This window comes from Vulcanisaeta sp. JCM 14467 (genome assembly GCF_001316245.1).
In the GTDB taxonomy this organism is placed as follows: domain Archaea; phylum Thermoproteota; class Thermoprotei; order Thermoproteales; family Thermocladiaceae; genus Vulcanisaeta.
Window position 1 is genome coordinate 160,736 of sequence record NZ_BBDM01000002.1, and the last position, 109,635, is coordinate 270,370.

At 46.0% G+C, this 109,635-nt stretch carries 138 protein-coding genes, 17 pseudogenes and 1 CRISPR repeat array (1 of these 156 running past the window's edge); of the genes and pseudogenes, 60 read left to right on the forward strand and 95 right to left on the reverse strand.

Annotated features, from left to right (window positions below; all coding sequences use genetic code 11):
* Positions 1-5, forward strand: partial view of a hypothetical protein gene (locus tag JCM14467_RS15225; protein ID WP_252900519.1) — the final stretch only. The gene continues 160 nt to the left of window position 1, outside the view; 5 of the gene's 165 nt are visible here — the last part of the coding sequence; the start codon falls outside the window, past its left edge; the stop codon is at positions 3-5.
* Position 6: 1 nt separating this feature from the next.
* Here JCM14467_RS15225 and JCM14467_RS15230 read toward each other — a convergent pair whose 3' ends face one another.
* Both JCM14467_RS15230 and JCM14467_RS15235 read right to left on the reverse strand, forming a co-directional pair.
* Entirely contained in the window at positions 7-234 is a 228-nt protein-coding gene (locus JCM14467_RS15230; RefSeq protein ID WP_252900520.1) for a hypothetical protein, read from the reverse strand.
* Entirely contained in the window at positions 192-404 is a 213-nt protein-coding gene (locus JCM14467_RS15235; RefSeq protein ID WP_252900521.1) for a hypothetical protein, read from the reverse strand. Before JCM14467_RS15235 ends, JCM14467_RS15230 begins: the two co-directional genes overlap by 43 nt.
* On the opposite strand from JCM14467_RS15235, the gene JCM14467_RS15240 reads away from it, so the two are divergent.
* Positions 405-659 carry a hypothetical protein gene (locus JCM14467_RS15240; RefSeq protein ID WP_252900522.1) on the forward strand — a complete coding sequence of 85 codons (255 nt, stop codon included), beginning with the start codon at positions 405-407 and terminating at the stop codon, positions 657-659. It begins immediately after the preceding gene.
* Here JCM14467_RS15240 and JCM14467_RS15245 read toward each other — a convergent pair.
* The 4 genes from JCM14467_RS15245 to JCM14467_RS15260 all read right to left on the reverse strand — a co-directional run bounded on the left by JCM14467_RS15245 (position 649) and on the right by JCM14467_RS15260 (position 2,202).
* Complete coding sequence (locus JCM14467_RS15245; RefSeq protein ID WP_252900523.1) at positions 649-993, reverse strand: hypothetical protein; 345 nt, start codon at positions 991-993, stop codon at positions 649-651. The two genes, JCM14467_RS15240 and JCM14467_RS15245, sit on opposite strands and share 11 nt — an antisense overlap.
* Positions 994-1,088: 95 nt before the next feature.
* Positions 1,089-1,571, reverse strand: coding sequence for a hypothetical protein (locus JCM14467_RS15250; RefSeq protein ID WP_252900524.1), 483 nt, complete (start codon positions 1,569-1,571; stop codon positions 1,089-1,091).
* Positions 1,572-1,642: 71 nt separating this feature from the next.
* Complete coding sequence (locus JCM14467_RS15255; protein ID WP_252900525.1) at positions 1,643-1,999, reverse strand: hypothetical protein; 357 nt, start codon at positions 1,997-1,999, stop codon at positions 1,643-1,645.
* Positions 1,930-2,202 (reverse strand): hypothetical protein, encoded by a 273-nt coding sequence (locus JCM14467_RS15260; protein ID WP_252900526.1) that lies wholly within the window; start codon positions 2,200-2,202, stop codon positions 1,930-1,932. Before JCM14467_RS15260 ends, JCM14467_RS15255 begins: the two co-directional genes overlap by 70 nt.
* A gap of 66 nt (positions 2,203-2,268) precedes the next feature.
* Between JCM14467_RS15260 and JCM14467_RS19765 the strand changes: the two are divergent.
* The 4 genes and pseudogenes from JCM14467_RS19765 to JCM14467_RS02960 all read left to right on the forward strand — a co-directional run bounded on the left by JCM14467_RS19765 (position 2,269) and on the right by JCM14467_RS02960 (position 6,433).
* Positions 2,269-3,583 (forward strand): annotated as a pseudogene (locus JCM14467_RS19765) (FAD-dependent oxidoreductase).
* 158 nt (positions 3,584-3,741) lie between these two features.
* Positions 3,742-4,071 carry a cytochrome ubiquinol oxidase subunit I gene (locus JCM14467_RS15280; RefSeq protein WP_252900530.1) on the forward strand — a complete coding sequence of 110 codons (330 nt, stop codon included), beginning with the start codon at positions 3,742-3,744 and terminating at the stop codon, positions 4,069-4,071.
* Between the two features lie 40 nt (positions 4,072-4,111).
* Complete coding sequence (locus JCM14467_RS02955; RefSeq protein ID WP_252900614.1) at positions 4,112-5,056, forward strand: cytochrome ubiquinol oxidase subunit I; 945 nt, start codon at positions 4,112-4,114, stop codon at positions 5,054-5,056.
* Between the two features lie 102 nt (positions 5,057-5,158).
* Positions 5,159-6,433 carry a cytochrome ubiquinol oxidase subunit I gene (locus JCM14467_RS02960; protein WP_054849196.1) on the forward strand — a complete coding sequence of 425 codons (1,275 nt, stop codon included), beginning with the start codon at positions 5,159-5,161 and terminating at the stop codon, positions 6,431-6,433.
* Here the strand turns inward: JCM14467_RS02960 and JCM14467_RS02965 are convergent.
* The 3 genes from JCM14467_RS02965 to JCM14467_RS02975 all read right to left on the reverse strand — a co-directional run bounded on the left by JCM14467_RS02965 (position 6,414) and on the right by JCM14467_RS02975 (position 7,928).
* Positions 6,414-7,028: a hypothetical protein gene (locus JCM14467_RS02965; protein WP_054849092.1), complete on the reverse strand. Its 615-nt coding sequence runs from the start codon at positions 7,026-7,028 to the stop codon at positions 6,414-6,416. The two genes, JCM14467_RS02960 and JCM14467_RS02965, sit on opposite strands and share 20 nt — an antisense overlap.
* A complete protein-coding gene (locus JCM14467_RS02970) occupies positions 7,025-7,465 on the reverse strand; it encodes a hypothetical protein (protein WP_252900531.1) in 441 nt (146 codons plus the stop codon). Before JCM14467_RS02970 ends, JCM14467_RS02965 begins: the two co-directional genes overlap by 4 nt.
* A gap of 130 nt (positions 7,466-7,595) precedes the next feature.
* Positions 7,596-7,928, reverse strand: coding sequence for a hypothetical protein (locus tag JCM14467_RS02975; RefSeq protein ID WP_054849094.1), 333 nt, complete (start codon positions 7,926-7,928; stop codon positions 7,596-7,598).
* 110 nt (positions 7,929-8,038) lie between these two features.
* Between JCM14467_RS02975 and JCM14467_RS02980 the strand changes: the two genes are divergently transcribed.
* Positions 8,039-8,971, forward strand: coding sequence for a hypothetical protein (locus JCM14467_RS02980; RefSeq protein ID WP_054849095.1), 933 nt, complete (start codon positions 8,039-8,041; stop codon positions 8,969-8,971).
* Between the two features lie 94 nt (positions 8,972-9,065).
* A complete protein-coding gene (locus JCM14467_RS02985; RefSeq protein WP_054849096.1) occupies positions 9,066-10,451 on the forward strand; it encodes an acetyl ornithine aminotransferase family protein in 1,386 nt (461 codons plus the stop codon).
* Positions 10,452-10,455: 4 nt separating this feature from the next.
* Here the strand turns inward: JCM14467_RS02985 and JCM14467_RS02990 are convergent, their stop codons facing one another.
* The 3 genes from JCM14467_RS02990 to JCM14467_RS15285 all read right to left on the reverse strand — a co-directional run bounded on the left by JCM14467_RS02990 (position 10,456) and on the right by JCM14467_RS15285 (position 12,440).
* Positions 10,456-10,689 (reverse strand): hypothetical protein, encoded by a 234-nt coding sequence (locus JCM14467_RS02990; RefSeq protein ID WP_054849097.1) that lies wholly within the window; start codon positions 10,687-10,689, stop codon positions 10,456-10,458.
* Between the two features lie 186 nt (positions 10,690-10,875).
* Positions 10,876-11,802, reverse strand: a complete 927-nt coding sequence (locus JCM14467_RS02995; protein WP_342765448.1) for a PLP-dependent cysteine synthase family protein — start codon at positions 11,800-11,802, stop codon at positions 10,876-10,878.
* A 497-nt stretch (positions 11,803-12,299) separates the two neighbouring features.
* Positions 12,300-12,440 carry a hypothetical protein gene (locus JCM14467_RS15285; protein ID WP_252900533.1) on the reverse strand — a complete coding sequence of 47 codons (141 nt, stop codon included), beginning with the start codon at positions 12,438-12,440 and terminating at the stop codon, positions 12,300-12,302.
* Between the two features lie 226 nt (positions 12,441-12,666).
* On the opposite strand from JCM14467_RS15285, the gene JCM14467_RS15290 reads away from it, so the two are divergent.
* A complete protein-coding gene (locus JCM14467_RS15290; protein ID WP_252900534.1) occupies positions 12,667-13,134 on the forward strand; it encodes a hypothetical protein in 468 nt (155 codons plus the stop codon).
* On the opposite strand, the gene JCM14467_RS03000 is transcribed toward JCM14467_RS15290, so the two are convergent.
* A complete protein-coding gene (locus JCM14467_RS03000; protein WP_054849098.1) occupies positions 13,109-13,816 on the reverse strand; it encodes a hypothetical protein in 708 nt (235 codons plus the stop codon). The two genes, JCM14467_RS15290 and JCM14467_RS03000, sit on opposite strands and share 26 nt — an antisense overlap.
* 366 nt (positions 13,817-14,182) lie before the next feature.
* On the opposite strand from JCM14467_RS03000, the gene JCM14467_RS03005 reads away from it, so the two are divergent.
* From JCM14467_RS03005 to JCM14467_RS03025, 5 genes are all read left to right on the forward strand, one after another.
* On the forward strand, positions 14,183-14,371 hold the full coding sequence (locus tag JCM14467_RS03005) for a hypothetical protein (protein WP_054849099.1): 189 nt from the start codon (positions 14,183-14,185) through the stop codon (positions 14,369-14,371).
* A gap of 109 nt (positions 14,372-14,480) precedes the next feature.
* Complete coding sequence (locus tag JCM14467_RS03010) at positions 14,481-14,933, forward strand: 30S ribosomal protein S17 (protein ID WP_252900535.1); 453 nt, start codon at positions 14,481-14,483, stop codon at positions 14,931-14,933.
* A gap of 32 nt (positions 14,934-14,965) precedes the next feature.
* Positions 14,966-15,679: a TatD family hydrolase gene (locus tag JCM14467_RS03015; RefSeq protein ID WP_054849100.1), complete on the forward strand. Its 714-nt coding sequence runs from the start codon at positions 14,966-14,968 to the stop codon at positions 15,677-15,679.
* A gap of 101 nt (positions 15,680-15,780) precedes the next feature.
* A complete protein-coding gene (locus JCM14467_RS03020; protein WP_054849101.1) occupies positions 15,781-16,107 on the forward strand; it encodes a 4Fe-4S dicluster domain-containing protein in 327 nt (108 codons plus the stop codon).
* A 92-nt stretch (positions 16,108-16,199) separates the two neighbouring features.
* On the forward strand, positions 16,200-16,715 hold the full coding sequence (locus tag JCM14467_RS03025; protein ID WP_054849102.1) for an Lrp/AsnC family transcriptional regulator: 516 nt from the start codon (positions 16,200-16,202) through the stop codon (positions 16,713-16,715).
* Here the strand turns inward: JCM14467_RS03025 and JCM14467_RS03030 are convergent.
* Complete coding sequence (locus JCM14467_RS03030; protein ID WP_054849103.1) at positions 16,712-16,939, reverse strand: hypothetical protein; 228 nt, start codon at positions 16,937-16,939, stop codon at positions 16,712-16,714. The two genes, JCM14467_RS03025 and JCM14467_RS03030, sit on opposite strands and share 4 nt — an antisense overlap.
* Entirely contained in the window at positions 16,912-17,376 is a 465-nt protein-coding gene (locus JCM14467_RS03035) for an orotidine 5'-phosphate decarboxylase / HUMPS family protein (RefSeq protein ID WP_054849104.1), read from the reverse strand. Before JCM14467_RS03035 ends, JCM14467_RS03030 begins: the two co-directional genes overlap by 28 nt.
* 109 nt (positions 17,377-17,485) lie before the next feature.
* Between JCM14467_RS03035 and JCM14467_RS03040 the strand changes: the two genes are divergently transcribed.
* Positions 17,486-18,958, forward strand: a complete 1,473-nt coding sequence (locus JCM14467_RS03040; RefSeq protein ID WP_054849105.1) for an ATP-binding protein — start codon at positions 17,486-17,488, stop codon at positions 18,956-18,958.
* Here JCM14467_RS03040 and JCM14467_RS15295 read toward each other — a convergent pair.
* The 12 genes from JCM14467_RS15295 to JCM14467_RS03090 all read right to left on the reverse strand — a co-directional run bounded on the left by JCM14467_RS15295 (position 18,955) and on the right by JCM14467_RS03090 (position 27,550).
* Entirely contained in the window at positions 18,955-19,155 is a 201-nt protein-coding gene (locus JCM14467_RS15295) for a HepT-like ribonuclease domain-containing protein (RefSeq protein WP_252900536.1), read from the reverse strand. The two genes, JCM14467_RS03040 and JCM14467_RS15295, sit on opposite strands and share 4 nt — an antisense overlap.
* Positions 19,155-19,367 (reverse strand): hypothetical protein, encoded by a 213-nt coding sequence (locus JCM14467_RS15300; RefSeq protein WP_252900537.1) that lies wholly within the window; start codon positions 19,365-19,367, stop codon positions 19,155-19,157. The genes JCM14467_RS15295 and JCM14467_RS15300 overlap by 1 nt, the downstream gene beginning before the upstream one ends.
* A complete protein-coding gene (locus tag JCM14467_RS03050; protein WP_252900538.1) occupies positions 19,355-19,771 on the reverse strand; it encodes a nucleotidyltransferase domain-containing protein in 417 nt (138 codons plus the stop codon). The genes JCM14467_RS15300 and JCM14467_RS03050 overlap by 13 nt, the downstream gene beginning before the upstream one ends.
* A gap of 10 nt (positions 19,772-19,781) precedes the next feature.
* Positions 19,782-20,315 carry a hypothetical protein gene (locus JCM14467_RS03055; protein ID WP_252900539.1) on the reverse strand — a complete coding sequence of 178 codons (534 nt, stop codon included), beginning with the start codon at positions 20,313-20,315 and terminating at the stop codon, positions 19,782-19,784.
* A gap of 52 nt (positions 20,316-20,367) precedes the next feature.
* On the reverse strand, positions 20,368-20,544 hold the full coding sequence (locus JCM14467_RS03060; protein ID WP_252900540.1) for a hypothetical protein: 177 nt from the start codon (positions 20,542-20,544) through the stop codon (positions 20,368-20,370).
* Between the two features lie 138 nt (positions 20,545-20,682).
* A complete protein-coding gene (locus JCM14467_RS15305) occupies positions 20,683-21,231 on the reverse strand; it encodes a hypothetical protein (protein WP_252900541.1) in 549 nt (182 codons plus the stop codon).
* 4 nt (positions 21,232-21,235) lie between these two features.
* Positions 21,236-21,979: an archaellin/type IV pilin N-terminal domain-containing protein gene (locus JCM14467_RS03070; protein ID WP_054849108.1), complete on the reverse strand. Its 744-nt coding sequence runs from the start codon at positions 21,977-21,979 to the stop codon at positions 21,236-21,238.
* A 31-nt stretch (positions 21,980-22,010) separates the two neighbouring features.
* A complete protein-coding gene (locus JCM14467_RS03075) occupies positions 22,011-23,783 on the reverse strand; it encodes a hypothetical protein (RefSeq protein WP_054849109.1) in 1,773 nt (590 codons plus the stop codon).
* Complete coding sequence (locus JCM14467_RS15310; RefSeq protein WP_252900542.1) at positions 23,771-24,229, reverse strand: hypothetical protein; 459 nt, start codon at positions 24,227-24,229, stop codon at positions 23,771-23,773. The genes JCM14467_RS03075 and JCM14467_RS15310 overlap by 13 nt, the downstream gene beginning before the upstream one ends.
* Positions 24,230-24,236: 7 nt before the next feature.
* On the reverse strand, positions 24,237-26,048 hold the full coding sequence (locus JCM14467_RS03080) for a hypothetical protein (protein WP_054849110.1): 1,812 nt from the start codon (positions 26,046-26,048) through the stop codon (positions 24,237-24,239).
* An 11-nt stretch (positions 26,049-26,059) separates the two neighbouring features.
* Positions 26,060-26,305: a hypothetical protein gene (locus JCM14467_RS03085; RefSeq protein WP_054849111.1), complete on the reverse strand. Its 246-nt coding sequence runs from the start codon at positions 26,303-26,305 to the stop codon at positions 26,060-26,062.
* A gap of 39 nt (positions 26,306-26,344) precedes the next feature.
* Positions 26,345-27,550, reverse strand: a complete 1,206-nt coding sequence (locus tag JCM14467_RS03090) for a hypothetical protein (RefSeq protein WP_054849112.1) — start codon at positions 27,548-27,550, stop codon at positions 26,345-26,347.
* 136 nt (positions 27,551-27,686) lie between these two features.
* On the opposite strand from JCM14467_RS03090, the gene JCM14467_RS03095 reads away from it, so the two are divergent.
* Positions 27,687-28,259, forward strand: coding sequence for a 50S ribosomal protein L6 (locus JCM14467_RS03095; protein ID WP_054849113.1), 573 nt, complete (start codon positions 27,687-27,689; stop codon positions 28,257-28,259).
* Here the strand turns inward: JCM14467_RS03095 and JCM14467_RS03100 are convergent.
* Positions 28,260-28,861: pseudogene (locus tag JCM14467_RS03100) on the reverse strand (nucleotidyltransferase). It abuts the gene before it with no gap.
* Positions 28,862-28,931: 70 nt separating this feature from the next.
* Between JCM14467_RS03100 and JCM14467_RS03105 the strand changes: the two are divergent.
* Positions 28,932-29,333, forward strand: a complete 402-nt coding sequence (locus JCM14467_RS03105; RefSeq protein WP_252900544.1) for a hypothetical protein — start codon at positions 28,932-28,934, stop codon at positions 29,331-29,333.
* Here JCM14467_RS03105 and JCM14467_RS03110 read toward each other — a convergent pair.
* The 5 genes from JCM14467_RS03110 to JCM14467_RS03130 form a co-directional block, all read right to left on the reverse strand.
* The gene (locus JCM14467_RS03110; RefSeq protein ID WP_252900545.1) at positions 29,330-29,773 is read right to left on the reverse strand and encodes a hypothetical protein; all 444 of its coding nucleotides are present in this window, start codon (positions 29,771-29,773) and stop codon (positions 29,330-29,332) included. The genes JCM14467_RS03105 and JCM14467_RS03110 overlap by 4 nt on opposite strands.
* Positions 29,774-29,894: 121 nt before the next feature.
* Positions 29,895-30,203 (reverse strand): hypothetical protein, encoded by a 309-nt coding sequence (locus tag JCM14467_RS03115; RefSeq protein ID WP_054849116.1) that lies wholly within the window; start codon positions 30,201-30,203, stop codon positions 29,895-29,897.
* Between the two features lie 25 nt (positions 30,204-30,228).
* A complete protein-coding gene (locus tag JCM14467_RS03120) occupies positions 30,229-30,429 on the reverse strand; it encodes a hypothetical protein (protein ID WP_252900546.1) in 201 nt (66 codons plus the stop codon).
* A 79-nt stretch (positions 30,430-30,508) separates the two neighbouring features.
* Entirely contained in the window at positions 30,509-32,035 is a 1,527-nt protein-coding gene (locus JCM14467_RS03125) for a vWA domain-containing protein (protein WP_252900547.1), read from the reverse strand.
* Positions 32,036-32,115: 80 nt separating this feature from the next.
* Entirely contained in the window at positions 32,116-33,033 is a 918-nt protein-coding gene (locus tag JCM14467_RS03130) for an AAA family ATPase (RefSeq protein WP_252900548.1), read from the reverse strand.
* 401 nt (positions 33,034-33,434) lie between these two features.
* On the opposite strand from JCM14467_RS03130, the gene JCM14467_RS19315 reads away from it, so the two are divergent.
* From JCM14467_RS19315 to JCM14467_RS03150, 4 genes are all read left to right on the forward strand, one after another.
* On the forward strand, positions 33,435-33,560 hold the full coding sequence (locus tag JCM14467_RS19315; protein ID WP_256359193.1) for a hypothetical protein: 126 nt from the start codon (positions 33,435-33,437) through the stop codon (positions 33,558-33,560).
* Between the two features lie 50 nt (positions 33,561-33,610).
* Positions 33,611-34,558 carry a Clp1/GlmU family protein gene (locus tag JCM14467_RS03140; protein ID WP_054849119.1) on the forward strand — a complete coding sequence of 316 codons (948 nt, stop codon included), beginning with the start codon at positions 33,611-33,613 and terminating at the stop codon, positions 34,556-34,558.
* Between the two features lie 40 nt (positions 34,559-34,598).
* A complete protein-coding gene (locus JCM14467_RS03145) occupies positions 34,599-34,928 on the forward strand; it encodes a hypothetical protein (RefSeq protein WP_054849120.1) in 330 nt (109 codons plus the stop codon).
* 65 nt (positions 34,929-34,993) lie between these two features.
* Complete coding sequence (locus JCM14467_RS03150) at positions 34,994-35,272, forward strand: ATP cone domain-containing protein (RefSeq protein WP_054849121.1); 279 nt, start codon at positions 34,994-34,996, stop codon at positions 35,270-35,272.
* Between the two features lie 34 nt (positions 35,273-35,306).
* On the opposite strand, the gene JCM14467_RS03155 is transcribed toward JCM14467_RS03150, so the two are convergent.
* Positions 35,307-35,636, reverse strand: a complete 330-nt coding sequence (locus JCM14467_RS03155; RefSeq protein WP_054849122.1) for a hypothetical protein — start codon at positions 35,634-35,636, stop codon at positions 35,307-35,309.
* 57 nt (positions 35,637-35,693) lie between these two features.
* On the opposite strand from JCM14467_RS03155, the gene JCM14467_RS03160 reads away from it, so the two are divergent.
* Both JCM14467_RS03160 and JCM14467_RS15320 read left to right on the forward strand, forming a co-directional pair.
* Positions 35,694-36,101 (forward strand): ASCH domain-containing protein, encoded by a 408-nt coding sequence (locus JCM14467_RS03160; RefSeq protein WP_252900549.1) that lies wholly within the window; start codon positions 35,694-35,696, stop codon positions 36,099-36,101.
* Entirely contained in the window at positions 36,092-36,265 is a 174-nt protein-coding gene (locus JCM14467_RS15320; protein WP_252900550.1) for a hypothetical protein, read from the forward strand. The genes JCM14467_RS03160 and JCM14467_RS15320 overlap by 10 nt, the downstream gene beginning before the upstream one ends.
* Here JCM14467_RS15320 and JCM14467_RS20340 read toward each other — a convergent pair.
* From JCM14467_RS20340 to surE, 5 genes and pseudogenes are all read right to left on the reverse strand, one after another.
* Complete coding sequence (locus JCM14467_RS20340; protein WP_444823178.1) at positions 36,259-37,329, reverse strand: class I tRNA ligase family protein; 1,071 nt, start codon at positions 37,327-37,329, stop codon at positions 36,259-36,261. The two genes, JCM14467_RS15320 and JCM14467_RS20340, sit on opposite strands and share 7 nt — an antisense overlap.
* Before the next feature lie 63 nt (positions 37,330-37,392).
* Positions 37,393-39,082 (reverse strand): annotated as a pseudogene (gene ileS / locus JCM14467_RS20345) (isoleucine--tRNA ligase); the annotation flags it as partial.
* A gap of 65 nt (positions 39,083-39,147) precedes the next feature.
* Complete coding sequence (locus JCM14467_RS19785) at positions 39,148-39,270, reverse strand: hypothetical protein (protein ID WP_342765450.1); 123 nt, start codon at positions 39,268-39,270, stop codon at positions 39,148-39,150.
* Between the two features lie 44 nt (positions 39,271-39,314).
* On the reverse strand, positions 39,315-39,914 hold the full coding sequence (locus tag JCM14467_RS03170) for a hypothetical protein (RefSeq protein WP_054849123.1): 600 nt from the start codon (positions 39,912-39,914) through the stop codon (positions 39,315-39,317).
* 73 nt (positions 39,915-39,987) lie between these two features.
* Positions 39,988-40,775: pseudogene (surE, locus tag JCM14467_RS03175) on the reverse strand (5'/3'-nucleotidase SurE).
* Positions 40,776-40,858: 83 nt separating this feature from the next.
* Between surE and JCM14467_RS15325 the strand changes: the two are divergent.
* The 5 genes from JCM14467_RS15325 (at position 40,859) to JCM14467_RS03190 (ending at position 42,984) form a co-directional block, all read left to right on the forward strand.
* The gene (locus JCM14467_RS15325; RefSeq protein WP_252900551.1) at positions 40,859-41,026 is read left to right on the forward strand and encodes a hypothetical protein; all 168 of its coding nucleotides are present in this window, start codon (positions 40,859-40,861) and stop codon (positions 41,024-41,026) included.
* A 10-nt stretch (positions 41,027-41,036) separates the two neighbouring features.
* A complete protein-coding gene (locus JCM14467_RS03180) occupies positions 41,037-41,426 on the forward strand; it encodes an exosome complex RNA-binding protein Csl4 (RefSeq protein ID WP_252900552.1) in 390 nt (129 codons plus the stop codon).
* A 195-nt stretch (positions 41,427-41,621) separates the two neighbouring features.
* The gene (locus JCM14467_RS20350) at positions 41,622-41,945 is read left to right on the forward strand and encodes a hypothetical protein (protein ID WP_444823176.1); all 324 of its coding nucleotides are present in this window, start codon (positions 41,622-41,624) and stop codon (positions 41,943-41,945) included.
* A complete protein-coding gene (locus JCM14467_RS03185) occupies positions 41,867-42,322 on the forward strand; it encodes a B3/B4 domain-containing protein (protein WP_444823177.1) in 456 nt (151 codons plus the stop codon). Before JCM14467_RS20350 ends, JCM14467_RS03185 begins: the two co-directional genes overlap by 79 nt.
* 32 nt (positions 42,323-42,354) lie before the next feature.
* Positions 42,355-42,984 carry a pyridoxamine 5'-phosphate oxidase family protein gene (locus JCM14467_RS03190; RefSeq protein ID WP_054849124.1) on the forward strand — a complete coding sequence of 210 codons (630 nt, stop codon included), beginning with the start codon at positions 42,355-42,357 and terminating at the stop codon, positions 42,982-42,984.
* On the opposite strand, the pseudogene JCM14467_RS03195 reads toward JCM14467_RS03190, so the two are convergent.
* The 9 genes and pseudogenes from JCM14467_RS03195 to JCM14467_RS03225 all read right to left on the reverse strand — a co-directional run bounded on the left by JCM14467_RS03195 (position 42,977) and on the right by JCM14467_RS03225 (position 49,700).
* A pseudogene (locus tag JCM14467_RS03195) lies at positions 42,977-44,301 on the reverse strand (cyclic 2,3-diphosphoglycerate synthase). The gene JCM14467_RS03190 and the pseudogene JCM14467_RS03195 overlap by 8 nt on opposite strands.
* Before the next feature lie 50 nt (positions 44,302-44,351).
* Positions 44,352-44,759 (reverse strand): hypothetical protein, encoded by a 408-nt coding sequence (locus tag JCM14467_RS03200; protein ID WP_054849125.1) that lies wholly within the window; start codon positions 44,757-44,759, stop codon positions 44,352-44,354.
* Between the two features lie 144 nt (positions 44,760-44,903).
* Complete coding sequence (locus tag JCM14467_RS03205; RefSeq protein WP_252900553.1) at positions 44,904-46,007, reverse strand: DNA double-strand break repair nuclease NurA; 1,104 nt, start codon at positions 46,005-46,007, stop codon at positions 44,904-44,906.
* 280 nt (positions 46,008-46,287) lie between these two features.
* Positions 46,288-47,565, reverse strand: a complete 1,278-nt coding sequence (locus JCM14467_RS03210) for an NADH-quinone oxidoreductase subunit D (protein ID WP_054849126.1) — start codon at positions 47,563-47,565, stop codon at positions 46,288-46,290.
* On the reverse strand, positions 47,565-47,891 hold the full coding sequence (locus JCM14467_RS15330) for an NADH-quinone oxidoreductase subunit C (RefSeq protein ID WP_252900555.1): 327 nt from the start codon (positions 47,889-47,891) through the stop codon (positions 47,565-47,567). The genes JCM14467_RS03210 and JCM14467_RS15330 overlap by 1 nt, the downstream gene beginning before the upstream one ends.
* A 26-nt stretch (positions 47,892-47,917) precedes the next feature.
* Positions 47,918-48,193: a hypothetical protein gene (locus tag JCM14467_RS15335; protein ID WP_252900556.1), complete on the reverse strand. Its 276-nt coding sequence runs from the start codon at positions 48,191-48,193 to the stop codon at positions 47,918-47,920.
* A gap of 161 nt (positions 48,194-48,354) precedes the next feature.
* A complete protein-coding gene (locus JCM14467_RS15340; protein ID WP_252900557.1) occupies positions 48,355-48,801 on the reverse strand; it encodes an NADH-quinone oxidoreductase subunit B in 447 nt (148 codons plus the stop codon).
* Positions 48,802-48,807: 6 nt separating this feature from the next.
* Positions 48,808-49,203, reverse strand: a complete 396-nt coding sequence (gene ndhC / locus JCM14467_RS03220) for an NADH-quinone oxidoreductase subunit A (RefSeq protein ID WP_252900558.1) — start codon at positions 49,201-49,203, stop codon at positions 48,808-48,810.
* Between the two features lie 44 nt (positions 49,204-49,247).
* Positions 49,248-49,700: a RecB-family nuclease gene (locus JCM14467_RS03225; protein ID WP_054849128.1), complete on the reverse strand. Its 453-nt coding sequence runs from the start codon at positions 49,698-49,700 to the stop codon at positions 49,248-49,250.
* Between the two features lie 76 nt (positions 49,701-49,776).
* Between JCM14467_RS03225 and JCM14467_RS03230 the strand changes: the two genes are divergently transcribed.
* The 3 genes from JCM14467_RS03230 (at position 49,777) to JCM14467_RS03240 (ending at position 52,024) form a co-directional block, all read left to right on the forward strand.
* Positions 49,777-50,934 (forward strand): CBS domain-containing protein, encoded by a 1,158-nt coding sequence (locus tag JCM14467_RS03230; RefSeq protein WP_054849129.1) that lies wholly within the window; start codon positions 49,777-49,779, stop codon positions 50,932-50,934.
* A 194-nt stretch (positions 50,935-51,128) separates the two neighbouring features.
* Positions 51,129-51,404 carry an RpoL/Rpb11 RNA polymerase subunit family protein gene (locus JCM14467_RS03235; RefSeq protein ID WP_054849130.1) on the forward strand — a complete coding sequence of 92 codons (276 nt, stop codon included), beginning with the start codon at positions 51,129-51,131 and terminating at the stop codon, positions 51,402-51,404.
* A 38-nt stretch (positions 51,405-51,442) separates the two neighbouring features.
* Positions 51,443-52,024 (forward strand): hypothetical protein, encoded by a 582-nt coding sequence (locus JCM14467_RS03240; RefSeq protein ID WP_054849131.1) that lies wholly within the window; start codon positions 51,443-51,445, stop codon positions 52,022-52,024.
* Positions 52,025-52,082: 58 nt separating this feature from the next.
* Here JCM14467_RS03240 and JCM14467_RS03245 read toward each other — a convergent pair whose 3' ends face one another.
* Positions 52,083-52,226, reverse strand: coding sequence for a hypothetical protein (locus JCM14467_RS03245; protein ID WP_252900559.1), 144 nt, complete (start codon positions 52,224-52,226; stop codon positions 52,083-52,085).
* A gap of 125 nt (positions 52,227-52,351) precedes the next feature.
* Here JCM14467_RS03245 and JCM14467_RS03250 point away from each other — a divergent pair, with 125 nt between their 5' ends.
* Complete coding sequence (locus JCM14467_RS03250; protein ID WP_252900560.1) at positions 52,352-53,317, forward strand: winged helix-turn-helix transcriptional regulator; 966 nt, start codon at positions 52,352-52,354, stop codon at positions 53,315-53,317.
* Here the strand turns inward: JCM14467_RS03250 and JCM14467_RS03255 are convergent.
* Positions 53,304-53,489: a hypothetical protein gene (locus JCM14467_RS03255; protein ID WP_054849134.1), complete on the reverse strand. Its 186-nt coding sequence runs from the start codon at positions 53,487-53,489 to the stop codon at positions 53,304-53,306. The genes JCM14467_RS03250 and JCM14467_RS03255 overlap by 14 nt on opposite strands.
* A gap of 127 nt (positions 53,490-53,616) precedes the next feature.
* Here JCM14467_RS03255 and JCM14467_RS15345 point away from each other — a divergent pair, with 127 nt between their 5' ends.
* From JCM14467_RS15345 to JCM14467_RS03275, 8 genes and pseudogenes are all read left to right on the forward strand, one after another.
* Entirely contained in the window at positions 53,617-53,871 is a 255-nt protein-coding gene (locus JCM14467_RS15345) for a hypothetical protein (RefSeq protein WP_252900561.1), read from the forward strand.
* 50 nt (positions 53,872-53,921) lie between these two features.
* Entirely contained in the window at positions 53,922-54,269 is a 348-nt protein-coding gene (locus JCM14467_RS15350; RefSeq protein WP_252900562.1) for a hypothetical protein, read from the forward strand.
* A 44-nt stretch (positions 54,270-54,313) separates the two neighbouring features.
* Entirely contained in the window at positions 54,314-55,045 is a 732-nt protein-coding gene (locus JCM14467_RS15355; RefSeq protein ID WP_252900563.1) for a hypothetical protein, read from the forward strand.
* A 47-nt stretch (positions 55,046-55,092) separates the two neighbouring features.
* Positions 55,093-55,755 carry a hypothetical protein gene (locus JCM14467_RS15360; protein WP_252900564.1) on the forward strand — a complete coding sequence of 221 codons (663 nt, stop codon included), beginning with the start codon at positions 55,093-55,095 and terminating at the stop codon, positions 55,753-55,755.
* A 102-nt stretch (positions 55,756-55,857) separates the two neighbouring features.
* Positions 55,858-58,541, forward strand: a pseudogene (gene acnA, locus JCM14467_RS03270) (aconitate hydratase AcnA).
* Between the two features lie 379 nt (positions 58,542-58,920).
* A complete protein-coding gene (locus JCM14467_RS19320) occupies positions 58,921-59,055 on the forward strand; it encodes a hypothetical protein (RefSeq protein WP_256359194.1) in 135 nt (44 codons plus the stop codon).
* 115 nt (positions 59,056-59,170) lie between these two features.
* Positions 59,171-59,386 (forward strand): hypothetical protein, encoded by a 216-nt coding sequence (locus JCM14467_RS15365; RefSeq protein WP_252900565.1) that lies wholly within the window; start codon positions 59,171-59,173, stop codon positions 59,384-59,386.
* Positions 59,387-59,700: 314 nt separating this feature from the next.
* Positions 59,701-60,018: a hypothetical protein gene (locus JCM14467_RS03275; RefSeq protein ID WP_054849135.1), complete on the forward strand. Its 318-nt coding sequence runs from the start codon at positions 59,701-59,703 to the stop codon at positions 60,016-60,018.
* Between the two features lie 48 nt (positions 60,019-60,066).
* Here JCM14467_RS03275 and tpiA read toward each other — a convergent pair.
* The 4 genes and pseudogenes from tpiA to JCM14467_RS19325 all read right to left on the reverse strand — a co-directional run bounded on the left by tpiA (position 60,067) and on the right by JCM14467_RS19325 (position 62,761).
* Positions 60,067-60,755: pseudogene (gene tpiA, locus JCM14467_RS03280) on the reverse strand (triose-phosphate isomerase).
* A 66-nt stretch (positions 60,756-60,821) separates the two neighbouring features.
* The gene (locus tag JCM14467_RS03285; protein ID WP_054849136.1) at positions 60,822-61,676 is read right to left on the reverse strand and encodes a metallophosphoesterase family protein; all 855 of its coding nucleotides are present in this window, start codon (positions 61,674-61,676) and stop codon (positions 60,822-60,824) included.
* Positions 61,677-61,722: 46 nt separating this feature from the next.
* Positions 61,723-62,433: a ParA family protein gene (locus JCM14467_RS03290; protein ID WP_252900566.1), complete on the reverse strand. Its 711-nt coding sequence runs from the start codon at positions 62,431-62,433 to the stop codon at positions 61,723-61,725.
* Positions 62,434-62,629: 196 nt separating this feature from the next.
* Positions 62,630-62,761 carry a hypothetical protein gene (locus JCM14467_RS19325; RefSeq protein ID WP_256359195.1) on the reverse strand — a complete coding sequence of 44 codons (132 nt, stop codon included), beginning with the start codon at positions 62,759-62,761 and terminating at the stop codon, positions 62,630-62,632.
* Position 62,762: 1 nt separating this feature from the next.
* Here JCM14467_RS19325 and JCM14467_RS03295 point away from each other — a divergent pair, with 1 nt between their 5' ends.
* The 3 genes from JCM14467_RS03295 (at position 62,763) to JCM14467_RS03305 (ending at position 66,034) form a co-directional block, all read left to right on the forward strand.
* Entirely contained in the window at positions 62,763-62,969 is a 207-nt protein-coding gene (locus tag JCM14467_RS03295; protein WP_054849137.1) for a hypothetical protein, read from the forward strand.
* A 158-nt stretch (positions 62,970-63,127) separates the two neighbouring features.
* Positions 63,128-63,541: direct repeats of the CRISPR family, unit length 25 nt; unit sequence CTTTCAATATTCTATTGAAATCTTC.
* A gap of 522 nt (positions 63,542-64,063) precedes the next feature.
* Positions 64,064-64,465, forward strand: coding sequence for a hypothetical protein (locus JCM14467_RS03300; RefSeq protein ID WP_054849138.1), 402 nt, complete (start codon positions 64,064-64,066; stop codon positions 64,463-64,465).
* A gap of 105 nt (positions 64,466-64,570) precedes the next feature.
* Entirely contained in the window at positions 64,571-66,034 is a 1,464-nt protein-coding gene (locus tag JCM14467_RS03305) for a DUF402 domain-containing protein (RefSeq protein WP_252900567.1), read from the forward strand.
* A 1-nt stretch (position 66,035) separates the two neighbouring features.
* Here JCM14467_RS03305 and JCM14467_RS03310 read toward each other — a convergent pair whose 3' ends face one another.
* The 16 genes and pseudogenes from JCM14467_RS03310 to JCM14467_RS03375 form a co-directional block, all read right to left on the reverse strand.
* A complete protein-coding gene (locus JCM14467_RS03310; RefSeq protein WP_054849139.1) occupies positions 66,036-66,716 on the reverse strand; it encodes a translation initiation factor IF-6 in 681 nt (226 codons plus the stop codon).
* Between the two features lie 44 nt (positions 66,717-66,760).
* Positions 66,761-67,804, reverse strand: coding sequence for an energy-coupling factor transporter transmembrane component T family protein (locus tag JCM14467_RS03315; protein ID WP_054849140.1), 1,044 nt, complete (start codon positions 67,802-67,804; stop codon positions 66,761-66,763).
* Positions 67,794-68,450, reverse strand: a complete 657-nt coding sequence (locus tag JCM14467_RS15370; protein WP_252900568.1) for an energy-coupling factor ABC transporter ATP-binding protein — start codon at positions 68,448-68,450, stop codon at positions 67,794-67,796. The genes JCM14467_RS03315 and JCM14467_RS15370 overlap by 11 nt, the downstream gene beginning before the upstream one ends.
* The gene (locus JCM14467_RS15375; RefSeq protein ID WP_252900569.1) at positions 68,450-69,451 is read right to left on the reverse strand and encodes an energy-coupling factor ABC transporter ATP-binding protein; all 1,002 of its coding nucleotides are present in this window, start codon (positions 69,449-69,451) and stop codon (positions 68,450-68,452) included. Before JCM14467_RS15375 ends, JCM14467_RS15370 begins: the two co-directional genes overlap by 1 nt.
* 8 nt (positions 69,452-69,459) lie before the next feature.
* On the reverse strand, positions 69,460-70,233 hold the full coding sequence (locus tag JCM14467_RS03325; RefSeq protein WP_054849202.1) for a hypothetical protein: 774 nt from the start codon (positions 70,231-70,233) through the stop codon (positions 69,460-69,462).
* Between the two features lie 129 nt (positions 70,234-70,362).
* The gene (locus JCM14467_RS03330) at positions 70,363-70,731 is read right to left on the reverse strand and encodes a hypothetical protein (protein ID WP_054849141.1); all 369 of its coding nucleotides are present in this window, start codon (positions 70,729-70,731) and stop codon (positions 70,363-70,365) included.
* Positions 70,713-71,024: a radical SAM protein gene (locus JCM14467_RS03335; RefSeq protein ID WP_054849142.1), complete on the reverse strand. Its 312-nt coding sequence runs from the start codon at positions 71,022-71,024 to the stop codon at positions 70,713-70,715. Before JCM14467_RS03335 ends, JCM14467_RS03330 begins: the two co-directional genes overlap by 19 nt.
* Positions 70,987-71,919, reverse strand: a complete 933-nt coding sequence (locus JCM14467_RS03340) for a hypothetical protein (protein WP_054849143.1) — start codon at positions 71,917-71,919, stop codon at positions 70,987-70,989. The genes JCM14467_RS03335 and JCM14467_RS03340 overlap by 38 nt, the downstream gene beginning before the upstream one ends.
* A gap of 5 nt (positions 71,920-71,924) precedes the next feature.
* Positions 71,925-72,512: a hypothetical protein gene (locus tag JCM14467_RS03345; protein ID WP_252900570.1), complete on the reverse strand. Its 588-nt coding sequence runs from the start codon at positions 72,510-72,512 to the stop codon at positions 71,925-71,927.
* A 149-nt stretch (positions 72,513-72,661) separates the two neighbouring features.
* Positions 72,662-73,480 carry a pseudouridine synthase gene (locus JCM14467_RS03350; protein WP_054849145.1) on the reverse strand — a complete coding sequence of 273 codons (819 nt, stop codon included), beginning with the start codon at positions 73,478-73,480 and terminating at the stop codon, positions 72,662-72,664.
* Between the two features lie 52 nt (positions 73,481-73,532).
* Positions 73,533-73,775 carry a sulfurtransferase TusA family protein gene (locus JCM14467_RS03355; RefSeq protein WP_054849146.1) on the reverse strand — a complete coding sequence of 81 codons (243 nt, stop codon included), beginning with the start codon at positions 73,773-73,775 and terminating at the stop codon, positions 73,533-73,535.
* 219 nt (positions 73,776-73,994) lie between these two features.
* Positions 73,995-74,261 carry an acylphosphatase gene (locus tag JCM14467_RS15380; RefSeq protein WP_252900571.1) on the reverse strand — a complete coding sequence of 89 codons (267 nt, stop codon included), beginning with the start codon at positions 74,259-74,261 and terminating at the stop codon, positions 73,995-73,997.
* Positions 74,246-75,630 (reverse strand): annotated as a pseudogene (locus tag JCM14467_RS20355) (SelD-related putative sulfur metabolism protein). Before JCM14467_RS20355 ends, JCM14467_RS15380 begins: the two are co-directional and overlap by 16 nt.
* Positions 75,627-75,914, reverse strand: coding sequence for a sulfurtransferase TusA family protein (locus JCM14467_RS03365; protein ID WP_252900574.1), 288 nt, complete (start codon positions 75,912-75,914; stop codon positions 75,627-75,629). The pseudogene JCM14467_RS20355 and the gene JCM14467_RS03365 overlap by 4 nt, the downstream one beginning before the upstream one ends.
* A 75-nt stretch (positions 75,915-75,989) precedes the next feature.
* A complete protein-coding gene (locus JCM14467_RS03370) occupies positions 75,990-76,424 on the reverse strand; it encodes a hypothetical protein (protein WP_054849147.1) in 435 nt (144 codons plus the stop codon).
* A 376-nt stretch (positions 76,425-76,800) separates the two neighbouring features.
* A pseudogene (locus JCM14467_RS03375) lies at positions 76,801-77,640 on the reverse strand (aldo/keto reductase).
* 197 nt (positions 77,641-77,837) lie between these two features.
* Here JCM14467_RS03375 and JCM14467_RS03380 point away from each other — a divergent pair.
* On the forward strand, positions 77,838-78,239 hold the full coding sequence (locus JCM14467_RS03380) for an Sjogren's syndrome/scleroderma autoantigen 1 family protein (protein WP_054849148.1): 402 nt from the start codon (positions 77,838-77,840) through the stop codon (positions 78,237-78,239).
* Here JCM14467_RS03380 and JCM14467_RS03385 read toward each other — a convergent pair.
* Positions 78,226-79,272: a pelota family protein gene (locus JCM14467_RS03385; protein ID WP_054849149.1), complete on the reverse strand. Its 1,047-nt coding sequence runs from the start codon at positions 79,270-79,272 to the stop codon at positions 78,226-78,228. The genes JCM14467_RS03380 and JCM14467_RS03385 overlap by 14 nt on opposite strands.
* Before the next feature lie 35 nt (positions 79,273-79,307).
* Positions 79,308-79,847 carry a hypothetical protein gene (locus JCM14467_RS03390; protein ID WP_054849204.1) on the reverse strand — a complete coding sequence of 180 codons (540 nt, stop codon included), beginning with the start codon at positions 79,845-79,847 and terminating at the stop codon, positions 79,308-79,310.
* 89 nt (positions 79,848-79,936) lie between these two features.
* Here JCM14467_RS03390 and JCM14467_RS15395 point away from each other — a divergent pair, with 89 nt between their 5' ends.
* The 5 genes and pseudogenes from JCM14467_RS15395 to JCM14467_RS03410 all read left to right on the forward strand — a co-directional run bounded on the left by JCM14467_RS15395 (position 79,937) and on the right by JCM14467_RS03410 (position 82,403).
* Positions 79,937-80,344 (forward strand): MFS transporter, encoded by a 408-nt coding sequence (locus JCM14467_RS15395; protein WP_252900575.1) that lies wholly within the window; start codon positions 79,937-79,939, stop codon positions 80,342-80,344.
* Entirely contained in the window at positions 80,344-80,805 is a 462-nt protein-coding gene (locus tag JCM14467_RS15400) for a hypothetical protein (protein WP_252900576.1), read from the forward strand. The genes JCM14467_RS15395 and JCM14467_RS15400 overlap by 1 nt, the downstream gene beginning before the upstream one ends.
* A gap of 14 nt (positions 80,806-80,819) precedes the next feature.
* Positions 80,820-81,161: a hypothetical protein gene (locus JCM14467_RS15405; protein ID WP_252900577.1), complete on the forward strand. Its 342-nt coding sequence runs from the start codon at positions 80,820-80,822 to the stop codon at positions 81,159-81,161.
* Positions 81,154-82,058 (forward strand): annotated as a pseudogene (locus JCM14467_RS03400) (carbohydrate kinase family protein). The gene JCM14467_RS15405 and the pseudogene JCM14467_RS03400 overlap by 8 nt, the downstream one beginning before the upstream one ends.
* A 183-nt stretch (positions 82,059-82,241) precedes the next feature.
* Entirely contained in the window at positions 82,242-82,403 is a 162-nt protein-coding gene (locus JCM14467_RS03410) for an iron-binding protein (RefSeq protein ID WP_252900578.1), read from the forward strand.
* 28 nt (positions 82,404-82,431) lie between these two features.
* On the opposite strand, the gene JCM14467_RS03415 is transcribed toward JCM14467_RS03410, so the two are convergent.
* Entirely contained in the window at positions 82,432-82,764 is a 333-nt protein-coding gene (locus JCM14467_RS03415; RefSeq protein ID WP_054849152.1) for a DsrE family protein, read from the reverse strand.
* A 112-nt stretch (positions 82,765-82,876) separates the two neighbouring features.
* On the opposite strand from JCM14467_RS03415, the gene JCM14467_RS15410 reads away from it, so the two are divergent.
* Positions 82,877-83,062 carry a hypothetical protein gene (locus JCM14467_RS15410; RefSeq protein WP_252900579.1) on the forward strand — a complete coding sequence of 62 codons (186 nt, stop codon included), beginning with the start codon at positions 82,877-82,879 and terminating at the stop codon, positions 83,060-83,062.
* Between the two features lie 196 nt (positions 83,063-83,258).
* Complete coding sequence (locus tag JCM14467_RS03420) at positions 83,259-84,146, forward strand: MFS transporter (protein WP_252900580.1); 888 nt, start codon at positions 83,259-83,261, stop codon at positions 84,144-84,146.
* Between the two features lie 42 nt (positions 84,147-84,188).
* On the opposite strand, the gene JCM14467_RS03425 is transcribed toward JCM14467_RS03420, so the two are convergent.
* Positions 84,189-84,380, reverse strand: coding sequence for a hypothetical protein (locus JCM14467_RS03425; protein ID WP_054849153.1), 192 nt, complete (start codon positions 84,378-84,380; stop codon positions 84,189-84,191).
* Between the two features lie 158 nt (positions 84,381-84,538).
* On the opposite strand from JCM14467_RS03425, the pseudogene JCM14467_RS03430 reads away from it, so the two are divergent.
* A pseudogene (locus JCM14467_RS03430) lies at positions 84,539-85,100 on the forward strand (ADP-ribose-binding protein).
* A 209-nt stretch (positions 85,101-85,309) separates the two neighbouring features.
* Positions 85,310-85,534: a hypothetical protein gene (locus tag JCM14467_RS15415; protein ID WP_252900581.1), complete on the forward strand. Its 225-nt coding sequence runs from the start codon at positions 85,310-85,312 to the stop codon at positions 85,532-85,534.
* A gap of 313 nt (positions 85,535-85,847) precedes the next feature.
* Here the strand turns inward: JCM14467_RS15415 and JCM14467_RS03435 are convergent, their stop codons facing one another.
* The 5 genes from JCM14467_RS03435 to JCM14467_RS03455 form a co-directional block, all read right to left on the reverse strand.
* Positions 85,848-86,708 carry a hypothetical protein gene (locus JCM14467_RS03435; RefSeq protein ID WP_054849154.1) on the reverse strand — a complete coding sequence of 287 codons (861 nt, stop codon included), beginning with the start codon at positions 86,706-86,708 and terminating at the stop codon, positions 85,848-85,850.
* 277 nt (positions 86,709-86,985) lie between these two features.
* Positions 86,986-87,900, reverse strand: coding sequence for an energy-coupling factor transporter transmembrane component T family protein (locus tag JCM14467_RS03440; RefSeq protein ID WP_252900582.1), 915 nt, complete (start codon positions 87,898-87,900; stop codon positions 86,986-86,988).
* Positions 87,885-89,300 (reverse strand): ABC transporter ATP-binding protein, encoded by a 1,416-nt coding sequence (locus JCM14467_RS03445; protein ID WP_054849156.1) that lies wholly within the window; start codon positions 89,298-89,300, stop codon positions 87,885-87,887. Before JCM14467_RS03445 ends, JCM14467_RS03440 begins: the two co-directional genes overlap by 16 nt.
* A gap of 201 nt (positions 89,301-89,501) precedes the next feature.
* Positions 89,502-89,987 (reverse strand): hypothetical protein, encoded by a 486-nt coding sequence (locus JCM14467_RS03450; RefSeq protein ID WP_252900583.1) that lies wholly within the window; start codon positions 89,985-89,987, stop codon positions 89,502-89,504.
* A complete protein-coding gene (locus tag JCM14467_RS03455; protein ID WP_252900584.1) occupies positions 89,965-90,477 on the reverse strand; it encodes a Rossmann-like domain-containing protein in 513 nt (170 codons plus the stop codon). Before JCM14467_RS03455 ends, JCM14467_RS03450 begins: the two co-directional genes overlap by 23 nt.
* 147 nt (positions 90,478-90,624) lie before the next feature.
* On the opposite strand from JCM14467_RS03455, the gene JCM14467_RS19330 reads away from it, so the two are divergent.
* Positions 90,625-90,753 carry a hypothetical protein gene (locus JCM14467_RS19330; RefSeq protein WP_256359196.1) on the forward strand — a complete coding sequence of 43 codons (129 nt, stop codon included), beginning with the start codon at positions 90,625-90,627 and terminating at the stop codon, positions 90,751-90,753.
* Between the two features lie 103 nt (positions 90,754-90,856).
* On the forward strand, positions 90,857-91,384 hold the full coding sequence (locus tag JCM14467_RS03460) for a hypothetical protein (protein ID WP_054849158.1): 528 nt from the start codon (positions 90,857-90,859) through the stop codon (positions 91,382-91,384).
* 50 nt (positions 91,385-91,434) lie between these two features.
* On the opposite strand, the gene JCM14467_RS03465 is transcribed toward JCM14467_RS03460, so the two are convergent.
* From JCM14467_RS03465 to JCM14467_RS03495, 7 genes and pseudogenes are all read right to left on the reverse strand, one after another.
* Complete coding sequence (locus JCM14467_RS03465) at positions 91,435-91,878, reverse strand: 30S ribosomal protein S12 (RefSeq protein WP_054849205.1); 444 nt, start codon at positions 91,876-91,878, stop codon at positions 91,435-91,437.
* Positions 91,879-91,922: 44 nt separating this feature from the next.
* On the reverse strand, positions 91,923-92,375 hold the full coding sequence (locus tag JCM14467_RS03470) for a NusA-like transcription termination signal-binding factor (protein WP_054849206.1): 453 nt from the start codon (positions 92,373-92,375) through the stop codon (positions 91,923-91,925).
* 5 nt (positions 92,376-92,380) lie between these two features.
* Positions 92,381-92,691: pseudogene (locus tag JCM14467_RS03475) on the reverse strand (50S ribosomal protein L30e).
* Positions 92,692-92,753: 62 nt separating this feature from the next.
* A complete protein-coding gene (rpoA2, locus tag JCM14467_RS03480; protein WP_054849207.1) occupies positions 92,754-93,905 on the reverse strand; it encodes a DNA-directed RNA polymerase subunit A'' in 1,152 nt (383 codons plus the stop codon).
* Between the two features lie 23 nt (positions 93,906-93,928).
* A pseudogene (rpoA1, locus tag JCM14467_RS03485) lies at positions 93,929-96,601 on the reverse strand (DNA-directed RNA polymerase subunit A').
* A gap of 39 nt (positions 96,602-96,640) precedes the next feature.
* Positions 96,641-100,064, reverse strand: a pseudogene (locus JCM14467_RS03490) (DNA-directed RNA polymerase subunit B).
* A 119-nt stretch (positions 100,065-100,183) separates the two neighbouring features.
* Positions 100,184-100,453 carry a DNA-directed RNA polymerase subunit H gene (locus JCM14467_RS03495; RefSeq protein ID WP_256359197.1) on the reverse strand — a complete coding sequence of 90 codons (270 nt, stop codon included), beginning with the start codon at positions 100,451-100,453 and terminating at the stop codon, positions 100,184-100,186.
* Positions 100,454-100,549: 96 nt separating this feature from the next.
* Between JCM14467_RS03495 and argS (JCM14467_RS15420) the strand changes: the two genes are divergently transcribed.
* Complete coding sequence (argS, locus tag JCM14467_RS15420) at positions 100,550-101,647, forward strand: arginine--tRNA ligase domain-containing protein (protein WP_252900585.1); 1,098 nt, start codon at positions 100,550-100,552, stop codon at positions 101,645-101,647.
* A gap of 2 nt (positions 101,648-101,649) precedes the next feature.
* Positions 101,650-102,480 carry an arginine--tRNA ligase domain-containing protein gene (argS, locus tag JCM14467_RS15425; RefSeq protein ID WP_252900618.1) on the forward strand — a complete coding sequence of 277 codons (831 nt, stop codon included), beginning with the start codon at positions 101,650-101,652 and terminating at the stop codon, positions 102,478-102,480.
* Positions 102,481-102,484: 4 nt separating this feature from the next.
* On the opposite strand, the pseudogene JCM14467_RS03505 reads toward argS (JCM14467_RS15425), so the two are convergent.
* From JCM14467_RS03505 to JCM14467_RS15450, 6 genes and pseudogenes are all read right to left on the reverse strand, one after another.
* A pseudogene (locus JCM14467_RS03505) lies at positions 102,485-103,701 on the reverse strand (redox-regulated ATPase YchF).
* Between the two features lie 57 nt (positions 103,702-103,758).
* Positions 103,759-104,397 carry a mechanosensitive ion channel domain-containing protein gene (locus JCM14467_RS03510; protein ID WP_054849209.1) on the reverse strand — a complete coding sequence of 213 codons (639 nt, stop codon included), beginning with the start codon at positions 104,395-104,397 and terminating at the stop codon, positions 103,759-103,761.
* Between the two features lie 120 nt (positions 104,398-104,517).
* Positions 104,518-104,802, reverse strand: coding sequence for a thiamine phosphate synthase (locus JCM14467_RS15430; RefSeq protein WP_252900587.1), 285 nt, complete (start codon positions 104,800-104,802; stop codon positions 104,518-104,520).
* A complete protein-coding gene (locus JCM14467_RS15435; RefSeq protein WP_252900588.1) occupies positions 104,726-105,073 on the reverse strand; it encodes a thiamine phosphate synthase in 348 nt (115 codons plus the stop codon). The genes JCM14467_RS15430 and JCM14467_RS15435 overlap by 77 nt, the downstream gene beginning before the upstream one ends.
* Before the next feature lie 126 nt (positions 105,074-105,199).
* A pseudogene (locus JCM14467_RS20360) lies at positions 105,200-105,837 on the reverse strand (aldo/keto reductase); the annotation flags it as partial.
* Positions 105,838-105,849: 12 nt separating this feature from the next.
* Positions 105,850-105,993 (reverse strand): hypothetical protein, encoded by a 144-nt coding sequence (locus tag JCM14467_RS15450; RefSeq protein ID WP_252900590.1) that lies wholly within the window; start codon positions 105,991-105,993, stop codon positions 105,850-105,852.
* A gap of 65 nt (positions 105,994-106,058) precedes the next feature.
* Here JCM14467_RS15450 and JCM14467_RS03525 point away from each other — a divergent pair, with 65 nt between their 5' ends.
* Both JCM14467_RS03525 and JCM14467_RS03530 read left to right on the forward strand, forming a co-directional pair.
* Positions 106,059-106,307, forward strand: a complete 249-nt coding sequence (locus JCM14467_RS03525; protein ID WP_054849159.1) for a hypothetical protein — start codon at positions 106,059-106,061, stop codon at positions 106,305-106,307.
* A 2-nt stretch (positions 106,308-106,309) separates the two neighbouring features.
* The gene (locus tag JCM14467_RS03530) at positions 106,310-107,281 is read left to right on the forward strand and encodes an RNA-guided endonuclease TnpB family protein (protein WP_252900620.1); all 972 of its coding nucleotides are present in this window, start codon (positions 106,310-106,312) and stop codon (positions 107,279-107,281) included.
* On the opposite strand, the pseudogene JCM14467_RS03535 reads toward JCM14467_RS03530, so the two are convergent.
* Positions 107,259-107,576 (reverse strand): annotated as a pseudogene (locus tag JCM14467_RS03535) (aldo/keto reductase); the annotation flags it as partial. The gene JCM14467_RS03530 and the pseudogene JCM14467_RS03535 sit on opposite strands and share 23 nt — an antisense overlap.
* 114 nt (positions 107,577-107,690) lie before the next feature.
* On the opposite strand from JCM14467_RS03535, the gene cutA reads away from it, so the two are divergent.
* A complete protein-coding gene (cutA, locus tag JCM14467_RS03540; RefSeq protein ID WP_252900621.1) occupies positions 107,691-107,828 on the forward strand; it encodes a divalent cation tolerance protein CutA in 138 nt (45 codons plus the stop codon).
* On the opposite strand, the gene JCM14467_RS03545 is transcribed toward cutA, so the two are convergent.
* A complete protein-coding gene (locus JCM14467_RS03545) occupies positions 107,825-108,232 on the reverse strand; it encodes a hypothetical protein (RefSeq protein WP_252900591.1) in 408 nt (135 codons plus the stop codon). The genes cutA and JCM14467_RS03545 overlap by 4 nt on opposite strands.
* 85 nt (positions 108,233-108,317) lie before the next feature.
* Entirely contained in the window at positions 108,318-109,457 is a 1,140-nt protein-coding gene (locus JCM14467_RS03550; RefSeq protein ID WP_252900592.1) for a hypothetical protein, read from the reverse strand.
* Positions 109,458-109,635 lie beyond the last annotated feature (178 nt).

Genomic DNA, 109,635 nt, shown 5'->3' on the forward strand with positions numbered 1-109,635 from the left:
ACTAGCTCATTCAGGCGGTATCTCCCTAAATAGTATATTAATGTCAATATTCTCCCTCCTCAACCTATACAGCCTAACCAAGTAGTAAATAGCAACGCCCACCGCGAATAATGCCGCGAAGAACCCAATTATGTAGGTGTTGATTGAGGGCACGAATAGGTAGGCCATTGGGTCTGTAACCTCCTCATAGGCTATCCACGCGAATAATCCCGTGGTGTAAATACCCAGTGCCACGGTCTTAATTGACCTAGTCTTATGCCAAGTGCTATGGCGGTTATCGTTATTATCATGAAGTACATGAGTATTGTGACTAGGGTGCTCACGTCCATGGTAGCTGATAATAGCGGCACTACGCTAAAGTTGTAGAGGTACATTATTACTAGGGTTATGACTAGGTCAGTCACGTGGGCCATGATTGGCGTGTGGGTCCTCGAGCTTACGTAGCTAGGGCCGATGGTAATACCCTATCGAAGGATAATGCCAGTAAGTACCTGGCTATTTGGATGACTAGTACTGAGACGACGTTTACGTACCAGGTAAATGAGCCAATAGCCACAAGCCACTGGAGCACTGGGTTTCTGAGCGCCATGATGAGGAGGGCTTGTGGGTATGGTGGCGGTAAGGTACTCGGCCAGGTAACGCCACTTACTAACCCGTAGTATATGGCGAATAGCCATTCAGCCTATTAATGCCGAGCGACGACGTAGTAACCCAAATACCCAGTGCCAGGAATATGGCGCTTATGGCGTATGTTCCATATATGGCTATGGGCATTGCGCTACCCCGCCTAACCTCACCGCCGACGGACAGGATGAAGTTCACGAATGGGAATACGTAGGCTAAATACGGTATTAGGTATATAGTGTCTAGCACAGTGCCGTTGCTCGGTAAGCTTCCTGTCACAGTGCTTGCCTGGTTCAGTAGGTTGGGCGCTGTGGTGTTTATGACCTTGATTATTTGTGGCGTGTATAGGTATAGCAGTATTATTGTCACTATGAACGTTATTATGCCGAGGAGGGATATTGCCGAGGCCAGGTATGTACCTGCCCTCGAGGATGCAATATTGATTAGTATGAATACTGCGAATATTACTGAGCTGCCAGGAATATCGCCAGTGGATTGCTCATTAACGAGTTGGCTAGGGATATGAGGCCCTGCGCGTGGTTTGATAGGCCGATTGCCAATAGTGCTGGTGCTAACCCAGTAATTAGGCCTAGGCTTATTAGTACGGCGTTGAAGAACATTTGATCTACCACGAACATGAACATAGTTGCGAAGCCTATGGATGGGCCTAGGTTCCTTGTTATGAATATGTAGTCACTGGCTGTCCTGTAGTACGTGACGCCAACCCTATTGAGTAGTATGGTCAGTGGTAGGAATAGTAGGGCAGCCAATGCAATGGCTGTTAGTGGGTTTCCTCTTGGGAAGTTGAACATACTCGATACCAACAGTATGAAGCTTGATTGAAAGGCTATGAAGGCGGTGTTCATGAGTAGGGCTGTCCAGGGACCAATCTCCCTAACAAGGCCCGTGGACTCCCTGAGGAAGAGTCCCTGCCCTTTCACGTTCATCGTCCTGCACCAGGCGTTCTTAAATTCCTTTCCATAGTGACGAAATCATACACAATAAATTGCATTACTGGTTACTTCGTTGAATATTCCTTAATAATCTGTAGTAATTCGCCATGATGTTTCTCATCATCGGATATCCCCTTAAGAAGCTTAACAATTAGTTTTGAGATGGATCGATGTTTGGCATCAGTCTTTGTGCTAGTTATTGGTAGGTAGCTCCTGAGTAGGAAGCTGTAAATCCTAACGGCATTATCCTCATAATTCTCCAACTCGCCCAACTTCTCAATCACCACATTTGCGGCATTAAAATGAACCTTCTCCATGGAACTGAAATAATCTATTAACGACCTGGCATGGGTTATAGCCTCCTCAATACTACCCTCCAGCGAAATAAGAGTCTCGGCATCAAAGACCTTCCTGGGTGGCATTCACGAATTAGTTCCTTCAGTGTAATTAGGATGTAATTGTGCATTGCCGATTCAATGCTTATTTTCCTCATTATAGTGCTAATGAATGCCTCATTCGTACCTGAGGCAGCAATGCCGTAAAGGATCGCTAAGTATCTCTCAAGCTCGCTCATCATATCAATTAACCTCAATAAATGATCATTAGTATTGCTGCTACTACGCATTATTATTCACCACGGCTATTCCAGTAAGGGTATAATTTATTTTTTTCTTCCTTGATGCACGATATCATGAAAGTTATTATAATCGGTGGAGGAGCCGCAGGGATGAGCGCTGCATCCAGAATTAAGAGATTGAAACGTGATGCTGAGGTTATAGTCTTTGAGAGAACTGGCATTGTAAGTCACGCACCTGCGGCATACCATATTACCTAGAGGCTTATTTGATAATTATGAATTATTCATGCATTACACGCCGGACTACTTCAGGAAGGAGAGAGGTATTGACGTCAGGACCAATGAGACGGTTGTTGAGGTTGATTGGAATTACGTGGTCACGGACAGGGGAAGTAAGGTGGAGTGGGATTATCTAGTACTCGCCACGGGCGCTAGCCCGGTAATACCAAACATACCGATTGAGGGTAATAACGTGTTTGTCATTCACCACCCGGCGGATGCGGTAAGGCTTAGGGAGATCCTTGAGTCAATGAGCACAGTGAGTATCATCGGCACTGGGTATATTGGGCTTGAGGTTGCTGAGGCGCTTAGGTTTAGGGGTAAGGATGTCATCATGATAGGTAGATCCAGTTATCCACTGCGTAAGTCGCTTGATGAGGACGTGGGTAGGATAATTACGAACGAGCTGATTAAGTACGGAGTGAAACTACGACTTAATGAGAGAGTGCTCGAAATTAATAATCGGGGCAATAAGCAGGTAATTATTACGGATGGTGGTAAATACGTGGTTGACGCCGTAATAATAGCAACTGGCATAAAGCCAAACATTGAACTGGCGAGGCAGCTCGGGCTTCGAATTGGTGAGACGGGCGCCGTGTGGTTGATGAGCACATGAGGACGAGTGCCGAGAACATGTATGCCGCCGGCGACGTGGCGGAGACGAGGAACTTAATAACGGGCAAGCCCTACTGGCACCCCTTCGGCACTACAGCTAATAAGATGGGGTTCGTAGCAGGCAGCAATATCGCCGGCAAACCAATGATATTCCCGGGTGTTGTGGGTACATCAATGACCAGGTTCATGAACCTATACATTGCGAGTACAGGCTTAACAACACAGGATGCTTTAAGACATGGTTTCAGGGCTAGGAGTGCCATGATAACGGCTAGGACAAGGGCTAGGTACTACCCAGGCGGTGGTTACGTGACGATAAAGTTAATAGTGGATGAGAATAGCATGAGGATCATTGGCGCCCAGGTACTCGGTGATGACGGATCCTACGTACTTGGCAAAATCGACACACTAGCCGCATTAATGGCAAGGGGCGCCACCGTGGAGGATCTATTCATGAGCGACCTAGCCTACCTACGCCGTAACCCAGGTCTGGGATCCACTTATCATCGCTGCGAGGCAATTCCTTAGGGGGTAATTTTTAATTATTCATTTTTATTCATTTATATTTAAAGAAATTTATATGTTTATGATTAAATGCTGATATTTTTAATGAACATACATATGTCTATTTACGCGAAATGATATGCCGCGTCGCTATATAAATTTCCGAATAATTCAATATTTCCTTTGATGGTGAACCAACCCATACTTGGGGCACCAACTGATGTTAGGGTTGTGACTGCGGTCGGTGTCTTGGCCCACCTAGCAATGGCGTCAAGCTTCCTAGGCACAATACTACTGGCCGTGGTTGCTGAATACCTATACATAAGGAGTCGCAGCCCGTTTTGGTATAATACGGCTAGGACCTTCTCGGTAATATCGACAATATTCTTCGGTGTGGGTGCTGCCTTTGGCACGCTGGTTGAGTTTGGCCTGGTCACTCTGTGGAGTAACTTCATCTCCCTTATTGGTGAGGCAATTGTACTGCCCTTCTACCTAGAGCTATTCGCGTTTTTTAACTGAGGTAATAATACTACCGCTCTATGTATTCACATGGAATAAAATTAAGAACCAGGTTCTCCATTGGATAATAGGTATTGCTGCAGCATTTGGGGGCTATTACAGCGCCTATAACATATTGGCAGTCATGGCATCACTTAGCATGAGACCGCCAGGTCTCGAGGTGGTAAACCTATACCAAGCCACTGGGCAGAATGTGGTTGGCTTGACGGATTACGTCGTTAAGTGGGCTTCGCCAACTGATGCGTGGAATATGTTTTGGTGGGGTGCCAATGTCTTCATATTCCACGGCATATTGGCTGTGGTCATACTGACCTGGTCGATAATAGCCGCCATATACCTATACTTCTACATACGTGATAGGAAGCCTGAGAGACTCATGATGCTTAAGATCCTGGTACCAACCGTGGCTATATTAACAGCAATACAGGGCTTCGTACTTGGGCATCTCCAGGGCGAGCTTGTACTGCAGGATGACCCACTTAAGTTGGCGGCTCTCGAGGGCATGTTCTGGAGCGGCCTCAGGGTTGATCCGTTAACTAGCTTCCTGGCCTATGGCACGTTCAACCATGCCTTCTGGGGTTATTTCAGCTGGCCGGCGTATGAGAGGCCACCAGCCTTTGTGTTTGTCTTCTACTGGGTCTTCATGGTCATATTCGGCATATTGCTCGGCGTCTGGAGTGGTGCATTATCGCTTTGGTACCTATTCCCGGGCTTCTTCGGTCGCTTTGGCTGGGCTAAGACCTTGGCTAACTTCTTTGAGAGGAGTGGTGTTTACTTAATGCCCTTCTTTGCAGCCTTCGCGTCAATTGGGGGTGCCGTTGCTGCCGAGTCTGGTAGGTATCCATTTATATTGGTTCAGGCAGATCCAAACCCAAGCGGTGGCCCGCCAATAATCACTGGCGTGCCTGTTGGACCGGTGGCTTGCTTAATCCAACGCTTTACTTCCCAGTTTGGCTTGCGGTGCTTGTGCTCATTGTTGAGATAGCCATGCCGTCGCTAGCTGTTTACATGGTTTACCTATACCTAAAGAGGGCACCTAGGCATGAGGAGACAGAAGTAAGGACGGTTGAGTACTGAGGTGGTGGGCATGGTCTCAGCAATAGACATAACGGTGGGCTTGATTGCCTGGGCCTTCTCTGTACACCTACCCTTGGTCTACACAGTGCTTGGTCTTGGCTGGATATTACCAACGCTTGAGTTCATTGGTTATAAGCGTAATAAACAGGTATATATCGACCTAGCCCATAACATGGCCAACTACCTAATCACGGTATACGCCATTGGCGGGTTATTCGGCACGATAATAACGGTCTTCCTAGCCGGGTTACTGCCGATATTCACGAACATAGCCGGAGCCCTACTATGGCCCGTTTGGGGAATCGCCATAGTGTTCGGCGTCGCCATAGCCCTACCATTCATAGGCTTCTACTACAGGGGCTTCGGTAGGATTAGCCCAATGAAGCACGTAGCCATTGGCTATGGGATGGCCATTGCCCTAACGGTCATACCAGCCATGTTTAGGCTCGTCTTCGCCTTCATAAACTACCCAGCCGGCGTCGAGGTATTTAAGAGCAGCACATCCATAGTCGGCTTCACACTAGGCATTAACTGGGGTGAGGTATTCCTAAACCCAACATATGCACCGCTGTTCCTAGCCACGCTCTTTGGGGCCATTGCCATGTCCGGCATACTCATAAACTCAATATTTGGCTGGAGGTACGCTGTTGACAAGAGTGAGTACAGGATCACGGGCTATAGGATCAGCAACTGGATAAGCCTAATATTCGGCGTGCTCTACGCCATATTCGCCGCGCTCTACCTATACGAGGTCTACCTATACTCACCAACCGTTGCCTGGTCAATATTCGGAAAACCACCTACATACTTACCACCGGCGCTCCACGCCGTTTACCAACCAACAATGATACTGACCAGCATCTTTTACATGGACATAGCCCTAGGCCTATTATTATTCATACTCATAACCCTATCCTTCAAGTTCATCAACAGGCCAATCTCCGCGTTAAAGTTCGTGTTGGTGTTACTCCTAATGGTTAGTGCTGAGGTAATGAATGGCTTGGCGCACCTACCCTACGCAATAGTACCGCCGTTGCCTGCAGTGCCGGTTCTCGTTAAGGCCTACGGCCTTCAGTTCACGCTCAATGTGGCTAATACCCTAAAAGTCTCCACACTACTAACGCCTGAGCTAAACGCCCTTCTGCAACTTGTGGCTGCCCAGCCTGGGTTAATCTATGGAAGTCTCGTGGTATTTGCCTTCTTCAACGCATTGCTGCTCTACGTGATTTACGCTGCCCTCTCCTGGAAGTGGGTCCCACCTGGACTCAGGGTTGAGAAGCAGTAATAGTACCCACTATCCTCCTTATTAAAATAATAATTAGATTCCTCACATTCCTCGACACAGCCACTGTAATACCGAAATAAATGACTAGGGTTATTAACGAGACAATAATTACCTGGATCAGCGAAATGATAATACTCGGGTAAAGCGTGAACCTCACTGTACGTACAATGAGCGATAAAACGATTATTGATAATAATGATGGTAATGCATAATCCAGTATTAACGCCCTGCCATTAAATAATGATTTAAGATTACCAAGCTTAACGAACCTAAAACTCAACGCGACTATGTTAGCGAGTAATGAGGACACCAATGCGCCAATTACGGCATAATATACAAATCCCAAGCCTTTGAATAGTAGGATTAGTGGTATCATTGTTGATAAGTAAACAATGGTGAATGCAAGTTCGGCTAGGTGAGTATGTAGGATAAGACTCCTTAGATAAACACCAGGTCTTATTTCACGGGCATTCTCAATATCCCTCTTATCAATACCCTGCATTACATTACTAATGAATTGATTAACATTACCCAGAACACTATTTATGGCAAGGATAACTACAGGTAACACCAATAAACCGATCTCATCCTTCATGCTCGGCCTAATGAGTTTACGTAAACCCCGGGAAAGAACGCCAGCGCCAATGCCACGTACGTGGTTATTAAGAGTACGATTAAGAAATCCCTATAGATTATCCCCAACCTCCCACGTTCAAGGAGTTCCCCGTAGGTTACATTGACGAGGGTACCACTATAACCGAAGGGCTTGCTGAGTATGAAGATCACGTACCAAATACCAAGCTGGGCATAGCCGAAGAGCCCTATGAACATGGCATCGAGGGACCTGAAGGAATTAATGGCATAACCCATTAATGGTACCCAGGACGCGCTAAGGACCTCCCTCAGGTATCTACGTGTATCATAAACATGAACATTATACCTCAGTGAATATATGAAGGCATATAGTGATGGAATAAACACTATGAAGAATGTTGACCACAGAATAACCTCTATGGTCCATCCAAGGACCATTATCACTGGTATGGCAACGAACTTAGTAATTGATTGAATAATGGACGTTATAACGAACCTACCCTATCCTTAACCATTAATACTGAGTTCGTTATGGACTGGAGGTATGACGTTATCTCCGAGAGCACGGCTATGATGAGGACCAGCCAGGCGTAAGGCCCATCTTAGACCAAACACCCGCTAGGTAGGCTACGGTTAGGACCAGCGTCACAAGGTAGAAGATTGATGACACGTTTATTGCAGCCATCATATTTAATCCATTATCCCTAGCCGTCAACCTTGGGTAGGCAAAGCTTATCAGTGCCGTTGGTAGAACTGAGAACCCTATTGTTGCATTTAATAGTGATAGTAAGCCAAGGCCTGCCGTTGGTATTTTCCTCGTGATGGCGATGTTATACGTAAAACTACTCAGTAGGGTCAGTAATGATGCTAAGATCGCCATCGACCTTATGCCCCTCCTCATTAACGTCGAATCTCCGTATTGATTACTAATTTAAAAATTCCTCACCGTCGATCCACCACGTTATTTTAATCAATAATCTTTTCTATCACGAAATCGAAACAAGCAACGCAATGCTAATATTGATTCATGGATCGTTGGGGCTTGATTACTTAATCCATAATGTACTGCCGAGCAATGATTGGGTAATAACCATGCTCTGCCCAGGTAATGGCAATGACGTTGGTATAGACGTGGATTTAAGCCCAGGGATTGTAGCTAGGCTCGCAATAATGTGGGGCAGGATACTCGACCTTAGGGATGATGACCTAAGGCTATTGATTGATTCATTTACTAATTCGTCAAGGCTTCATGAGGCCGTGAACTATATAATCGAGACTTACCAGGACTATAATGCATCAAGGCTTTACTACTTCATGAAGCTAATGAACATGCTCAACGTATGGAGGCCACCAGGCAGGGGCTGCATAAATACTCCACTCATCGAACCAATCAAATCCCTGGTAACCACCGTCGTACTGGCTTACTACGCGTCCAACGGTATTAAGGGCTCTGCAATACTAGCGACCGACTTTACTGATGAGATTAAGGACTCATTGCAGGAGGTGAGGGGTCTCGGTAATATCTATGTTGTGACTAATCACTTACCACGTGATCTCGGCATATTCGACGAATTAGTCATAACCTCGACCTCAATACCCCAGGAAATATTCGGTAAATTAATTAAGGTGAGCGGTGGCGTGGGTTCCGAAGTATTGATGACGAGGCTTGGATTAAGCGTTGTGAGGAATAATTTCGAGCTAGGCAGGGAGGTACTGAATGATGTTGACCTGGAGATTCTTAGGACTGTTAATGAGCTAGGCTTCACGACAATGGCATCGTTAATAGACATGATAACTCAATCGACCGCGGTGACTAGGAATGACGTTATTAAGGAGTTAATTAAGCTATCAAACATGAACCTGGTTAAAATTAGGTACCTAAGTGATGGTAGAGCCATAGTCACGCCAACCGTGGCCGGTCTTAAATTATTAGTGACTAAATAAATTCTGTTACTATTAAATATAACTTATTTACTTCATTATTGATGACGGGAGCCTATAGAGAAGAATTTATTAACTAGGTAAATCCCACTATGCGATGCCACCCAAGTGGTACTGGCCAATAGACCCAAGCAGCGTTCCTAAAATAGTTGTTGAACCACCTGGTCCAAAGGCCCAGGAGATAATAAAGATGGACGAATCACTAATAATGCAGTCCTTCGGACGGTGGTACCCACTGGTTATTCGGCGAGGCTATGGGCCGGTTGTTGAGGATGTTGATGGCAACCTATACATTGACTTCAACGCTGGTATTGCCGTGATGAATGTCGGGCATAGCCATCCACGGGTTGTGGAGGCTATTAAGCGGCAGGCCGAGTTATTCACGCACTACAGCATGACCGACTTCTACTATGAATTAATCGTTAAGCACGCATCAATGCTCAAGGACATAGTCCCAATAAGCGGTGATAAGAGGGTATTCTACACAAACTCGGGCACGGAGTCCATAGAGGGGGCCATGAAGATCACCCGCGGACACTTCAGGAATCAGAGACCATACATAATAGCCTTCCTAGGCGCATTCCATGGCAGGACTTACGGCTCTATGGCGCTGACAGCCAGCAAGCCAATACAGAGGTTCGGCTTCAACCCAATGCTACCCAACGTAATACACATACCCTACCCATACCCATACAGGTGCCCATTCGGGAAGAACCTAACGGAGGAGGAGTGTGGTGAGGCTGTCCTTGGTTACCTGGAGGATTGGATATTCGGTAAGATGGTTGACCCGAGTGAAGTTTCGGCAATATTCTTTGAACCAATACAGGGCGAGGGCGGTTACGTGGTACCACCGAGGAACTTCTTCCCAGGCCTTAGGAAGATCGCTGATAAGTACGGAATACTACTCGTTGATGATGAGGTACAGGCAGGCTTTGGCAGGACTGGTAAGTGGTTCGCAATTGAGCATTGGGGTGTTGAGCCGGACATAATAACCATGGCCAAGGCGATAGCTGCTGGGCTGCCATTGGGTGCTATTGTTGGTAGGGCTGGCGTAATGGACTTGCCGAGAGGATCCCACGCAAATACCTTCGGCGGTAACCCAGTGGCTTTAGCGGCTGGTATTGAGGTGATCAACATAATAAATGATGAGGACCTAATGGTCAACGCCCAGAGGGTTGGTGAGTACATCAAGAAGAGGTTCATGGAGGAGATGGATAGGGTCGAGTTGATAGGTGATGTGCGTGGGCTCGGGCTAATGATAGGGGTTGAGCTTGTTAAGAGCAAGAAAACTAAGGAGTACGCAACCAAGGAGATTGAGCAGGTGCTCTACGAGTCCTTTAAGAGAGGTGTTGCCGTGATAAGTGCCGGTAAGTCAACGATTAGGATTGCACCGCCGCTAAACATACCCATGGAACTTGCCGAGAAGGCCGTGGACATATTAATTGATGTTATTAAGAAGGTTGATAGGGAACGCGTTAAGTAAGGGCCTAATTAATCAGTGCATCCTTCAAAACCTCCTTTTCCTCCTCAAGGTACCACTCCAGCACGTAATCATGCTTATCGGCGTAATTCCTGGCATACTCAAAGGCATTCCTCCAGTCATTATCCTCATAAACCACCCTCCAACCCTCCTCAATTAGGGCAAGGTCCTCAGGCTTACCACTAACTAGGATTCTACCCATCTTCCTGTTCACGAGGACTTTATACCTGCCAGTCATCATATCACGTATACGTGTACAGGTTAAAAAGTCCTATCAGGTTTTTATTTAAAGAGTACACTGAAACTTTCACTGAACTTACGTAGAATCCACGTTATGGATCCTCATTACCATTAATATCACCACTCGAATAAGGCAAACTCCTAAATAACCATTGACTATGACGACTGATTACTATGAATACATGACTTACTTACATAATTCATAACAGAAATTACTGATGATATCTATGTACTTAAAGATGTCATCTGGGAAGATTAGCAGGTAAGTAACGTCACCAAGTCTCTCCCTAACCCTGAGAAAGGCTTGAAACACAGCACCACTACTAAGCCCCACGAGTAAGCCTGTACTCCTCGCCACGGCAATAACGCCCCTAACAGCCTCCTCAAGAGTCACGTCTACCACCTCATCAACAACCTCATGAACCCACCTGGTACCAGCCTCAAGCCTCTTTATGCCAGGTATTGCGCTACCCGCCGCGGGCTCAACACCAACCACGTAAACATCACCAAACTCATCCCTAAGCCTCCTGGCAATACCAGTTATGTGACCACCAGTACCCACACCGGCCACTAGGACCCTCGGCACCTTACCAACACTCCTGAACTGCCTAACGATTTCCTCACCAGTCACGTCGTAATGACCCATGGGATTGTTAAGGTTCTCAAATTGATTAAGGTTAATAGCACCACTCCTCTCAGCCTCCCTGCCAACCCAACGCCAAAACTCCTCATCAATCCTATCCCTATCAACCTTAACAACCTCAGCACCCAAAACCCTAAGGATTACCTCGGTAGTCTCCGGTAGGTACTTAGTGACGTATGCCCTGTACCTAAAGCCGTAAATATTCGCCAGAGCAGCCAGAGAGATCGCTACATTGCCTGAGGAGGCTTCAAATACGTAACGGCCATGTAAGTCACCGTTTAAATACTTACGTAGTAAGAATTGCACAGTCCTATCCTTAATACTCCTACTGAGCGGATTGAAGAACTCCAGCTTCACCCAAACATCGCCGAAGCAGTCAAGCCTTACCAGTGGTGTTGGGTAGAAGTTGCTTATGAAGTCTGACACACTATGGAAAACATTGTCTTTATTATTCCCTGCAAATACCAACACCCATCATACCAAGGCATTGAGCATGCAGGGACTTAATAAGGATTATTCCAGAATTCATTGTTGAGGAATGGGTTATTGATTATGAGGAGGGATGTTCGTAATCCCCGCGGTTCGTCCGTCCACATTCATCGGGGGCCGCACAGGCCCTCTCTGGGACTATTTAATGTAGGAATTAGATTATTATAAAGATTATTGCGTCCACCCAGCCCTATAACCTAGAACTTAACCTCAGCAAATTCCACTTCAAACACTTACGTTTGCGTGTGTTATGAATTCTCGAGACCGTGCATCGCGTGGCTTACGGGATTTACGTTCGTGAATTACGAACGATGTGCCACTCCGTGAATTCTCAATTTCGCTTTCAGGAAGCCCATACCTTTGTTATTAGCAATCGAAGTAGTGGCTGTAATGTGGTGTTATTTTGATTCAGTGCTTACGTACTTTCCACGTTATTTAGTCTTATGACCCACGCCATGGTTAGCTTCCTCAGCCTGGTTTTAACCCTTAGACATGCCGATTATTGGCTTAGCGCCACTGAACCAGCGCACAACCACACCATCACCAGCTACCTCAACACCACCAGGCCACGACAAACCAAAACCCGAGCCGAAGGGCCCGGAGGAGGAGGAACCGACCACCAAAGGTAATACCTAATGATTAACGTATGCAACACCCACTGTGTAAGCATTCACCTAAAGTACTCCCCAGGCATGCAGGCGTATCAAGCGGTAGTGCTCAATCACCAAGTAATTACACGCCATTTTCCCCATCGGATCAACAAGGTAATCCAGGTTATAAGTACTTTGGTGTGTTTTATGCTTATTATTGGTTTGCCCCATGATCAACAAAATTCGAATGATTTAGGTGTCTATTTCCCTTGTTAATGGGAATATTTATAATCATGCATTGCCTAAGGAACAATATAAATGGGGTTGTGGGTGGTTTGGTTTGGGTTGTACAAGTGCGAATGCAATAATACCAGAACCTCCAACAACATACATAGCAGAAAGTTATAAAAATGCATACCAAACTGCATTTGTTGCTGAAGAACATGAAGCATTGAATAAATATCCATCCTTCTCGCCAGAAAGTTTAGGTCCAGGATTTATTAATGGAACATTTGGATATCAAGAATTCTATAGAAACATAGGAATTGACTATTTATCAGCGGATACACAATATTATCAAGGACAACCATATCTATTTATATCTGCAGGATCTGGGGGAGGAGACGGATTTATGTATTTAGATTGGATTATTGTAACATTTGGAGTTCCATATGAAAAAAACAGTACCCTGAAAAAAATTAGCCACCATTATAGAAAGTATTAACATTTGTAAGTGAAAGGTTATTGCCATAAGACAATACATTAGTACTACCTAAAAATCCATATGGTATTAATGTACCGTTATTTGTTTCTATTATATATCTTCCAATAAAGTCTGCATATTGTGGTGAATAATGTTGTAAATCCATAGTTTCCAATACTAATTTCAATACTTGTGGGTTATGATATTGTAAATAATTTGCTCCATAAGCGCTTACAACCATTGCTTTATAATTTCCTGTACCTACTGCTGTCATAAATTTATCTAAATAATTTTGTGGTACAACAAAATCAGTATAACTTTCTGGATCTAATTTATTTAATAATATTGTATTATTATTAGCTACTGGTAATACAACTCCATTTGGGTTATATATTACTATGACCTGGTCCAGTGGTTCATAGCTCGAATGTTGTGGTACAACATTTTGATTGAATTGTAGAGGAACATTTAATGCCTGTGTGAAGTCCTGCCTCATTTCTAAATTAAATGTTCCTAAATCATGTAAATTACCGTGTGGTCCCACGTAGTATAGTGTTCCTTGGTTGTTGCCGTTGTAAAGAATGAATGCGTAGTTTGAGTTGAGTCTCATGTATTGGGTGGTGGGTTGTGGGTGTAGCCAGAGGTAAAGCCCAACCGCAAGCGCAACAACCACAACGGCAGCAACAACAAAACCACGACCCATCAACCTAATACAGCGGTTCCCACTTTAAAGGATTACCACCACATGAGTTTGATGCTGGGTCTCGGGCGTTGAATGCAACACCCGTTGGCAAATCAACCACGTACCTCATTACCCTGCTCAGCATTACTTCCCTCTCACCAGTCTCATCACCGCATGCGTACCTAACCTTGACTGTTTTCGGCCCTCACTCATTATGATGTAGGTCATGCGGTACCTCGCTTGAGTAGGTCGCCGCTCAGTGCCCTTACCTGCCTAGTGACCTTAACGTCCATGTGAGTGCAGGCCTCGGTACTCCTCCTTAAAACCTCATCTCATCTTGAGGCATGAGCAGTGCCTTATTAATCAAGTTGGGGATTCAGTATTGATATGTCCAAAGCTCTTGATGGGCTTGGCGGGTTCGGCATAGGACTATTGAGGAGGAATAGGTTCTGCATGGGCGTGAAGAGGAGCAAGTACTTACTCGTCAGAATACCAATGTACATTATCAAAAATACGAAGATGCTAAGAGGAATGTCATTGAGGTGTTGTGTAGGAAGTATAAAAAGCGAGGGATGATAAGAAAAAAGAGGAAATGGCTAAAGCCATAAGGCGTTTGGCACCTACAGGGGGCGGCCGCGGTACTGGGACAGAATTGTTTTTAAAGGGGTTGCCAACCCATGGCTTGATGGTTGAGGTTGTCGTTAAGGAGCTTCCGGAGAGGCCTAGGCCTGGTGAGAAGGTTCAGCTGCCTAATGGTGAGTTTGTTAGGGTTAGGCATGTGGGAGTTCCATGGCTATTACCGCCCAAGAAGGTCTGTAATGACCCTGAGTGCCCATGGCATGGGCACTTGAGTGTCAGGGGTCAGGTGTTCACGGTAACTGTTGAGAGTGTTCATGGTAGGACTGCCACCGTTATTCATGAGTGGCTTCACTACGACCCTAAGTATAAGAGGTATGATAGGAGGAGGAAGAAGATGCATGTTAGGGTTCCACCGTGCATTGATGTTAAGCCTGGCGATATAGTGTATATTAGTGAGACGAGACCCTTGGCTAAGACCATTAGGCATGTGGTTATTGGTAGGAGGGAGGATGTTACTGAGGTTAAGTCCCAGGTTCTTAGGGCTGAACAAACACAATAATCTTTATAATAATCCAATTCCTAATACCCTCAATGCTATTCGATGCGCATACTCATTTGCACGAGTTCTTAGATAGTAGGATTGCTGAGTTCACTAAGGAAATAATCATGGCAGCAGTCTCCGATGACTATCCATCATCTAAGAGGACTATCGACCTTGCGGATAATTATGAGAGTATCATACCCTGCGTAGGCATTCATCCCTGGAATGTGGATAAGGTCAACCTTGATGAACTTAGGCAGGTGGAGAAGTTGTTGTCTGAGGCCAGGTGCATTGGTGAGGTTGGTCTTGATAGGAGGTTTGTACCGCAGACCTTCAATAGGCAGGTTGAGTTCTTTCAAACATTCGTAAACTGGGCGAGGGACTATGACTTACCACTCAATATTCACGCACCGGATGCCTGGAGAGATGTCCTTGAGATTGTTAGGAGAGCTGATGTCGATAGGGTACTATTTCATTGGTACACGGGCCCACTTAACCTGATCCAGGAGTTTAGGGATTATGGCTACTACATATCGATTAATGCCGCGATTAAGATTCAGGAGAAGTCGAGGGCTGTGGCTAGGGAGGCGCCGCTGGGCATGATACTTCTGGAGAGTGATGGTCCGTATGAGTATAGGGGAGTAACGCTTGAGCCTCCGATGGTTAGGGAGGCTGCGAATATTGTGGCTGAGATAAAGGGTGTTAGTGTTGAGGACTTGTGGGATACTGTTGGCAATAACTTCTCTAGGCTTTTCAACCTGTAGTACTTAACCTATTTATATATTGATACCCTATGTTCATAGCTACGTACGTGCAGTATCAATAGTAATAGTTATTAAGACCCCAATTAGTGACTTAACTCCGTATGGCAGAGAAAACAGGCCCATTCCAGAAGGTGGTTGTTGACCAGGACATCTGCATCGGTTGTGGTGCTTGCGTGAGCGTGTGCCCATATCAGGCGTTGGAGCTTGATGAGAATGGTAAGGCTAGGTTAATATGGGACCAGTGCAAGGACGACTTCAGCTGCGTACCAGTATGCCCAGTGAACTGCATATGGAAGACGAGCGAGGCACCAGACTCAGCCAAGGGCAAGGCCAACTGGTACAGATTCAGCAAACCACTAAGCGATGCTGAAAAGAAGGAATTCGAAGACTGGAAGGCTAAGTATAAGATCGCCTGGGCACCTGCGTAAGGCATTGCCTTTTGTTTAATTAAATATTTAAACTGATTGTTTTTTTCCTTGCGATAGAAAGATTAAAACAGACTATTTCTAAGCCTGACTTAATGATAATGGATAAACTGGATAAAGAGATATTGAGGGAGATCCAGAAAGACGGTAGGTTGCAATTGAGTAAGTTGGCTGAGATCCTCAATCGACCAAGGACGACGGTGGCAACCAGGTTGGCTAGGCTTGAGGGTGATAAGGTAATAACATCGTATAGGGCTGTCATAGACCCGCTTAAGGTTGGCTTCTCACTTCTGGCGTTCGTACTTATTAGCGTCAGGAGGAGCGCGCCAAGCGGTGGTAAGTCAGCCCAGGTAATCCTCGTCGAGAAAATACTAAAGGATAGCGATACTGACCCTAGGCTTCCCTGGATTGAGGAGGCATACGTAATAACCGGTCATTACGATCTTCTACTTAAGGTTTGGGCCAAGGACCTTAGGCAATTGAGTTACTTCCTAATTAATTACCTGCCAACACACCCAGACATTGCCCAGACGGAGACCATGCTAGTGCTCGAATTAGTATCCGATTGGAGGGATAGGTTACTACCAATTGACAAGGTCCTACCAGACTAACAATCACTGGGATTCTTAATCGCTCTCACAATATTAATGGCGGTCTCCCTCGGTGATTCACTATTAATTATTGACCTACCAACAATCTCAAAATCAGCCCCACTGGCAATCGCACACCCAGGCTTACCACCCTGAGCACCAACACCCGGCGACAATAATTGGTACTTACCACCAACTACTGACCTAACCTGCCTTATTATACTTGGTTTCGTCGCGGGAACCACGAACCCACTAACGCCAAGATCCATGCCAAGCAATATGTTATAATCAAGCTTTTATCGTACAACTCACCACCCGAGCTCATGGAAATTAGCAAATACACATCAACGCCAAGCTCTCGTGCAATGTTTACGGGAGTAACCAGGTTTTCCCCGCCAGTCACGGCATGCATTATTACTCCGTTAATACCCAACTCATGGGCCTTCTTAATCACATACTCATTGATATGCGAAACATCGCCAAGCTTGAAGTCGGCCAGGAAATACTTATTCACACTCCTTATCAATTCCTTAATACCCTGGGGGCCAATATTCAATAATTGATACCAACCAATCTTAACAGCATCAACTAAATCACTAATACTACTCAGGAAAGTTACCGACCTCTTAACGTCCCACTCAACGTCAAATGCCAGGATAAGCCCGGTGCTTTTTCGTATCATTATTGATGCAGTTATAGTGGTGATTTATTTTAAAATTATCGCTAAAATAACGCATAACCCTATCACTCATCATTAGTTATTTATAAGCCCTCCTGAGAGTAACTAGTGAATGCTTGATAGGTGCTGCATTGAAGTTGGGATTACAACGAGCGGCGCATCTGTCGGCTTAGTACCGATTCAATTCTATAAGAAGGCTGAAAACCTTGCCCTTGAGGAGCAATTAGTCATAATTCATGACCCCTCGCTTGAGGATGAGTTGCTGCTTGGCGTTGTTAGGAATGTCACGAAGCTCGAGCCCCTCATTAGGGATAGGGTTAGGTCACCCTTTGTGGATAGGCCCGAGGTCCTTGACCAGACGATACTCATGCCCTTCACCTCAGCCGTGGTCAGGCTCTACGCAGCCCTAAAGCCCAGCACTAAATCAGTGCTCGAGGTTAGGCACGTGCCAACACCAGGCTCCAAGGTCTTTGTGATCAGGGATGGCAAGTTCCTCAATGATTACGTTAAGTCAAACCTGCCAATACACGTTGGTAGTCATAAGTACAGTGGTTGGCCCATTAGCCTAGATGCGAGCTTCGTTAACCAGCACGTTGGTGTCTTTGGGGCTACTGGCGTTGGTAAGTCGAGGCTTGTTAAGGCCTTAATTGAGGAGTTGATTAGGGTTGGGAAGCACGTAGTCGTCTTTGACCACAGCGGCGTGGATTATGCGCCGCACTTCAGGGATAGGGTCATAACATCTAAGGAGATCTCAATATCACCACCCACAATAGCCTCTGTAATCGCCGAGAAGGCAAGGCTTAATTGGCAGACCTTCGGTGAGTACCTGGAGGTTGCGGTAATAACGTACGTCACGGGCGATAAGAAGGTAAGGAGACAACAATCATCCCAACTAATCGATACGCAGCCAGGTTCCCAAGGTAGCCAAGCCATTAAGTGGGATAAGGCATTGTTTACTAAACACCTTGTGGATAGCATGAGGGGGTTAGGTGCCAGGGACTCGACGGTTGAGAAGGCTAGGCTTTTCATTGACTACTTCATAGAGGGTGAATTCTTCGAGGAACTCAATAAGAGAACCTTATCGCCAATGGATATCGTGAATAGGGCGTTGAAGTCGAACTTAATAGTCATTGACTTAAGCCTAGACCCAGAGCTCGTGGTTAAGCAAGCAATAGTTGCCGACACTATAGACGCGGCTTGGAAGCTCGTTAAGGCCAGTAAGTCACCGCTGGACCTGGTCTTCGTGATTGATGAGGCTCAGAACTACGTGCCGGAGAATGAGTGGACGATATGCGGAGACGTCATTGAGACCACGGCTAGGGAGGGTCGTAAGTGGGGCTTGTCCTTAATCGTGGCTAGTCAGAGGATTGCCAGGGATGTTAGGGCTAACGTCAGGGCTAACCTGGGTACGGTATTCTTCAGCAGGTTGAGCGCCCAGGGTGACCTCAGGGAGATAGCGGCATACATGGACCTCGCCGACGTTAGTGAGGCCACGCTGGCCCAGTTGGGTACTAGGGAGTTCTTCGTGGCTGGTCTTATGAATCCGCTTAGGAAGCCAATACTCATCAGGGTTAGGGACGCCTAACAATCAATCCCACGCCTACGTAACTCCTCAACAACCTTAATACCGAGCCTGGCAACATCCCTATACTCCCTATTGCTGATTATCCTACGGATTACGTTAATATCCACAACACCGTATTGATGAACCACGACATTCCTAAACCTAACAATAGACCTATACCTACCAAACTCCTCACTACTCAATATGCCCATACTCATTACTTATTACCAGCATCCACGTAACCCTCAACCTCGAGACCCAGGGCCGAGGCCGCCCTAGCCATAATGTCGATCAATGACTGGGCCTGAACCTGGAGTAAATATACGGCAGATAGATATTTATACACATCATCCAGATCATTGACGTTTAAGTTATCCAGCAGTGCCGTATAGTGGAGGAGGAGCTTGAGCAATCGCTCTATCGCTCCCATCTCCCAATCACCGCATTTATCTGCGTCCTTAGTAGGTCAAGCTTCTCAGCATCAATCATGAAGTCGAAGCAGGGCTTTAGGATCCTCAACTTAATGTCTAGGTACTCGTCTAGGTCCCTGTAATAGATGACCTTACCCTTGCCAAGTGCGTCGATTATTAATGAGCAGGGTAGGTACTCATAATTATTAAGTAGTACGAGGTCTATGTACTCCTCACGAACGTGGAGAAACCTGGACAGGGCGTATTGGAGGTCAACATACTTATCAGCGTCAGTTAACCAAACGGCTATATCCCAATCACCCTTAACAACCCTACCCCAGGCCCTTGAGCCGAAGAGTATTGCGAAGATGATGCCGTAGTCCTTCCAGGGAAACGCCCTTAATTCATTAATGTCTATATCCATGATTGTAAATTTATCCCTGATAACCCTTATTTATACTTATTACTGCATAGCCTAATTGAATATTAGTGTTATTCCAAATACACGTCGGCGGTGGGTTTGGTACTCTCGACCCGACCCACATTGAATTAACTAAGTTAACCGTTGTCATTTGATGCGTCGTCGAATTGTAGCAGTAGTATGCCGTAATATTATATGGCTGGGCTGATGAGTAGAGTAATATGGTCGTGCTTGTGGTCCTCGTTATTGGGCCTATGCTCGCCATGACTGTGATGTTCGCCATTAACTCTATAACGTTGGACCCCCTCTCCTGGTATGGATACAACGTTATATTGTAGTTGATAGCTAATCCCTGGGTTGAAAATGATGATGTGGGTAGCATCAGCGTGAAGCTGAATGTCCCAACTACGTTATTGAAGGAGGCTATGGATATGGCAGTCTCAAACTCATGCTTAAGCGCTGAAGATACTAGGGAGCGCACGTAGTTTGCCGTGTTGAGTAGGTTCATTGATGTGTAGTAATCCATATACCAAGTGAAGGCTATCACCAGGCTAATAGGGCCACGGTCATTATTATGAAGGCTAGGATGTCCATGCCCATCACCCAAAGCCAACACCGATTTGGATAATGACTATGTAGACAGTATTACCAACGACAGTGACAGGGTAAGTGGGCTTTCTTAATACGATGCCATTACCGAGGTAGCAAGTCTCATTAACCTCTAATTCACCATTTGATTTACCGTTGAAAACAATGGATTGGGTACTAATGTTCATTATATTAATCACTAACTTGCTCCTTCCCTGGGAACTAATTGAGGTGAGCAATGGGATGTAGACATAACCAACACCATCAGCCCAGTGCCGTTCACTACCATGACCCTAGGTACCATTACCAAGTAGGTGCCGTAATAATTACCGTCGAGCTCGCCATAACCGAGTTGTAGAATGGCCATTGAGGTACCCATTAAGACATTTTTTTCCGTAACTGACAATTAAGGAGAGGTCATTAGGCGAGGATGTGGGTGTCCCATTGAGCGCCGAGCCTCTCCACACGATTTGAGGCCCTAGCGGTAGTGAGAAGTAGTTCGGCGGTACACCATATATTAATTCACCCGATGTCTCGGTAATCTTTAATTCGCCCGGTATCATGATTGTTATGTTACATTGGGCATTCGTTGAGTCGACGAAGTTGTATATGCCGTAGTTCGTGTTGGGTAGTTTGTACGTGAGTACGGCGCCTGGCGTGAACATGAATGCATCTATGTCATCAGCAACATTGGTGAGGAAAGAAGCCACGTACTGAATAGATGATTGAGCTGCCTCATTACTGAACTGAATCATTGAGAATGTGAGAAAAACGGCGCTAAGTATTAGGATGGTTACAATTAGAATAACAGTACTTAATATATCGCTCTGTCCGAACATCCAACGTGACTTAGTAGGTCCTGTTATGCACCTCATTCAATCACCCATAATACACATATATGTATATCGGGAGTATTTCAATTTTTCCATTAATGACAACCCCACTACTAAGTAACTCATTACCGACACCACAGGTGTAGTTTATGACGTAGGTCCCAGGACTATAGTAATTGTAATTAATTGAGTATGGGTATGTCACGTTAAACACAAGCAAGTTACTTAAGCTAGACTTAAACTTCGTAATAAATAAGGGAACCAACAACTCATACTGACCATTGTCTAACGTAAACACGGCAACCCTTGGGTAAAGCGCCAGAAACTCACCATAGTAAGTCCCCGATGCATTAACTGCACCATATAGTACCACGTTAAATAAGCTGCTTGACTCATTCACTACGACCAGGTTGCTATTGCCTAGGAGTACGTTAATGTACCCACTGGGCATTGATCCGTAACTCGGCGGTATGCCAAATACGACACTACCACTGCTGTAGATTACCGCCCCATTAATGGACAGGCTACAGAATGAGGGTATCACACCGTATGTGCCGTAATTCGTCATGAACACTGGGTAACTAAGCACGCTAGCCGGCGCTGGATTGACCAATGCCGTGTTGAGGTCTGTGGCTATATTCTCGAATAGGGTCTCGACTTGGGAAATGGATACGCTTGCTGATGCCTTACTAAAGTTTATTCCGGCAACTACGTAGAAGATAAATGCTAGCGCAATAACCACACCCATTATTATGACCACACCAACAACCTCACTTAAGCCCCTGGACATACCCATCACCCACTAGTCACACTCATTAAGCCTAAATAAACGAGATAGTAAGTACCGTTTGGTAATTGTATAACGCATATGCCGATGCCGTTGGCGCTAAACCACTTATGGGAAATCTCTCCCTGTATTGCGGTGGTACTACGTTGTACTTATCGATTAGTTCGAAGTTGTATGATGTGACTATGGGCATGTAGTATGTCGTGGTTGGTGTTGGCGTTACCCATAGGTCGTAGATTATGGTCGTTGCATTATATACGTAGATATAGCCATTAATCGGGTTGGGATTAGAGGATGTGCTCTGCTCTAGTAGTAAGTTACCCGGGGATAGAACTAGGTCAATACCTGTTATGTTGGGGGTTGACATTAATTCACTGCAGTTGAGCCCGTTATACTTAGTTAGGTTGTAGAAGGTTGAGTTGGAGCTGCTGCTCATTGCCACTAGATCGTAGATAGTCGCGTTAATGTTTATTCCACACTTTGCTGGGTTAAACGATAATGACAGTGTGAGTAGGTACACATAGTAGTAACTGGGCAGTGTCGTGCTATTTACGGCATTACCATCAATACTTAATATTAGGCGCTCATGATTACTTCCGAAGGCTTCAGTTACGTAGATATTACCGACATCTATTGGGAATGTAGCACCCGCAATGGATCCAGTGTAATTGTTTATGCATGTACCATTAACGAAACATACACTCAATTCCACATTCACGTCACTAAAGCCCAGCGTAAATGTTGTACCAGGTATTGACGTTAATACCTGACCAATTAAGTAGGCATTAACTCCACCCATATTATCACCGATACTCACCGGTAGGGTACAACTAGACGTAGTTGGGGCATTCAGGCCCTGTCCAGACGCGGTTCCACCGCTCGTCTTTATCTCAACTAGGTAATCACTGCCGCTATACATGCCATTACTGGCGGAGTAGCATTGGTACTGGCCCAGTAATTGTTGTGTATAGTAATTCATGAATTGGGGCTCATTATTATATGGCGCGTCTAGTGTGGAGTACATGAAGTTATTAATGCCACCAATCGGGTAACAGTATGGGTACTGGCAATATGTGTTTTTCATCACGTTGAATGGCGTACTGCCATTGGACACTAGCATATAGATTTTGCCAGTAGCATTAATCCAAACAACCGCAACACCAGTACGTGGGTCGAAGTACTCAAGCCACCAACTGAGCATCCTGACACTGCCGCTCTCGATGCACTGGGTTATGTTGGTCTCGAGTGGGTTTGTGCATTGTATGAAGGCTACATTCGAGAGTGGGAGGGTGGTATTTATTTGATAATCATTGCCGAGTATTAGGTTTAGTGTGTAGACGTTTATTGATAGCATTGACGTGTTAGTACTCGTAAGCGGTACTGGCATGCCAATGGGTGGTGCGTAGTAAATGCTCGGTATCACACGCATCGGTATTAGGGCATAATTACCGCCACGCAATACTGAGGTCACAATAACCACCTTATCATAGGGAACCACTGCAATGTACCAATCATACTGCGGGCCTATTATAGTGTCAAGCAGTGACTGCAGGTCACTCCAATCATTATGCTGCACATAGTATGTGAACTGCGGATTATTAATGGCCGTAAGTAATGTGTCATATGTATACCACTCCATGCTTGTCTGAACTTGGCTCCTCAGTGTGGTTGTTGGTGAATGGAAGATTACCGGCAATAGGGCTGCCAGGACGAGCACAATTATTGTCGCCGCAATGGCCTCAAGAATCCTAGCCTGTCCGTGAATGGATCTAACGTGTAGGTTGGGCATGATTATCACCCTTGACATGATGGTAGGTCTTGAGGTGGATATTGAGAGGGATAATAATAGTAGTAAGGATAACAATGGTAGTAATAGTATTGTAATTGAGTATAGTTGTAGTACTGTAGTTGCCCATTTTTGTATATATAGTATAGGTTGTAATTCCTGTAAGAGTTATAGTTACAATTAAGTATTGTGTTGTAGACATACGTGTAGGGTAGTGTCTGATTGGGGAAGTGCTCATACTCCGTGACCCAATTATAAAATACATATGGGTATGGACATATAGCAGTATTGCCAAAACCTGTTATGGATGCTTGTGACTGTGGAATGACTTGACTAATCACAGTGTAGCCTGTGGCTAGGTTGTACAGTGTTTCGTTGAAGGTGAATATTGAGAATGTATGAGATGGGAATGTGTTGCTTACCTTGAGAATATTCAATAATTGTATCGGCTTTACTAAGCCCAACACTACATAATCATAGCCGTTGATTATATTCGTTACGTATAAGCGTGTTTGAGCCGTATATGGAGAGTAGGGTTGGTATACCGAGGTTTATGAAGTACGTATTAACCAGTAGCTCACCATTTGACTCATTATATATGTAGGTCATGTACGGTATTAATGACGTGGCGGAGTACCCGTGCTGTATTAGGGAGTTCTGCGGCTGAGCCCATGGGTTTAGTACGAGTACTACGTTGCTGTAGTTCACGAGGATTAGGTACTGCGTTGTTGGGTATCCCGTGGGTGGCCAGGGCATTTGTACGTTGAATACCACTGCGTTGCTTGTTATGTTGCACACGGTGTAGTTTAGGCTAAAGCTTGTTGCGCCTAGTGTGGGTGTTACGGCTAGCCCACTTAGTGTTGTTCCGAGGGCTGGTTGGTTGTTTATGGATACCTCGATTGGTATGTTCGTAGGTAGTTGGTAGCTGTTGAAGTACTTTATTGACGCGTTTATTACTGCGGCATTACTGAGCAGTAGTGCTACCCAGGAGCCAATATATACCTTATTACTTTGGTTATAGCCACTCAGCATGTATGCGTTATTGCCAAATATTGTATTTAGTATTTTATGGAAGTTAGGTAAATAAACGGTAGAGCTATAAGGTAATTTGTTTACATTTATAGATTTACCGTTGTAATAAACATTGATGTTAGATGAGCTAGTTATGGGTTTACCATTAACATAGATATACATTGTGGCAGTTCCAATAATCCCGGTATTGCTATCGCTGTTATCAAATAGATTGAATGAGGTAGGTGGTGTTACTACAATTGTTATGTTTATAGTCGTAGGACCAGTATTGGAACTGTATTTTGAGCTTGATGGCACGACATAAACCGTGTATCCATTATTGCCTGTGCCGCTGGTTGGTGGTGTTGGTGTTAGGAAGTTTATGCCCACGAGGTAGTTGTTTGGTGATTGGGTTACGTTGAAGGTTGCGGATATTGCGAAGCCGCTTTGCCCCATTAACTCATCGACTGGGTACGTAAATACAAGTGAGTACGGCCCTGAGGAGGCCACCCAACCGGTGCCATTCAGCCACTTCTCGTAATTATTCTTATATGCCCTATAGTAAGGTGCCCATAGGTTGTTGGCTTTTCCCGTGGAGTATATGCCTGGGCCTGTGCATGTGTAGGTGTTGTTTGTGAAGTTGAATACGCACTGCAGCGTTGTTGTGTATGTCATGTAGTTTGGGCTTATGTTGCAGGTGCCGCTTGGTGCTATTGCTGCTGTTAGGTTTATGGAGGAGTCTAGTGTTAGGTGTTGTATTCCTAGGCTTGGTAGGTCGTAGGTTTGGTTGGCGCCTACGTATATTAATGATATGTTACCGCCTGAGTAGATATACCTTATACCTGGCACGCTGAGGGCTCCGTAGAACCCGGTCACGATCGTCACGTGAGGGTTGAGACTACTCTCGGGCACCACAAGCCCTGTTGGTGTGTATAGGCTTTCAATCATTAGCTTTAGTTGAGTGTCGATTACGTTGGATAGTGAGTAGGGTACTGGCATTGAGGTTAATGCATGCAGGTATAGGGTGACCCCCTCGTTCATTAGGAATTGGCTGTAGTTAATGGCGTAGTTGGCCACTACGGTGTTCATAACCTGTATCAATTGTTCAACGATTACCTGTGGGTCGTACTTAAGGGCGTAGTAGATGCTCCTCTGGTAGATGTAGGCTGGTGTCATTGTGAATTCCCTGTATATAAAGGCTATCACGAGTACGAGGAGGACGAGGAGTACCGCAATGATTAGTAGTCCCTGACCCCTTTTACCGAGACCTGCCATGCCTCATCACCTCATTGGGCCGAATTGGTTACCGCCATAGTACAGGTATAGCGTTGCGTAGTAGCTGAGTCGCCTATATAGACGAGTGCCGTTGCCGTACCCACCGGGACATCCTTAATAGATTCACCAAACACTATTGGCCTATTATTCATTAGGTAGTCTGGGTATAGGCCGTAGGGCACAATCAAGGTCTGGGCGAGGGGCACACTCCCAGCCTGCCCCTGTGAGTTCCTAACAACATTTATGATAATGAGCATTGGCGTACTTGGTAGGTTCCAGTAGCAGCGGCGTAGTTACTAGCCCCGAGCCTGTAGGTAGGTGCATGGTACGGGGTATGAGTGGGCGCCCCTGCCTGGGTTGAGGGTGAAGTTAATACTCTCGAATGTGTAGCCGTAGATACTCTTGTACACGGCAATAATCCTGAGGCCAAGGGCCGTGGAGCCTGGGTTGGGCGCAATACTAGTGCCAAGTAGGCAGTTGGTGAATAGGTGTGGGTCCGTGAAGACTATTGAGTTGTAACCTCTCTCGTTTATGAATGGTATTACGCCAACAAGTAGTAGTGGTGTTGTGACGTTTGGGTATTGGTAGTAGGCGTAGTCCGCAAGCCCGCCAATACTAGCCCTGATTATTATAAAGTAGGAATTATCCTGGTCGAAAGCGATTGGTAGGGTTAGGACGGCGACACCGCTTGAGTTCGTGTAGCCAACTTCACTACCCTCTATCAGGAGTGGGCTTGTGGATATGACGCTAAATGAGTTGGCTGGCGGTAGTTGGGTGCCGGGTTGTGCAGGGGTACATGGGGTTAGTATGCCGTACTGGCAGGCCAGGTCGTTACTGCCCTGGTCAACCATGTAGTACTGCACCGAGACCTCTGCACCACCCACTGGGGTGCCATCCCTATAATTCGTGACCCTCACAACCAGGTTAAAGCCCTGTAGGCTTGCCGTTATGTTTAATACTGGGGTTATCACGAGTGTGAACTCGTAGTCCCTACCGAGGCCGAGTAATTGCTTGACTAGGGTGTAGTTAAGCATCCAAGGTGTGTAGGAACTGGGTATGAATAGCCAGGAGCCGGTTAGAGAGACCTGGCTAATCCCGTACTGGGTTAGGAATTGTTGGAAGCCAACGCCGTTGATTTGACTCGTGGTGCACACGCCAACTGGTGTTGGGCCGAGCCCGCTTGCGTAGTCCCAGTAGGTGAGGGCCATGACCTTGAATGGGTCTAGGTGGTATGGTTGGTTTGGTAATGCTAGGCCGAAGGCTGATAACTGGCTCACGTTTAGGCCCCAGTCTGGCGGGTTTCCTGGGTTTGAGACTATGTATTGAAGCAATGACTGGGCCATGGCGTTTAGTTGGAAGATATTGACTTCGGAGCCAGCCGAGTATGAGTAATTTGGTGCAAGGGCTACGAATATGATTATTGCTATTATGATAACCGGCATTATCAGGGCCACCTCAACCGCGCTGGTCTGTCCCCTGGCCCTTGATTTAGAATTGAGCATTAATAGTAAAATTGAATGTTAAGTTTTTTAAATTTAGCTGAGCGTAGGCATATGCAATTTATTCATGCCTATCGCCATTCTGGTGGTTTAAACGATACTAAACGCTTTAATAGGGGTTTAGTTATCGTCAGTTGATATGGCTAGGCAGCCTTACGTGTTTGAGGAGGTTGAGGTTCCGGAGGGTGTTAAGGTTGATGTTAGTGGTAGTAGGGTCGTTGTTAAGGGCCCATTGGGTACTCTCGAGAGGGATTTCGGCAATATACCAGTCATTATAAGGCAGTCCAATGGTTCAATAATCGTCGAGACGTACTTCGCGGGTAGGAGTGAGAGGGCTGTTGTTGGGACTGTGGCTGGCCACATTAGGAATATGATTCTTGGTGTCACAAAGGGTTGGAGGTATAAGTTGAAGATTGTGTTTTCCCACTTCCCAATGAATGCCAAGGTTCAGGGTAATCAATTGGTTATTGAGAATTTCATGGGTAGGAGGTCTAAGATAACGCTTAACATACCCAAGGGCGTTAAGGTCTCGACAACAAAGGATGACATTGTTGTTGAGGGCATTGATAAGGAGGTTGTTAGTCAATTTGCGGCCAATATTGAGTTAGCCACTACGTTGAGGGGTGATGAGAGGATTAGCCCGCATGGTCGTGAGGGTGGTCCTGGCGTCCTTGATGGTATTTACGTGTATGCCGTTGAACACATGAAGTAATTACTCAAGATATATGCCTGACTTCTCGAGTCTCCTCTCTATTGAATCCCTATCATCCGTGTAATAATTGATTGCTCTCCTCAGGTACTCCTTATTAATGCTTAACCTACTCTCTGGATCCGCGAGTATTTCGGCAATTCTCGATAGGAATTCATCACCCTCCTCACTGGCCTCCCTGGCTTCAAGACCAATAAATCCTCAAGTCTTATGCTCCTTATTTCAATTCCATTAACCCTAACCTTTACTGCATTCTTTATCATTTCCTCGGGTATGTATATGTCAAGTATATTTTCCATAAGGTCAACCCTAATTACCTGGGCGTTGATGAGTATTTCGTAGTACATCATGCCGTTCATGTCCATGCCCACGTCCCAATCATTCTCCCTGGCAATCTCCTCGAATAGGTCCGGCTCTGTTATTGTTGATTTATTTGTTATGAATATGTCTATGTCGTGCACGTTCCAATCAATGCCATAAAGCAGGGGTAGCACCGCACTACCGATTAAAATGAATTCAACACCCCTCTTACTTAATTCGGAGCCGACCTTCACCAATGCCTTCCTTATTAAATCCAGGGTCTCTCTGGATTGGTTATTACCCATGCGTAGGATTTAAATTACCATTTAAATTTAAGTGTTTTGTCAAGGTATGTCTGGGCTTTCGTTTAAGGCCGTGGGCATAAGGTTCGATTACCTACACGCCGAGAGACTACAATTGATACCGCCGCAGACCCAGGTGGCATTCAATGTGAACTTGGTCATTGGGCCTAACGCGGTTGTTAGGGGTGATATTGTTGAAATACCCTTCTCCCTAGCCGCAATTTCGAACCCATCCATCGTCAACATATCAATTAGGGGCGCATTGATTATTCAGGGTGATCCAAGGCAGGTTGAGGATATTGCCAAGTCCGTGAATTCAGGTAAGTCCCCGCAGTTCGTCCAGATGATGATCGGACAGTACGTATTCTTCGAGGTGAATCTACTACTTAAGGAACTGGGTATTCCGCCTGCCATGCCCATAGCGCCACCGCCACAGCAGCAGAGACAGGGTGAGGGAACCACGATGTATGCCTAGCCCTGGGCCTTCTGCATTGAGTGGTACTTCCTAATTGCCTTAGCCGTATACTGTAGTGGATTCTTGACACCACAGCCTAGGTTTGTTGGGCATAGCCCTAGGCTATTCATTTCCTGGCACGAGGGTGGCATGTAGAACTTATGCCCACCCCTAAGGCCGGCGATGTGCTCTACTTGGTATCTCGTCTTTTTCTCATCGAAGTCCGCCACTGTCCTAAATAGGTTGACAACCTCCTCAACACAGTCCTCTATGGGCTTGCCCTCAAGGTCATGGCATTTCCTAAGCGTGTATGCTGCTACCGCAAACCTGGCCTGGTGGCTTGGGTTTCCTCCCGACTTGATCTCATTAATTATTGCGTCCATGCATGGAGGTGTTGAGCCGGTTATCTGAACCTTAACCCTGACCGTGGACCCAGCCCTGTACTCCATGAGTTCTTTCATACCGCCAAGTGCGTCAATTAGGCTCTCGTTTCGTCCAGGTTCTCAGATGCCTTACTTATCAATTCAAGAACCCTCTTCTCGACCGCCTCCTCCACTAGCCTAACGAGGTCCTTATACGTCATTAACACCCAACCTTCACCAGGTACCTATTAACCAACTTCCAGTATGGGTCATTCCTAGGCATGAATCTTAGGTAGTCCCAGACCTTAACGCCGACGTCGAATGCCAGTGCAAGGTTCTCATCATAGATATCAAGGTCCCTAAGTCTCACGGCATTAATACCGAACTCCTTAGCAATATATATAATACAGTCGGGATCCTCAAGCACTAACTTACTTGAGAACCTCTTACTCTCAACATCCGCAAACCTCCTCCAAAGCGACTTATCGAGATGAGCCGCAAGTACTACGGCTATGTAATGAGCTAGCAATTCATCCTCACCAAGGTCTGGATCATCAGTTATTGAATTTTTTTATCATGGCTTCACTAAGTATTTCGTAGGCCCGTTGAAGCAATTGCTTACCCTCCATTGAATTGGAAAGATCATTTATGTATATACCCCTCTCACTCGTTATTTCCCTGAATCTCGTAAGTCCCTCCTTACTAAACGGGTACTTCACTATGAAGCCTACAAAATCGCTAAAGCACCTAAGCACCAACTTGCCACCAGCCTAATAATCACATGTAGGTATATAAAGAAATCAAGCCAGCACCCAGTGTATTATAGGTGGAGGGTCACATGCTATGCAGCTTATCCATTATTAACGCCTTGCCCAGGTCATGAATGCTACTAATCTTTATGAATAAGCCACCACCGATCTTGGAAAGCCTCATTAGTAACTCATCATCACTATTCTCGCCAATGGCTATGGTAGATATTGTGGTGCCACCCCTCCTAAGTCTCACGGCCTCCTTAATGCACATGCTTGAGTTCACTGTCCTGCCGTCGGTCACGCAGATCACATGCTTGGAATTACTCCTTGACCTTGTCAGGACCTCCCTAGACCTCTCCAGGGCATTCGCTAGGTTTGTACCGCCGCCCGCATAGACATACTTGAGCATATAATTCATCTGCTGCCAATACCTCCTAACCTGGTGCAATCCCCAAAGTACGTCTGCCCTAAAGTTGAATAATACCATGGCGAGCCTATCATTGGTCTTGGATAGGAACTGTATGTACTGGGCCACGGCATCCTTGGCGATTTCTATCTTGGGCATGCCATTGCTCAACTCCCTCATGCTTCCCGACACGTCTAGGCATAGGACTATGTCTATGGTCTTAACATTGGCGTACTCCTTAACCACGATATCCTTACTGGTGAATACCTTATGCATCATGGACTTCCTGCTCAGGTTCATGGCGGTCTTCTGCAGATCAACATCGAAGTAGCTATCCCCGATCTTATACTCCCTAACGCTGACGACGTATGTTGGGTACTTGTCAATGTCCGTGAACCTAACAACCTTTACCTGCCCCATACCACTCATGGCATTCCTAACTACATTCCTCAACGCCTCAAACATCCTCTCCCCATCCCTATTTCTCCTGAGGTCCGTGGATAATAGGCCGTAGTTCCTTAGGTATGGCTCCATCTTCCTAAGAACCTTAACCTTCTCCACGATGTTTGCGTATGGATCAATGAACATATTTATTAATTGGGCAAGATTTAGGAAATTGACCGTACCAACGCCACCATATAGGATTTCGTATATTGTCGATATTATTGAGTCGAGTTTCGCATCCTTGCTATGCTCATCAACATTGGCGATTAATGACCTACTCATTGATAGTTCCTGGCCCTCCTCAGCACTATATTCAGCACCAAAACCACCACTAATATTGCCCGTACCCTTTTCATAATCACTCCTCTCTATATTCCCGTCACTACTAATCTCACCACCACTATTAACATTAAACCCAGCAACCTGCTGTGTCGATGTCTCCTCAGTCTTTTCCTGCATCCTTTCAACATCCTCAAAGGCCCTTTCAAATGCCTCCTCAAGAACCCTCTTCTTATCATCTGGGTTTGAAGTCTCCACTGATAGGTACAAGTTCTCGATACCAACCCTAATGACTGTCTCCTTAAACTTATCGTAATCAACACCACCCTCAATCAGTATCCTCATCATTATGTCATTAGCCGCGGCCTCAAAACTCCTAACCGAGCCTGGCCTTATTACCCTTGAATCCTCCTGCAAGTACTCATAAACCTTACTAAGCACCCTCGTAATTATTTGTGCCGGGTCAATGTTCGCGCTCAAGTCCTAACCCCGTTGTGGATATTGTGCGCCATATTAAATAACTTACCCATTTAATTACTTACGCCTGTTCATACTAACGCCTACTTCCTTGAATATCTCCTATACATCATCACGGCCTCATCAAACTTACGCATTAAGTAATCCCTCTTCTCAGTCTCATTGGCAAAGTTACCACGCACAACATTAACCATATTACTAATGATCTCCCTCTTTAAATCATTCAGCGAGACCTCCCTACCCTCAAGCCACGCCCTGGACATAGCGGTGGTTATCGCGTATATGGCCGACCTAATGCTTGGACCAACCTCAATATTGCTGTCCTGGGCCACCAAGGTCATGAAGGTTGCTGTCACGTCGGTTAGTGCGTCAGGGGCCTTTAGACCTAGGTGTTCCATGTATAGGCTACTCTTCCAGGCCAGGATTGACTTAAGCAGGTCCTTGTCCGGGTATGGTATCTCCACAACCTTCATCCTATCAGCCAACGCCTCACTAAGCTCATAAACACCTGAGTACTCCGCCGGATTCGACGTGGCTATCACGAGGAAGTCGCTCCTTATCCTAAAGCCCCTTATGAAAACATAGTGCTCCTGCAGGACTTGGAGCAGGGCTGCCTGGCTATATGGGTTCAGCCTATTTATCTCATCAAGGATTAGTATGCCGCCGTGAGCCATCACGAGTGGCCCGGGTATGTAGGCTAATGGGTGGTCCAGCCCTGCCTGTAGGGCTACGGCTATGTCTATGTCCCCCGTTAATTCCGTAGCAGTCATGTGGCTATGGCATGCAACCTCGATGTATGGCGGCTCAGAGACATGGAGTATCTCAGCCAGGGTCTCCGCCAATGTGGTTTTCCCAATTCCAACGGGTCCCATTATCAATACGTGCCTACCCACAGCTAGGCTGCTCAATACGTCCATCGCAACGTCATTCAATCCCTTAAGCTCCCTCTCCAAATCAGTGAGGATCTTCTTAACGCCCTTAGTCCTAATCGCATCGGCCACCAACTTATTGACCTGGATCTCCTCCCTCTTAACCAGGTCTGATAATCGTGCAGTAATGCCATCAATTCCTTGCCCGATGCCATTCAGTACAGACGCCTCTATTGAGCTTTAAATTTTTAGTGCTACACCGATTTAATTAATTTGCCTGTGCATGAGGAGAAAGGTATTAATATCCTTAATTAATAACGCCTTAGTCGTTTCGAAAAGGTGGTTTTAGTGAGGTATGGTTACTCAGACGAGGAAGACTTAAATGAGTATGAATTGAAGCGGGAAATAAAGGACCCAAAGCAACGATGGATTGTTAGGATAGTGAGGTCGATGAAGGATTACTATAAGAAGTGCCCATACTATGACACGAAGTCCGGGGACTGCTTCATATTATTTAATACCGAGGACCATAAGTGCCGAGAGAGGGTAAGTACGAGGGATGCCCAATACTTGAGGCGTTTCTGGCGAGTAGGTATGATGAGCTTAAGAGGAGAGGTAAGCCGATACCGTATGACTTCAGAGACCTGGCACTGTACTAAAGGGCTTATTGAGTAATCAAGCTTAAATAATTACGTAATTAATGTATACCGTGGAAATACAATCAATAAGACCCAACGAATTTCTGAGCGTTGATGGCCCAGCAAGTATTAGAGTAATTGATGGTAAACTCTACGTATTAGGCGCCGAGTATGGACCTGGAAGTTCATTCACTGTAATGAGGGGTAGGAGGATAATCATGAAGTCACTCGGTGATAGTAAGATTGACGCTGTTCTTGGCCCTGATGGAAAGATCGAGAGAATCGATGGAACTAACGAGGTAATCGATATATGGGACCATGAACTATCCAAGATACACCTAAGGAACTCGGTCATAGTAGTTCTGGGTGCCATGGATGTTGGGAAGACCACGGTGACCACGATGCTCGTTAATAAGGGCGTGAGGGAGGGGCTCAAGGTTGGCGTAATTGATGGTGATCCAGGGCAAAATGATATAGGACCACCAACTACTATATCCGCATCGGTGGCTACTGGCTTCATAACGCACTTAACGCAATTGAGGAATTTGAGGTCAATTTTCGTTAAGACGACGAGCATAGAGTATGCGTGGGATTACGTATTAAGCTCCATTTCAAAGCTGGTTAATGAGCTTAGGCATAATTATAATGCCGACATGGTGGTGATTAATACTGATGGTTGGGTATCAGAGCCGACTGCCGTGAGGTTTAAACTCGAGATGGTAAAGCGCGTGGGTGCGGATTATGCCATTGTCATTAGGCGTGGTGATGAGATAAATGACTTACTCAAGGAATTAATGAGTACTGCCAGGAATACCATTGTACTGCCCTCCCCACCCAATGCCAGGGTTAGGGATAGGGATGATAGGAAGATACGGAGGGAGATGGGTTATAGCAAGTACTTAATGCCGTCGAGGGAGTTAACCATAAACCTAAGGGAGAAGCCTATCGTGAACTTGCCGTTATTTAATGGATTAAAGTATGATAATTATATCATGAGGTTAATTCGAAAAAAGTCTTAATGTATCAATACATTACATTGAGCAGTGGGGAGGAGTTGCCGTGGCAATTGGTAACGTTAAGGATTTCCAAATTAGGAGTATTGGTGGCGTGAGTGTGGCCATATTGCCCATGAATTGGGAGATGGGATTGCTCGTGGCTTTGGAGGATAAGGATAATTACCTATTATCGTTAGGCGTGCTGCGTAAAATATATTATAACACTGGTAAGGCCGTTATTTCAATACCCAAGTCCTTCAATAATGAGGGGTTGATTGATCATATTAGGCTTGGCATGATTAAGGTTAATAATAATTATGAGGAGGTTGAGAAGACGCTCTACATTAGTAAGATTGAGTCGTTATTATTCTCACAAAACATCCTTAGAAAGTAATAATTGGACAAACTTTGATTATTGAGAAAGGTATTTTTAGGTAAGGATTTTATTAATTAATTGCCATGGTAAATAAGGTAATTAAGAGGGATGGTTCCGAGGAGGACTTCATAATCGAGAAGATCATTGTCAGCATACTTAAGACTGGTGCGCCAATTGATGTTGCAAGGAGGATTGCGAGGAAGATCGAGTGCCAATTCATGGATGTTGATAAGGTCACGGCTAAGGATTTAACCAAGGCCATATTAATTGAGCTTAGGAAGACGAATGAGGAGTGGTATAGGAATTGGATAGTCTTTGATAGGGCTGTAAAGCGTAGGCTTACTGAAAAAGAGCTTGAGTGAGGCGTTTTCAGCCCTAAACCAGTGCCTTCAAACCTTATTTCTTACCCTTGCCTTTTCTTTCCTCCCTTCTCCTTGTAATCTTCCTCTCCTCCTTTCTAGGTCTTAGGCTATTTTCATAGACCATGTTGATTAGGACTATGAATACCGTTGCAATGATCATGACCATAACGACCCAGGGAATAATACCAAGCATTAATCCTAGCGTACCAGATGTGAATACTTGTAAGAATTGATTAACACTTATTGAGCTTGACGGTACAAATGTATAGCCATGCTTAATCAGTATTACGAAGTATGCGGCTAATCCTATCATTAAGCCTGCGTAGGCTGCATTTGCATACTTAACGACGCTTTTAAGGTCCATCAGCTATATCGTGGATAAACGCTTTTAAAAGTGCTCTCTCCCTCATTAGTCGTAAAAATGCGTAGGGTAGTCTACCTTGGTAGGCACCTGATGCTTAGGTCGAAGTACTTGGATAAGCTGGGTAATGGTAGGTTCACGACGATTAGGCTCGGTATCATTAGGCCTAAGTATAGGGAGGTGTTTATTCATAGTGGTGGTATGGTTGTTGCCAAGGCCCGTATAGTCAACGTGCTTTATAAGAGGATTTCTGAGTTGACGGATGAGGACGCTGTTATAGATGGTTTTACCAGCCGTGAGGCATTAATTGATGAGTTGAAAAAGATCTATGGCGACATCTCAAGTAATGATTGGGTTACAATACTGACACTTGATGTTACGAAGGCGATCGGCCGTAGGATGATGGATCTGTCGGGCTTAGTCCAGTGGATATTGCCAGGCTTGCCCTTAGGTATAACGTGCCTCTGAGCGACGAAGAGAGGAGGGTGTTGCAGGAGTTGGTTAATGAGGGTAGTGTTCGTAAGGCCGCGATTAAGTTGTTTAATTCAATTAAGGGTAGGTTCGTTATTAGGAGGGTTGTTAGGAAGGCACTTAAGCACCTAATTCGTATGGGTGTAATAACGGGTTATTGAGATACACGTTCTATCCCTATCCTAATCTTCATATCTTCGATATCCCAATCCATGGAGAAGGCGCTCGCCGGTACGTTACCAAGTACCATGTCGACAGCCCTGACCTCATTCACTATGTACTCCATGAACTCCCTTATTGCCGATGCCAACTCATCACTGCTCGTGCTTACATACACCCTGATTCTCTCATCAACCTTTAAATTCGCCTTAGCCCTCATGGTCTGTATACGCCTAACGACCTCCCTAGCCAGAGCCTCGTAGTAGAGCTTCCTGTCCATGACCTTACTGAGGCATATCTCGTAACCCCTACCCTGAGTCCTGACATATTCATCCTCATTACACTGCCCAATCTCACTCACAAACTCCACACTCTTAACATTGGCTAAGTACTCAAGCAGGTGCTTGACCTGCCCGAGCGCTTCTAAATTGCCGCTATCAACCTTAATCACAGCCTTGGCCAACGGCCATCTCAACTTCACCTTTATCTTATTCCTCATCTCGGCAATGTCAGAGAACATGGCAAATAATAAGTCAAATGCATTCTCCAACTTCTCATCTATGTACCTCTCATCTACCTGTGGCATTAACGTAAGATGAACACTCTCCGCCTCATTCCTCTCGAACTTCCTAATGAACGCATTCCATAGGTAATCAGTTATGTGAGGTACCAAGGCCGAGCCCATTATTAGGGCTCCCTTAATCACGTGGTAAAGCACGGCATAGGCCGCGTACTTATCCTCCCTACTCTCCTCAGCCCAAACCCTACGCCTAATTAACCTAATATAACCATGACTTAAGTCATCAACAACCAGGCCAACCCATTCTCTAGCAGCCATGTGCAACTCCATGTTGTCCATGTAGTTCATGAACCTACGCAGCCTACTATAGAACCTACTGAGCAACCACCTATCCTCAATCAAGCCCTTGCCAACCAAGTCCTCAAGCCTATGCACATTTGGGTCAAACTTATCGAGGGTCATGTACGTATCTGCGAACTTAACCACATTCCAAAGTATCGACAGCACGCTCCTGCTCTCGGCTATTTCGTCAGGGTCGACGGACATTGTGTCCCAGGGAGCGGACTTCGTCAGTAGGTAGAGCCTTGTTGGGTCTGCGCCCCACTTGTTGAATAGGTCCTCGGCCCAGACGACGTTACCCTTAGACTTACTCATTTTCTGACCGTACTTATCAACCACATGCCCACTAATCAGTATGGACTTGTAGGGTGCCCTACCCATCCAGAGCACGGACGTAACTAGTAATGAGTAGAACCAGCCCCTGGTCTGGTCTATGGCCTCGGTGATCCAGTCGTACGGGTATAACTTTTCGAACAACTCCTTATTCCTGAGACCATCTATGCTCGCTATCCAGGCAACGCCGCTGTCCATCCAAACATCGACAACGAAGGGCTCCCTAACCCACTCCCTGCAGTCCTCAGTCTCGATCCTCACCATGTCAATCCACGGCCTATGAACAAGCATCTCATTCGGCACATTGGGTATGAACTTCGCGTACTTCCTCAACTCATCCAGTGACCCTATCACTAAGATCTTGCTCGGGTCGTCCTTACAACGCCAAACAGGTAATGGCGTACCCCAAACCCTACTCCTCGATATTGTCCAGTCCCTGCGTTTGCAACCCAGTTATCGAACCTATCCCTCAGGAAGTCTGGGTATATCTTAACCTTCTTGAGCTCCTCAACCATCTTCTCTCTAAAGGCGGAGACCCTAATGAACCACTGCCTATCAGACCTGTAAATCAGCGGTGTGCCGCACCTCCAGCAGTGCGGGTATGTGTGGACTATGGTCTCATAACGAAGGAGTAAGCCCCTCTCCCTAAGGTCCCTAATCACCTCCTGCGAAACATCAAGCCAATACTTACCCTGGAATGCGCCACCATTCTCATTGAAAATACCGTTAATCTCAACTGAATTCGTAATCGGCAAGCCATACTTCTTAGCCGCCTCAAAATCCTCAGGACCATGGGCAGGGGCTATGTGGACCAAGCCCGTACCCTCCTCGAGCGTCACGAAGTCGGCTAGAACCACGTAATGGGCCTTATCAATGTGCGTTGTATGTATTGGTACCTTATCCATGTAGATGTGCCTATACCTAACACCGGCTAATTCAGAGCCCTTAACGACCCTAACTATTTCGTAATCCTTAATACCAAACTTCTCCATTAACCTAGGCACGAGAGATGCGGCGAGCCATAGGTACTCCGTACTCCCATTAATGCTCACCTTGACAAGGGCATAGTCGAAGTTTGGGTTTACTGCGACGGCCTCATTATCGACTAGGGTCCAGGGCGTTGTCGTCCAAATGACTAGGTACGTGTTGGCCTCGCCCTCCACTGGGAACTTCACATATATCGATGGGTCCTCCCTATCCTCATAACCCTGATCAACCTCAGCATCGCTAAGCGCCGTCTCGCACCTCGGGCAGAAGGGTAGTACCTGTAATCCTCGAAGAGTAAGCCCTTTTCCCAAGCGTTCTTTAGGAAGGTCCATACATGCTCGATGTAGTATGGTTTCCTAGTTTCGTAGGCTCTGTCCAGGTCTAGCCATAAACCGAGTCTCCTTGTACCAACCTCCCTCCATCTCTCTAGGTAGTAATCAACCAATGAGTTACATTCTTGGCTGAACCTGTCATAACCAACCTTCTCAATATCCTTCTTCGTCTTGAGACCAAGCTTTTTCTCAACCTCGATTTCCACTGGTAATCCCTGCTCATCCCAACCACCCTGGGCCCAAACCCTATAGCCGAGTAGTCTATGATACTTGAGGACCACGTCCTTATACGTCCTACCCCTAATATGGCCTACGTGCGGGAAACCATTGGTTGTTGGTGGACCTTCAAGGAATGTAAACCACTTATTGGCATTTAGTGGGCTTCATGCCACTTACTTTCAATATTTGACTCACGCCAGTACTGCCTAACAAGTTCCTCAATCCTCTTTATATCGAATTGAATCTCCAGGGTGAAGCGTGGATCAATAATGGACACCCAACATAGGCTATATTGAGTATTTAAAAATTTCACGCAATGGCTCAACCGTAGGTCTTCATTAATTCATTAACGACATTTCCTGCCAATATCATAAATGCATTAATCGGTGTACCAACGCTCTCAGTCAATAAATGAACCAGGATCTCGGCGTAAAATGCGGCGGTCAAGGTTGAAAGCTTGCTCAGCGTAATTATTACTTGATCTTCCAGCTTTTTATCTTTCTCAATCCTTGAAACAGCCAATGAGGCTAGTTGTATTGGTAAGGCTATTATTGCGGCCACACCAACATTGGTACTAAATAACTTAAGCATATGAATACCCATTCTGACCCAATACTCATCTTTATCAACATTCGTTATGAAATCACGCCAATACTCCCTAATCGCTCCCACGCACTCGCTTCCCTTAAAGAAATCATTGTTTGTTGTTGACATTATCGTACAGTATGTCTCCGCTAATTCATCGTTAATACTTAATAAGTAGTCCCTATAGTCGTTAAGGAACTTTAAATCTAGCGAACTTATTTTAAAGGCGCTTGGTATTTGGTCAAGAACATGCTTTATGAAGATAGTATAATTACCCTTCCTAATTTCATCTATGTATAGTACTTGATCTTGGGTATGTAATTGTCCATTTGCCATACAGCATTGCTTGGCATTATTTGTGGTTTTAAATTCTATTACCATTAACTTCGTAATTGTCTCAATGCCGTATTTAATACGTTAACAAGACTATTGAGATATCTACATCAACTTCCTGGCGTGGGCCGATAGCATTCATGTCCAGTGTCAATGGCGTCAGGGCAATATTCCTCTCCCTATGAACTACATATGTGTCCGTACCCTTCTCAGGCTCAAGTAATGAACCAAACAGCCAGTAATACTTGCCACCACGTGGGTCAACCCTAACATCTATCTTCTCGGAGAACTTTAGCTTTGATGCCCTGACAAGTTTAACCTTGGCGTCTTTCCCTATCGTCCTTGGAAAGTTAATGCTAATGACATCAACGCCCCTGGCATGCCATTCCTAAGTACGTAGGTCGCCGACTCCCTAACTATAGTCCTGAGGATAGGCTCAAGCTCCTCATTACCCTCAAGCTCATCGCCACTCTCCACATCCACCGAGTAGGCAATGGCTGGTATGCCGAGTAATGCGGCTTGGAAGGCGGCGCCTAGGGTTCCCGATGATAGTATCACCTGCATCGAGGTGTTATCACCAATATTAATCCCAGAGAGAACTAGGTCCACGTTACCCGTTATCTCCAACGCCGCCAAGTAAATAGTATCAGATGGCGTTCCTGAGGTTGCGTATACCTTGAAGCCGCATAGGTCCATTACCGAGACCCTGAGGGGTTTATGCAGGGTTATGCCTAGTCCAGAGGCTGACTTGGGCGTTTCTGGGGCTACTACGTATACCTCGCCTAGGTCCTTCACGTACTCATAGAGTATCCTAAGCCCTGGGCTGTATATGCCGTCGTCATTAGTCACGAGTATCTTAACCACAGTGGCTTGTAAGGTATAGGTTTATAAAGGGTTTCGTGCTCAGTAGTCAGGGATTGCAGGAGGGCATAGGCGGTGGATGAGCCATGAGTAAGGAAGTTGTTGTTCCGGGAGATGTTGTTGGTGTTGCTGAGGAGTATTTGCCAGGGGAGAACGTGGAGGTTGGTGCTGATGGTAAGTTGAGGGCTCAGGTAATGGGCATTGTTGCGAGGAATGATAAGGAGCACGTGGTCAGTGTTAAGCATAAGGGGTAACAATTCGTTGTTGAAGTTGAACGATATTGTTTATGGTAAGGTGGTTGCAATACCCAATGATAGGACCGTCATTGTTAGAATAATTGGTGTTGATAATAATGGCAGTAAGGTGGTGTTAAAGGATGACGTGACTGGTATAATACCACCGTCACAATTACTGAATGGCAAGCCGGGTAGTGCAAGTGAGGTGCTTGGTATTGGGGACATTGTCAGGGCTAGGGTCATATCAAAGGACCCACCATACACGCTAACCCTGAGGGATGCACAGCTTGGCGTTGTTTATGCCAGGTGCCCCAGGTGTGGTCATGTGCTTAAGTGGAAGAGTAACGAGTTGCTTCAGTGCCCTAATTGCGGTGCTGTGGTTAGGCGTAAGGTTAGTCTTGTTGAGTATTGGGCTTAAAATCAGTCGTAATACCACTCCTCATTGCTCAGGGGTCGAGGTGGTCATCACCGCGCCTTAAATGCGTAAGGTAGGTATTAAAAACTTCCTTAATTACCCATAATCAGTGATGATGACTGGTATTTCTGAACCGTGAGGAGTGGCACCAGAGCTGATTGAGGTAAAGCTTAATATCGATAGTTCTATGTAGCTCCTGTGAAATTCTCAATAGAGGATAGGCTCAGGGGTAAGGTATTTGTCGGCGTTGGTGTTGTAAATAACGTGAAGAATAATGAGTACCCAAGTGAATTATTAGCAATAATTAACGAAGCAATTAAGGAGGTCAGGTCAAGGTATAGCCTTGATAAGCTTAAGGATGACCCAGTCATTAGGCACTACAGGGACTTCTACTGGCATGAACTTGGTATAGACCTACGAAGCAGAGGCCAGCCCAGGAGGCATTGCTTAGGAGGGTTCTCAGGGGTGAGGACTTGCCAAGGATTAACCCAATGGTTGATATTGGTAATGTGGCAAGCATAAAGTACCTAGTCCCCATTGGGCTCTACGACATAGATAGCTTTGGCGGCAAGGACCTGGTAATTCGTTATGCAAGGAATGGCGAGGTCTTCAACCCAATAGGCTCCCCCAAAAGGTCGCTTAGTGATAATCAGATAATCCTATCGACGATTGATGGTTTGATACTGCATGTTTATCCATATAGGGATTCCGAAACAACGAAGATAAGGAATGAGACGAGGAATGTACTAATAGTCATTGCCGGCGTCCCTGGCATCGAGAATGAGAGGTTGCTGGAGTCGGCTCAGTTCATAATTGACTTAGCCATTAAGTACCTGGGCGGGAGTGCCAGCATGAAGCCGGTCGTAGTTAAAGATGAGAAGGATATACAATTGCGATAATTCTTATTAATGAAACATGCGCTTGGTATTATATGCGTGTTCGTAAGGTTAAGGTAATGAGGTATAGTGAGAGAGCGTCCTATGATAGGGATGAACTTATGAGGGTGTTAAATAGAAATTTCATATGCCACGTGGGTTTCATAGATGATGGCGAATCATACGTAATACCAATGCTTTATGTAAATGATGACCAGTACATCTACATGCACGGCTCGCCAAATAGTAGGTTAATTAAGATAGTTGGTAGTGGATCACCCATTGTTATTGCCGTTACGGAGGTTCACGGCATAGTCCTTGCAAGTAACCTATGCAATAATTCGATAAATTACGAGTCGGTCATTATATATGGCAGGGGATCATTTATTAATGACCCAAGTGAGAAGCTTCGTATTTTTCAATTAATAATTAATAGATTAGTGCCTGGAAGATTAAGCGATACTGAGTTACCATCTATTGATGAGTTGAATTCCGTGACCGTTGTTAAGGTTAGTATTGAGGACTTTGCAATTAAGAGGAGGGAGGGTGGACCAACCATCAGTAGTGATAAGCATTGGGAGGGGATAATACCAATAATGACCGTTTATGGAATGCCAATTAACACAAATAATAAACCAACACCGAAATATTTAATCGACCTAGTTAAGTCGCATCAACCTACTTGAGCCTTACGCGCTCCAGGAATTCATCAATTAATTGACTCACTGTTGGTCCCTCAAGGACCTTAAGCCTCCACTTAGCCCTAACGATTGGCTTATCAATCTTAACAACATCCTCAATGCGGGCTGGCGTACCCATTATAACGACGTCGGCAGGTATTCTCCTAATCGTCTCCTCCAAGTCCCTTATCTGCTCCGGCGTGTAGCCCAGGCTTGGTAGTACTGGGCCCATGTGGGTGTACTTAGCGTAGGTCTCCTTAATTATGCCCACGGCGTATGGCTTTGGATCCACTATCTCGGCATTGTACTTCTTCGCCGCTATGTAACCAGCCGCGTACGGTAAGCCGCCATGCGTTACTGTTGGTGCGTCCTCAATAACCACGACCCTTTTACCAGCCACCGTATTAGGATCATCCAGGTAAACCTCCAGGTCTGCCTGCGTTATTGACGCCTTCGGGTTGATTGCCTTGATATTATTAATTATCGTCTTTACATTTTCAGGCGTTGAGTCAGAGACCTTAGTAATTATCACAGCATCTGCTAACCTAGTATTTACTTCACCAGGGAAACTACTGACCTCATGCCCCGGTCTCCTGGCATCAGTAACCGTTATTAAATAATCAGTGTAGTAAAATGGGAAGTCATTGTTTCCACCATCCCATAGCAATATATCGGCCATGGACTCTGCCTCATTGAGTATCATCTCATAATCAACACCCGCCAGCACAGGCACGCCAATGTCTATGTAATGCTCATACTCCTCCCTCTCCTCAAACGTTATCTTCATCAGATCCTGCCTATTCCTGAAGACTTGAACCATCATTTCATCAGGACTCATGTAAATCATCGGGTGTCTAATGGCCGCGACCTTGAAGCCTCTCCTAACCAGTTCAAGCGTTACCTCATGCGATACCGTTGACTTGCCTGCACCGGTTCTTGTTGCTACGACACCGATCATCGGTTTTGATGACTTAATCATTGTGTCCCTTGGACCGAGTATACTAAAACTCGCGCCATTCGCAAGGACTATGCTTATTATCCTACCAACGTCGTTATACAGCAGATCGCTGTATGCTAAGATAACTTCATCAGCGCCTAAATTCCTTATTAACTTACCTAGATCCTCGAGTCCTTAAGCCCAATGAGCGGTATTCCACCTGGTTGGTAAAGCTCGCCGGCGCCCTTTATATATCGCTTACCGCCAATACCTGGTATTTGAACCTGGGCGACTGCCACGACCTTGTACTCTGGGTTGTGGCGGAAGTACATGTTGAATACGTGCAGGTCTCTACCGCCCGCGCCCAGTATTATTACCCTCCGCAATGAACGGTCACCATATCTAGGCTATATCTGGCACTATTTATTATTTACCACTACCTAATGTCAAACCTCTGAATGCAGGAACAACCTCTCAACCCATTAACCACCTCCCTCGATAGTGAGATCTCGGTGCCATCATTAAATACGAAGATCACCATAGACTGATCGCCATGCACGGTATTCAATTCATTCCAGGGATAGAATATGTCCATGGGCTTTACGTAAATCCCCCTCTCATAAATTACATAATCACCAATACTAAGTAATTGGGAACCCCACATACCTGCCACTCTATTATTTATTACGTGATTAAGGTAGATAATGAGAATTAATAAGGCGAGGATTATTACCGGCGCTAAGACGGGATTAACAAACCTAATACTCACCACGGCAGCAACAGCTAATGGAAGGAACACAGAGACCTTAATCAGTAATCCCCTCATCCTCATGCCAAACCTCATTATAGACAATGAATAAACCAGCAATTATTAAGTTATAGCCCGATAATCACGCCTCGAGTCTCCTCACTAAATACGCCTTTTGCGGATTGGTGAGCTGAAGCATTGTCAATAGTGCTGGGTTGAGATCCTTCGAGCCCTTGATTATCAGGTTCCTAACGTAATCCAGGATCCTAGGGTCGAGCCTAACGTACTCATCAACCTATCAAGCAGGAATGGGTAGCCCGTGTCGGTTGTCTGGGATTCCAGGTAAGCCACTAACTCATCAATGCTCACCTTATCGCTTGGGTTAAAGACCTCAAGCTTAACCGCGGGTGCTCCATTACGTGGCTTATAAAAGACCACCTGAACCCTACTGAGCATGCTAAGTCCCGGGTGGGCCGAGCCGCTGAACACTTTCTCGATATTTGCCAAACCCTCACTGAGTCTCCTACTCATTAACTCCTTAATGTCACTACAACTCGCATTCTTACCACCGCACCTCTTCCTTAATTCACAATCGCCATAGTTCACCCTAACCCACTGGGGCATTACCTCACCGTAATTACCGAGCACCATGTACTCACCGTTATTGAGGACTAGGCTTGCGATTAGCTTATCATTCATTGGAAGGCACTCATTGGTTAGTACAGAGAGAAGCCTTGACCTAACCCTCTTAACAACACCAATTATTGGCGTTCCCGTCTTCACAGCAAGGTTTAGTAGGTCTCCGATCACCTTCGTTACATGGGCTAACACGCCGCCTTCAACGGGTAGGTTATATGGCAGTGGGTGTATTGGTATTTCACCATCAAGTATTACCAAGTCAACCTCCTTCCTACCCCTGGCCTTCTCACGGAGTAGCTTAATCGCCAACTCCCTCTCCCTAACCTGAGCCCTCCTCGTGATCACCCTCTCAAACTCGCCAACATCCTCAAAAACAACCTCACCAGTCATGTACCTATCGTAGGAACCATTAAGATAACCAACATAGCCGTAGGATAACACGGTCATCACACCGCCAATTAATTCAAGGGGTGGCGTTGGGTAACTTGAGTCAATGGCGTATGCATTAAAAGCCCTCGCCGATGAGTTAATGCCTTTGATCAAACCCTTACCTTCAATGATCCTCCTTAACTCACGGACCAGATTAAGTACCTGTGAATCAACGCCCTCATCAAGTAATCTCCTCACGTCAGACTGAATAGAAAGCAATAATGGCGGCTCAATCCAGAACTCAATGTCCTCAGGACCATAGTCACTAGGCAACATTCAAGTTATTACTTGGCAAGTAAGTATATAAACCAATCATTGCCCAAGCAATAAATTCCCGGTCCAAACCAAGCCCAATCCTATTAATACGAAGTAATCATCTACATTCAACCTTAGTCTTTAGTCTCATGAACCAGACATGAAGCACTAGATACGCTTCAGCCATTAGCTACCCAATCGCCTAGCTTGACCGATATTCATAGTGTTCGTAGTGAAATAATATTGTCATTGTTAAATAATATTTAATGGATTACTAATTTTTGTTACTAATTTTTCATAATTAACGATCAGCTTCTGGAGGGAAGTAGCCGAATGATCCGTATATAGCTGGAACATCTGCTAGCCTATAACCCTTTAGTGCCTCCATGAATCCCCTGAGTAATAGCCATGATGGTGTTACCATCCTTAGCCTATATGGCACGTTGCTGTGTCCGTCGGATATTAACGTGAATAGTAATAGCCCTCTTGAGGCTTCAGTTAGTGTTGTTGCCTCACCGGCACCTGGCGTTAGTCCTACGTGGGTCTTTGTTAGGAATGTCCTGATGTCCTTGGCGGCCTGTGGTCTGTCCTTTGGTGGTATCCTTGATAGTAATTTCTCACTGATTATTGGTGTGTCGGGTATGTTCTTGACCGCCTGCCTAATTATCTTGATGCTTTGTCTAATCTCCTCAACCCTGACTAGGAACCTCGAGTATGAATCACCCTCATCAGCCACTGGTATGTCCCAGTCAAACTCGTTATAGACCTCGTAGGGTTCGACCTTCCTAACATCATACTCAACACCCGAGGCTCTAAGGAATGGTCCGACAAGGCCGTACTTAATGGCTTCCTCCTTCGTTAGTACTCCAACCTCCTTAAGCCTGTGAATGGTCACTGGGTTCTTGACGAATATTGACTCCATATCCTTCATCTTCCTCTCCAGGTAATTAGTTAGCTCATAGACAAAGTTTAGAACCTCTGGCTTCACATCCCACCTAACGCCACCAGGAACCGTGTAACTCAGCGTCGTCCTGGCGCCAGTTATTCTAATGAACGCCTCGTTAATCACGTCCCTAAGTCCAAAGGCCCACATGTACCCAGTGCTGTGGCCTATGAATACCGCGAGTATGCCGGTATCGTATAGGTGCGTCGCAATCCTACTTAACTCAGCCAGTATGACCCTTATATACTGGGCCCTCTTGGGCACGTCAAGGTCAGCTAGCTTCTCCACTGCACGTGAATAACCGAGGTCAAAGTTCGCAGAGTCCTGTATCGTGGGCCTCTCAATCAGTGGTAAAACATGTATGTATAGCCTCGTCTCAGCAAGTTTTTCTACACCCCTATGCACGTAGCCTGGGTCTGGTATTGCATCGACTACGTAATCACCCTTAAGCCTGAGTATAATCCTCATGTGTCCACTACCAGGGTGTTGAGGTCCAATGAAGACCAGGTACTCATCACTCCTGTAGGCTTCCTCAACATACTCCTTGGGTATTGGGACGAAATTCCTAATGAACTCCTCAGGGACTTCCATCCTCATTGATAACTCGGCATACCTCTCGTTACTGCCCATACCCATCACCCGGTGCTACCACCTGTCTCCTGCTTGCCCTCGGCTGGTTTCTCCTGAGGTTGTCCTGACTGTGGCTGCGGCGCTTGCTGCGCAGGCTTTGGTTGAGCTGGCGCTTGTGCTGGTTTTTGTGGTGCTGCCGCTGGTTTTGGCTGTGGTGGTGCCACGGGTAGTCCTGGGAATTCTCTATCGACTATGTAGAACTCCCTGACCACCGGTACGTCCTTCCTAAGTGGGAACTTGACCGGCGTGTCTGGGTCGAGTAGGAAGTTCCTGCCCATCCATGGATTACCCTCAAACCAAACACCGAAGAAATCGTACATTTCACGCTCCATGTAGTCCGCACTTGGCCAAATATCAATTAGGCTTGGTACCTTGGGTTATCCCTAGGCACCTCTGTCGTTAATGATACGAGGACTGGCATTAGTTCCTTCTTGCTATAGCTCGAGACCCAGTATTCGACGTAGAACTTATTCTCGTGAGGCACATCTATTACGTTGACGGACTTCACATGATCAAATCCGAGCTTCGATAATGATAGCGCGGCATCCCTTAACTTACCCGGCTCTGTGTTAATGCATATTCTATTAATGTCGGTTACAACGATTCTCTTAGCTGATTCCTTAAGCGTGGGCATTAATTGATTGCTTATTAATTCATAACCGAAGGGCCACTCAACCTTCTTCTCCTGGCAAACCGGTACGTGTGGGTTAGGGGTTATTCTGTGGGGTGGGTTTGGAGCAGGTTGCTTAGTTGGCGATGGTGTGAAGATCTTTGTTAGGTCTATGGTCTTTGGCTTTACATTAGCCTGGCCTCCCCAGTCTCTATCTTCCTCTGGACTATCCTAATCATTTGTATTACGGCCTCAGGCGTTGGTGGACAACCAATGGCATAGGCGTCGATTGGTATTATCTTGCTTACTGGAACTACGTGGTAGCTATTCCAGAATATGCCACCCTCAGCTGCGCAGGATCCCATGGCAATTACATATTTTGGATCACTCATTTGCTCCCAAATATACCTAAGGACCCTAGCCATCTTGAAGGTTATCGTACCCTCGACAAGGATTAGGTTCGTCTGCCTGGGCGCATGCCAGGGAAGTGACCCTAGTCTCTCCGCGTCGTAAGTCGGGTTCCAAGTATGCGCCATCTCGACTCCACAACATGCGGTTACCAGGTGTATTGGCCATAGGGAGTACTTGGTGCCCCACTTCTTGTATGGCTCTAGGTACTTATCAATTGCCATTCGGCGTCACCTACCGCTTGACTTTCTTATAAATTCTTTGGGATATGCTATTTTTAATGTGTATTTATAACCAACATAGATACTTGGCAATGCTATTACTAGTACCGCCAGTATTATGTAGATTATTGGTAATGCCATAACCGCAGCCGATGATAGAATCAATAGTATCACAATGATCGGTTCCATCCCCAGGAACATGAGTAGGAAACCCACGTACTGTACTGGGAATACGTACCTGGCCTCACCAACCGGTGGATTACCTGCCTCGTACCTCTGGAGCTTTGATGGGTTTGGGTTCCTTGCGGCTAATCTCCTCGCTACATACATGATGGCCACATCAGCTATTAGGGCTATTACCACGAGTACTATCAGTATTGCTAATGCATCAATGAACGCCGACATTATGACCGAAAGTATCAATAATGAAGCATTTTTAAGTAATAACCTCATTCAATGCATTGCCCAAGTACTCTGTTAAGCGCCAACGTTAGCAATGCCGTACTACCAACATCCTTACCAACAACCTTAACCTGCCTACCCAGGCTCAACTCACTCTGCATAAATGGCTGATCAGACGCTTGAATCACCATTAGTGCCCTACCCCTAACCTCATCGCCCATGGGATCACCCCTAGTACTTAGGAAATATATTAAATCTGGACGGAGTAATTCCACGACATCCCTAATGTCAGGTAGCACTATTAATGTGGCACCAGACTTAAGAACTAGCCTAAAGGCTTCAGGCACGCCCTGCTGGGCCGCTATACCGACGGCTTTTGTTATGACTATAGTCCTGACGCCAAAGCCCAACGAGACCTTTACTGCATCGAGAAGCTTCTGCACACTGGCTGGGTTATGAATCACGGGTATTACATTATTAATGGCTTGCTGGCAGTCCATCGATCCGTAATCAAAAACCCACCCTATAAATCTATAACCCATTAAAATTATTAAGGGCCTTTAAGTCAAAACCTTGATGAGTACACCCAGGGTCACCGAACTCATGGATAATGTCATTGTGGTTGCAAAGCCCAAGGACATTATTTCCAAGGTCATTTCCGACATGAGGGACTTTAAGGTATGGGTTGTGCCCGTTGTTAATGAGAACGGCAAATTAGTGGGTGTCCTCAGTTATAGGGATTTGCTCGAACGGAGGGTTAGCTTAAGGTCCAGGGTATCCAGCGTAATGTCACCGCCCTACTCAATTAGCCAGGACTCAGACCTGGTAAAGGCGATGTCGAAGATCGTAAATATGAGGGTCAGGGCACTCCCAGTTGTGGACTCAAGCATGAGTCTCGTAGGTATACTAACCAGGGAGAAAATACTGAACTACCTACTAAGCAGTAAATTATTACCTCGTGTGCAAGTGTCATCCGTTATGTCTAAACCAGCAATAACGATAGAGGCTGATGAGGCTGTGGCTAGGGCGAAGTGGCTCATGGTTAGGCACGGGATAACGCGGTTACCAGTCCTAGAGGCTGGTAAGCTTTATGGGATTGTCTCAATGCGGGACATAGTCGAGAGACTCTACTATGCATCAATACCGAGGAGGAGTAGGAGGGGTGACGTGGTTGGCACGGAGGATGACATATTGGCAGCCCCTGTAAAGGCCATAGCAACGACACCCGTAATAACGGTTAGTGAGGATAACGATATATACGAAGCCGTTAACTTAATGCTCAGTAAGGGCATCTCAGGGATGCCTGTGATTTCCGGAGACTCTGTGACCGGTGTGGTATCGAGTTATGACATCATAAAGGCCGTACTAAGGCCATACGAGGAGGTCCCAATGGAGGCTAAGCTAACAGACATCAATGAGGATGTTAAGCCATTGGTTGAGAAGGTCATTTCGAACTATATGGCTAAGATTAACAGGATGACGAACGTGATTGACGTTAAAATAAACATTAAGAAGTACGAGAGAGGAGGGGAGGAAAAGAGAAGCAAGTACTCAGTGCACTTAATGCTTAAGGATAACGTAAACACGTACACGGTTAATGAGATAGATTGGGACCCGGTGAACGCCGTAAGGTACGCATTCGAGACCTTGATAAAGAGGATTGAGAGGGAGATAAATAGGACAAGGGACGTAAAGAGGAGGGGTAGGCTACGTGGTGGTCCACCCAGTGAGTAATTAATTATTGATGATGAGCGCACCCTTTAATGATTAATGATTGTATCGCCAACGGCTGATAACGCATCAGCCGGTACGTGAACTCTTCACCATTCCGCTACGGGGGTTATCATCACTTGACTAAGTGCTCTCAATGTATTACATTTAGGCTAGAGCTAAAGCTTTTATTTTACTACCTACTCCACACTGATTTCGTGATTAGGATAAGCATCGTGAAGGCCGAGGAAAACTACCTAGAGGCGATAGTCCAGGGTGAGACCTATACACTCTTCGCACCACTAATCGAATACCTACTCAAGAGACCTGACGTGGAGTACGCAATGTACGATGTAGACCACCCACTTACGCAGAACGTGCGGTTCAGGATAAAGACCAAGGGGAGACCACCGCTTGATGTGATTAAGGAGACCGTGAATGAGATACTTAAGGATGTTGAGGAGTTGGAGAAGGGGTTCCTGGGTTCATCATAGTTTAAATGGCATTAAATAAGTTAGTACGGTGATTAACCTTGATTTACATATTGGGCGAACCACCGAGCTGGTTGAATGGCATGGTTAAGGAGCTGGGGGAGGACACGGCAATAATTAATGATTGTAATGTACCACCACGTAGTATCGTAATCGCAATAAACCGTGGATGCGCCGCAAAGGGCTCAGTAATACTATCCCTATTGCCATATGGAGGTGCAATACTCATTCAAAGGAGTACTGCGAAAGGCGTACTATCTGCGGTAATAAACCTCCTCAGGAGGATAAGCAATGCTGATCACATCGAGGATGCGTTACGAATGTTGGGATTCGTTAGGACCGAGGTTGTTAATGCAGCGGGTATGTCTGAAATCATGGTTAAGGATCAGGTAATTCCAGGCTCTATATATACCATTGCCGTACTCGGCGCAGATCAGAACAGGTGTGTGGCAGCTCTGGGCAGGGGCACGGTTAGGGGTACGCTAATCCTAAACTCATCAGTAACCTGGTTACTAGGCAGTGCCGGCGAGGTTTATGTGGCTAAGGGTGACTTAATGCTTGAGCTCATGGCCCTATCGATGATTTTTGGCATTAATTTTATCCATTCGAATACGCCTTATTAGGTTAATGGCTGAGAGAGCCGTAGCTGCACCATTCAGTATCAGGAATACCAGGTTCCAGTTAAGGCTGAGTATGCGTGAGTAATGCACTACCTACTAGGTACGGTATTGTCAACCTAAGTGGTGGTACATCACCCAGTGCGAGAATCCAACCTACAGCAATGAATAATAGGCCTAGTATCCCCACTATTATTGTGGCCACCATACCTGCGTGAGTAATCGCCAGTATTTTTAAGGCATACATCATGTTGTGATCATTGCGGTAAAAAAAATAAAAGAATGCCCTGTAGTATTCTATAATTAACAAAGATGAGGGGTCTATTAATAGTGATGCCTAGCGCTGTTAATGAGATCAAGAGATTGGTCAGTAATTACTCGTCGTTTGACGTTGTTACTGAATTAGGTAATGATGTTGGTGGGTATGATGTCATAGGCATTGTTGGTACGGACAAGTTCATAATAATGAACCTGCATAAACTAAGTTCATGGGAGGGCCCAATCCTCACCGTCGGCTTTGGACTAAGCTTTCTAAATTCCGTAGACATTACGAACTTGGATAAGGCACTGTCAACAATAGTTAATGGTGATTATGATGTTGAGGATATACTTAGGCTCTCCGTTAATGTTAAGGGGAAGAAATTACCAAATGCGATAAATGAAGCAGCAATTTTCCCGGCCAGGAGCGCAATAACTCTTGAGTATAGTCTATACGTGAATAATGAGTACTTATGGCACGACGTTGCTGATGGCTTAATAGTATCGACGCCCACCGGCTCCACGGCATACGCCATGTCGGCCGGTGGGCCGCTAATACATTCACGGGCTCAGGTCTTTGAGGTTGTTCCCGTGAATAGTACGAACCTAGCCCGCGTACCCGTCATTGTGCCTAGTGATTCTGTAATTACGATAAAGGACTTAACATCCAGATCTAGGATTGAGGTTATAATTGATGGTAGTGTCAGGACTTACGTTGGTAACGAGGTTAAGATAATGTCTGGAAAGCCGCTTAAGCTTGTTAGGGTTGGCGAGGTGTCGAGTGCCATTGGTCGTTATGAAAAGAAGATAAGTCTATTAGCTAACATGGACTTACCGCCGAGTGCTAAGTTCATACTTAAGATCCTCGAGTATGAGGGTCAATTGACGCAGAAGGAGATTGTTGAGAAGACGATGCTCCCGAGTAGGACGGTTAGGAATGCACTTAGTATTTTAATTAGGAAGGGTTTGATTCAGAAGCAAATCATTATTAGGGGTAATAAGGAGGTTATTGTGTACTCCCTGAAATCTACTGGGCAATAATCCTTCGTCTAGCTAACTCAATCCTTGAACACCTAATATTCCTGATATCGCTCTTATTCGATAGATTAGCTATGAGTATTACCCTTACATGATCCTTAATATTAACGACTAGTCTAGGCCACATTATTAATTGCTCATGGGCTATGTACTTCCTCAACTCATACCTCACCATACAACTATTACTTCGTGAACCAGTTAAAAAGTGGTTTGTAAGATGCAGAATCTGCACATTTTTTCATAGAACAATATTATCATTATGAACCATAAATTTAATAAATTCTAAAGGTGATAGAATAATGATGGCTATTAATAATGAATCTAAGAAGGTAGTTAATGAGGAACTTATTGAGGAAGGTCAGGATTTCATAAGAAGGCTGATAGAACCGTCACCAGCCATCGTTAGGATTCATTGTTATAATTGTAATTTCGATAGTGTGAAGATCCCTAACGGGGTTGAGTTCAGGTTTAGGTTATTAATGCCGTTTATGGCCGCCGTGATTAGGTATAGGCAGCCCATTAAGGACTTACTAATGCTTGACTCTAGCCCGTTATAACGGCTATTTATCAATCCAGGGTTAAGGATAAGAAGACCGAGAGACCCGTCGTGGTAATTTACGGCGAGATAAACCCAACAAAGAGGATTTGGAGGGTATTGAGCATTTATAACCTGGTTCTCGATGATTACAAGGATTCCATTGTTAAGCAGTTTAATATAATTACGAAGAAGGAGATTTGGCACTACCACCAGAGCGTCTCGCTGAATGGTAAGACACAGCACATAGGTATTGTCCTGGCTAATAAGGTGTTGATTAGGTACTTAACGAGATTTGGTGAGGATGGTGCATCAATAAAGATGATTTTGCTAACGCCGGATGGTATACAAACAAGGAGACTGCACGTGGATTCGGAGGAGGAGGTTTCGGCTGAGGAGAAGTCCATGATTGGCGACTAATTAAGATAGTAAAGTTTAAAAATATTAAGTATTTACTAAAAACTATGACAAAGAGAAACCGGAAAGCTGCAAAAATATTAATAATTATAGCAATAACACTAACGGTAATACTAACGATTTATACCCATGCACCACACAATGATTATGTACGTATACACGAACCATTACCAAGAATGGCACCTGCGGCATCACTCGCAGGCGCATTCGCATACGTATCTAACTTTGAAAACGTAAGTGAACCACTCAGTTACTATGGATGGATACCAATCAGCGGACTAACGCCCACAATAGTCACACAGCCCAATTATTGGGGTGAACCAGCGTTGAAGTCTATGGCTGTAAATGGGGAGCCGCAAATCGATATTGTTAATCCATCATTAATAGTTAGGGGTGATCAATTCCTGTCGTTCCAAGTAGCGATTTACTACGGCGATGGCGGTAGTGGCTTCTTTGGCCTTGTAAACGGTAATTACCAGCCAGTGGCTATTGTAGGCGTTGCCAATGGCTATGTCTGGGCCGGTCCGAATCTCACGGACCTAAAGCCCGTGGTCCCACTATCAAACCTATCCAACGCGCTCTACCCGCCTGGCTGGGTCTTCATAATGGTTAACGTATTCAATGCGAGCACGCCAAGTAATAAGACCGCTGGTTGGGTTATGCAGGTCTTTGTCGACCAGACTGACGAACCGCCATTTGAGGTCTCCGTACCAGACGCTGGTAATTACTACACGGCAGCCATAATAACGACTAAGGCACTGTCTATTACACGGACATAATAGTCACGAGTCTCGAGATACCTATATACCTGCAGAATTACAATAACATGGAGGGTTACGGACAGGGCTCAGGCCTACTCGTTACATTATTACCACCCTTCTATAACCTGACAGCCCTAGTACTCCTTAGGTATTGGAACACGCCGCAGGTCGGTATCCTGAGCTTCCAGATAAATGCCATGAATTACTACGGTGCAACTAGGTCATCATGCGTTGGCTTCTTCCAAATAGGCGTTGACCTGGACCCGAATGGCACGATAGCTCCGTGGTACGTGCCTGGGAAGAACTGTGTTGCGCACTACTTCTTTAATGAGACTACCATGAACCCGGCGGTGCTACCTGGCGTATCAACACCTAACAACACGTTGTTAAAACTAATGATTTATTATAACATGAGCGCCAAGGAGATAATCTTCGAAATCTATGACTACAACACGAACCAACTCTGGATACATAAAATACCCTACAGTGGAACTCCATTCTACGCGACATACACGCAGCTCGAGTTCCAGTACGCCTACACAAAGTACCCAATAACGGACTATATATTCAATGGGACCATGTTCGACATAGAGGTTACATACCTAAACGGTACCACGGCGACGCTACCGGCTAGCTACATGATACCGTTCGAATTAGATGTACCATTCACTTGGGACTTAACGTACTATAATGTAAATGTCTCGGGCTACAACCAATTCACTAAATAATGCAATATCAAAAATATATTGAAGTAAATAATTAAAAACCGTGGCTTAAGTTATATCCTCGTGGCCAAGAACCTGCCCAATTTGTGGAATACACTAAGCGTAATGGACGTTGGCGGTATTAAGGTTCGTTATTACTCGTTAAAGGCCCTTGAGAGGGAGGGTTTTGACATTGCCAGGTTCCCATACGTGATTAAGGTATTCATAGAGAACCTGCTTAGGAATTATGATGGGCAAGCGATCACTGAGGAGGACATTGAGAATTTACTGCGTTGGAACCCGAAGAATCCAGGTACTAAGGAGGTCCCGATAAAGGTGGCCAGGGTATTGATGCAGGACTACACGGGCGTACCTGCTGGTGGACTTGGCGGTTATGAGGGAGATAGTGGCTAAGTATGGTATTGACCCAAAGGTCATAAACCCGCAGGTACCCACTGACCTGATCATTGACCACAGCGTGCAGGCCGATTACTGGGGTAGGCCTGACGCACTTAGGCTGAATATTAAGCTTGAGGTGGAGAGGAATGCGGAGAGGTATGAATTCCTAAAGTGGGCCCAAAACGCCTTCAAGAACTTCAGGGTCTTCCCACCAGGCACTGGCATTATACACCAGGTACACCTTGAGCATATTGCCAGGGTTGTGATGACCGAGGACCTTGGACCTGGCGAGAAGCTTGCGTACTTCGACACGGTAGTTGGCATGGACTCGCACACAACCATGATTAATGGGCTTGGAGTCGTTGGTTGGGGTGTCGGTGGTGTTGAGGCTGAGGCAGCTCTCCTTGGCCAGCCAATAGCTGTTTTACCGCCTCAGGTCGTTGGTGTTCACTTATATGGTAAGCCAAGGCCCGGCGTTACGGCGACGGACATAGTCCTATACGTCACCGAAACCCTTAGGAAGTATAACGTGGTTGATAAATTCGTAGAGTTCTTCGGAGAGGGCGTTAAGGAGCTCCCCATACCCGATAGGGCAACCATAGCCAACATGGCTCCTGAGTACGGCGCAACCACGGGTCTATTCCCAGTGGATGAGCAGACCCTGGCCTACCTGAGGCTCACGGGTAGGGATGAGTGGTTAATATCGCTTGTCGAGAGGTATTACATGGAGCAGGGTGTCTTTGGGTCGCCAAAGGAGGGTGATGTTGAGTATAGCCAGGTAATCAGCATTGACCTATCAGCCATAGAACCAACCTTGCCGGCCCATCACTCCCATGGCAGAGGAGATCACTAAGCGATGCGCCAAAGAGCATCGAACCTGTCATTGAGGATAGAAATAAGAAGAAAAACATAAGTGGTAGGAGGAAGGTCGTTATTGAGCTCGACGGTAGGAAGGTTGAGCTTGAGGATGGCTTCGTAGCCATAGCCGCAATAACCAGCTGCACAAACACAAGCAATCCGTACTTACTAATGGCATCAGCCTAGTGGCCAAGAGGGCTGTCGAGCTCGGCATAACGCCACCTCCATATGTCAAGACCGTGCTGGCACCAGGCTCAAGGGTCGTTGAGGAGTACCTAAGAAGATCTGGTTTGCTTCAGTACCTTGAGAAGATTGGCTTCTACATAACGGGCTTTGGGTGCATGGTCTGTATTGGCAATACTGGGCCACTCCCTGAACCATCGTTAAGGCGATTAGGGAGAACGACCTCGTGGCTACCGCCGTGCTTTCGGGCAATAGGAACTTTGAGGGTAGGATACACCCAGACGTCAGGGCTAATTACCTGGCCTCACCACCCATGGTCGTGGTCTACGCACTGGCTGGTACCGTCAATAAGGACTTAACCAAGGAGCCCGTGACATACACAAGCGATGGTAAGCCAGTCTATCTAAAGGACTTGTGGCCCAGCGACGATGAGGTTAGGAGCTATGTTGAGAAGTACGTGACACCGGACGAATTCGTAGAGAAGTACACGAGAATTGGCGACCTGGTGCCTGACGAGTGGAATACGTTAAAGGCACCAAGCGGTGACCTGTACCAGTGGAATCCAAGCAACACGTACATAAGGAGGCCACCATTCTTCGACGACTTCGACCCGGACAGGCTCGTTGAGGTTAAGGACATCATTGGTGCTAGGGCACTGCTTGTGCTCGGTGATAACATTACCACGGACACATATCGCCAGCAGGCTCAATACCAGCTGATTCACCGGCTGGTAAGTACTTGACCTCACTCGGCGTTAAGCCAGCGACTTCAATACCTTCGGCACGAGGAGGGGTAATTGGGAGGTTATGGTGAGGGGTGCGTTCTGGAGTAAGGGCGTTAAGAATAGAATGGGTGGTAAGGTGATTGAGGGCGGCTACACGATTCACTGGCCTGACGGCCAATTAATGACCGTATTCGACGCAGCCATGAAGTACAGGGAGGAGGGAACACCACTCATAATACTCGCAGGCCAAACCTACGGAGCCGGTAGCTCAAGGGATTGGGCGGCCAAGGGGCCGAAGCTCCTGGGGATAAAGGCTGTGATTGCGAAGAGTTTTGAGAGGATTCACAGGAGTAACCTGGTGGAGATGGGCATATTGCCGCTCCAGTTCATGGAGGGTGAGGATGCGGAGAAGCTTGGCATAAATGGTGATGAGACCTTCGACATCATCGGCCTATCACAGGGCTTAAAGCCCAGGCAGACCGTGGAGTTAGTCGTCCATAAGCCCGACGGCAGGGTCATTAGGACTAAGCTACTCGTGAGACTTGACACGCCGATGGAGGTTCAGTACTTCCTGAACGGTGGAATACTCCAGTACGTGCTTAGGCAAATAATTAAGAAGTATCGCCAGGGAAGCTCACAGTCATAATTGTTTAACTATCCTCCAATAATAATCATCATAAAAATTCCAGTCCAAAATCATACTTCGGTTTTATTTCGGTTCATTAATGCAGTAATCAATGCCATGAGTAATTAGGCTTATTTTTACAATTCAATTCCCCAGTTCCGCGCCGGAACTCAGTTCCACCCCGGAACTTAATCCTATCCTAGCAATTACTTATTACCATTTACAATGTGGATGAATTTACCGTAAAATAAAATAATAACTTATTCACGGGAATTAGCGTGAGTAGGAGGTCCATATTTGGCATTATTGCTTAGGTAAGTTCCAAAGTGATTCGGCGTATTCCGTGGTTGAGGTTCACAGCAGCGATGTCTCAGTCCTCGTCTCACCCTTCCTCTAAAATATGGCATACATCAGAGAGCTAGTTAGTATTACGCTTAGTGATTACCTGCATGTTAGTGTTGATCTGCATGATTTTAGGAAGGTTATCCCATTCATACCCGTGTATGGCTACCCAAGTGCGATGTACGTGCAGTAGTACTGGTCCCATTCGCCAGGAGGACTGAGGAGAATATTGCGCTACCCGCCAGGATCGTTGACATGTCCAACTTCAGCTTCACGGTTTACTACACCGTATACTGAGCCGATGGTTATTGACGACTTTTCCTACGACATGCGGCTCACGGAGGACTGCCCCTGTCAGAGTTGATCGAGATTCCTTCAACCTCATTGACAAGATATACACCTCGATAACCCCATCAAGTTACTACCTGGATGCCATGCAACTTGGCATGAAGTTCGATGATGATAATGGAACTGCAATTCTCGGCTACACCCTCTATTCCGGGAAACCAACAACACAACCCTAATCGGACAATCCCATTAGCTTACCTGGCTCCGCATAATCAATTAGAAGGATTGAAATTACCAATAGGAGGATATCAGGGCTTAAGTACGCACTGCTCCTACTGCTAATAGCCCTAATAGCCACAGGTGCCTATTTCCTCACTCAGTACGTTCTCCAGCAAGCCCTGCATGATGAGCCCTTGTCATACTACGTGAGTCCTTTAGTGAGTGCGGCTATTCTTGGCGTCGGTCTTGTCCTCCTGAATAGGTACTTGATCAGCATGGCGTTAGGATACCGGTATTAAGGAGAAGAACCCTTGAGAAGGAAGTCTTCATAGTGCCAGGTAGTGGCCGGCCCGTTGATGAGGAGTTGATTAGGAGACATGAGGATACCCTTAGGTTTACCGATGAGAATTCGGAGGGTTATGTGGCTGGTTTGGCAATGCTTGGTTTTATGTACCTCCAGAATGCCATTGCCTATGGTAATAAGGACCTTTACCTAAGGGCTAGGGATTACCTGGACAGGGCTAGGGATGTCATGAGGAGTGTCAATGTGAGTGATGAGGTTAGGATGCTCGTTGAGAGGTTGGGAAGAGAAATAGAAAAGAACAAAGCAGGTTTGAGGAAGGTTGATTCAGCGGATTTGATTTGCTAAGCAAGGGAAATTCACAATAATGTAATAACGAGGGCACAGAAATAATTTTCATTGAGCTCGCTTCATTAACGGAGCGCATTGGCGAGTTCCGTAATTTTTTTGCTTCCAATCCCTCGCCTTAACAATGGCACTGGCAACCAGTACTCCCTGTGTCCCAAGTTCAATGGCCTTCTTAACATCGTCAAAGCTCTCAATGCCGGCCCCGTGATCACTGGGATGCTTGGGTTAACCTTCCTAACGAGTTCCACAGTCCTCACTATTACGTCAGGCTTCTCCCTACTAACGGCCTTACCAGTGCCGATTAGCTCAGGCGGTTCAACAGCAACCGCGGTGGGCTCCAGGGCAGCCGCAGCAGCACTAGTGTATGGGTCCGGTGCGCACACAAGGGTTTCAAGGCCGAGACTCCTGGCCCTACTTACTAGCCAACCCAAGTCGTTGAGTAGTAGCCTATTCTCGCTATGGTTAAGTATAACACCGACGGCGCCAGCCTCCTTAATGAATTCAAGCGGTACATGGCCCGTCCTCGCCCCAGGCTCCACCGGATCCGCCCCCTGCGCGTATACAGGTATCTCAACACCCTCAGCCACAGTCCTCAGCTCAGTGATTGGTGGTGCAACGGCTATGGAGACACCAAGCTCCCTCGCCACGGACTCAGCGACCTTCGCAAGCTCAAGGGCCTTCTTGCCAAGGACCTCTGGGTATACTTTCATGTTTATGATTAGTATTGGTAACCTCACACCTATGCCTAACCTACGCCGTTATTAAAATTGTCGGGTTTAATGATAATAATGGGTTTACAAAATTCACAGCCAATCAACGTCATAACCACCCTCACCAACCTCCTCCCTAATCCTCGCGAGCACATCCATGGTGCCTAGGTAGGTCATGTCCGTTAGGTAAACCTCGATGTTGCTTAGTATTTCCCAGGTACGTGCGTAGTGGAGTATTGTCTCCACCTCAACCAGGTCCTTTGGGAATATTTCAAAGACGTCCATGCCCACGGTCAATGGGTTGAAGGTGGGTAGGATAATAATGTTCATTAAGCCTGAGGTGCTGGTTTCGGTATTGTACATGTTCTTGCCAAATACTGACTTGTCAACCCTTATCTTGACTATAACCGGTGCCCTCATTACGTAGCCCGTCACGTCCTGTATCAATACTGCCGGGTGGGTGTGCCCCATTATTATCACGTCAGCATTCATGAAATCCTCAATCCTCGGCTTGGAATTCCCGTGGAGTAGGAGCAGGTTTTTGCCATCTTTACTCCTTAGCATGAAGCCCCTTGAGTCTACGAGGTATATGTTTGATTTTGCATCATTACTCAATATTAGGTCGAGGTTACCGTCATGGTTACCCTTGATCAGGACTATCCTGTTGAATTTACCACTGATCCTATTAATGAATTCCTTAACCTCCCTGGCACTCTCCACTATACTCGCTATCTCATGCTTAACATCACCGAGGATAGCCAATGAGGTCGCCCCAGTCCTCTCCGCAAAATCAAGAATCATCTGAGCAATCCTGGCTGACTGGCTCGGGATCCTAACGCCCTTCTTACCAAGCTCAACCTCTAGACCCACGTGAGTATCCGCAATGAGCAACCACCTCTCACCATCATCAGAATCCACCGTAATGCCTCGAAACTCCTCAACGGACACAGCATCAGTAATTAGTGATTAATGCCTTAAAACCATTTTGCGTAATTCAACCCAGGACATCCCTAATCACGTAAGTCAAAGCCTCCCTAACACCAATGCCGTATTGACCAACACCATCATGAACCCACCTAATGAGCCATGGATCATAATGAACTACGCCAGGCTCTGAACCAGCAAGCTTACCAACAACCGAAACCCACTGCCTACCCAGGGACTCCCTAAACATATTAATCACCGGACGACCAACACCAACCGAGGACTTCCTAGCGAAGATTAACAGGTTCCTCAGGGCCATTAGGGAGCCAAGGTCCTGAATACCCACCGGGTACATTACGTCGCATCTTTCCAACGCATTACTAAATAATTCGTCCAAGCTTGGTTCAAAGGATGGGAAGTCAATGAGTACATGATCAACACCAACCCTATCAATTAAATAATTAATTAGTGAATTGAATTTCTCACCAAACCCACCATCCTCATTAATAAGCGCCAAATCACCACGACCAGAGGGAACTAGGTAAATGGGTCCATACCTGGTGGGGACTACGTGAACGACCTCGCTAATCCTCGATGCACCAATCACGTAGGTTGCCAGGGTATGACTCGGTAAGCCACCCAGCAGGTTCAATGAAGTGCTTGGATTCCCCATGGCCAGGTCAATAATGGCCAGCCTAATGCCGAGGGCAGGTGCTACCCTCGCCGCGAGCATCGTTAGCGTGCTCTTACCGACACCGCCTTTTTGGCTGAGGCAATGCACTTAATGCTCACGTTAATTTAGTCACACCGCAATTAATAAGGCACTACAAAAACGCTTTTAACCAACCACGGTATGTAGTAGGGCGTGGAAATACCAAAGTCAATACTCGCCAAGGCCCTGAACCTAGATCCAAGTGATGTGGGCGGCAGGGGTTTAACTGCCCAAGTACTCGGTCGAGGTTAACGTCAATGCTCATTTACTTAGTCGCAACCATAACCTTCCTATCCACGTGGTTAAACAACACATAGAATCTCCCAGGCCTGACCACATTCATAGACCTACTAATCCTATCACTCATCTCCCTAAAACCACCCAAGATACCGACCACTGTGGAGCGTAGGTGGAACATGGTGATCGGCATATACATGGCACTCTTCTTCCTAGTCTACATACCAACAGCCATAGCACTCACCTACCTAGTCTTCAGGCAACAATTACTAATCGACGCCATACTCATGACAGCCACCCCACTCGCGCTATCCATAGCGTTCTTCGCCATGATAATAACACAGTACATTAGGTATGGAACCGGCTAAAACCATGAGCAACCAAGATAACCCACCCACCAAGCCACCAGAACCAAAACAAACCCATAAGCACAACAAAACCAACAAAATCACCCCCAACATTCAATCAAAATCCTCAATATCAATGACTTAATTGATTACATAGAGAGCCCGATCATTTACTACAACTTTCAATATTCTATTGAAATCTTCGATTGTTTATTTTGACTTTTACGTATGCGTTGTTAGGTGTTCTTTCAATATTCTATTGAAATCTTCCAGTGTTACAGTATTCTACACTGTAATTCCAAATATCATACCCTTTCAATATTCTATTGAAATCTTCCCATGACAACAGAGGTTAAGGCGTGGGCTGGGGAATGGAGTCTTTCAATATTCTATTGAAATCTTCTTCCAGGGCTCATGCAGTATGAGCCTGGCATTTCCTCAACTTTCAATATTCTATTGAAATCTTCACTTGAGTATGTCCAGGAAGTATCGTATTTGCGATGAACTTTCAATATTCTATTGAAATCTTCATTCAACCGCATTCGGCAGTCTATCTACTAGGCAGTCTCTTTCAATATTCTATTGAAATCTTCTGGTGCGTTGGTTTATTTGCCCCTTTATAAGTCTTTCTCTTTCGTATTTAGACTCCATTAGAACATCTTTCTACTCCTAATCTTCACGAGCCGTGTTTGTTCCCACGGTCTACATTAGGGATTGAATAGTTGTTCCAACGGTATTTCAACCCCACAATACCGTACTTGTTCTAATGATGCTTTATCCATTGTAAAATGGAGGGTGTGCATGGTACCATGCACACTACACGGCTATCGACACATTCAATTTCACAAAGGAAATGCTTAAAAATAAGTGCACGATTTCGTGCACGCTTATCGTTTTACAATGGATAAAGCATCATTGGTGTGGGCACTGTTGTGTGGGTTGAACCTACTCGTTAAGGCAATAATTCTATTCTAAATAAACACCATTAGAGCGAGCATAAGCCATAAATAAGTAATGGGAGCGTTTATTCAATAGAGGAAGTGAGTACTTAAACCCTAATGGAGTCGTGACTCAGAAGTTTTTTTTAAGGGGAAGTTTATGGTAATGAAAATTGTATGGGTGGGCAGGGGTTTGACTGCCCTAGTGCTCGATCAAGGTTGAAGCTAATGCTTGCGTACTTAGCCTTGGCTCTGATCTCCCTGTTCACGTGGCTACATGACACGTCGAACCTAGCAAGCCTGTTTGGTTTCGTGGCCCTATTGATTCTATCGCTAATTTACCTTAGACCGCCTAGGATACCAGTTAGTATGGAACGTAAATGGGATGTGGCGATTGGCGTTTATGTGGCGGTATTCTTAGTAGCCTATTTGCCGACGTCTATTGCGCTTATTTATTTAGTTTTTAGGCAGCAATTGCTTATTGATGCCATAATCATGACAGCGGCCCCATTAGCGTTCTTTATAATATTCCTTATCATGATAGTATTAACGTACATTAAGTATGGTGCTTGCCATTAGGGCTTAATGGTCAGCTTCTTAACGTGGGCTTAAGGCGCTCATTAATAGGGCAGGAATTAATTTTTATGGCTTATTAATATCTAATATTCTAATAAGCTGTGATGAATGATGAGCGCATCCAGCCGTAACTATAGGGTGAGGATCAGGGGTAAGTATGCCACGGCGATTAGTAAGTTGGTCCTCGACCTTGGCTACACCATCGTCCAAGCGTCGGATGTGATAGTTAGTAGGTTTAATATTGATGTTAATAATTCGGCACCTGACGTGACGATTAAGGATTCGGAGAGGGTTCCGGGCGCGCTCACGGTCATGGGTAGGTGTGGTGCCGTTAATGGCTTTGTCAGTGAGTTGCTTAGGGTTGTTGAGGGTGAGGCCTTGGTTTGGAGGTCCGTGGTTCCGCTTCATAGGGTTGTTATGGGTGTTGTTGGTATTGAGGGCGATAACTACTTCGTTGATATTGGTAATGGGGTTAGGGCCGTGCTTAGGGCTGTGGGTAGTGCCTATGCCTATGGTGATGTTATCCCAGTCACCATAAGTAGGACTAGGGTTTACCCAAGCGATGAGTTAGTCGCCACGCCTGGTGTTAGGGTTGACACGGACTATGTCTCGTTAATCCCCGGCAGCGGGGCTGTGCTCTTCAGTAGGCATATTAGGGATTATGAGGCTCGGCAGACCCTGCTCAGGGTTGGTCTTAGGTACGTTGGTAAGGTGAGTGGCTATAGTATTAAGTGGAGGAGTAGTGCCCAGTTCCTTAGTGAGGATGAGGCTGTTAGGGAGGTTGAGAGGGCGTTGGGCATGCTTAATGACGTTGTTGCTGCGAGTAGGGTATCGGCACCATACACGGTTCTTCAGGATGGCGAGTGCATAACTGAGGTCATGCTCGATGGCAGAGCTAAGCTGCTTCTTGATAATGTTAGGAATAATGTCATGCCGACAATAATGGGCCACCACGCCTACAAGACACTGAAGAGGAGCACGGCCCTGCTCGACCTTGTCGAGGCGCTCCTTGAGCATTGCGGTGATAGGGCTGGTTTTAGTGATGAGTTCATGAGGCAGTTGATGGGTAGGAGGTATAGGGTTGGGATTATCCACATTAAGCCTGATGGTAGGGTGGTCAGGCTGGGCAATGCTGAGGTCCTTAAGCTCGAGCCCAGCGACATTGTCTTAATGCGTAGGTTGAGGGGTGGTGGCTACCTGGACGGGCTTGGCCTGCCCAAGGAGGAGGGTGACTTAGCGATTACCTGCACATCAATTGGTAGTGAGTACCTGACCCACGTCTATGTTGACAGCGCCTGGAGACCCAAGGGCATCTACGTGAATGTTAACACGCCCGTTGAGTTCACGGGCGCCAACATACTGTACATCGACCTTGCCGTTGATGTGATTAAGAGGTGGGACTCGGGTGAGGCTAGGGTTGTTGATTATGATGAGTACGTGACCTACGTGAACATGGGCGTTATACCAGATAGGCTTAGGGACAGGGTTGAGAAGTTAATAAGTGATTTATTGAATAATGCCCATAGGCTTGGTGAGGAGTGCCTAAGCAGGGCTGAGGGTCTGGCCAGGTAAGTTATACGCCACCGAGTACCTGCATTATCCTGACGATTTCGAAACCCGTGGTGTCACTACCCACTAGGCCGCCGTTATCATTGACCACAAGCCCACCCCTGAGGAAGCTCCTACCCCTATTAACCGTACCGACGTTAACAGGGAGTCCGAAGTAATCCCTGACCTTCCTCACGTCCTCATCCTTAGCCTCTGGGCTGAGTAGGACGCCCCTGTCGTTGGCTACAGCTATTGAACCAACTAGGTATGTTCCGCACACCTCATCAACAATGACCTCTGTACCCAGGGCATCCCTTATCAACCCTATGTACTCCTTCTCAATTATTGGTGACACAATGGTCCTCCTATTATTTGTAAGTACTAGGTTGGCGATTGCTGTGTACCTCGTACGTATTACCGACACGTTTAGGCCATTTCTTTTTAACTCATTCACCTCATCCTCAGTAACAATACTGGGCACCAATACCCCATTATCATTACCAACCATGAAAATACCTATCAGCGGTGACTTCGCTAGCGATGCCTTAACAACATTGGTACCAAGCGTATCCCTTATTGAGTTAACGACCTTGTCTGGAACGTCCATAGGCACTATCGTCAGCGTATTATTCGTAAATATGTAAACCCCTATTGTTGACGTCCCATAAATGCTCAATGGCGCCACCTCGAACCTACGCTTACTCATTCCTACCGACTCTTCAAAGCATCTAAGCAACTATTTAATAATTATTATGGATTATACGGTACAGCACCCATCCCTGGAAGCCCAGATATGTAGATGCCGGCGATTAGCAATACGATTAGTAGGGCGATGGCTATGTAGTCAATCCTACCCAACCTAATATCCCTATAATACGTCCTCCTCCTGTAAGCCCTGAACGCCCTTATATCAGCCGCGATGGCTATCTGCCTAGCATCCCTAAGCGTCAATATGACAATGCTCACCAGGGCCATGACAATGACCCTAATAATGAATAGGGACTCGGCGATGAGCCTTATCGGATTCCTACTCCTAGGTCTAAATTCAACTCCCCTAGCCCTCAACGAGTTAAGGACAACCATGGAGTTCTCAAGAACCTTAGGCACTGAGCTAACGGCCAATAACAATGTGAAGCCAAGCTCAATGGGTAACCCACTCTTCTCGAGGGACCTGAGTATGTCTGAGGGTGGTGTGCTGAAGATGAGGAGTAGGCCCGAGGCTATTGCTGCGACGGCCCTAAAGGTTATTTGTAAGCCGTAAATGATGCCCTCCCATGTCAAACCAACTGGGTTGCTGACGTAGCCGAGGTATGGTACGTAGAATGTGCCGGATCCCTGGGTTATTCCTAAAACTGCGAGTGACTGCGGGAATACGTATAGGAATGTTACGTGGTGGAATATAACCTGTAGGTAGGAGTACGGCGCGAATATGGACTCGGTCCACGCGGTGCCTATGAATGAGGCTAGTATAAGCGGTAGTGCAACCCTGAGCTTCTCCTTAATATTACTTAATAATGCGTATAGTGCCATTACTGCCACGAACATTATTGCCGATATCCACCAAATAGTTATTGCAGCTACGGTGGTTACAATGATTGAGAGCAGTATCTTGGTCCTGGGATCCATCCTATATATTATTGACTTACCCTCAATGAATCTAAATAGTGACATGTAGCCCTGGAATCCGATGAGCTTGAATATTAGGTAGACAACTAGTACCGGTCCGTAAAACAGTATCACTAGCGTTATTACCCAGTTAATGGCTGGGTTATACAGTATTTGGCTAAGCAGCATTCACCCTCACCCTCCTAATACTCGCCGTTGGCCTACCAATACTCCTCGTAACCTCAAAGACCTGAGGCGGTGATATGCCCCACTCAGGGTGTTTATGCGACTCCTCAAAGACCTCCTCAGGAATTCCACTGAATGCCACAGTACCGTCATACATAACAAAGGCTTTATCACTGTACTCCCCAACCTGTCTCATATTATGGGTAACCATGATGAGCGTCATACCCTTCTCTTCCTTAATGGTTAGTATTAGGTCCATTAAAGCCGTACTCATCTCATTATCAAGACCCCTCGTTGGCTCATCCAGGATTAATATCCTGGGTTCAGCCACGAGTATTGCAGCAACACTGACGAGTCTCCTTTGACCTACGGAAAGCTTATGCGGACTTTGACTCAGTAGGTCGCTGATCCCCAGGTAATTAACTATCCTCCTAATCCTATCCTCAGCCTCCCTACCATGAACGCTGGCTAACTTCAGTGTAAATTCTAACTCGCCCCTTACCGTACTTGAGAAGAGCATTTGATCAGGGTCTTGGAACACATAACCAATTAGCTTAACCCTATCCTTACCAGAAAGCTTTGTAGAGTCATGATTAAATATCTGAATACTGCCATTACTTGGTCTATAAATACCCGCGAGTAGGTACATTAATGTCGACTTACCACTTCCATTAGGCCTATTACACTGACGACATCGCCATCATGGATTACTAAGTTAACGCCCTTCAGAACCTCCCGCATACTCCCTGGATAGGTAAACCTAACATTGCTTACTGAAACCGCTATCTCACCATCATCCTCTCTACGCCTTTCAATAACATCCAACTTACTGGCTACACCTATTTCAAGGAATTCCTCAACAGATATTGGGTAATAATCGGCATTTTTATTAATCATCCTGTACAATGTGGTCACCTGGGGCTCCTCAACACCCAGCTTCGTCAGGTCTTTGTCCACGGCTCTGTGCGGTTCATCATCTATGTATATCGCCCCATCCTTAAGGCCAATGACCCTATCGACCATTCCAATGACCCTCTCAACCCTATGCTCACTCATTATGACCGTTAACCCCTCATCATTCAACTTCTTAACAAGGTTAAAAATCTGCTCGGCACCTATTGAATCAAGCATCGACGTTGGTTCATCCAGAATTAAAATCCTAGGCTTAACTGCTAGGACTCCCGCAATAACGAGCCTCTGCTTCTCACCACCACTCAGGAGAAATGTTGGGTGCTTCATCTTATGAAGCAAATTAACTAATTTAAGGGACTCAACAACCCTCCTCCTCATCTCCTCAGGCTCCACAGCCCTGTTTTCAAGCCCAAAGGCAACGTCATCGTCAACGATTAAAGAGAATATTTGGCTCTCAGGTATTTGGTAAACCGTGCTAACGATCATTGCCATTTCATGGACCGGGGTCTTCCTAGGGTCGTGACCGGCAACATCGATTGAACCCCTAACGGTTGCACTTACTATGTTTGGTATAACACCATTAATTACATTAAGCAGTGTGGACTTACCAGAACCTGTCCTGCCCACCAACAGTACGAACTCACCTTCCTCAATCTCAAGCGATAAACCCCTAAGAACAGGCCTATCAGAACCGAAGTAACGAACATAGAGGTTATTAATTTTAATGATCTTAGCCATACACCTCCCTAAGTCAATACCCTCTTAATGTAGTATATAAATGGCGCCACCACAAGACCAAGCACAGCGCCAGCACCAATACTTGCTATACTCGTTATTGCCCATAAACTTGGGGTGAATGATATCCCTAAAACAAATGGTCCCCAAAAGCCCCTCCACCAGAATGGGTATGCCATGGATATCGTGATACCACCAAGTAATGCATCAACGATGAATAGTGCCTTGGCTGATTTCAACTCCTCCTCCAACTCCTCACTAGCCACCGACTCACCACTAGGCTCCTTAGAACTAGCCACGCCCTTAAAGACTCCCCTAAATGGCAACATATAATACTTACCCCTATAGATCAGCCACAAATCAATTATGGCAGCGTATGAGGTAACCTCGTAAATAAACCAGAAGGGCTCACCACCAAAGCCATAATGAATAATGTCAGAGAGAAGCGTGTATATGAACACGGTTAACCCGGCGGACCCCGGTTTACCGACTAGGGCGGCGGCTAGCATCACAAGGAATGTCTCGCCAATTATTGGGTAATAGAAGTAAGTAGTGACAGTACCTACCTTAGGTATTAATGGTGATATAAAGAAGTTATAGACGATGAGCAATGCGGCTATTAGGGCTATGTACACGAAATCAATGGTTTTGAAGTTGCCGAAGGGTCTACCCTCCTTAGGTCTCCATGCCCATGCAAGCAGGGCGAAGTAAAGTACTGACCATATTAATATGACGTACCAGGGTATTATGGTGTTCAGATTGAAGTGCACCCCATTCCAGACCATATATTCACCGAAAAGCACTAATGACCTCATTTAAAAAGATTTACATAAATAATGTAATTATATTATCTAAAAAAAATTATATACCATAAGTATTACTTGAAAATTATCAAATACATTTTCATCTTACATTTATTTTCCAGGCATTTGAGGAAAACTGATATGAACCTCATCAACGTATTTCATCAGTAACGATTTAAGATTCTCCTCCTCAGCGCCTGGAATTTTTATGTGGCTCCAGGGCAGTTCAGCGTTAAGTGGTTTCCATGAATACACGTACTTATTGAGCAGGTCCCCGTACTTCCTAAGCAGTCTCCTCCAGGAGCCCCTGTCAAGGCTTGTCAGTGAGGCTTCGAATACTAAATTACTAACGTCACGATCACCAAGCGAGAGCAGTGCTTGAACCTTGGCGTCAAGTATATTATATGTCGAGAATTCGGTGTAAGCGTGTAATTCCCTTAAGGCCTTAATCCTTTCATTAACTACGTCCTCATCAGCCATTGGTAGCCATTGCAATGCGTGTGCGGTTTAGGTATCCAGGGATTAACCGAGAGTGAGTACCGAACGCCAAGTCTTTTAAGTCTCTGTAGCAGGTTAATTATTGACTCAATGTCCTCATCCGTCTCCCCTGGCAACCCAACCATGAAGTAAAGCTTTAAGTGATCGATGCCGGCCTCCACTGCATCCATGGCTACCCTCACAATGTCATCATCAGTGAACCCCTTACCCAGGGCCTTCCTCAGTCTCTCGCTTGACTCAGGGGCTATCGTGAGGACTTTGGCCTCCCTTTGCAATTAACTTAATGATATCCTTATTCAACGTATCAACGCGTAGTGAGGGAACAGACACGCCAAGCCCTAACTCATTCACTAGGAAGCCCATTAACTCCCTAAAACCTGGGTGATCAGTTACGGAAAGCCCTATTAGGGATACCCCATTAATCAACTTCTCATCCCTACTTAAATCCTTAATTATCAATTCCTTAATAGAATTAATGTCGGTAAACCTGACGGGCCTTCCGATAAAACCTTCCATACAGAATAGGCAACCCCTTGGACAACCCCTCATGACCTCCAGGACTGCTGGATAATTAAATACGGACCCAGCGCTGCTCGTGCTTAATTCGATTGCCGTGTCATAGATCAACCTAATGGAGTATGACAAATCCTTCACAAACGCCTTGATTACGGTATGCTTACCAAGTGATGGCACGTAAAAACCTGTTATGTCTACGTACTTCTCAACGTCCTTGCCATACTCTAGGTAGTGATTAATGAGCTCGGGTATTAGTACCTCCGCATCACCAATGAGGATTATGTCCGCGAATGGCGCCATAGGCTCTGGATTAGCCATCAGTGTTGGCCCTCCCATGACGATTAACGGGTCCTCAGAAGTCCTTTGCACACTGAATGGGTTTATGCCGCTTATCTCCAGCATCTTCAGTATTCGTGGGTAATCAAGCTCGTAGTGCACCGAGAATAGTACTATGTCGAAGTCCCTTAGCGATTTCGTAACTGACCTGCCATCATCACTCATGAAAACGAACTCGGAGTACACGCTTGGATGCTCGTTCAGTAACTTCCTGATTATGTGTATTGACAGTGATTGTAGGGCTACCCTGGCATTTGATGGATAAGCAATGGCTACCTTAATCATCCCCTTCCTGTATGACTTACGGTAAGCGCTCATCGGTATTACGAGACTCCCTGGTATGGCTGTGACGGACTTATCCTAACCCTGAGGATAACCAGCGGTTGATTTGATTCCTTTATCTCCATTATCTTCCTAAGCAGTCTCAGCCTTACGCTCGTGATGTTCGTCGACAAGAGCCTTAATGCGCCGTCCTTACCATACTCATTAATGAGGTCGTTAAGTGTTGTCTTTAGTATGAAGTCTGAGACTACGTCAAGGCTGCATATCTCATTCTGCCTTATCAACTCGACAATGATCTCCCTACGTAACTTATCAACTAAGTCCTTGGGAAGACTCTTGAGGAGCTCATTCACATTACCCTGAATATCGGCATTGCTATCCGTGTTTGCCTGCTCATTCTCGGTGAAGACGAGCTTGACCCTCTGTCTCCACTTAACAACCCACCAATTAAACCACTCATCGACAATCCTAACCACCTGCTCATCATTTCTTAAAATCCTCCTGCATAATTCGTATGATGCATCCTCATTGCTTAAATTGAGTAATCCAAACTTATGCAATAAGTAATATCTTAAATCCTGATAGGCGTAGCTGTCAGGAAGTCCTGCTCGTTGGGCTCCAAGTCCCAAGGCAGGGAGCTTATCCGTTGCTGAATCATGGATACTAGCTTACGTTCACCAAGGCCCTCCCTGCAGCTATGTCTATGTCGAAATACGCCACAAAACTCCCGTGTGTATACTATTTTATTTATTATTTAAACATTTGGTCCATGCTATGTTTAAATACGACTAAATAATTTATTTATATCCATAAAATCATGAAGAATTTTTGAAAGGACAAAGGAACCAGGTAATGAACTATACCACTTATTCACTAGGTAATTAATTACGTAGGAAATGTCATCACCACTCAAGACCCAGTTTGGTTCCCTATCGCCATAACTCACACCCAATAGTAATAAGCCATAAGGCGGTGCAGGCGGTATTGGTCTTTTAACCCTCAACTCTATTAAATCCCTCAACTCATTCACAGTCAATACGCCTGAACCAACCATCCTAATGGCATTAACAATCTTCCTAATCATCTTATTCTTAAACCCACGACCATTGATCGTAAATACCAGGTAATCACCAAGCCTCTCAACGTTAATGCCATTTATCAACACGGTGGTCGGGACGCCCCTCTCCCTAACCTGGAAGTTAGCAAGGTCATGAACGCCGATAAACATTTTCGCCGCATCCCTCATTAAATCAACATCCTCGTATAACCAAGGCATGACGTAGAGGTACGTCCTAGACACTGCCGCCCTCGCGCGAAAATCATTACTCACCTCAGCCCAGGCCCATACCCTGATTCCATTCGGCAATTCTGAATTGATCATGCCAGGCACTAGCCTAAGCTCGCCATCATACTTCACGGAAATCACATTACCAATGGCACTAACCCCAGGATCCGTCCTCGACGCCTTACTCAATTTGAAGTCACTTATAAAGTGCTTAATGGCCCTCCTAAGGTAGTACTCAACAGAGTTGGTATTACCCGTAAAACCACTAAATAATGTTCCATCGTAAAATACCTTAAACGCTATCGTTACCATTAAATTACGCTTACCATAAAGTGATTAAAAGGCAATACTCATTACGACTTAATTATGACTTATCATGGGACTTAACAATGACTATCCTGTAATTACCATCATCAAGTTGCACAGCCTCCTTAATCTCTACGTTTAATATCTTTAGTATCCTCTGTATCATCATGAAGCATACGAAGTCGTCCGTTATCACCGTAAGTACCGAACCACTCTCAGCCCTGTCAACGGCATTGGCAACTATGGTCACGGGCGTTGGGCATTGAAGACCCCTAACATCGATCACATTACCACTACCCATAGCACCCACACCCAGTTAATGAAATTGTATAAATATGCTCATAGCGTGTGCCGATTATTAATTGGATAGATGGGTTTATAAGATGGTATTCACGTAAGGGGCTCGTACTTAGTCACCTTATTTCAAAATCCTCAAATTCCCCACGGTACTGCTTAACCACGTAAATTACAGTCTCAACAGAGCCAACTGGGCTTGACCTAACCCACTCAATGAATGCCATCACATCCTCCTACAGCCCTCAACAACAACCTCCACAGAACCATCAGACAAGTTCCTGGCATAGCCAGTCAAACCGAGGGATAGGGCTTGCCTACGTAGTGTTGGTCTAAAGCCCACGCCCTGAACATTACCAAAGACCTTAGCCTCAACCCTAACCCTCTCACAACTAACCTGTTGTCTCCTTAAGCCCCTTAGCACGTCAATGTTCATTGTCAATTTCATTAGCAAGGATTTATTCGTGATATACCTAGTTACGTAGTCAGGCACGAATAACCTACCGTCCCCCTACCCATGACCTCACCAATGACCATCGGTTGAACACCCTCAATACCCCTCAAATCATTAATTATTGAGTCAACGACATCCTTACCCGCCACAATCGCTATTGCACCATTTGTGCCCGCGGTGGCGTCAGTGATTATATAATGCTCAGCCGCAAACCTAGCAACCTCTGGCGATAATAATGGTATGCTATGCAGTGCAATGTCGACGTTAGCCTGTTCCGCAAGCTCCTTAAACACGAATATACCTGGCCCAGATATGTCTATCGTAGCCGCTATATGCTCATCCTCCCTAAAGGACTCGTCAAGCTCCGGCAGGTACTTATTTATCACCCTGGCTATCTCGATGTTCGGTCTCGAGAGGGTGTCCATTATTTCTATTTTCAGTTTCTCAAGATCATCAATGCTCATTACATTGTGTTCAAACTCCTCCATTATCGATTCATCAACATGCGCTGTCAAGTACGTTGAGATTACGGAGAGTTCTCCAAAGGGCCTTGTGACCAATATCTTGAAGCCAGCCCTAATATTATCGTAAAACATTGGTGGCTCCTTATCAAGCAAGCCAACAACTGTTGCACCCATTAATAAGTAATTGACCCTTGGCTGCGGGACATCAGCAATTAGTTTAAAACCCCACCTACCACTGAATTCCCTGAATCTCCTTAACAATTCCTCCTAAGCCCATCAATGGGCGCGTCGTAGACCGGGTATATGGTTACGTCCTTGTAGACCCCCTTAATGAATAGATCATTCAGCGCATTACTCACGGCAGTAGCCACCTGCCTATAACTGCCTGGGTCCTCCGTCGGGTCTATTATTTGTATCGTGTCATTATTAGCCAATAAATACTCATTACCCACCTTCGTACTTATGAAATCAACCAACGCAAACTCCGCCTTCTCCCTAGTCGAAACTATTGAATGCCCCTTACCAATCCTAACCCTAACGCTTGAACTCCCCAACCTCCTATAGAGACTTATTATGGAATTGGCAAATTCTCTCGGTGATGCTGCACGTGATTGATGAACCTGAAGCAATAGTAATGCTACGGATGGGTTGATCCTCTCAAGCTCATCCCTACTCACGCCACTACCATCCACGCCGTATATCCTCCTATTCAGGGAGTAATTACCATCACTCCTTAACACCGCAACATCCTCCCTATGCTGTATCTCAAGGTTTAGCTTACTCATTTCATTACTTATGAGTGAGAGGGCTGGGTATAACGTGTCGTAAAGGTCAACCTTAACCGAACAGCCAATGGCGAGTGACAATAGATTGATGCCAAGGTCCAGGTACTTATCTAACCTCTCCCTAAACCTACCAATCCTATCCTCCCTCACGGTAATCACCGCTTCCTAACCACAATCCTCCAGTAACCACCCTCCTGCCTAACCTCGAGAACCTCATGACCAAGCTTCCTAACCGCCGCCGGAACATTATCACAACTCGCCGGGTTGTCAACCAGTACCTCCATTATTGACCCACTTTTCAACTCCTTAATCACCTTAAGCGTAAATACCTGCGGGTATGGGCAGGCATAGCCCCTGGCATCCAGTAAATACTTATTATCGCCTATCCTCCTTACCATACCATTCTCCGTCCCCATAAATCCCACGGCGATAACCCACGTCATGGCTTAATATAGCTTAGATCAGTGCTCTTTTTGCACAGATAACTATTTATTTAAATTCAAATAAATATAAATGAATCAAAGAGACACGGACTTATCGCACCACTCAAGCAACTCAACGTACTTACCAATCATAACCAACTCATCAACCACATCCAGGAAATCCCCCAAACCAACCTTAATACCAGCCAACTCAAAGGGCTGGGTGCAGACGTAGACCCTGACATTACCGATTTCCTTAGCCTGCCTAATCATTTCATACCACCTGTAAAACCTACCACCCTTAATGGCATCATTATAACCACGAACAACACCGCCAGCCAATTCGCTTAATACCGAATCACTATTGTAACCACCAATCTTATCGGCATAACCCCTAAGGAATGCAAAGGATGCCGACTGGGTTGCGTATATCGCGACTTCATGCCCCATACTGACCGCGCCAAGGGTTATTGTTCCCAGCGTGATTAGGCGATCCAGGGTTGAGCTGGTGATTAGTATCAGTATTCTCATGGCACTTATTACCCTGGTAATTCAAGTTAAAATTGCATAAGGAATGATGCATTTTCTGCATGGGAATAAGGAAAAGTCACTTTAATTATTTTAAACATGCTAACCTCTAATAATGCTCACTCCTTAGCCTGCACCTCCTGCTTATTCTCGCCCTCAGTCTTTGTCTCTTCCTCCTTACCCTTCTTCTTCGTCATGTATGGACTTGGCATGCACATAATTGATCATTGCCATAGAAATGCAGTTATTAATAAATATTTCTATTTAAATTTATTTAAATATATTCAAATGAATTGACAATATCAATTATCCTTAAACTTCGTAATGAAGCCCTCTTAATCAATATATGTAATGCCCAATGGCGTATTTAGCTAAAGGCTTAACCAAACCTAATACTCTCAAGGATCCTAATCTCCTCCTCACTCAACCTCCAACCAGCGGCACCTAGGTTCTCCCTAACGTGGTCAGGGTTTGAAGCCCTCGGTATTGGGAATACATTCTCATGCTTACTAATTATCCAATTAAGCACCACCTGGGCCACAGTCTTAGGCCCATGATTCCTAGCAATAACCTCAAGGGCATCCCTCGGGAACTCCCTAATGAGCCTCCCATGACCGAGTGGGTAGTAGGCTATCACGGCCATACCGTTCTTCTTGGCGTAGGGTATTATGTCGGCCTCAATCCTCCTATCCATTAGGCTGTAGGGCATTTGTATTGATGCGACCTCATACTTCTTAAGGGCGCCCTGTGCCTCAATGACCTGGTTAAGGCTGAAGTTACTAAGGCCGATGAACCTTATCAACCCATTATCGACTAGGTACTCCATGGCCCTCATGGTCTCCGTAATCGGCACCCTCCTATTCGGGAAGTGTATTTGGTATAGGTCTATGTACTTAACACCAAGCCTGGCAAGGCTCCTCTTCGTAGCCTTAATAACAGCCTCATACCTCAAATGGGTCGGCCAAACCTTCGTCGCTATGAACAACTCCTCCCTATCAAAACCCCTAATAGCCTCACCAACCAGAGGCTCAGACCCGTAAATCTCGGCAGTATCAATGAAGTTTATACCGCCTCAAGACCAACCCTCAACGCCCTAAGCCTCCTATCATAGCCAGGCTTATGCTAGTCTCGATAGTATTATCCAGGCTGGGTCGTAGTACGTGCCCATGCCGATTACCGAGACCTTGACCCCGGTCTTGCCGAATGCCCTGTATTCCACGGGTATTGGCGTTGTTGATGCCCTATTAACCTTATTCCTGAATTAAGGGCATATGCAATAATCAGGTACCCCAGGATCGATCACCAGTCACATGGCATGTCACTCATCACCCAGCGTAATGTCGATCCTTGGCTTAAATACTTAACTTGGGCATTGCTTCGTTGGGTTTATAAGCAGATTGCTTATACCTAAGTAACGTGAGTATTAGTAGTAGGGATTTGGTTGCTAAGAAGATGGCTCAATTGATCAGGGCTGGGGCCACGTTGACGAGCTACACATGCCCAGTGTGCGGCACGCCACTGCTTAGGTTGAAGACTGGTGAGTATTACTGTGCTAATTGTGATAGGCCCGTGGTAATTGTTAGGTCTGATGCTGAGGAGAAGGAGGTTATGATTAGGTATGGGCTCATGGACATTAGGGACACGCTCTATGAGAGGCTCGTCATGATTAATAATGAGCTTAAGGAGACTAAGGACATTGATAGGATTAATGAGTTGGTTAGGTCCATGGTACTCATACTAGAGGCCTACGATAAAATAACTCAAATAATAAACCAGGGCTCACCGAAGACTGAGATGACTAAGGCTAAGGAGAAATAGGGAACCTAAGTAGTGCCGCCACGCCGCCAATACTCCTAAGTCTCTCACCACCCTCAATACTTGATGGTACAATGATTAGGTTTGCCCTAGTCCTCAGTGCCATGCTTATTAAATCCCTCATTTCAATACCCCTTTCCTTATACGTCTCATCAAGGACAACCAACGTCTCCACAGCACCGAACTCAAGGGCCTTCCTAACCTCATCAATACCCACGGCAACAAGGCCATTACCCATGCCCAACCTATTGAATACTTCATCCACGTATTCCTGCCCAAGGTCGATGTTCAACTTCCTAAGAACGCCAACACCAACCCTCTCAAACTCATAAACGCCTGCTAACCCACCCTCACCCTGCTCATGGTAAATAATTGGCAAGCCTAATTTACCCAGTTCCTCATTAATGACCTCCCTAGCCATGGAGAGGGTCATGTGATTACCAACCACGATTATGTGCGTGGGCCTCCTACTCTGGACCCACTGCCTGACCTGGGTGAGCACGCTCCTAAGTGACCTCTTGAACCTATCCAGCGAGTCCTCACCCTCCTTACCACCACTTTGAATCGGTATTGTACCGAGCAACTCCCTACCAAACCTACGAATGTGGGCAACAGCCACCTCCTCCATGGACACTGAAACCAACAACACACTCACCGATGCACCGCTGAACATTTCCAGGACCTTACTAACGAACTCCCTATCAACCCCATTCGGCTTAACCAACCTATACTCAAGCCCGTAGGCAAGCTCCATGGTGTGGTGACTACCCTTAGCACCCTCAAACCACTCAGGGACCTCAATGAGAATGCCCCTAACCCTAAGCGTACCCCTAAAGGCATGGTACTCAAGACCCTCAACCCTAAGACCGACATAAATCCTAACCCTCTCACCCCTACCACCCTCCCTCGCCCTAAACTCCCTGACAGTCCACCCGTAAATGACGTCGCCAGGATCGATCAGTAAGTAAACGACGTATAGGTCATCCTCACCCTCAACCACGAAGTCGAGGAAATCCCTACCAAAGTTAAGCTTCACAAAATGCGGTGAAAGGCAGGTGGGAAAATAAACCCTTAGGTCCCAGCGGACTCTCCCTGCCTCTCCTTAGCCTTCTTTTCCTCGAGCTTCCTCAACGTTATTCCGCGCATGGCCGCTGCGTACCAAAGGACCTTCCACACGTCTGGACCCCTATCGCCATACTCCATGGCGAACTTCCTAGCCAACTCCAGCAACTCATTGGCTTCCTCAAGCGTCAACTCATCCTTATCAATAAGCTCAAGCAACCTCTTCTTCTCAGCCTCGGTGAATGGGTTCGTGGCCATGTTGACCATGCTACGTAGCACTGACTTCACGAAGCTAACATCCCTACTATCGAGAATACCCCTAAAGCCTAGGAACTCCGTGAGGAACTCATTCTGCCCAGTAATTATGTTTACCAACCTATTAAACCTCTCGTCAACGTAATTCTTTAGCTCATTAAATCTCTGGTCTATTTGTTGGAACCTCATGTCAATCTCCTTAAACTTGCCGCCAAGCCAATAAAGCGAAGTACCCAGAATAACGACAATCGTGACTATAGGCCCAACAATACCAAGTATCAGCGAGACATCCATCACCATAAGTTATTGTTAGGTATTAATATACCTTATGCCGTGCTTCGTAAGGAATTGCTTATAAATAGGATGTCTATCCTATCATGATTATGGAACTCGAGAGATGGAGTAAGGTTCACACACTGGTTTTCACGGTGTTCTCGGTAAGCGCCGCGATTGAGGCTTACATCTACTCAATAGCCTACATCGCAACCAACTGGTTCTCAGTGCCCAGGTACTTAATAGCCCTATTATCAGTATGGCCACCACTGTGGCTGCTACTCGGTGGCGCATTAATGGGACCCATCTCGGACGTGGTTGGTAGGAGAAGGAGCCTTTATTTGTCATTGCTAATGTACATAGTCGGCTCCATGGGGCTAATACTCAGCGCGAATTACGTAATCCTCCTAACCTCAATAGCCGTACTAATGCTCGCTGTCGGTGGTGAGTATAATACGGTCATGATATCGGCCCACGAGTACTTCCCTAGCAGGTTAGGAGTAGGATTGTTTACTTAGTGCTCAATTTCACGAACCTCGGCGGTGCCATTGCAGCGGCCCTGGCGCTAATTAACGTGACATCCATAACCCTCCAGAAGTTGGCCCTTGGGCTGACGATGCTCATAATAGTGCCAATACTCTACCTACTCAGGTCATTAATCCCAGAATCACCGCACTGGCTCAGGGCCAGGAGGCTCATGAGGGGTGATTCAGGGCTTGATTTAGTGGATAAGGCCAGTGTTGTGAGGTTACCACCACTGCCCGTTAGGGTTGTTATTGGTGGCCTAATTGGTTGGTCATACACAGCCGGCTTCACGCTTATTGTGCTGACCTTCGGGCCTTACTACTTCCCAAGCCTAACCAACTGGCTCATACTCACCTTCTCGCTGGCCTCATTCGTCTCTGGCATTGCCGTGAGCATGCTCGCCGATTTCCTCAGTAGGAAGTCACTACTACTCGCCTCATCACTTGGTCCCTAGCTACCTCGGTGCTAATGCCGTCATTAATTAATGAATTGGTAAAGTCCCAATACCTATTCTGGGCGCTCTTCATACTATTCTCAATAATGGTTAACACGTACTTCCTAACCGAAGACACACTGAAGTCCGAGTACTGGGTCACCAGGCGTAGAGGCTCTTACACCGCGGCCGTCAGAGTCGCGTCGCTCGGCGGTTCTATACCCGTGATATTCCTATCATCCTACCTACCAGTGGGTATGTACCTCACGCTAGCCGCAGTGATATTCGGGATTGGCTTCGTAGCATCACTTGCCTGGTACGTAATCGGTCCAGAGACTGGTAGGGGCATTGGGATTACTGCGTGGGATTATGAGTAATCATAAGTTCGACCTCATTGTAATCTCGGACTGCGTGCTGGATATTTACTACAGGGTCGAGAAATTACCAATAGGCATTGGCGACATTGCCGTATCAAACATAATCGCCACATCACCAGGTGGTGCGTGTGCCACAGCCGTCGTGGCCCGTAAGCTCGGCCTTAACGTGGCCGTCATTGATAAGGTGGGTGATGATGATTTCTCCGACATTTTGGTTAAGCACCTCAATGATGGTAGTATATACACGGGATTTATGAGGAGGGTTCACGGCACAGTAACGATATCTAACAACATCATCGGTAATAACGGCCATGCCTTCCTGGGCTACTTAGGTGTTGGTAAAGATTTAACCATCAATGAGGTTAACGAGGAGGTGATTAAAAGGTCGAGGGCCATATACATCGGTGGCTTCTACGCATCCTTCTCGAGAAGTATCATTAACACGTTTACCGAGGTGATTAGGATGGCGCACAAGCACTCAATCCCAGTGTTCCTAGATGTCGGACCTGCCATTGGCAATAATGAATTAATTATAGACCTGATTAAACAGTCGAATACGGTATTCATGAATGAGGAGGAGGTGAGGAGACTATTTAATGACATATCGATCCTAACCAAGTTAGCGAGGGACAACAATGTCAACGCTGTGGTTAAGCTAGGAGATAGGGGCGCCGTATTGGTGTATAACGGCAACGTAGCCACTGCAAACCATACAACGTGAATAACGTAATCACGACAATAGGCGCCGGCGACGCATTCAACGCAGCATACATAGCGGGACTCCTACATGGTCTAGACCCACTAAGCTCATGCGACCTCGGTAACAGGATTGCATCCATAAGGATCCAGTACCTAACGCCAATCGAGTTACCTAACCTTGAGGGATTCATTATGTGATAATGCCGTTATTAATTAGTAAAGACTTGATATTAATCATGACTTATATCATGTAATACTTCACGCATATAACTGGACTTAGTAATAACTCCTGTAAAGACACAATACCTATGAGGTCATCGTGAGGGTAATATCACACGGCCAAGGACTTTATGGGTATGAAACACCGAGTGGTGAATCTGTATGGATCTGCATATACTGTTAAGCGACACTTACCCAATATGTAGTGGTAAGCATAAGCTTGTGCGTGATGAGGAGAATGGTAAGGTCTATATCTATGACCAGGGCGGTAATAGGCTTGGCACGATAAGCCTGAAGAATGTTGGCAAATTGAGGAGGGTTTGAGTAGTGTTGGGGGTTGATTGTTTCGGTTTTAAAATACCAGGACTTGATAACCATTGTTTATGTAGTACGCCACCCTGTCGCCGGCTGGGTTTAGTTTGAGCCCTATCTTCGTTAGTTGTTGGTCAATGCCCTTGTTCCTGGCGTAGTTAATGCACGCGCTATCAATTGCGCCTGCCTTCAACAACTTCTCGAAGTTCTCCTTGGCAGGTCCCTCGAGCCTGAGTAATCTTTCCTGGGCTGGCCCCCAGAAGATGACCTTGAAGTCCTCATACCTATTTGTCCCAACTGTGTTTGCCGCCATTGTTAATGCCAGGTCCATCTTTATGTCGTCACTCATTATTAAGAAGACTACCTTCGCCATCGTCTCCCTTAACGCTCTGCTTGATTTATGTGCATTTCGCGCCTGCTAATTGCACACTAAATTCTTATTAAACGCGATTGGTTTAAAAAGCATTAGGGTAGCCCTAACGTTAATGACCCAGGTGGAGAAAAGTAGGGATAGAGTGACAATACTTGGATTAACATCAATTGGTCACTTCATAAATGATGGCAACATGTGGTTAATACCAGGCATAATACTACCGGTACTCAACCAAATGGGCGTTAACTACGCAATAATAGGCCTACTTTCAGCCTATACGCCGCAATCTCCGCAATAGCAAGCCCACTGGTCCCACTCAGCATTAAGTGGCTTGGCGGGCACATGAAGGCCATGGCCCTGGGCATGTTCCTATGGGCATTCGCTATTGGGCTTGCCTCAATAGGCTTCCTAATCCATAACCTATACTTGGTCTACGTAGGCGTGGTGCTAGCTGGAGTCGGGGCAGCTACTATCACCCAATTGGTAGTGCATTATTGTCAGCTACGTATGGTGGGACGGCAGGCTCGGCACTTGGTATTAATGGAGCCTTTGGAAGTCTCGGCAGGACGCTTTACCCACTTATTGGTTCGGTTCTTGTTTTCGCGGGCACTGTAAGTGCCGTCTTTAACCTATGGATATTGGCATTTGTGACGTTTGTCGTGGGCATTGCAGTGTTATTATACGGTATTTACAAATTCGATGTTAAGGCGTATAAGAGGGGTAGTAATAAGGACGACCCACCAAATGCGCCGACAACACTTAAGGCTTCAATAATGTTAATAGTATTATTGTTTATAATAACGTTGTTAAGGAATACGGCTGGTCAGGGTATACAGACGTTCCTGGGCATATACATAAATAGGGTGCTCGGGATTAGGTTAAGTATAACCTACGGCGAGGTACTATCGATACTACTCGCCTCAGCCATAATAGGTCAGCCAATACTTGGTTGGCTTAGTGATAGGGTTGGTAGGAGGTTCATGGCGTCATTCTCCACGTTCGCCTTCGCCATACTATTCATAGCCTTCATATACACGGGCAACCTAGTCCTCGCATTCTTCGCCATGCTATTCGTACTCAGTAACTTCCCACTAATCATGGCAGTACTTGGTGACCTATTCCCAAGAGAACAGGTTAGTTGGGCTACATCGATTGTTTGGAATGGAGCAGTTACCGGAGGTAACGTACTCGGCTCACTACTAACCGGCTTACTGGCCCAGTACTACGTGCCAATCTACGGCGAGGTTGGTGCCCTGGAGCACGCACTACTGATTGTGTTAATCCTGGCATTCATATCAGGAGCCTGTGGTTGGCGGTGCCCAAGCCGCCAAAGCGTACTAAGGTACCACTATTTGGATAAGATTGTTAAGCCGATACTTTAATAATACTAATAATACTTAAGTTTCAGGGGTCATGATGTACTATTAAAATGCCCTGGCTATTAGTGGGTCACTCGGTTTATATAGGTCGTTTTCCTTTGTTAGGAATGAAGCATCCACCAGGTTTTGGAGTAATTCCGTCACCTTCTTATCATCGACCTCATAACCCTCCCTAGCCTCCTCCCTACCCTTCAGGAAATTCTCAAAACTCCTGCCTGGCTTGGAGTCAAATAGCACTGGCTACCTACCCAGTAACTGTACCTAACCAGTCATTAAGTCTTTCAAAAATATCCGTAACAATCAATGGTGAAGTAAGGGTGGGCAGGGCCGAGGTAGTAATTATTCAGGCCCTCATACCGATTAAGCATTAAAGGGCTGTTAAGTAATTCTAACCTATGCCGAGCTTCAAATTCCCTAATGGCGTTATTGTGGAGCTTATTAAGGGTGATATAACCGAGGTTGAGGCTGACGCCATTGTTAATGCTGCTAATTCATACCTTGAGCATGGTGGTGGGGTTGCGGGGGCCATTGTTAGGAGGGGTGGTTGGGTTATTCAGGAGGAGTCCCGTGAGTGTTAGGAAGTACGGCCCCGTGCCCGTCGGTGGCGTTGCAGTGACCAGTGCAGGTAGGTTGAAGGCGAAGTACGTGATCCATGCAGTAGGGCCGAGGTGCGGGATCGAGCCAATCGAGAAGCTCGATGACGCAGTAACAAACTCACTCAGGAAGGCTGAGGAACTGAACCTAACCAGCATAGCCTTCCCGGCAATTAGCACGGGCATCTTTGGGTGCCCCTACGATCAAGCCGCCAGGGTGATGGCTAGGGCTATTAGGAGGGAGGCGCCTGGGCTTAGGAGTGTGAGGAGGATCATAATTTGTCTTTACGGTGATGAGGCATTCAACGTCTTCAGTAGGGTGTTTGATGAGGAATTGAGGGACTACAGATCAACTAACCCTTAAATCAGACCTGGCTTACAATTGATAATTAAATCCCTTAATAATACTTAACGCATATTAATAAGCCCTATTTATTATTAACGGCAGGTAAGCTCAACTTAGTGTTGGATATTTTGTCGTATTGAAAGAGGTAGCTGAAGGGAAGATTGAAGAGTATCACAACATTGTTTCCAAATAATGCCTTTATTAATATGCTTACTCGGTTCATCGTGATGATTAGGGTGTTGGATTATGTGCTGGATTTCGTGTTGGGCTGCCTAATCTTGGTTCTCGAGCTCGCGCCAGTCCTGGTCCCAGTACTCATTGCCGTGCTCGTGATAGCCTTCGTGACCCATAACCGCGAACTTAGTGCGGCCGCTCTCATAGCCCTGGGTCTCCTCCTCAGTGTTCGTGTAGTGCATAGCCATGAAAAACCTGAGGAAGAGTACTCTATTTAATGCTCTGGTAGTTCAGCTTACTGAGGACTGGCTTAATTTGTTCATTATTAAGCTTCATTAACTTTAAGAATCCCTAACCGTCCAACTACTGGTGAATTGCTGTTGGCATGATGGTGGTTACTGTAGCGATTATGTAGATGGGGTAGGTATTGAGCTTAAGTCGTGTTAAAATTCTCATTAAGTGATAGGTCTTGCTTTTACCCCTATTAATGCCTTAAATGTTAGGTATTCTGGAAATATAATGGTAATGCTCATGATATCCGCACGGATAAAGTTACTAATAAAAAGAAGAAGTTATTTTATTCATTCACCATCAGGGATTTGGTATTAATAATATTGTCACGTTGCCGACGCTCGTGTTGAGTACTACGTATCCGTAGGGTAGTTGGGTAACACTCGCTGGGAATTGGTAATTGACTGTGCAGGTTGTTGAGAATGAGATCTCCTCAGTAGGTAATTCGCTTGTTGGTGTCATTACGAATACATATGTTGAGTAGGAGGTTTCGTTAATTGTTGGAATAAGCATTCCATAAACAATCGTGGTTGCGTTTATGGTTATTGCTGGGCTTATCATGCATGAGGTTAGTAACGTACCATTATAGGAATACACGGCATAGCCATTAATCGCCACGGCACTTGATAGCGGATTCCCGAGGTATAAATTGAACAGTGAAGACCCTAGATAATAAATTGCATAGCCAAATGGTGAGTTAGTCCAAATAATCCTAACCATGGAAGCATTATAGGCGAAGCCTGGCACCCCTATGTTAGTTAGATTATTGGTGAATAGCACGAGGAGTGGCGACCACTTTTTCAATGTACTATTTACTGTAGACCCTGTTATTATTCCGGCAGCGAGACCTATCATGGATGCGTAAAGCGATATTGCTCTTGTTACGTCAGTATAATTCATTTTTAATTGGTTGTATTGCGACTGCAGCGCCGTATAGTTTGACTCTAGTCCGTTATACTGTGATTGTAGTTGGTTGTATTGGCTTTGTAATTGCGTGTACTGCGACTCGAGCATTGTGTAGTTGGCCTTTAGGGCGTTGAGTTGGCCCTGCAGTGCGGTTGCCTTAGCCGCCTCGTTACTAACCATCATGCCGAGGTAACCACCAACAACCACCAGGACAACCACAAGAACAACCACCACATACAAATACGGATTAGGCATATCGTAAATGTATTGAATTGATTTAAAAGTATTACCCGAGGTGATGAGGATTAGGATTGCTCAGTAAGGGTGATTTCATCAGTTGTCAGGCCGGAAACCTTTACATCACTATGTTATGGCTGGGTAATTTGCTTAAAAATGCTTGTGCTGTGTGGGATCTAGGTGTTGTTTAATTCGTCGTTTTGGCCGTCATATTTGTTCTGCATGGTGTTTTGTGGTTGTGGGATGGCTGGGATTAATACTAATTGGATTCATTGGGCATTGCGTCTTTACTGGATTATGCGTGGAAGGGAATTGCTGGGATTAGTCCTATCATGACTAGGTAAGTGTCTATAATTAGTAGGGATAGCATTAGTGCAGAAACTAGCTTGTCAGTTCGTGTAAATTCTATATCGTTGATGTATGTTCTGTTTTTGTAGGCCATGAAGGCCCTTGTCTCTGCGGAGATGCTTACGGTTTTTGCTTTCTTGAACTCATAAATGAAGAGTGGGATTATTGATTCGAATGCGGCCCTCCACTTTCTAGCTCCCTTCATGTACTGTAACTTTATTATGGTGTCAGCCGTCTCGAAGATCCTGGGGATGGAGACTAGGGCTACGGTGACTGCGAAGGTGATGGGCATTGGGACTCTCAGTTTATGGAAGGACCTCACGACTTGGGATGGGGTTGTTGTGAGGAGGATTAAGTCAGAATATAGGAGCATTCCCCAAACCCTCATACTCACTTGGAGAGAGTAGATTATGGCTTGAAGGGTGAGGTATGGGTCAAAACCCATATAGATGAAGTACGGTGGAAACGTCCAGATAACGAGTAGGTGGTTTCCGAAAATCTTCTCTATTAAGGTGGGTGAGACAAAGTAGGAATAGTCTAGGACTGAAGCTATCATTTGTAGGGATGTGAAGGTTAATATTAACCTAAGCCTCCTGAGGGTGTAGTAGAAGTAGAGAGAGATTAGGCCGGCGATTAGGCCGACCCACCATATTGATTGTGCACAGATTATGGTAATTATGAAGGTTATCAATAGTTTTGTTAATGGGTGAAGTCTATGGTATGGAGTTCTACCCTCAACATATGTTGTTAACTTTTCAAGCCCTCTAAATCCAATCTTGTAAAGAATATAGAATGGGGAAATGGAGGACCCAATAACTATTAACCAACTTTCCACTTCGTGGAGGATCACTGTGACCACCATTTAATCACGTATTCCGGCGGAATAGGGATAACCCTTCCATTAACCATTTCATAGGCCATGTCGGCATAGTAATATACGAATAATGGGTCGTGAGTGACGACTAGGAAGCACGCATCTATACTCCTCAATTCCTCACCAAGCATCTTCCTATTGTACCAGTCCTGACCTGTGGTAGGTTCGTCAAGGAGAAAGACTTTAACCCCGGTGGCTAGTAGAGATGAGATTGCAACCCTTCTCTTCTGTCCAACTGAGAGAAGGAATGGGTCTTGGTCCTCGGGTAGGTTGAACCGTCTCAGTAATTCCGTGATTACTTTCTCGTTATACTTCTTTCTAGCTTTCGCAGGGTAAGATATCTCCTCCTTAACTGTTCTCTTGGTGAACATCAAATCAACCTCCTGTGGTAAGTATGCTATGATCTCGCCTCTCCTCTCCACCGGAAGTCTAGAGATATCCTTCCCTTCAACCTTGATACTTCCGTGAAATTTCATGTTTGAGGGCAGAATGCCAGCCAATGCCTTGAGGAGTGTGGATTTTCCGCTACCATTATCGCCTATTAGTGCGGTAATTCCCTTCCTTAATTTAATTTCAGTATCTACTATGGTTTTATCACCACTCGTAACCTTAACCTTCGCCTCAAGTACTACCTCACCATTCCTCCTCTTCTCTGGTGGCGAAGTAAGCTTTAGTGGCTCAAGCCCTAGGTCCTCGAGCTTGATTTTCCTAATGTCATCTCTCTTAACGTCGTAGATAATCCTTCCATTATCTAATATTATGACCCTATCGACGAAGTTTAGTACTCTATTTATCTTGTGCTCGGCAATTATCATACTCATCCTGTTCCTTAATCCCCTTAATACTGTAAGGATTTCCCTGGTTCCTCTTAGGTCTATGCTTGATGTTGGTTCATCGAGGATTAAAGCCCTGGGATTCATTACGAGAATACTTCCCAAAACAACCCTCTGTTTCTCGCCTCCTGATAGTCTTGAGGTTTCCCTATTTAGGAGATGTGATATTCCGACTATTTGAGATACCTCCTTGATACGGGATAGTATTTCCTCCCTGGGTATGTTCAGGTTCTCGGCACCGAAGGCTAATTCCTCAATCACGTAATAATTAAGGATTTGGGAGTCTGGATCCTGTAGAAGGGTTCCCACGTAACTGGCAATTTGCTGTACTGTTGAATTCCTAACATCAATCCCGAATACCCTAACCTCACCCTCCTCCTCAACCTCAATCTCATGAGGTATTATGCCATTGATCGCATTAAGTAAGGTGGACTTCCCAGAGCCAGATCGACCAGTTATTAAAACTGATTCACCCTCCCTAACCCTAAGAGAGTCTACCTTTAAGGAAAATGAACTATAGGATATTTTTAACCCATCAATTTCTAGGAAGTTCATATTCCGCCCCTCATCACATTAGCAATTCTATTAGCCACTAATGCCGATATTGCGCCTATCACCGTATCACCAGGAATGTAAGAAATTAGGAGGAACATCACCCTAGCCTTGTTCGGTGTAAAACCGAAAAGTATAGGGGCTATGAAACCGTAAGTGAAGAATGGATGAACGAAGGACATTACGAAGCCCAACAAAGCCCCTTCAAAAGCGGCAAAAAAATACCTGGTTCTTCTTCTCGCCTATTCCGAATATTTTACCCTGGGTTAGGAAGATCGCGATGTCAGCCATGAGCCCATAGGTCAGTACATCCTCAATGAGCCATAGAGGTTCCCCAACAAAGCCGAAATGAACTAAATCGCCGACAATATCGAAAACGCCCATGCTTAACATCCCAGCCCCAACCTTCCTTATTACACCCACCACGATGAAGAAGACCAGTATCCTAAACCAAACTGGGGGATTAATGAATGGGTAAATTGGGGCAGGCAGATAAATCATATCTCCAATGACGTGGTCTGCGATGGAAACAATAGCACCGCCTATGGCCGCCATCACATAATCCATTAATCTCATCTTGTTCTTGCTCTTCTTGATTATGATTACTGCTATTATAGCTGCAATAATAAAGTAGCCAACTACTATAGGTAATGGGGTTATTCCAGGTTCAAGGGAGAACATCAGATGCATCTATTCTAATGCGCCACTTTAAAAAAATACCTATCGCAATTTCCTCCAGTACTTCCCTCCTCATATAATCGGAGAAGGGGTATAAAATGCCATTCTTAATAGCCCTAACCAGCTTCTTCTCATCCTTAACCCTAACACCGCCAATGACGTCTATACCATAGTCAAGGAGAACATCAGACGTCGGAGAGGATGGACCAACTAAGTAAACCTTGGCGGAGACCGATTTGCTAAGTTGTAATAATCTTTCAATACTCTTATTTATTATGGTTGTGGCAGTGAGGGTTACAATGTCACTCTTTGGAATAACCTCTTCAGCTGCAAAGGTAAATAACACATTTTTACTCGTATCAAGCAGATTTTGATTTAATTCAAGAATATAAAACCTCCTAGCCCTCTTCCTAAATTTATCGGCAAACCCCGGGAAGTAACCAACCATGGTTACAGTCTTACCCTCACTCTCCTCGAGCGCTAAATCAAGAGCGTTAGCCACCCTATAGTTCCTGGGTTGAGGATACATTAAAAGGCTGAGTTTATTTAATGGAAATGGTTCGTGCATACGGTTTCGTGATTAGAGTCGTCAACTTCGTGGTATCCTTGACGCACGTACTTACTCTAACCAGCGAGCTTATTTGTCTTGGTGATCAAAGGTAGGCTACAGCTTGATGAGGTGCCCCTGCTCATATACCTAACTACGTTAGTTAGCAACTATCTAATCGTCTCAACATGCACAATAACCCTAGTACTGACTAGATATTGGAGGTCGTGATTGGGATTTTTAAGGTTCATTGAATGGCTTTGTTCGAGCATTTTTCCTTAAATACTTGTGCTGCGCAACTTTTATTAATTGTCGATCAATTCCTCTTCTTAATATGAAGACCTGGCTTGTCATAGCACTGGCGTTTATCGCCGGACTAAGTGGCATGGCCGTTGCAGCGAATATGAATGGCGTACTCGCATACCTAAGCTACCACTTAATACTGCCACCACCTCCAACATACACCACCGTTGCTGCATATATAAACCTCGGTAACCTGACACCAGGTATGAGCGGCACTACTAAGGCAACTGCCTACTTATACGTTAACTCCTCGGGCTATTTCAAGGTCGAACTTCACCATGAGGGCTTGGATGACGTGTTTAGTAATTTTACGGTTGTTATAGCCATTGGTAACCAGACAATAACGCTTAATCTGCATAGGGATGAGTATACCGTTTATTTAGGGCCGGGTAATTACACGGTATCAATAACAGTTTATTACACGGTTAAGCCCAATCCTAAGGGACCGCCTAACGTTGTTAATAGGCCATTAATAACGATAAAGCCTGTTGGTGAGCATGAGGGTAATTACACGGCTTCTAACAGTCAGGATAATGATGATCAGGGATCCGAGGATTAACGATTAACCGTAGTAATAATCCTAAAGAGCCTAAAGAGTATTGTTAAAAATTACCTAACGGGTTTCTGCTTCTTCCCCTGAAGAATTGCCTTTAAACTAACGCCATTAACCATTATGACCCTGAACCTGACACCTGGCAGGTCACCATAAGCCCTACCTTCTGGTCCGCCGATTCTCTCGATTATGACCTCGTCATGCTCATTTATTATGTTTAGGCCTCCGTCCCATGGCACGAATGCCGTGACAACCTTACCATTCTTAGTAATTTGGACCCTGACGCACTTCCTAACGGCTGCGTTTGGCTTCCTAGCCTCTACACCGACCTTCTCTAGTACTATTCCCCTGGCCATTGGTGCTCCTTCTAGTGGGTCGAATTTCTTGGCTATCCCGAGCATCCTCCTCTTGTAGTATGTGTCGCTCCACCTAAACTTCTTCCTCCTCTCCCTTAATCCCCTGGCTGCGAACATGCCGAGCGGCGATTTCTTACCGGGCATCGCCTTCACCGTTAATTTAAGTGCTTATTTACTTTTTCCTCACGTCACTGGCTTTGTTCTGGTGACACTATTTTTATCCTATCAATGTCGAAGTACCGCTTAGCCAGTAGTTTAGCCCTATTGATGTTCCTACCCTGCTTACCGATTGCTATTGCCTTATCCTCATTATGTACCGTGGCTATTGCTATACTACCGTTATTGGGTAGCTTCGTTATTTTCACCGAAAGTACCCTGGCGGGGTATAGGCTATTTTTAATGAGTTCCTCCGGCGTTTCTCCATATTCAACAACCTCAACGTCCTTACCAGTTAGCTCCTTGAGCTTCCTGATATTAATGCCGTTCTTGCCGACGGCGAGTGGTGCGAAGTTCTTGTCTACTATGAATATTATCCTGTTGTATTGAGGGTCGATTACTGTATCTCTTGGTGTTATTCCAGTTATCTTTTCGAATAATGCCACGTACCTAATTTCCTCCTCTGTTAATCTAATGCTCGGCATGACGATCACCCAGTACGTTGTGCTACTAGAGCCAATATATTGCTTTCTCCTGGGTCAATTATGGCTATTGTCGAGATTTTGAAGGGCTTCCTAACCGCTGCGCCAAGGTCCCAACTCGAGCCTTGGAACACGTATACTGGCACATTTGATAACTTTGCATAGTACTGCACAGTGTTCATTATGTCGGCTGGCGCGTTAGATGCTAAGATTACTAGTTTTGCCGATCCATCAATTATTGCCTTAAGTGATTCCCTATAGCCAGTGTTACCTTACCTGTGTTCAACGCTACCTGGAGTTCTCGTGAGATATCAATCATTCAAGACAGCCCTGAAAAGACCCTATTTAAACCTAATGCCAACGATGGGTTAGGGTAATATTTTACTCGAATTCCATTAGTAACTGAACAATACCAGTACCAATCGGTATGTACTTACCGGCAAGCACACTCTCAACGACGCCCCTGAAGTTCTCTATCTCACCCTTAATAGAAGCCTCGACTAGGTTCTTAACCGTTACCTCAAAGGCGGCCCTAGCCAGCGGGCTCTCCTTCTCACCAACAACGCCATGCCTACCCACCTGCCTAACCCTACCTGTCCAGGTCATTACGTCAGAGATAAGCATTAGATGCCTAATGTCTGTGTCTAAACCCTGTTGATCAAGGACCTTCTTCAACTCCCTCATTATAACAGTCCTAGCAGCCTCTATGCCGAGCACCTCGGCAACCTCGTGAATGTCATTGGATATTGTCCTCCTATAATCAACACCATCTATTGTGAGGACTGCCTCAAGGTTCGTACCCTCAGTCTCTATTATCCACTCACCATCCTTATACCTAACCAGGGTCTTCTTAACATTCTTAATGCCAGTCAGCCTGGTCTGCATTATCTTGTCCCTAATCCTCCTGAGTTTTATTATGTCGGCCTCCTCAAGCGTGACCCTAATGACATTACCCTCAATCTCTACCTGGGCACCCTTACCCTTAATCCTCTCCACAACCTTCCTAACATCCTCCATGGTCAAGCCCCTCTGCCTAAGCTCATCCTCATCAATCTCAATTGTTATCTGCGAATTAATGTAGTCAACCTCAACACTCTTAGCCACATTCTCTATGGTCGTTAATTGAATCTTGTAAGCAATCTCCTGGGCCTTGTTTGGGTCGTTCCTATGCTCCTCGTCTAGGTATATAGTCATCATGGGCACTGATGGCTTCCTCCTGGCATCAACAAGCTCGATCATCCTGGGGAGACCCAGTGCCATTGAGAACTCCCTAAGCCCTGCGAAGTGGAATGACCTGAGGATCATCTGCGTACTTGGCTCACCAACTGACTGTGCAGTGACAATGCCTATCGCCTCCCCGGGATCAATCATCATTCTATAATACTCATTAATGAGTATCCTGACTAAATTCGCTAATTGCTCCCTCGTTATTTCCGTACCCAAGAGCTTATTCTTTAATTCACCAATGATCCTAGGAGGCAGTATATTGGCTAGTTGGGCTAATACGTTATTCAATTCCTCTTGTGAGACCACGTTCTTTGCCTCGGCCATGCCCATCACCTACTTATGCCTGCCCTCCTAAATATTTCATTTAGGTTAAGCCTGCCATGATCGCTCTTACTAACATCAATGCCATCCTCGGCATACTTGGTCTGTATTATGGAACCGGAGGCATTCCTAACGGTGCATCGTAGGCCACGTAAATGTCCTGCAACGCATTAATGAGTCTCCTCTGCATATAACCGCTCTGGGCAGTTCTAACAGCCGTATCAACCAGGCCATCCCTACCACCTGCTGCGTGGAAGAAGAACTCAAGTGGTGTTAATCCGACCTTGAAGTTGTTCCTAACGAATCCCTTAGCCATTGGTCCTAGATCACCAGGCTCAAAGTGTGCCGTAGTCCTTCCAGCGAATCCTCTCTTGAAGCGTTCACCCCTTATTGTCTGTTGGCCGATCATTGCCACCATCTGTGTTATGTTGACTATGCTGCCCCTGGCGCCTGTCTTCGCCATTATGTAGGCCTCGCTATCCTTATCAATGTACTTCTCCACAACACGGGCAGCTGCTCCCTAACACGGCTTAACTCTATCGTTATGTCATTTTCCAACGTCTCCTCAATCGTTAGGCCAGGCTCAGCCTCAAGCTTACCCTCCCTGAACCTCTGTATGTAATCAAGAACCTTCTTCTCACTATCCTCATACAACTTCCCAAGCTCCATATAACTCTCTCTCGGCATATCCAACGAGTCAACACCCATTGTGAACCCCCTAAGATCCAGGAACCTGAGTAATGCCCTTAACATCGAGTCAACCCACCTCCTCGCATAGTCATTACCGTACCTCTTAACTATCACGTGCCAAAGTGAATCAACCTGCTCAGCACCAATGGACTTCTTATCGAGGACTCCGGCGGCCATGTAGCCATTAACAATTACTATGTACTCATCCGTGTAGCAGTTGTATGGGTCCTTACAGCTCTCCTTAATTGCCGTTGGCTGAACCCAATTTAGGTCCTTGGGGAGGAGCATTGATACCACCTGCTTACCAGTCCAGAGCTCCTTCGGGTACATTATGGCTGGCTCATCAATTTCACCGTCATAATTAGCCGCGCCCAGTAGGTACATGAGCAATTCCTTGTTTATGAGTGTGTCCTTCCTAGTCAGTAGGTAACCACCCGTTATGTAGTCCTGCCTAGCGCCTATTATTGGGCCGCCGTACCTGGGCGTTATTATGTGGTTCTGAACAAGCATTAACGTCTTAGCCTCAGCCCTAGCCTCCTCATTCTGCGGCACATGTAGATTCATTTCATCCCCATCAAAGTCGGCATTGTATGGTGGGCAAACCGCCAAGTGGAGCCTGAATGTCCTGCCAGGCAGTACCCTCACTATGTGACCCATCATCGACATTCTGTGCAGGCTTGGCTGCCTATTGAACAATACAATATCGCCATTCACCAAATGTCTCTCAACTATGAACCCTGGCGCTAACTTATTGGCTAGCTCACGCCTATCCCTGAAGTACCTAAGGTCAACCCTCCTACCGTCTGGGTAAATCACGTAATTAGCGCCAGGCCACACCTCGGGACCATTAAGTACTAACTGCCTAGCCATCTCAATATTCCATTCGGTGACTGTCATCGGTACGGTCAGTATCTTAGCTACATCAATCGGCACACCGACTTCATTAATGCTCAGATTAGGGTCTGGACTGATCACCGTCCTTGATGAGAAGTCAACCCTCTTACCGGATAAGCTTCCCCTGAACCTACCCTCCTTACCCTTAAGTCTCTGAGCCAGGGTCTTAAGCGGCCTACCACTCCTGTGCTTGACCGGTGGTAGGTTTGGTAATTCATTATTGAAGTATGTGGCTACGTGGTACTGGAGTAGGTCCCATAGCTGGTCAACAACACTACTCGGTGCGCCAGAGTCTATCGCCGTCCTAAGCTTCTCGTTAACCCTAACAATGTCCACGAGCTTATGCGTCAAGTCATCCTCACTCCTCTGACCAGTCTCTAGCTGTATTGATGGCCTGACTTGCGGTGGTGGTACTGGTAATACGGTTAGGACTGCCCACTCGGGCCTTGCGAACTTTGGATCCCAACCCAATAGCTCCAGGTCACTGTCCGGAATCTTCTCAAGTCTCTCCCTAATCTTCATTGGTCCAGCTTCTCGAGCACGCCATTTTCCTTCTCTTCATAGAACGTGTACGGCCTCTCAAACCTGACCTTATACTGCTTGGCACCGCAGTGCGGGCATACTGTCCTCTCCATGGCCTTCTTCCTAATCCTCTCAATAAGCCTATCAGCAAGTAACTTCCACCTAACCTTAAGCCTAGCCATCCTCTTGCTATACTTCTCAATCTCCTCATCTGTCAATAGTATCCTGCCACATTCCCTACACGTTGTTCTAAGCAGATCATGTATATACTTGGCATACTCAACGTGTATCACGGGTCTAGCAAGCTCAATCCTGCCAAAATGACCAGGGCACTTGTCGGGTGGGTTACCGCAGGTCTCACACCTGGCGCCCGGCTCAACAACGCCGAGTCTCCTATCCATTAATCCACCAACCATCGGTCTACCTGCCTCATCGTAGGTCTCTGATGTGGTTATCTCCATGACCGACATGGACCTAATGACGTCTGGTGATAATATCGAGAACTTAATGGCCTTAATAGCTTTTAGTGGTATCTCCTCCTCCCTGACGGAAACCCTCTCTGTCTGGGTTGCCATTACTCATCACCCCCTTGACGAACCATTAAATAAACCTTATCAGGCCCTCCTCTCCTCAATTAAATCACCTGTCTCAATCTTTGGGTATATACCGAGACTCATTAATTCCTGAAGCAATAGCTTAAAGGCGTAGGGCACCACAACCCTCACAATCCTACCCTTATCACCGTGTATTGGGCACACAGGCTTGCCCTTATTGGAGTCGTACCAAGCAACCATACCGCAGTCCTCACAGATATACATGACGTACTTATCACTGGACTCAACAAGTCTCTCCCTAAGTAGGCAGCTGCGCCATGAGCTATTAAGACATCCCTCTCCATCTCACCAAGCCTAAGACCGCCCTCCCTAGACCTACCCTCCGTAGGCTGCCTAGTCAATATCTGCACCGGGCCCCTCGCCCTGGCGTGTATCTTATCAGCAACCATGTGGTGAAGCTTCTGGTAATAGACAACACCAATGAATATGTCAGCCTCGAGCTTCCTACCCGTCAACCCACTATACATGACCTCCTTACCATCCCACCTAAAGCCAGACCTAATGAGAAAGTCCCTAAGCTCTTCCTCGGTAATACCCTCAAACGGCGTCGCATCAATCATCACACCCCTGAGCGCTGCTACCTTACCAGCCATTGACTCAAGTAATTGACCAACGGTCATTCTACTCGGTAATGCGTGTGGGTTAACTATTATGTCTGGGGTTATCCCATTCTCCGTAAATGGCATGTCCTGCATTGGTATCATCATGCCCATGACACCCTTCTGCCCATGCCTACTGGCGAACTTGTCACCGAGCTCTGGGATCCTTAACTCCCTAACCTTAACCTTAACGAGTTATAGCCCTCATTAGTCTCTGTAACAACGACGCTATCAACGATGCCCTTCTCACCACGCCTAACCGTTATTGATGAATCCCTCCTGGCGCTGGGCACCACGGTCTCTGTGTAAACACCGTAGAACCTCGGTGGTGATGTCTTGCCTATTAGCACCTCACCACTTGATACGAATACCTCAGGCGACACAATGCCATCCTCATCAAGGTGAGCGTAGGCCTCAGGTCCCTTGTAGCCCCTGACCTCGGCCGACGGTATTTCTATCCTATCCTCCTCACCGCCTGGGTACCTCATCTGCTCTGTCTCATACGTCCTAAAGAACACGCTCCTATACATACCCCTCTCGATGGATGTCTTATTTAGGATGATGGCATCCTCCATGTTATAGCCCGTGTACGTCAGTAACGCAACAACGGCGTTTTGCCCTGCCGGCCTCTCTAGATAGCCGTTAAGCTCTATTCCCCTTGTAATGACCAGCGGCCTCTCGGGATAAATAAGCAGGTGACCCCTACTATCCATCCTAAACCTATAATTGGCCGCTGGGAATCCAAGGCTTTGCTTCGCCATTGCTGCCTCGTAGATGTTCCTAGGTGACTGGTTATGTTCTGCATATGGTATTATTGAGGCCACGGCGCCTATCATGACTGATGGTATTATTTCCATGTGGGTGTACCTGCTCATGTCCTCCTCAGGATTAATCGCCACTAGGGCATTCTCCTCCTCATCGCCATCCAGGTACTCAACAATGCCATTACTGATCAGGTCACTCCAGGTCCACTCACCCTTCCTCAACTTCTCAATATGCTCTGGCTTTAACCTTGGCTTCCCATTCTCAATGATTATTACTGGCCTCCTAAGCCTACCACCATCGCAATTAACCCTCACCTCGTCAAGATACTCATTCTTTATCCTTGCAACATTGATCTCATGACTAATCTGACCCCTCCTCCTCATCTCCCTAATAGTACTCACTAGCTTATCTGGCTCCGTATGAATGCCTATTAACCTGCCATTCAGATAAACCTCAGTACCCTTAACACCCTCCCTCCTCGCCTTCAGTATTGGCACAACGCCAAGGTCGTAGAGCATCTTCTCAACCTCATTCTCATCAACCCCAACCGTTATTGTGGAGAGTAATGCCAGGTTCTTCACCAAACCGCAGTTCTGACCCTCCGGGGTCTCAATGGCGCAAAGCCTACCCCATTGGGTTGGGTGTAGGTCCCTTGCCTCAAAGTGAGGCTGCGTTCTGCTTAGGTTGGACACGACCCTCCTCAAGTGGCTCAGGGTTGAGAGCAGGTTGGTCCTATCGAGCATTTGCGAGACTCCTGTTCTGCCGCCTATCCAATTGCCTGTGGCCAATGCGTGCCTTATCCTCTCGGTTATTATGTCGGCCCTAACCAGGGTGACTAGGCTCGGTATCTTACCCCTTGAGTAATGCCTCTCCAACTGCTGCCTAATGTCCTGAACAACCTGCCTAAACACAGCCCTAAATAACTGAGCCATTAAATCGCCAACGAGCCTAACCCTCTTGTTGCCTATGTGGTCCTTATCATCAGGCTGCCTACGCCCAAGGTACATCTCGATAACGCCCTTAACCATCTGCCCAACCATTAGGGCCTTCTTTATCCTGGTCTCCTCGGTAGTGCCTAGGTGTGGTAGGAAGTACCTATCGAGCACCTGCCTAGCCCTCTCAATCCTAACCTCCCTTGGCTGTCCAATGGCCACTTTACTGCCTATAAAGTCCAGAGCGTCATCAACCGTACTCGCTATTTGAACTGAGAATTGGAGTGATGGCAATAACTCATTCTGTATGTCAGGGTCATCGCTGACTGCAAGTACTATGTCCTCATCAGTCTCGAGACCCAGAGCCCTCATTATTATTGGAAATGGTATCCTAGTAGCTATTGCTGGGAACGTGACGTATATAATGCCATCCTTATGTCTCTCGACAGTCACCGTGGTCTTGTACCCAGCCCCAATCGATATTACCTTAGCCACGTGCGTAATGCTCGCCTTATCACCCTTGTCGTAGAAAGGCTTATTTGGTGCCAAGTCCTCCTGCGATACAATAACCCTCTCGCTACCATTAATGATGAAGTAACCGCCTGGATCGTCAGGATCCTCGAGCTTGCTGATCAACTCCTGCCGCTTAAGCCCATATAAGTTGCAGAACTTGGACCTAACCATTATTGGTAGGTCGCCAATATAGACCTTCTGCCTATCAACCTCCTCGTCATTTACGTATAGAGACATTGTTAAGTAAAGCGGTGCTGCGTAGGTGAGGTTCCTAAGCCTAGCCTCCATTGGATAGAGAATGTGCTCGCTAGCGTCGGCCTCCCTAACCCTCGGCTTACCAACCTCAATCCTCTCAAGCTTTATGTACAAGCCCTTAACCTCGGTCTCGATTACGTTATTCTCATTGACAATCTCCTGCAACTTCTTCTCCACGAAGTCATTGAAGGAATCAATCTGATGCCTAACGAGACCACCCTCCCTAATGAATGCCCTAACCAACTCCCACCTATCGTCTGATGATGGGAATGCCGTGTAAGCCCTCTTAGACCTTAGAATTGGTATTGGCACGGAATCCAGTGCCTTACCAGGCTCAATGCCAGGATTATTCATCGGCATGATTAATCACCCCATGCATATTCAATATTTAAACTCTTTTTTCCAGGATGCTCATCCATTGGCTGAATAATCATGCTCCTTCTTCTTCATAAAGGGACTTATTTAAATTGCTTTGTGCATTAGCCCGGAACCACGAACCTGTACGTGACAAACTCGCCAGCCGTGTCGGACTTCCTAATAATCCTGATAACATTACCTGGCTTAGCACCTATCGCCCTAACTAATGGGTCACTCGCCCTAATCCACGGTAATTGGAAGACCTTAGCATTCAATTGCTTGAGAATCTCCTTAACCTCCTCCTTAGGCACGATCTCAGCCTTAGGCATGTACTCATGCTCGAGAATCCTCCTAAAACGCTCCTCACTCTTCCTCCTCCTACTTGAACTCACGGCGCTATGCCTATCATACGGCTATATAAGCCTTACACCAGGACGTGACCAACAGCATTAAAACATTTAATAAACTAGACCGGGTCCACATCTTGAATGAGTAATCCATATGGTGAAGTGATTAAGGATGTCCAGAGACTCCTTGAGCTTCTAAGCACTGAGGTTGGTATTGACGTGACTAAGTACATTAATGAGGTAATAAGGGCACCACCTCAATACGGCTATTTAGCTATTCCGATGCATAGCATTGTGAGGGAGCATAAGAATATTGATGAAATAGTTAGTAATAGGATAACACCTCAATTAAGGTTAATAAATAAAGCTATATTGGTTAATGGCTATTTAAATATTGATATAAATACAAAGAACTATGCAAACATTGTGCTATCTTCAATTAATAACTTAGGTGATAAGTACGGCATTAGTGATAAGTGCCCAACAGGTAATTACATAATTGAACATACAAGCGCAAACCCCGCTAAACCCATGCACATTGGTCATGGCAGAAATGCGGTACTTGGCGACTCGCTGGCTAGATTGCTCCGTTTCTGCGGTGCGTCTGTTAGGGTTCATTTCTACGTTAATGACTGCGGTGACCAAATGCCTTATGTTGGCATTGGTTATTACGTGGCCAGAGACCTCGTGCTTAATAAAATTAACAGTGGCTGGAAACCTGACGATATCATGGGTATTATTTATTCAGTGACCTATGCAGTTAGTGAGGTTAGGAGGTTGAGTAAGCAGATTGAACAATTGAATAGTGAGGGTAAGTATGAGGACGCAAATAAACTAATTAGCGAGAGGGATGAGTGGGTCTCAGTAATTAACAACTTCATGGAGAGGGATAGAGAACTCACCGAGGCTTTGCTCAAGGGGTTGAGTAAGTTTGAGGACCTGCCACTAATGGTTAAGCAGTGGTCAAGGTCCTACGAGAATGGTGATGAATTCGTCAGGAAGGTCATTAGGGAGGCCGTGGACATAGTCCTAAAGGGCTTCAGGATAACCCTTGACAGGCTCGGCATTAGCTTCGACTCGTGGGACTTCGAGAGCGAGGTTGCGGTTGATAATGGTGGCGTTTCCAGGGTAGTTAATGAATTGCTCAGGAAGGTCCCGCAATACATGGAGAGGGACAATGGGGCATTGGTGTTCAGGCTGATAAGTATGCCCAGGATCTTAGGCTTTGGGATGAATTAAAACTGCCCAGGTACATACCGAAGGCAACCCTACTCAGAAGTGATGGAACAAGCCTATACCTAACCAGAGATATTGCCTACGCCCTATGGTTCTGGGACAACTTCAAATTTGATAAGTTAATCAGAGTCATCGGCTCGGAGCAGGCTCACCCGCAGGCCCAGCTTAGGTTGGCGCTTCATGCCATGGGGTACTACGATTTGGCTAAGAAGTTAATTCATTATTCCTATGAGATGGTTAATTTAGCCGGAATGAAGATGAGCGGCAGGAAGGGCGTGTACGTGTCACTAGATGAGCTGCTTAATGAGGCTAAGGATAGGGTTATGGAGATAGTGAGGAGTAGGTTCCCACCTGGCGAGGCTGATAAGGTGGCTGAGGCCGTGGCTGTTGGCGCAATTAGGTACTCATTCCTCTCAGTGAGCCCTAGCAAGCCATTAACCTTCTCATGGGATAAGGTACTGAATTTAAGACAGAATAGTGGACCCTTCGTACAGTATACGTACGTTAGGACAAACGGCATTCTCGAGAAGGCTAGCGAAATACCCAGGACTACGCAGATACCTGACAACATCGTTAATGAGGAGAGGGAATTAATACTACTGCTCGGTGAGTATCCCGAGGTTATTGCCAGGGCTGCCCAGGAATTGAGACTTGAAAATATGATTGAGTATGTGAATAGGTTGTCCCTGGTGTTTAATAGTTATTACGAGAAGTACCCAGTACTCAATGCCGAACCCGGCATTAGGGAGTTTAGGATAAACCTAGTGAGTGCTGTGAGGACAGTGCTTGGCAATGCCATGGACATACTCGGAATACCCAAGCTAAGGAGGATGTGATCACTCACTTCGACACGTAAACCCTCACCACAGCCCTATGCCAAAGCTTCGAATTAACACCAAGCCTCTTACCCGTAATGGCGTCAACCCCCGTAACGGCCTTCTCGGCTATCTCGCTATGGATAGCCCTGGCCAGGTCAAGCACTGTGGCGTCTTTAGGCAGTAATAATACGTCAGGCAGTACATTGCCCTCCGTGTCCGTGAACCTCCTCTCATCAGCCACGGGGTATACCGCTATCATGCCGAGAACATCGAAAACGGCGGTATTCAATGCCTTAATGACGCCAGTACCACCCCACCTGTGCATGAAGTCCCTAATCCTCTCCAGGGCATCTCTCTGGGCCTTCGTTAAACTGCTCGAGACTATCTCGAAGTCGTCATCACCAGGCACATACTTAATTAGATTAGCCTTAGCCGCCCTCCTCAGGCTAATTCGTAATCCGCGCTTACGGGTATGACCCTGTACTTGTTACCGACCTCCTTAACAACCCTTCTGTAATTATCCTCAGCCTCTGGGATGTCCATCTTATTCGCGGCAATAACCATGGGCTTACTCAACTCCCTAAGCATTGACACGAAGCCCCTCATATCATCATCACTCCACCTACTAAGCGGCTTCTTATCAAGGTCGAGCTTTGTGAGGGCATCACTTATCTGCGCCTGGGTTATGCCCAACCCACTAAACCTGTCATAAAGCACGTCGAGCAGTGGCTTCTTAGCATAATCCACAAGCCTAACCAACTTATCCCAATCCTTACTAAGCATCTGAACCATCCACATGGTAACCTCATTAGCAAGAAACTCGATATCAACCAATGGATCGTGAGTGCCAGGCTTAACCAGCCTACCCTCCTCATCCGTCGCGCCAGCCATGTCGACGACGTGGATTAGTACGGGAGCCCTCCTTAGGTGGTCGAGGAATTGATTGCCCAAGCCCCTACCCTGCCAGGCACCAGGCACTAAGCCAGCAACGTCTATGAGCTCCACTGGTATGAACCTATTACCATCAATGCATATTGAGTTCCTCGGGTTATCCTTAACACCCAAGTCCCTGCAGACGCAGGGTATCCTAACATAGCCAACACCCACGTTGGGCTCAATGGTGGTGAATGGGTATGGCGCAATCTTAACATCAATCATTGTCGCCGCGGCAAAGAATGTGGACTTACCAACATTAGGCTTACCAACAATGCCTATCTGAACATGGCTCTGTAAAGGCACGGGAAATAGAGGAATAATACCAATTAATAAATTTAATATTGTATTTTAACCCAACGATTACTTCTGCTGTTGCTGCTGAGCCTGAGGTTGCTGCTTGGGCAGTATGTATATCTTATTACCAATTATAGCATTGTTTGGTATCAAGACCTTACTACCATCACTCTTAACAACCTCTGTGAACAAAATCGCAACATCATTAACAATACCATCCTCACCAAGTAAATTAACATGGTCATGAATCCTAAATGGCCTAGCCAATAGCAGGAACAAGCCGGCCACCGCCTGCCCAAGGACTTGCTGGACTGCGAAACCAATCACAATGCCTAGGAAACCACCAACAGCAACACCAGCAGCACCACCGCCAACTGCGCCCGCGATGCTTGCAGCCAATGCACCAATGCCGATTAACAGGAATACGTTTCTCATGGCCCTAGCCGTTGGATGAACATACCTAAACCTCATCGCCCAATAAATAACATCAGCAAAGGCAGACACTATTAGGTAGCCGAAGGCAAGGGCCAGTAATACATTTACATAACCCTCATACGGCTCAACATTCACTTTAATTGGCAGTTCTGGTAGTACTGACGTTATTATATAGTGAACCACCGCAGCAACCGCGACATACACGACTATGTATATTACAAGCTTTGCTATAGCATTAGTGTAATGCCTAGCAACCTCACTTCGGCTCATTTCAGGTGTAGTAGTTGCCACGTTTTATTTGCTAAATATCAAGTATTAATAAGCATTACTATGTGTATATTACAAGGCAAATCCTTTATACTAGGCATAGAATTACACAGCTAGAAAGAACTAGGCATTTTCCCAAGCCTCAACAAATGCCCTAGCCATCTTAACAGGGTCCTTAGCAGCCAGTATACCCGATATCACGGCCGCACCCCAGGCACCAGCGGCCTTAATGGCGGGTATACTCTCAAGCGTTATACCACCAATTGCATAGACCGGTATACTCACGGACCTAACAATACCCCTCAACCCATCAAGCCCCGTTACCCTATAATCAGCCTGGTCGGGCTTGGGAACACGGAGCCGGCGCCAATGTAGTTCGCGCCAGCCTCTCACCTTGCACAGCCTCATCAATAGTACTCGCACTGGCACCAATTATTAAGCCACCAAACCTACGCCTAATCTCATTAACAGGTGCATCATCAAGGCCCACGTGGACGCCATCCGCATCGCTCAGTATTGCAATGTCAACCCTATCATCGACTATGAATACCGCACCATACTCATTACAAAGCCTCCTAATCGTCCTAGCCTCCTCAAGCATGACCCTAATACTACCCTCCTTACGCCTATACTGAACAATACGAACACCACCCTCGAGAAAAGCCCTCGCTGCATCCACGTGGTTTTTTTATTGTGTAGCTCGTATCCGTTATTCCATAAATCCCCTTGGGAAGTCTCATACATTAATCCAGCAATTCAAGCCTAAATAAAACTAAATTTGCCGTTTTTAATCAACTATGATTGATTACCAGGTAACATACGTTATAACTAAGGAATTACTCGCCTCGGTCAGTCTCCTAAAATCATCCTCACTTAACCTCCACCCAGCCGCACCAGCGTTCTCAACAACCTGGGCAGCACTCTTAGCCCCTGGTATTGGAACAACATTATCATGCATTATAAGCCAGTTAAGCGCTATTTGTGCCGTCGTCTTACCGTACTTACCCGCCAACTCCCTAATCACCGGTATCAACTTCGTACTTATCTCCCTAAGATTGTCAGGGTAAAACACGGGCTCATTCTCCCTCAAATCACCCTAGGCCTATTCTCCGGGCCATACTTACCAGTGACCGCACCCTTCGCCAATGGACTCCAGGCTATTAGCGTGATACCCTCACGCTGCAGGTATGGCAACAACTCCTTCTCCACATCCCTCTCGATTAGGTTATACCTATTCTGGGAACTAACGATATCACTCCTCCTAAGGCACGCACGGGCAGCCTCAAGGAGCTGAAGTGGGTAGTTACTCACGCCAATGTACCTAATCACGCCATCCTCAACCAACCTCTCCATGGCCCTCATGGTCTCGCAGATGGGGACATTATGCCAGCAGGCGGGCCAGTGCAGCTGGAGTAGGTCAATGACGCCAACGCCAAGCCGTTTGTGGTTTTTGTTTTATTCGCTTTCTTCTATTACTATTACTTTTACCTTCTTCCCGTGCAATTTTGAGAGCTTCTCTTGATACTCCTTTGGTGGATATATGAGATATTTTTCGCCGGTCTTTACGACCTTACCCTCGAACACGTATATCGCCACCATACGTTATAATCAGTATGCTAAGGCTTATAAATCTGTGTGCTAATGCCCGGTAAAGTGAGTAACCAATGAGGGGTTTTATCCGCCTTGCTTGGCGGGTTCCCGAGGGTACGCGTTACAAGGCGTTAAAGGCGGAGGCCGAGGTCGTTTGTGGAGATGTTAATGAGCTTTTATGGGAATTGACAATGCATAGGCATGCGTTGTGGGACTTGGATAAACTGCCCAAGAGGAGCCAATTGCATCAACTGTTCTACCCAATGCTTAGGCAGTATGGTTTCAGGGCCCACGTGGCCAAGATATCTACGACAACGCCCTAGCCATTGTCAAATCAGCCAAGTCCAACAACGGCAATAAACCACGAGTAAGGAAATTCACTGCAAGGCTCGACTACCAAGACGCCAAGGTGGAACTGAATAAGGGAATTGTAAGGATAATACTGAGAGATAGATGGTATGTACTGAGACTTAGGCATAGGAGGGAGTACATTGAGAGGTTTCTGGGTTTAAGATGGAAGGAGGTACATGTTAAGTACGAGAATAAGAGGCTATTCGTTAGTATCATCTTCGAGACCAGGTATCAACCGTATATCCCTAGGGGTTTCACGGCAATCGATATTAACCTCAGGACAGTCACGACATACAACGGCACTGAAATCAGGAGGTACAGGACTAGGCTCATTGATGCCCTAAGCAAGAGGGCTAGGGCTGAGGAATTACAGAGGAGGTATCCTAAAAGGTGGAGGTATAACGAGAGGATTCTGAGTAGGATAAAGGCTCTTCATAGGAGGACCAGGAACATCATCAATGACTCATCGTGGAAGCTCGCTAAGGAAATAGTCACGAAGGCCTATAAACATAAACATGCGATCATCCTTGAGGACTTGGAGCATTTAAGGGATTCGATAAATGGTAAGGATGATGGCATCAGGTGGAAGTTAACGCTATTCGCATATAGGAGGCTTCGACATGCAGTAATTGCAAAGGCGATTGAACACAACGTACCAGTGATCATCGTGGACCCAAGGAATACATCAACCACATGCCCGAGGTGCGGTTCAAGGCTAACCTACATCCATAGACTGGCATTTTGCAGAAACTGCGGATTCATTGGTGATAGGGATGTTGTCGGAGCCATGAACATATGGTTAAGGGCTGTGCAGGCGTGTGCGGGGTTGCCAGGGTCAACCCAAAGCGCCTCCCCAATGAACAATGAAACCCGAGAGAGGGGAGGAAAACAAAATGAAGAAATGAAGAAAACAAACAGACCTAAACCCTCTCCCTGCTCCTCCTAGCCGCCTTAAGCACGTCATCATACCTATGCCAATCCCCCGGTATCTTAGTGGCAATAACGACATGCTCCCTAATACCCAACTCCCTAATCGCCCTACCCACAAACTCCTCACTACGCCCACGCCCATAAACCGCCGCCGTATCTATGAAGTTAATACCAAGCTCATAAGCCTTCGCAATAACCTCCCTGGCAACACCATACTCATATGGACCCCAGACATCGCCACCAAACTGCCACGCACCAAGGCCAACCCTCGAAATCCTAAGACCAGTCCTACCAAGACTTACGTACTCCATTGAGACAATGCCAAGGCCCCTCGCTTTAAAACATTATCAATAATTGCATTAATTACTGAGCGTGTTAACGACAATAACACTTTAGTAGGTTAGGCGGTGACCCACGTAGTGACTATGGGAGGGGAAGAGTACATAGTGGTGCTGGTCACGGTACCCAGTAAGGACGTCGGCATTGAAATAGCCAGGTCACTCATCAACAATAAATTGGCGGCATGCGTCAACATCATTGACGGCTTGAAAAGCCTGTTTTAAAGTCCATTCCTCACCGCGGCCGCCCCCTTTGTGGGTGCCAAACGCCTTAATACAGTTGCTATATACTGTCTTTTCTCCTCATTTTTCGCCCTCATAAACTTCTTACATAACACGGATATAACCCGCCTCTTTATATCATCATACCTTTCAGCAATGTATGCTGGAATCCTAATAAGCGTATACTTACCGCTTTCGTATATCCCCACCATGAAATCCTCACCGTAAACACTTCTCAACTTATTAATGATTTCGTGAATCTCGGTCTCGCTCTTAACTTTATGTCTTAATTCAAAGCCCCTGCCCTTCTCACTAATATACACCGAGAATTTTATGCCCGCAACCTCAATTTGATTCTCACCTCTCCTAAACTTCATCTCCATTCTTGCAATTTCCTTCAGATTCAACCACTTCCCAAAGGATAAGACGTCCAATAGGTCTTGTAGCGCATGTGGCAGTGAGTTGATTATTCTCCTGGCAAGGTCAATCGCATTATTGTCGTAGTAGTATATGGAATTTATGGAATTTTTTTGTCTCAGGCGCCCACCACCTAATGCCCAACCTATTGACTATTGATTCCCACTTATCAAAGTCGTAGCTCGATATAGCAATACAGATTATGGGCTCAACACCACCACGGGCTTTATGCACAATAAGAGCACTGCCATCGCCGAGCACTGCCGCAAATAAAAACACAGGTAACGCATCCTCACCAAGCTCTTTAGCTATTTCAAGAGCTCTATCCTTGAGCGAGCGATAGTTCTTAGCCCTCAATCCAAGCTCTATTGATACACCATTCTTGTTCACATGAATACCATGCGCAAGCATGTAAATATGGCCTGGGTATAAAATCGACCAAAGCACTGCTTGCCAGACTTGCGTAGTAACCATCTGTGGTATCTTACCCTCATAATACACTGACTCATCAGTAACTGCGAAACCCAACCTCAACGCCAGCAAGAATTTAGCATACTCCTCCCTATTCATCACCATTCCAAGCACGTCAGGCGTCTTTATCGTGATACCTCTAAACCTGAACACGATCTGAACCGTTATACTACTAGCTGTCTTATTTGCTTCCAACGTCAAATGCTTCCCATATATGGTTATTCCCTCACCATTCCTGATTATGACTTCGACCCTTCCGTTAAGGAGATCATTAATAATCCCCCTGACTTCATAGCCCACCTCTTGCCAATACTCCTGCAATTGCTCAATATATTTCTCGAATTTCCCAATTAATCTCATTAAGCCGTTTACAGTCTTATCACCATACTTGTTCAGTAACTGCGCCCTGCTCTTAATCTCCAACAACTCCTTCCTATACTTCCCGACCCACCAAACATCCCAAACGTACCAATGCACCAATCGCCTAACAGTTTCAACAAGCAACTCAACTGCCCTACCCCTTTCCTCTTCACTAATCTCCTTGCTACCACAAACGTATTTCCAGCGTCTCTGTCTTCCACGACAAAATCTGTTCTTTTTCAACAATTCCTTTAACTTCTCCTCATCAAGAGTATCGAGGGTTTGCGGTGGGCCGGGGCGCCCAGGCCACTCCGCCCCGCCTGTATTAGTATTAATGGCGCGGCGGACCCTTTCCACCCTATCAGGCGGTGGGCCATTGGGCATTACCCCACCTGCCCCCTGGCTCTGATTTTGATTTTGAACGGAGTTTGTATTTTGGTTTTTCCTCCTCCCCATCTCCCTCACCTGGGAGGAGACGCCCCACCGAGGTCCTCCTCCCGGCAGGATCGCCGGGTTGCCCGGTGGGGCCATACCACCCACCACCCGAGGATTAAGGTGAGAA

What these genes read in the sequence shown, in the direction of transcription:
- JCM14467_RS03250 (WP_252900560.1), top strand. Translation starts at nt 52,352, where the DNA reads ATGCCTAGCGCTGTTAATGAGATCAAGAGATTGGTCAGTAATTACTCG.
- JCM14467_RS03370 (WP_054849147.1), bottom strand. Translation starts at nt 76,424, where the DNA reads ATGAGAATACTGATACTAATCACCAGCTCAACCCTGGATCGCCTAATC.
- JCM14467_RS03170 (WP_054849123.1), bottom strand. Translation starts at nt 39,914, where the DNA reads ATGGCAAATGGACAATTACATACCCAAGATCAAGTACTATACATAGAT.
- JCM14467_RS02975 (WP_054849094.1), bottom strand. Translation starts at nt 7,928, where the DNA reads ATGAGGAGGGGCATAAGGTCGATGGCGATCTTAGCATCATTACTGACC.
- JCM14467_RS03050 (WP_252900538.1), bottom strand. Translation starts at nt 19,771, where the DNA reads ATGGATATAGACATTAATGAATTAAGGGCGTTTCCCTGGAAGGACTAC.
- JCM14467_RS03445 (WP_054849156.1), bottom strand. Translation starts at nt 89,300, where the DNA reads ATGAACTTCCTAGAAATTGATGGGTTAAAAATATCCTATAGTTCATTT.
- JCM14467_RS15305 (WP_252900541.1), bottom strand. Translation starts at nt 21,231, where the DNA reads ATGAGGTGCATAACAGGACCTACTAAGTCACGTTGGATGTTCGGACAG.
- JCM14467_RS15410 (WP_252900579.1), top strand. Translation starts at nt 82,877, where the DNA reads ATGACCCAGGTGGAGAAAAGTAGGGATAGAGTGACAATACTTGGATTA.
- JCM14467_RS03315 (WP_054849140.1), bottom strand. Translation starts at nt 67,804, where the DNA reads ATGCTGCTTAGCCAAATACTGTATAACCCAGCCATTAACTGGGTAATA.
- JCM14467_RS15370 (WP_252900568.1), bottom strand. Translation starts at nt 68,450, where the DNA reads ATGTACCTACTCGCGGGTATTTATAGACCAAGTAATGGCAGTATTCAG.
- JCM14467_RS03440 (WP_252900582.1), bottom strand. Translation starts at nt 87,900, where the DNA reads ATGGTGGTCACAGTGATCCTCCACGAAGTGGAAAGTTGGTTAATAGTT.
- JCM14467_RS03255 (WP_054849134.1), bottom strand. Translation starts at nt 53,489, where the DNA reads ATGGTGAGGTATGAGTTGAGGAAGTACATAGCCCATGAGCAATTAATA.
- JCM14467_RS02960 (WP_054849196.1), top strand. Translation starts at nt 5,159, where the DNA reads ATGGTCTCAGCAATAGACATAACGGTGGGCTTGATTGCCTGGGCCTTC.
- JCM14467_RS03435 (WP_054849154.1), bottom strand. Translation starts at nt 86,708, where the DNA reads ATGCCTAATCCGTATTTGTATGTGGTGGTTGTTCTTGTGGTTGTCCTG.
- JCM14467_RS15330 (WP_252900555.1), bottom strand. Translation starts at nt 47,891, where the DNA reads ATGGAGCGTGAAATGTACGATTTCTTCGGTGTTTGGTTTGAGGGTAAT.
- JCM14467_RS03005 (WP_054849099.1), top strand. Translation starts at nt 14,183, where the DNA reads ATGTCCAAAGCTCTTGATGGGCTTGGCGGGTTCGGCATAGGACTATTG.
- JCM14467_RS03325 (WP_054849202.1), bottom strand. Translation starts at nt 70,233, where the DNA reads ATGGTCTGGAATGGGGTGCACTTCAATCTGAACACCATAATACCCTGG.
- JCM14467_RS03035 (WP_054849104.1), bottom strand. Translation starts at nt 17,376, where the DNA reads ATGATACGAAAAAGCACCGGGCTTATCCTGGCATTTGACGTTGAGTGG.
- JCM14467_RS03355 (WP_054849146.1), bottom strand. Translation starts at nt 73,775, where the DNA reads ATGGGTAGTGGTAATGTGATCGATGTTAGGGGTCTTCAATGCCCAACG.
- JCM14467_RS03410 (WP_252900578.1), top strand. Translation starts at nt 82,242, where the DNA reads ATGGATCTGCATATACTGTTAAGCGACACTTACCCAATATGTAGTGGT.
- JCM14467_RS03160 (WP_252900549.1), top strand. Translation starts at nt 35,694, where the DNA reads ATGCGTAGGGTAGTCTACCTTGGTAGGCACCTGATGCTTAGGTCGAAG.
- JCM14467_RS03015 (WP_054849100.1), top strand. Translation starts at nt 14,966, where the DNA reads ATGCTATTCGATGCGCATACTCATTTGCACGAGTTCTTAGATAGTAGG.
- JCM14467_RS03525 (WP_054849159.1), top strand. Translation starts at nt 106,059, where the DNA reads ATGAGGGGTTTTATCCGCCTTGCTTGGCGGGTTCCCGAGGGTACGCGT.
- JCM14467_RS03365 (WP_252900574.1), bottom strand. Translation starts at nt 75,914, where the DNA reads ATGACGTGGGTTATCGCCGTGGGATTTATGGGGACGGAGAATGGTATG.
- JCM14467_RS03510 (WP_054849209.1), bottom strand. Translation starts at nt 104,397, where the DNA reads ATGAGCCGAAGTGAGGTTGCTAGGCATTACACTAATGCTATAGCAAAG.
- JCM14467_RS15340 (WP_252900557.1), bottom strand. Translation starts at nt 48,801, where the DNA reads ATGGCAATTGATAAGTACCTAGAGCCATACAAGAAGTGGGGCACCAAG.
- JCM14467_RS03470 (WP_054849206.1), bottom strand. Translation starts at nt 92,375, where the DNA reads ATGCCGAGCATTAGATTAACAGAGGAGGAAATTAGGTACGTGGCATTA.
- JCM14467_RS03000 (WP_054849098.1), bottom strand. Translation starts at nt 13,816, where the DNA reads ATGGGTCGTGGTTTTGTTGTTGCTGCCGTTGTGGTTGTTGCGCTTGCG.
- argS (WP_252900585.1), top strand. Translation starts at nt 100,550, where the DNA reads ATGAGTAATCCATATGGTGAAGTGATTAAGGATGTCCAGAGACTCCTT.
- JCM14467_RS15415 (WP_252900581.1), top strand. Translation starts at nt 85,310, where the DNA reads ATGATTAGGGTGTTGGATTATGTGCTGGATTTCGTGTTGGGCTGCCTA.
- JCM14467_RS15255 (WP_252900525.1), bottom strand. Translation starts at nt 1,999, where the DNA reads ATGCCACCCAGGAAGGTCTTTGATGCCGAGACTCTTATTTCGCTGGAG.
- cutA (WP_252900621.1), top strand. Translation starts at nt 107,691, where the DNA reads ATGGGAGGGGAAGAGTACATAGTGGTGCTGGTCACGGTACCCAGTAAG.
- JCM14467_RS03075 (WP_054849109.1), bottom strand. Translation starts at nt 23,783, where the DNA reads ATGTCAAGGGTGATAATCATGCCCAACCTACACGTTAGATCCATTCAC.
- JCM14467_RS15295 (WP_252900536.1), bottom strand. Translation starts at nt 19,155, where the DNA reads ATGAGTATGGGCATATTGAGTAGTGAGGAGTTTGGTAGGTATAGGTCT.
- JCM14467_RS03025 (WP_054849102.1), top strand. Translation starts at nt 16,200, where the DNA reads ATGATAATGGATAAACTGGATAAAGAGATATTGAGGGAGATCCAGAAA.
- JCM14467_RS03465 (WP_054849205.1), bottom strand. Translation starts at nt 91,878, where the DNA reads ATGCCCGGTAAGAAATCGCCGCTCGGCATGTTCGCAGCCAGGGGATTA.
- JCM14467_RS15395 (WP_252900575.1), top strand. Translation starts at nt 79,937, where the DNA reads ATGGAACTCGAGAGATGGAGTAAGGTTCACACACTGGTTTTCACGGTG.
- JCM14467_RS15450 (WP_252900590.1), bottom strand. Translation starts at nt 105,993, where the DNA reads ATGGTGGCGATATACGTGTTCGAGGGTAAGGTCGTAAAGACCGGCGAA.
- JCM14467_RS03010 (WP_252900535.1), top strand. Translation starts at nt 14,481, where the DNA reads ATGGTTGAGGTTGTCGTTAAGGAGCTTCCGGAGAGGCCTAGGCCTGGT.
- JCM14467_RS03350 (WP_054849145.1), bottom strand. Translation starts at nt 73,480, where the DNA reads ATGGTAACGATAGCGTTTAAGGTATTTTACGATGGAACATTATTTAGT.
- JCM14467_RS03550 (WP_252900592.1), bottom strand. Translation starts at nt 109,457, where the DNA reads ATGCCCAATGGCCCACCGCCTGATAGGGTGGAAAGGGTCCGCCGCGCC.
- JCM14467_RS03230 (WP_054849129.1), top strand. Translation starts at nt 49,777, where the DNA reads ATGAGTACACCCAGGGTCACCGAACTCATGGATAATGTCATTGTGGTT.
- JCM14467_RS03090 (WP_054849112.1), bottom strand. Translation starts at nt 27,550, where the DNA reads ATGCTCAATTCTAAATCAAGGGCCAGGGGACAGACCAGCGCGGTTGAG.
- JCM14467_RS03040 (WP_054849105.1), top strand. Translation starts at nt 17,486, where the DNA reads ATGCTTGATAGGTGCTGCATTGAAGTTGGGATTACAACGAGCGGCGCA.
- JCM14467_RS03330 (WP_054849141.1), bottom strand. Translation starts at nt 70,731, where the DNA reads ATGGCTGATGAGGACGTAGTTAATGAAAGGATTAAGGCCTTAAGGGAA.
- JCM14467_RS03415 (WP_054849152.1), bottom strand. Translation starts at nt 82,764, where the DNA reads ATGGCGAAGGTAGTCTTCTTAATAATGAGTGACGACATAAAGATGGAC.
- ndhC (WP_252900558.1), bottom strand. Translation starts at nt 49,203, where the DNA reads ATGTCGGCGTTCATTGATGCATTAGCAATACTGATAGTACTCGTGGTA.
- JCM14467_RS19320 (WP_256359194.1), top strand. Translation starts at nt 58,921, where the DNA reads ATGGCATACATCAGAGAGCTAGTTAGTATTACGCTTAGTGATTACCTG.
- JCM14467_RS03205 (WP_252900553.1), bottom strand. Translation starts at nt 46,007, where the DNA reads ATGTTGCCTAGTGACTATGGTCCTGAGGACATTGAGTTCTGGATTGAG.
- JCM14467_RS02965 (WP_054849092.1), bottom strand. Translation starts at nt 7,028, where the DNA reads ATGAAGGATGAGATCGGTTTATTGGTGTTACCTGTAGTTATCCTTGCC.
- JCM14467_RS15355 (WP_252900563.1), top strand. Translation starts at nt 54,314, where the DNA reads ATGACAAAGAGAAACCGGAAAGCTGCAAAAATATTAATAATTATAGCA.
- JCM14467_RS03190 (WP_054849124.1), top strand. Translation starts at nt 42,355, where the DNA reads ATGCGTGTTCGTAAGGTTAAGGTAATGAGGTATAGTGAGAGAGCGTCC.
- JCM14467_RS03085 (WP_054849111.1), bottom strand. Translation starts at nt 26,305, where the DNA reads ATGCTCATTATCATAAATGTTGTTAGGAACTCACAGGGGCAGGCTGGG.
- JCM14467_RS03110 (WP_252900545.1), bottom strand. Translation starts at nt 29,773, where the DNA reads ATGAAAGAACTCATGGAGTACAGGGCTGGGTCCACGGTCAGGGTTAAG.
- JCM14467_RS03340 (WP_054849143.1), bottom strand. Translation starts at nt 71,919, where the DNA reads ATGAGCGCTTACCGTAAGTCATACAGGAAGGGGATGATTAAGGTAGCC.
- JCM14467_RS20340 (WP_444823178.1), bottom strand. Translation starts at nt 37,329, where the DNA reads ATGTCCGTCGACCCTGACGAAATAGCCGAGAGCAGGAGCGTGCTGTCG.
- JCM14467_RS03245 (WP_252900559.1), bottom strand. Translation starts at nt 52,226, where the DNA reads ATGGTGGCCACAATAATAGTGGGGATACTAGGCCTATTATTCATTGCT.
- JCM14467_RS15260 (WP_252900526.1), bottom strand. Translation starts at nt 2,202, where the DNA reads ATGCGTAGTAGCAGCAATACTAATGATCATTTATTGAGGTTAATTGAT.
- JCM14467_RS03150 (WP_054849121.1), top strand. Translation starts at nt 34,994, where the DNA reads ATGGTAAATAAGGTAATTAAGAGGGATGGTTCCGAGGAGGACTTCATA.
- JCM14467_RS03060 (WP_252900540.1), bottom strand. Translation starts at nt 20,544, where the DNA reads ATGAACATTAGTACCCAATCCATTGTTTTCAACGGTAAATCAAATGGT.
- JCM14467_RS03020 (WP_054849101.1), top strand. Translation starts at nt 15,781, where the DNA reads ATGGCAGAGAAAACAGGCCCATTCCAGAAGGTGGTTGTTGACCAGGAC.
- JCM14467_RS03210 (WP_054849126.1), bottom strand. Translation starts at nt 47,565, where the DNA reads ATGGGTATGGGCAGTAACGAGAGGTATGCCGAGTTATCAATGAGGATG.
- JCM14467_RS03460 (WP_054849158.1), top strand. Translation starts at nt 90,857, where the DNA reads ATGAAGACCTGGCTTGTCATAGCACTGGCGTTTATCGCCGGACTAAGT.
- JCM14467_RS15360 (WP_252900564.1), top strand. Translation starts at nt 55,093, where the DNA reads ATGGAGGGTTACGGACAGGGCTCAGGCCTACTCGTTACATTATTACCA.
- JCM14467_RS15345 (WP_252900561.1), top strand. Translation starts at nt 53,617, where the DNA reads ATGGCTATTAATAATGAATCTAAGAAGGTAGTTAATGAGGAACTTATT.
- JCM14467_RS03300 (WP_054849138.1), top strand. Translation starts at nt 64,064, where the DNA reads ATGGGTGGGCAGGGGTTTGACTGCCCTAGTGCTCGATCAAGGTTGAAG.
- JCM14467_RS15325 (WP_252900551.1), top strand. Translation starts at nt 40,859, where the DNA reads ATGAGTAAGGAAGTTGTTGTTCCGGGAGATGTTGTTGGTGTTGCTGAG.
- JCM14467_RS03080 (WP_054849110.1), bottom strand. Translation starts at nt 26,048, where the DNA reads ATGGCAGGTCTCGGTAAAAGGGGTCAGGGACTACTAATCATTGCGGTA.
- JCM14467_RS15250 (WP_252900524.1), bottom strand. Translation starts at nt 1,571, where the DNA reads ATGAACGTGAAAGGGCAGGGACTCTTCCTCAGGGAGTCCACGGGCCTT.
- JCM14467_RS02990 (WP_054849097.1), bottom strand. Translation starts at nt 10,689, where the DNA reads ATGATGACTGGCAGGTATAAAGTCCTCGTGAACAGGAAGATGGGTAGA.
- JCM14467_RS15300 (WP_252900537.1), bottom strand. Translation starts at nt 19,367, where the DNA reads ATGGGAGCGATAGAGCGATTGCTCAAGCTCCTCCTCCACTATACGGCA.
- JCM14467_RS03450 (WP_252900583.1), bottom strand. Translation starts at nt 89,987, where the DNA reads ATGCATCTGATGTTCTCCCTTGAACCTGGAATAACCCCATTACCTATA.
- JCM14467_RS15335 (WP_252900556.1), bottom strand. Translation starts at nt 48,193, where the DNA reads ATGCCCACGCTTAAGGAATCAGCTAAGAGAATCGTTGTAACCGACATT.
- JCM14467_RS03225 (WP_054849128.1), bottom strand. Translation starts at nt 49,700, where the DNA reads ATGGACTGCCAGCAAGCCATTAATAATGTAATACCCGTGATTCATAAC.
- JCM14467_RS03095 (WP_054849113.1), top strand. Translation starts at nt 27,687, where the DNA reads ATGGCTAGGCAGCCTTACGTGTTTGAGGAGGTTGAGGTTCCGGAGGGT.
- JCM14467_RS02970 (WP_252900531.1), bottom strand. Translation starts at nt 7,465, where the DNA reads ATGGTCCTTGGATGGACCATAGAGGTTATTCTGTGGTCAACATTCTTC.
- JCM14467_RS02980 (WP_054849095.1), top strand. Translation starts at nt 8,039, where the DNA reads ATGCTAATATTGATTCATGGATCGTTGGGGCTTGATTACTTAATCCAT.
- JCM14467_RS03310 (WP_054849139.1), bottom strand. Translation starts at nt 66,716, where the DNA reads ATGAGTAAGCGTAGGTTCGAGGTGGCGCCATTGAGCATTTATGGGACG.
- JCM14467_RS03155 (WP_054849122.1), bottom strand. Translation starts at nt 35,636, where the DNA reads ATGGACCTTAAAAGCGTCGTTAAGTATGCAAATGCAGCCTACGCAGGC.
- JCM14467_RS02985 (WP_054849096.1), top strand. Translation starts at nt 9,066, where the DNA reads ATGCCACCCAAGTGGTACTGGCCAATAGACCCAAGCAGCGTTCCTAAA.
- JCM14467_RS15430 (WP_252900587.1), bottom strand. Translation starts at nt 104,802, where the DNA reads ATGAGGCTGTGCAAGGTGAGAGGCTGGCGCGAACTACATTGGCGCCGG.
- JCM14467_RS03200 (WP_054849125.1), bottom strand. Translation starts at nt 44,759, where the DNA reads ATGAGGTTTGGCATGAGGATGAGGGGATTACTGATTAAGGTCTCTGTG.
- JCM14467_RS03070 (WP_054849108.1), bottom strand. Translation starts at nt 21,979, where the DNA reads ATGTCCAGGGGCTTAAGTGAGGTTGTTGGTGTGGTCATAATAATGGGT.
- JCM14467_RS03305 (WP_252900567.1), top strand. Translation starts at nt 64,571, where the DNA reads ATGATGAGCGCATCCAGCCGTAACTATAGGGTGAGGATCAGGGGTAAG.
- JCM14467_RS15405 (WP_252900577.1), top strand. Translation starts at nt 80,820, where the DNA reads ATGCCGTCATTAATTAATGAATTGGTAAAGTCCCAATACCTATTCTGG.
- JCM14467_RS03390 (WP_054849204.1), bottom strand. Translation starts at nt 79,847, where the DNA reads ATGGATGTCTCGCTGATACTTGGTATTGTTGGGCCTATAGTCACGATT.
- JCM14467_RS15375 (WP_252900569.1), bottom strand. Translation starts at nt 69,451, where the DNA reads ATGGCTAAGATCATTAAAATTAATAACCTCTATGTTCGTTACTTCGGT.